Here is a 113,925-nt window from a genome sequence, read left to right on the forward strand (position 1 = left end):
GCCCAGGCCTCGCCGCTGTTCGCTGATCTGGCGGGCGACGCGCAGGTGTCGTTCGAATTCTTTCCGCCAAAGACGCCCAGGATGGAAGAGAGCCTGTGGGAGGCCGTGAAGACGCTGGAGCCGCTAGGCCCGCGTTTCGTCTCGGTCACCTATGGCGCCGGCGGATCGACCCGCGAGCGCACCCACGCCACGGTCGCGCGAATCCAGCGCGAGACATCGCTGGCCGCCGCCGCGCACCTCACCTGTGTCGAGGCGAGCAAGGCCGAGATCGACCAGGTCGCGGAGGAATATTGGGCGGCGGGCGTGCGGCACATCGTCGCGCTGCGCGGCGATCCCCCCGTCGCCGGCGCGAAGTTCGTGGCGCATCCCGACGGGTATGAGAATGCGGCGGCGCTCGTCGCCGGCCTGAAGAAGCTCCATCCGTTCGAGATCTCGGTCGCTGCCTATCCCGAATGTCACCCGGATTCGCCTGACGCCAAGGCTGACATCGACAATCTCAAGCGCAAGCTGGATGCCGGCGCGAACCGGGCGATCACCCAGTTCTTCTTTTCGCCCGAGGCTTTTTTCCGCTTTCGCGACCGCGTCGCGGCGGCGGGCATCACGGCGGAGATCGTGCCCGGCATCCTGCCCGTCTCCAACGTCGCGCAAACCCGCAAGTTCGCGGCGATGTGCGGCGCGGAGATTCCCGACTGGATGGGCCGGCTGTTCGAGGGGCTCGACGATCATCCCGCGGCACGCCAGCTCGTCGCGGCGACGATCGCGGCGGAAATGTGCCGTCGCCTTTATGCCGGCGACGTGCGCAGCTTCCATTTCTACACGCTCAACCGCGCCGAGCTGAGCTTCGCGATCTGCCACATGCTCGGCCTGCGCGCGACGGATGGGGTCAAGGTAGAGGCGGCATAAACTACCCGTCATGCCGGACTTGTTCCGGCATCCGCCGTTCCGCAGCATCTGCGATCGGTGAGTGTGCGGGACGGTGGACCCCGGAACAAGTCCGGGGTGACGAAGGAAGAGACGATGACGACTGCACGCGAAAGATTGCTGGCCGAAGCCGCCAGGCGCATCCTGATCACCGACGGCGCCTTCGGCACCGAGATCCAGAACTGGAAGCTGAACGAGGCGGATTATGCCGGCGCGCTCGGCCTGGCGAAGGACCAGAAGGGCAATAACGACATCCTCGCGCTGACCAAGCCCGAGGTGCCGGAGACGATCACCCGCGAATATCTCGATGCGGGATCGGACATCGTCTCGACCAACACCTTCAGCGCCAACGTGATCAGCCAGGCAGACTATGCCGCGGAGAGCCTGGTCAGGGAGATCAATATCGCGTCGGCGCAGATCGCCCGCCGGCTGGCGGACGAATATGAAGCGAAGGATGGCCGTCCGCGCTTCGTCGCCGGCGCGATCGGGCCGACGAACAAGACCTTGTCGCTGTCGCCGGACGTCAACGATCCGGGTTTCCGCGAGATCGACTTCGATTACCTGAAGTCGGTGTACCGCGAACAGATCGATGCGCTGCTCGACGGCGGGGTGGACTTCATCCTGATCGAGACGGTGTTCGATACGCTCAATGCCAAGGCCGGCGTCATGGCGGCGCTGGAGGCGGCGGACGATCTGGGTCGCGACGTGCCGATCATGCTCTCGATGACCTTGACCGATCTGTCGGGCCGCAACCTTTCCGGCCACACGGTCGAGGCATTCTGGCACGCGGTGCGCCATGCCAAACCGATCACCATCGGGCTCAACTGTTCATTCGGGGCGGAACAGCTTCGCCCGCATGTGCGCACCCTGAGCGACATCGCCGACACGCTGATCATGGTCTATCCGAACGCCGGCCTGCCCAACGAGCTCGGCGAATATGACGAGCAGCCGGTCACCACCGCAGGGCTGGTGCGCGAATGGGCCGCGGCCGGCCAGGTCAACATCCTGGGCGGCTGTTGCGGGTCGACCCCGGCGCATATTGCCGCGATCGCCAAGGCAGTGGCCGAACTCGATCCGCGCACGCCGGTCGTGCCGCCGGTAAAGACGCGGCTCGCCGGGCTGGAGCCGATGACGATGGCAGCTTAACTCCCCTCCCGCTTGCGGGAGGGGCTGGGGGAGGGCCTGTCCTCTTCCGCGCCGACCGTAACTTACAAGCCCTCCCCCGACCCCTCCCGCAAGCGGGAGGGGGGAAAGTCGAGAATGACCACTCCCTCCACTGCCCAGTTCGTCAATATCGGCGAGCGCACCAACGTCACCGGATCGGCGCGCTTCAAGAAACTGATCATGGCGGGCGACTATCCCGCCGCGGTCGAGGTCGCGCTGCAGCAGGTCGAATCGGGCGCGCAGGTGCTCGACGTCAACATGGACGAGGGCCTGCTCGACGCCGAAGTGGCGATGACCACTTTCCTCAAGCTGATCGCCGCCGAGCCCGATATCGCGCGCATCCCCTTCATGATCGACAGCTCGAAATGGTCGGTGATCGAGGCCGGGCTGAAATGCGTCTCGGGCAAGCCGATCGTCAACTCGATCAGCATGAAGGAGGGCGAGGCCCAGTTCCTCGCCCAGGCCAAGAAGGTGATGCAGTACGGCGCCGCCGTCGTCGTCATGGCCTTTGACGAGGTTGGTCAGGCGGATACGAAGGCGCGTAAGGTCGAGATCTGCGAGCGCGCCTATAACCTGCTGATGGGCATCGGCTTTCCCCCGGAAGACATCATCTTCGATCCCAACATCTTCGCGGTCGCGACCGGGATCGAAGAACATAATAATTACGGCAACGATTTCATCGAGGCGTGCCGGGAAATCAAGGCGAAGCTGCCGCATTGCCACATCTCGGGCGGCCTTTCGAACCTCAGCTTCTCGTTCCGCGGCAATGAGCCGGTGCGCCGCGCGATGCACTCGGTGTTTCTCTATTATGCAATCCCCGCCGGGCTCGACATGGCGATCGTCAATGCCGGCCAGCTCGACGTGTACGACACGATCGATCCCGAGCTGCGCCAGGCCTGTGAGGATGTCGTCCTCAACAAGGACGATGGCGCGACCGAGCGGCTGATCGCCCTGGCCGAACGCTACAAGGGCACGGACGAAGTCGCCGAGAAGCAGATGGCGGAATGGCGCGGCTGGCCCGTCGCCAAGCGGCTCGAGCATGCGCTGGTCAAGGGCATCGACGCGGACGTCGTCGCCGATACCGAGGAAGCGCGGCTGCTCTACGCCCGCCCGATCGAAGTGATCGAAGGCCCGCTGATGGACGGCATGAACGTCGTCGGCGACCTGTTCGGCTCGGGCAAGATGTTCCTGCCCCAGGTGGTGAAATCGGCGCGCGTGATGAAGAAGGCGGTCGCCCATCTGCTGCCCTTCATCGAGGCGGCGAAGGAGCCCGGCGCGCGCGGCAAGGGCAAGATCATCATGGCGACCGTCAAGGGCGACGTGCATGATATCGGCAAGAACATCGTCGGCGTCGTGCTTCAGTGCAATGGCTTCGACGTGGTCGACATGGGCGTCATGGTGCCCTGGTCCGCCATTCTCGCCGCCGCCAATGAGAATGACGCCGACATGATCGGCCTCTCCGGCCTGATCACCCCGTCGCTCGACGAGATGGTCACCGTGGCCGAGGAGATGAAGCGCGCCGGCATGAAGATGCCGCTGCTGATCGGTGGCGCCACCACCTCGAAGGTTCATACCGCTTTGCGCATCGCGCCGGCCTATGACGGCCCGGTCGTGCACGTGCTCGATGCCAGCCGCGCGGTCGGCGTCGCCTCGACCCTGGTCAGCGACACGCAGAAGGACGCCTTCGTCCTCAAGACCGCCGACGAATATGAGGCAGTGCGCGTCGCCCGCGCCGGCCGCAGCCAGAGCGAGCTGGTCCCGCTGCAGGTCGCCCGCGACAATGCGTTCGAGGCGGACATGAACCTCAAGCCGCCGACGCCGAAACAGCCGGGCGTGCATATCTTCCGCGACTGGGACCTGGCCGAGCTGCGCGAGATCATCGACTGGACGCCCTTCTTCCGCGCCTGGGAACTGGCCGGCAATTACCCGGCGATCCTGGACGACAAGGTCGTCGGCGAGAGCGCGCGCAGCCTGTTCGCCGACGCAAATGCGATGCTCGACAGGATCATCGCCGAGAAATGGCTGGTCGCGCGCGGCGTCGCGGGGCTTTGGCCGTGCCGCCGCGAGGGCGACGACGTCATCATCCATCTCGATGACGAGAGCCATGTGACATTGCCCTTCCTGCGCCAGCAGATCGCCAAGCGCGAGGGCAGGGCGAATATGTGCCTGGCCGATTTCATCAGCCATGACGGCGACTGGATCGGCGGCTTCGCGGTCAGCATCCACGGCATCGAGCCGCACCTTGCCCGCTTCAAGGCAGCGATCGACGATTATTCGGACATTCTGCTGAAGGCGCTGGCCGACCGCTTCGCCGAGGCATTGGCCGAGGCGCTGCACCGCCATGTCCGCACCACGCTGTGGGGCTATGCGCCGGACGAGCAGCTCACCAACGAAGCGCTGATCAGGGAGCAGTATCGCGGCATTCGCCCGGCACCGGGCTATCCCGCCTGCCCCGACCACAGCCTGAAGCCGACTCTGTTCAAGCTGCTCGACGCGCACCACGCGACCGGCATTTCGCTGACCGAAAGCTTCGCGATGCTGCCGACCGCGGCGGTCTCGGGCTTCTATTTTGGTCATCCCGAGGCCGAATATTTCGGCGTGGCCCGCGTCGGTCGCGACCAGCTGGAGGAATATGCCGAACGGCGCGGGATAGATCTGCCGACGGCGGAGCGCTGGCTGCGGCCCAACCTGGACTAATTAGGTCCATACTGGCCCTGACTCCACCTTTTCGCGATCGCCCATCGGTACGATAATGGGATCGAGGGGACAGGCACATGCTGGATCGCGAAACAATCCTTGGCACCGTCGATCGCGCTTATGCGGCGCGCCAATCCGGCGACAAGGAAGCGCTGCGCGCCTTTTTCGCACCCGGCGCGGCGTTTCGGATAGTCGGGCAAGGCCGGCTGATTGCGGGTTTCCCCGTCGGCCCGGCGGATGCCCTGGAAACCGTCGACGAACTGATCGACCTGTTCCGGTTCCACCGCATGGACCGGCTCCAGGTGATGATCGATGGTGACGCCGTGATGATCCGATGGGCTGTGGAGACATCGTGCGCGGGTGGCCCGTGCGTCGAGACCGAGCTTTGCGACATCTGGACTTTGGGCGATGACGGCAAGGTCACCTCGATCGTCGAGTTCGCCGACACCGCGCTGATCGCCGACATGCTGGCAGCACGATCCGAGACCTTGGCCTGACCCCTTCCGCCGAAGATCGGAACGGGGCCCCCACGCGCTATGTCGGCAGGGGCAGCGCTTCGCCTACCCGATCCTCGTTGTCCGCCACGCCCGCCAGTGCCTGCAACGCCGCGACATGCCCGCGAAATGCCGTACGTCCGGGCCGGGTCAGCGATGCCCAGGTCCGCTGCCGCCCGTCCATCGCCGCCTTGCGCAGCCGGACATAGCCGGCCTCGGACAAGGCGGAGAGGTGCTTGGATAGCACCGAATCGCTGACATCGGCGGTCTCGCGCAGCATCGCGAACTCGGCATCCTGCACCGCCGCCAGCACCGCCATGATCTGCAGCCGCGCCGGCGGGTGGATGACCGGATCGAAGGCCAGCCGAGGCACGCTCACGCGGCCAGGCCCAGCTCGCGGCGGAAGGCACGTTGCCACAGGGTGCTGGCATAATAGGCCAGGCCGGCGGTCAGCACCCCGATCGGGATCGGCGCCCAGTATATGCCGCGATCACGGGCCAGCCAGAAGCTCGCGAGATAGAGAACCAGGAACACGCCCAGCATCGTGAAGGTAATCGGCCGCGTCTTTCCCGCCCGGTAGCCATTGATGAACATGCCTGTCCGCCGGCGATCCCAGCGCACGATCAGCGCAATGCAGACCAGCAGCGCCGCTTCCGCCATCAGCGCGTAGACTGTCGGCAGGGCAGGGGTGGCAGCCAGGCACCCCATGACGGCGCCAAAGGCGAGATGACGCGCGGGCGGGCAATCGGCCGCAACGGCCAGGCGAGCCTGTGAGGCGCGCATCGCGGCCAGCGCCTCGGCTGCATCGGTTGACGAAGTGGACATACGAATCTCCCTTTCCAATATGGAAAGTGATGCCCGTCACTTTCCAAATCGTCAAGTGATAATTTTCCATATTGGAAAGTGACGGGCGGTCGTCGTCGCGACGGCCCGACACCGGAGGGCGGATGGCAAGCCTGTCATGGCCTCCCGACGCTCGACCCTGTACACCCCACTCATGCCCTATCTCTTCCTCGCCATCGCGATCGCCTCGGAGGTCTGCGCCACTTCCTTCATGAAGCTGTCCGAGGGGTTCACCCGGCCGGTGCCGTCGCTCGTCACCGTGATCGGCTATGCGATCGCCTTTTATTTCCTGTCGCTGACCTTGAAGACCATACCGACCGGCATCGCCTACGCGATCTGGTCGGGCGTCGGCATCGTCCTGATCGCGGCGATCGCCTGGATCTTCCAGGGGCAGAAGCTCGATATGGCCGCTATCGCGGGCATGGCGCTGATCATCGCCGGCGTCGTCGTGATGAATGTCTTCTCCCGAACGGCGGCGACACACTAGCCCCGCGAACAGGCAGTTCGTTCCATGACAAAACCTGCCGTCATGCTGAACTTGTTTCAGCATCCAATATGGAACAACCAATGCCGCCGCTTATGGAGCGTTGGATGCTGAAACGAGTTCAGCATGTCGGAAGTCAAAAATGTATCAAACGAACTTCTGATTCAGAACAATAGTGCCGATCGCGTTCGAGTTTTACCTTCCAGTTCGATCAATGAGTCCACGCGAAGGCGCGAAGACGCAAAGAGGATTTGGAGAATCGGACCCCGAAGGTTGCATGTTGCTCGGGAGCCGGCGGCAAACCGCTGGAATACCTCCTTCGCGTCTTCGCGTGAATCCAATGGAAGGCCGCACGAATCAGAAGTCGAGCGCCGGTCGATTCAAAATCGCCTCCATTTGCCGCAGCATGATCCGGCATGCGCATCACCCTCCGATCCTGATCAAACACCGCGATTTTCCAGTTCGGGCAGGGATTTTCCCTGTTATCGGACAGTGAAATCCAGCAAGGCATTGAATATATTAAACAATGATGCTTCTCACTGACGCGAAATAAAAAATTCCCTGTTATTTTCCCTGTTAATCCGAGGAACAGGGAATTTTCCGCTACCCGGCCGGGCCCGACGCGCCGGTGGCGTCGTCAGCGCCACACCGGGTTGGCCGTCAGGTCCGCCGGATACATGGTCAGATATTGCGCCATGCGCGGCCGGTCGGTGCGGTTCGGGCTCGCGCCGTGCGGCAGATCCTGTCGCCAGATGATCAGGTCGCCCGCGCCCGCCGCGATCGGCACGGCGCCCGCGCTCAGATCGACGGCGCGCGGATCGCCGTCGCCGACACTGTCGAGCCAGGCCTCGATGCCGTGATGAAAGCCCGGCACCACCTGAAGCGCGCCCTGGTCGGCGGTCGTATCGGTCAGGTACAGGATGCCCTGCGTCGCGAACGGGATGGGCAGCGCGAGGCTCACATCGAAATGCAGATGCGGTCCCGGAAAGCTGTAGCCGGGCCGTTCGGGCGGGTTGAAGCTCAGCCGGTCGGTGAGCGCCCAGAGATCGGCCGTTCCCCAGAGCTGGGCGAACGCCTTGTGCACGCGCGGCGATTGCCGCGCCGCGTCCATCGCCGGATCCTGGAAATGCTGGACCATGATCCCGTTGGGCCGGCGCTCGTACCAGCTGTCGCGATCGTCCGGCGTGGCGTTGACCTGCCGCCAGAGCAGCGCCTCGGCCGCCCTGGCCTGCTCCCTGGTGATCGCCTGGCGCAGGATGACGAAACCGTCCCGGTCCCACTGCGCCAGATCCCGGGCATCGAGAACCGGCGGCGCGGCGTCGATCGCCCGCAGGTGTTGCGCGATTTCCTCGGGCGGCGGAGCACCGTCCAGCCACGCATGATAGCGCGCGACCTTAAGTGGATCGGGTATGCCGGCGGTTGCTTCGACCCAGGCCTGGAATCCAGCAAAGTCCGGTCTTTCCGACCCGAGATATTGCAGCGTCTGCTCCAGCCCGAGGCCCAGCACGTCGAGCAGGGGCCGCAAGCGGGCCTCCCGGGACGGCTCGGCGTGCGATCGCAGGCTGTGCCGCGCCCAGAATTCCTCGACCCCCCGGATAGGGGACAGCAAATCCGGAACGGGGGCGAGCGCGGCGGAGGAGGCGGTCATGTCGGCGCCAACATCGAACAGCCTCATCCCCCCGTCAATGACCTGCGACCGTCAGGGACAGGTCGAACCAGGCCCCGCATCGAGATCGAGGCAGCGCCCGTCCGGCTGCGGCGCGGAGACCGGCAGGCCGATCAGGCCGGCAAGCGTCGGCATGATGTCGACCGTCTCGACCGACAGCGGCTGCTCGAACCCGGTCATGCCCTTGCGCCAGAACAGGATCGGCACGCGCCGGTCATAATCCCAGAAGCTGCCATGAGTGGCGACGCTGCTCTTGGTCGGGTCGGCGATCGGCGTGACGCGCGGCTTCATCGCCACCACGATGTCGCCCGATCGCGGCGCATAATAGGAGGCACGGGCGCGCTGGAGCAACGTCCAGGTCTCGGGCGGGCCGCTCGGCGTGGGCGTCGCGACGATCTGGTCCCGGCTGAAAGCGGCATAGACCTGCGGATGGGCGCGGATGCGGAGCAAAGCTTCCTTCAGCACCGCGGCACGCTGCGCCCTGGTCAGCTTCGGGTCGATCCAGATATCGCCCGATCCGGCATCGCCGTAGAGCAGCGGGCCGGTCACCTTGAGCTTCAGCCTGGCGATGATGTCCTTGCCGATCGCGGCCGGGGTGAAGGCGGGGTCGATCCGCGCGGCTTCGGGCGCGGCATGTTCGCGGTTGCGCTCAGGCAGGTCGTGGCCGCCATGGTCAGCGGTCAGGACCACGGCATAATCGACGCCGGTCCTGTCGAGTATGTCGAAGAAGGAGCCGAGCGAACGATCGAGATTGGCGAGCTGAATGCACATCTCGCTACCTTCGGTACCATAGCCATGGCCGACATAGTCGGTCGCCGAGGCACCCACGATCAGCAGGTCGGTCGCGGCGCCCTGGCCGAGCTTCATGTCCTGCAGCATGCCAGCGGCGAGCGCGAGGATCGAGGCGTCGAAGGCGGGCGAGGCGCGGAATCTGTTCGTATCGCCGGCGGCACGCTCGAAGCGGCCGCTGCCGACCGTCTTGCCACCGCCGACTGGGATGGCGCGGTCGTGCGGCGCGCAGAAATCGGGTTCGTCGAGCGGGCCCTGCGCCTGGGCGAGCAACGCGGCGACGGTGCTGTTGGTGCGCGCCACGACTGGCGGAACGGCGCGGCCGGCATAGGAGACGAACGCCTTGCCGTCCCACCACCACAGCTCGTCGACCTTGTGCCCGCCCATCATCACCGCCGCGCGGTCCTTGCCCGCGACCGAGACGACGCGCGCCGCCGGATTCGCCGCCTTCATCCGTTCGCCGAGCGTCGGCACCAGCAGATGCTTGTCCGACACGGTATATTTGGACGAGGTGCTGCCGGGGACGCTCTCGTCCTCGGCGCAATAGATCTGCTTGTCGGCGCGAGGCGTCTTCAGGTCGGCCCAGTTGTTGGCGATGATGCCGGTATGCTCGGGGCGGAAGCCCGACAGGATCGTCGAGTGGCCCGGGCAGGTCTCGGTCGCGGCATGGCTCTGATATCCCGACGGGAAGACCACGCCGTCGAGCAGCCGTTTGAACCCGCCAGTGAAACGGTTGCGATATTCCGCGAACAGGTCCGCGGAGAACTGGTCGACCGAGATGGTGACGATCAGCCTGGGAGGGGTTGTCCGCGCGGCGGCCGGAGCGGGTGGCGGGGCATCCTGGGCGGAAAGGGGCGTTGCCATCGCGATGGCGGCCAGGGCGGCGAACGATGCCAGTCTTTTCACGTAGTGATTCTCCGCGCTCAGGTGCAATGCACCGCGCTCACCGCTATGGGCGAGCGGGTGACTGCCGACAAGGATGGCCGATGCGCGCGTTGGGTTACCTGATTGTGACGTTTATGGCCGGGCTGGCCGCGCTTGCCGTGCCGGCAGCCGCCCAGACGCCCGGTGCGCTGGGCAAGGGGCCGCACCTCGCGATGCGACTGGTCGCGGAGACGACGACCCCGGCCGCCGGGCAGGACGTGACGCTCGCGCTCGACTCGCGGCCCGAGCCGGGCTGGCACGGCTATTGGCAGAATCCGGGCGATGCGGGTTTCCCGGCGACGCTCAAATGGACCCTGCCCAAGGACGTCACCGTCGGCGAGCCCGCTTATCCCGTGCCGGGCACGCTGCTGATGGCCGGGCTGATGAACTATGTGTTCGAGGCGCCTTATGCGCCTTTGGTCACGCTCAAGGTGCCCGCCGGCCTCGCGGCCGGAACGCGCCTCCCGGTCAAGCTCCACGCGCAATATCTCGTCTGCACCAAGACGCTCTGCGTGCCCGAGGAAGCCGATCTGTCGGTCGACCTGACCGTGGGTGACGGCACCGTCACCGCCGAAAGCCGCGCGCGCTTCGATGCGTGGGGCCGCGCCATCCCCAAACCGCTCGACGCGAAGGGCAGTTTCCAGAAGGAGGGAACGCAGGTCCGCATCGCCGTGCCCTATCCGGCCAGCGCGCCGCTGGCGGATGCCTATTTCTTCCCCATCACCACGGGCCTGGTCGATTACGCGGCTGCGCAGCAGGTGACGCGCGACGGCGACCGCGTCGTGGTCGAGACCAAGGCCGGCACCGGCGGCACCGGCCCGCTGGTCGGCGTGCTGCGCCTCGCGCCGGGGCAGGGGTTGATGGTGACGGCAGCCCCCGGCACCGTCGCGACGTCATCCTCCTCGGCGAGCGTCCCTGAAGGCGTGCTGCTGGCGACCCTGATCGCCTTTGCCGGCGCAATGCTCGGCGGGCTGATCCTCAACATCATGCCCTGTGTCTTCCCGATCCTCAGCCTCAAGGCGCTGAGCCTCGCGCGCGGGCATCTCGACGAGCGCTCGGCGCGGCACGAGGCGCTGGCCTATACCGCCGGTGTCGTCGCGGTCTGCGTGGCGCTGGGCGGGGCGATCCTCGCGCTCCGCGCGGGCGGCAGCGCGGTCGGCTGGGCGTTCCAGTTGCAGGATCCGCGCGCGATCATCGTGCTGCTGTTGCTCACCGTGGCGCTGGCGCTCAATCTCGGCGGCCTGTTCGAGATTCCGACGCCGGGCTTCGTCAATCAGGCTGGCGGCGCGAGCGGCGCCTTCGCTACCGGCGCGCTCGCCGCCTTCATCGCCACGCCGTGCACTGGCCCGTTCATGGGCGCGGCGCTGGGCGCGGCGCTGGTCCTGCCCTGGCCCGCGGCGCTCGCGGTATTCGCCGGCCTCGGCCTCGGCCTCGCGCTGCCCTTCCTCGCGCTCGGCTTCGTGCCGGCGCTTCGCAAGAAGCTGCCAAAGCCCGGCGCCTGGATGGAGAATTTCCGCCGCTTCCTCGCGATCCCGATGTGGCTGACCGCCATTGCGCTGGTCTGGGTGCTCGGCCGCCAGACCGGCGTCGACGGCATGACTCAGGGCCTGCTCGTCGCGCTCGGCGCCGCGATCATATTGTGGGCGGCCGGCCGGCGTCAGGCGCGCGGCCTCGGCTTCGGTATCGTCGCGGTCGTGATGCTGCTGGCGATCGTCGCCGGCGGCATCTGGCTCGCCGCCACGGCGCACCGCCCCCAGGCCGGCCAGGTGCAGGCGACCGGTTCGGCCGAGCCTTTCAGCGAGGCCCGGCTCGCCACGCTCCGTGCCGAGGGCAGGCCGGTCTTCGCCTATTTCACCGCTGACTGGTGCCTGACCTGCAAGGTCAACGAGAAGGTCGCGATCGAGACCGACACGGCGCAGTCCGCCTTCGCCGCGCACAAGGTCGCGGTGATGGTCGGCGACTGGACTGACGGCGATCCCGCGCTGGGCCGCTTCATCCAGGCGCATAATCGGGCGGGCGTGCCGCTCTATCTCTATTACGCCCCCGGCGCTGCCGAACCGCAGGTGCTCCCACAGGTTCTCACGCCCGGCATGCTGGCGGAACTCGCCACCTGAAAACGGCCCCCTGAAAACGCGCCCTGAAAACGGGCCCTGAAAACGGACCTTGTGCGGCGCAGCAAAACATCGCAGCATGGAACTTGGCGGTTCATGGGGGCTTTACCGTTTCGATGGTGACACGACGCGCGTTTGACGAGATCATGGGGCAGAGCGGCTCGACCACGCCGCGACCCGAACTCGCCGCGCTCGGACACTGGCTCGACGAGACGCCCGACGCGGAACTCCGTCGACGCCAGCAATCGGCCGAACAGACCTTCCGCCAGCTCGGCATCACCTTCGCGGTGTATGGCGACAGCGACGCGTCGGAACGCATCATCCCCTTCGACATCGTCCCGCGCATCTTCCTGGCCGACGAATGGTCGCGCCTGTCCGAAGGGTTGGTGCAGCGCGTCGAAGCGATCAACGCGTTCCTCGACGATATCTATGGCGATCGGAAGATCCTCCAGGCGGGCGTGCTTCCCGAGGACCTGATCTTCGGCAATCCGCAGTTCCGGCCGGAGATCGCCGGCATGCGGCCGCCGCACGGCATCTGGGCGCATATCTGCGGCATCGATCTGGTGCGCACTGGCCCCGACGAATTCTTCGTGCTGGAGGACAATGCGCGCACGCCTTCCGGTGTCAGCTACATGCTCGAGAATCGCGAGGCGATGCTGCGCCTCTGCCCCGAGCTGTTCCGCGATTTCCGCGTGGCGGCGGTCGACTCCTATCCCGATCGCCTGCTCGAGACGATGAAGTCGGTCGCGCCGCACGGCTCGGGCCAGAACCCGGTCTGCGTCGTGCTGACGCCGGGCCATTACAACTCGGCTTATTACGAACACAGCTTCCTCGCGGATTCGATGGGCATCGAGCTGGTCGAGGCGGCCGATCTGGTGGTCGACGATGATGTCGTCTGGATGCGCACCATCGCCGGCCGGGTGAAGGTTGACGTGATCTACCGGCGGATCGACGACGATTATCTCGACCCCCTGGTGTTCCGCCCGGATTCGATGCTCGGCGTGCCCGGCCTGATCGCGGCCTATGCCGCGGGCAATGTCGCTTTGCTCAACGCACCCGGCAACGGCATTGCCGACGACAAGGCGATCTACAGCTACATGCCGGAGATCGTGCGCTTCTATTCGGGCGCCGAGCCCAAGCTGCCCAATGTCGAGACCTGGCGCTGCCGCGAGCCCCAGGCGCTGAAATATGTCCTCGATAATCTGAAGGACGTGGTGGTGAAGCTGGTCGACGGCTCGGGCGGCTACGGCATGCTGGTCGGCCCGACCGCGACCAGGGCGGAGATCGAAACCTTCCGAGCCGCGCTGATCGCCGAGCCGCACCGCTATATCGCGCAGCCCACCCTGGCGCTGTCGACCGTGCCGACGCTCAGCGACGCCGGCCTCGCCCCGCGCCATGTCGATTTCCGTCCGTTCGTGCTGACCGGCTCCAAGGGCATCCAGGTGGTGCCCGGCGGCCTGACCCGGGTGGCGCTCAAGGAAGGCTCGCTGGTGGTGAACTCGTCGCAGGGCGGCGGCACCAAGGACAGCTTCGTGCTGATGGACGGCGGGAATACGCAGGGCCAGGGTCAGGGCGGCATGAGCCAGGCCCAGGGGACCGTGGCATGATCCGGACCTCTTCCGTTCGTTTCGAGCGAAGTCGAGAAACCGATCTTGGCGATTCCTCGCTGCTTCTCGACTTCGCTCGAAACGAACGGTGGGGGGGAGTCAGCGCCTGATGCTCTCCCGCACGGCCTCCTCGCTCTACTGGCTCGGCCGCTATATCGAGCGGGCCGATTTCATCGCGCGCCTCGTCGAGGCGACCGTCCGTCTCGACGTGCTCTCCTCGCGCCCTGCCGGCGAAGCCGCCTGGGCCAGCGCGCTCGCCGTCACCGAGACGGATGATACCTTCAAGGCGACCGGCGAGACCATGTCGCAGCAGCATGTCGCGCGCTTCCTGACGCTCGATGGCAGCCATCCCGGCTCGATCGTCCGTTGCCTCGACATGGCGCGCAACAATGCGCGCGCCGTGCGCACCGCGCTGACCCGCGAGGCCTGGACCGCGATCAACCGCGCCTGGCTGATCTTCCACAGCCGCTCCAGTCCCGGCGGTGCCACCGCCACGCTCGGCCTGGTCGATGCGGTGAAGACCGAGGCGCGCGGTTTCGAAGGCGCGATCCATCGCATGCTGCGCAACCAGACCACCTGGTTCATCCGCCTCGGCCAGGCCGTCGAGCGCGCCGACAACACCGCGCGCCTGCTCGACGTGAAATACCATCTGCTGCTGCCGGAGGGCGAGCAGATCGGCGGCGTGGTCGATCGCGACCAATGGACCACCATCTTGCAGACCGTCTCGGCCGTCACGGCCTATCGCTGGCTCTATTCGGAAGGGCTGCGCCCGGCGAACGTGATCGACCTGCTGATCTCCCGCGCCGAGCTGCCGCGCAGCCTCGCCGCCTCGGCCGAAGAGACGCTGGAGATCCTCAACCTGCTCGCCAAGCGCACCGGCCTGCACGGCGAGGCCGACCGCATGGCCCGCATGCGCCAGCAACGCCTCGCCAAGACGCGGTCCGGCGAAGTCATCGCCAGCGGGCTGCACCAGTATCTCCAGGCCTTCAACGCCGAGAATGATCTCCTCCACGAGGCGATCGGCCGGCAGTTCAAGTTCAGCTGATGCGGATAACGGTGGATCACCGCACGATCTATCGTTTCTCGGTGCCGCAGGGGCGCCTCACCCAGATGCTCCGCCTCACCCCGGAGGACACGCATGACCAGACCGTCGCCGGCTGGCAGTTGCACGTCGATTGTGATGCGCGGATGCGCCCGGGCCGCGACGGCTTCGGTAACCGGGTGACGATGCTTTATGTCGAGGGTCCGGTCGAGCATATCGAGATCGCCGTGTCGGGCGAGGTGCTGACCAACAGGTCGAACGGCATCGTCCACGGGGCGCATGAACCGCTGCCCCCGCCGCTGTTTCTCCGCGCGACCCCGCTGACCGAGCCAAGCCCGGCACTGACCGATTTCGCGGCGGAAGCGGCGGGTGACGAGGGCGACCTCATCGAACGCCTCCATGCGCTCAACCTGGCCTTCCACAACCGTTTCGCGCTTGATCGCGGGCGGCCCGTCTCGGGGCGTAGCGCGGCCGAGGCGTTCGCGCTGGAAACGGCGACGCCGCGCGATTTCGCGCAGATGTTCGCTGCCGCGGCGCGCGGGCTGGGCGTGCCGGCGCGCTATGTTTCCGGCTATAGTTCGGTCTGCTTCATCGGCGACACGCCGCCCGCGCCGCATGGCTGGGCGGAGGCGTGGGTCGCCGGGCTCGGCTGGGTCGCGTTCGATCCCTGTACCGGCATGTCGGCGGACGAGGCCCATGCGCGGGTCGCGGTGGCGCTCGATTCGGCCGGCGCCGCGCCAGTCGCGGGATCGCGGCTGGGCGAGGGTCATGAGGAGCTCGATGTGGATCTGCACGTCGGCCGGGGCAGCGCCCAGGATTAGAGCGGCGATCGTTAAATCTGATCCGTTCGTCCTGAGTAGGGATCGAGTAGCCGAAGGCGTATCGAGAGCCCGTATCGAAGGACAGGTTGTCGCGCGGAACCTGTCCTTCGATACGCCCTCTCGATACGCCGCTGCGCGGCTACTCGATGGCTACTCAGGACGAACGGGTGGTGGTGGCTCTGATGTAATGCAAGCTACTCTAAGCCAGCTCGTTGGCCATCAGCACGTTCTTCTGCGCCGGCGGCGCATAGGTCGCGTCCTCGTCGGTCAGGAGCGTCCAGCCGGTCGGGCCGAGCACTTCGATCGGGCGATAGCGCGTCTTGTACGCCATCCGCTCGGACCCTTTCACCCAATAACCGAGATAGACATAGGGCAGGCCGATGCTGCGCGCCCGCAGGATATGGTCCATGATGATCATGTTGCCCAAGCCGGCACGCAGCGGATGATCCGCGTCGAAGAAGCTGTAGATCATCGACAGCCCGTCCGCCTGCTGGTCGGTCAGGCACGCCCCGATCAGTCGCCCGCGCATGCCGTTCCGCGACGGTTCGCGATATTCGATGATGTAGCTGTTGACCGGCGAATGCTCGACCATGTCAGCATAATCGCCTTCGTCCATATCCGCCATGCCGCCACCGGGATGGCGCGAGGCGAGATAGCGGCGCAGCAGCTGATATTGCTCGTCGGTCGCCCAGGGGCGGCAGGCGGTCACTTCCATGTCGCTGTTGCGCCGGATCTGCTTGCGCTGCGTCGCGTTGGGCACGAATTCCGACGCGACCACGCGGACCGAGACGCAGGCGGTGCAGCCCGCGCAGCTCGGCCGGTACGCCACTGACTGGCTGCGGCGAAAACCGATCCGGCCAAGCGCGTCGTTAAGGTCGCCCGCATGCGGGCCGTTGAGTTCAGTGAAGACCTTTCGTTCCTGCCGTCCCGGAAGATAGGGGCAGGGCGACGGGCTCGTCACGAAGAAGCGCGGAAAACGAAATGGCGCGGTCACCGCCTGTAACCCCTTTTCCACCCCGGCCCGATGCCTGGCTGGCCCCTGTTATGAATCGCTTGAGAGGTGATGAAAAGCGGCTTTACCATGAAAGAGAGTTAACGCGGCGCTAAGGCTGAGTCTTGCAGATTCACGCCGTGAGGCGGACTTGACGGGCATCATAACGCATCCCGCGACTCGCGAATAGAGTCGCGGGAATCGTTTCACCGCAGCTGTGATTCATTTCGTCAGGCGAGTTCGACCGGACTGACCTCGTACCCGGCCTCGCGCAGTGCTGCCATCAACCGGTCGAGATGGGCCTTGTCGCGCGTCTCGCATTCGATATCGGTGATGAGGCCCTTGGCCGGCAGCGTCGTGAAGACGCGCTGATGGTAGATCTCGATGATGTTGACGCGCTCGGCATCGAAGATGCGCGCGACGTTGAACAGCGCGCCGGGCTGGTCCTGCAACCGGATACGCAACCGCGCGAGCCGGCCCGACCGGGCAAGGTCGCGCAGCAGCACATTGGCGAGCAGCCGCGTGTCGATATTGCCGCCGCACAGGATGACGCCGACGGTCTTGCCGCGGAAGCGCTCGGGATGCTGCAGCAGCGCGGCGAGGCCGGCGGCGCCGGCGCCCTCGACCACCGTCTTCTCGATCTGCAGCAACAGGCTGACCGACTCCTCCAGGCTGCGCTCGCTCACCAGCACGATATCGTCGACCAGTGCCTCGACGATGCGCGCGGTGATGCCGCCCGGTTCCTTCACCGCGATGCCCTCGGCCAGGGTATCGCCGGCGCAGGGCAGGTCGGTGCCGTTGATCCGGTTGTACATCGACGGGAACAGCTCGGCCTGCACGCCGATCACGTCGACCGGATGGTCCGCCGCCCGCGCCACCGTCGCCGTGCCGGAGATCAGGCCGCCGCCGCCGATCGGGATGATGAAGGTGTCGATCGCCGGCGCGTCCTCGAGCATCTCGAGTGCGACCGTTCCCTGGCCGGCGATCACGCGGACATCGTCGAACGGATGGACGAAGGTCAGGCCGCGCTCCGCTTCCAGTTCGCGCGCATGGGCATAGGCAGCGTCATAGGTGGTGCCGAACAGCACGACGGTCGCGCCATGCCCCTCGGTCTGAGTCACCTTCACCGTCGGCGTCGTCGTCGGCATCACGATCGTGGCCGGGATGCCCAGGCGATTGGCGTGATAGGCCAGGCCCTGCGCATGGTTGCCGGCCGAGGCAGCGATCACGCCTTTCGTCTCCGGGGGAAGCTGGAGCAGCGTGTTGAGCGCCCCGCGCTCCTTATAGGCTGCGGTAAACTGCAGGTTCTCGAACTTCAGATAAACCGTCGCGCCGGTCAGCTTCGACAGGGTCTGGCTGATGAAGGTCGGGGTGCGCACGATCGAGGCGGCGATCCGCGCATGCGCCGCCTTGACATCGGCGAGGGTGACGGGAAGCGTTTCGGCGGCGGGCAAAGGTTCGGTAGCCATAGGCGGGCGAGGTAGGCCCTGAAATCGTCAGCCGCAATGGTCGTTACGGCCCGCGCGGCGCGACTCTCAACTAGCGTGACGCGGAAACACCCCTTATCGCGATCCTCCATGAGCAACATCGCATTCATCGGAACCGGAGTGATGGGCGCGCCGATGGCGGGGCATCTCGTCTCCGCCGGCCACGCCGTCACCGTCTACAACCGCTCGCGCGCCAAGGCGGAGGCCTGGGCCGAGAAATACGGCGGCACCGTCGCCGCCACTCCGGCCGAGGCCGCGGCCGGCAAGGATGCGGTGTTCAGCTGCGTCGGCAATGACGACGATCTGGCCGAGATCACGCTGGGCGCGGACGGCGTGTTCGGTACGATGCCCGCGGGCGCGCTGTTCGTCGACCACACCACCGTCTCGGCGAAGATCGCGCGGCGGCTGGCGGAAGATGGCGGGGCGAAGGGCCTGCTCGTCGTCGACGCCCCCGTCTCGGGCGGCCAGGCGGGGGCCGAGAACGGCAAGCTCTCGATCATGTGCGGCGGCACCGCCGAGGCGATGGCTGCGGCCGAGCCGCTGATGCAGGCCTATGCGCTGCGCATCGTCCATATCGGTGAAGCCGGTGCTGGCCAGACGACCAAGATGGTCAACCAGATCGCGATCGCCGGCGTCGTGCAGGGCGTGGCCGAGGCGTTGCGCTTCGCTCAGGTCAGCGGTCTCGACACCGACAAGGTGTTCGAAGCGGTGTCGGGCGGCGCGGCGTCGAGCTGGCAGATGGTCAATCGCTGGTCGACGATGAGCGAGGACAAGTTCGACTTCGGCTTCGCGGTGGACTGGATGCGCAAGGATCTCGGCCTCACCCTCGACGAGGCGCGCCGCAACGGCGCGACCCTGCCGCTGACCGCGCTGGTCGATCAATTCTATGCCGACGTCCAGAAGATGGGCGGCGGCCGCAACGACACGAGCTCGCTGGTGCGCAGGTTGCCGCGGTGAAACGACTTGCCGCGGCTGCCGTCGCGCTCTCATTTGCCGCCGTCCCCGCCTTCGCCGACTCCCTCGTCGACAATGTAAACGGCATGACGCTCGACAAGGACGGCAAGGTCATCCACTTCAACGGCGTGCTGATGACGCCCGACGGCAAGGTCATCCGGCTGATGCAGCCGGGCGACAAGCGCCCGGAAAAGCTCGACTGGCGCGCCGACATGAAGGGGAGGGTGCTACTCCCCGGCTTCATCGACGCGCATGGCCATGTGATGGACCTGGGCTTTCGGGACGTGGAGCTGGACCTCTCGGGCACGAAATCGCTCGACGAGGCCAAGGCGAAGATCGCTGCCTATGTCGCGGCCAATCCCGACAAGAAATGGGTCCTTGGCGGCGGCTGGAACCAGGAGCTTTGGGCGCTCGGCCGCTTTCCGACGGCGGCCGATCTCGATTCAGTGGTCAGCGACCGCCCCGTCTGGCTCTCGCGCGTCGACGGCCATGCGAGCTGGGCCAACACCGCCGCGATGAAGGCGGCGGGGGTGAGCGCGAAGAGCGTATCGCCTGCCGGCGGCCGCATCGAAAAGACCGGCGCCATGCCCAATGGGGTGTTCGTCGATGCGGCGCAGGATCTCGTCACCAAGGCCGTGCCGCAGCCCCTGCCCAAGGATCGCGACGCCGCCTTCCTCAAGGCGCAGGCGAAACTGCTCAGCCTCGGCGTGACCGCAACCGCCGATATGGGCAGCTCGCTCGACGACTGGCTCAGCTACCGTCGCGCGGGTGACGCGGGCGCGCTGCGCATCCGCATCATGAGCTATGGCAACAGCGTCGAGACGGCCGTGCGGGTCGGCGGCGCCGGCCCGACTCAGTGGCTCTACGCCGATCGGCTGCGCATGGGCGGGGTGAAGCTTTATGCCGATGGCGCGCTCGGCTCGCGCGGGGCGTGGCTGAAGGCGCCGTACAGCGATGCGCCCAAGGAATCCGGCCTCGGCTTCCTCGCCGACGACGTGATCCGCAACCTGATGAGCCGGGCGGCGATGGACAATTACCAGGTCGCGGTCCACGCGATCGGCGACAAGGCCAATGCCCAGGTGCTCGACGCGATCGAGGAACTGTCGGAGACGTACAAGGGCGACCGCCGCTGGCGGATCGAGCATGCCCAGATCGTCGATCCGGCCGATCTGCCGCGCTTCGGCCAGCACGGCACGATCGCCTCGATGCAGCCGGTCCACCAGACGTCGGACCGGGTGATGGCCGAAGCGCGGCTCGGGCCGGACCGGCTTGCCGGCGCCTATGCCTGGGCGTCGATGCTGAAGAACGGCGCGGTCCTGGCGTTCGGCTCGGACTATCCGATCGAGAGCCCGGATCCGTTCGCCGGCTGGGCCGCCGCCTTCACCCGCCAGGATGCCGAGGGCCAGCCCTATGGCGGCTGGCGTCCGGAGGAAAAGCTGACGCGCGAACAGGCGTGGTGGGCCTTTACGGGCGCCGCCGCCTATGCCGGTTTCGCGGAAGACAAATTCGGGAGGCTCGCGCCGGGCCAGCGCGCCGACTTCATCATCGTCGACCGCGACCCGCTACTGGCCGGCCCGAGCGAGCTTCGCGCAACCAGGGTGGAGGAGACCTGGGTCGGCGGCCATAAGGAGTATGTGCGGAAATAGGGGGAGGGGCTGCTCCACCCTTGCCGTCATGCTGAACTTGTTTCAGCATCCATGCGCGGTCAGTCGATGCGGGGGTAACGTGAATGGAACGCGTACCAGCAGTCTACATCGTCGCCAGCCAGAAGCGCGGCACGATCTATACCGGCGTGACCTCGAACCCGATCGGCCGCATGATCCAATACCGTCAGGGGATCACCAAGGGCTTTGTCACCAAATACGGTGCCACGCGCCTCGTGCTTCTCGAATTCTTCGGCGACATGGAGAACGCAATCCGCCGAGAAAAGCAGTTGAAGGCATGGCGCCGCGCCTGGAAGATCAATCTGATCGAAGCTACCAACCCGGGTTGGCGCGATCTGGCGTTGGACTATGGCCTCGATCCGCTCTCCAAGCCGCGATGGCCGCGCGTGGATGCTGAAACAAGTTCAGCATGACGAATTAGGAAAGGTCGCGCTCCCCCAACAAAAAGAAAGGGCCGCGGCACCCCCCGATGCCGCGGCCCGAACTGCCGTAAGCCGATACCAGCAAGCCTGGATCAGGCGACCTCGGCGACCGGCGTCCCGATCTCTTCCGGGTCGCGCAACACATAGCCACGGCCCCAGACGGTCTCGATGTAATTCTCGCCTTCGCAGGCCATGCTCAGCTTCTTGCGGAGCTTGCAGATGAAGACGTCGATGATCTTGAGCTCGGGCTCGTCCATGCCGCCATACAGGTGGTTCAGGAACATTTCCTTGGTCAGCGTCGTGCTCTTGCGCAGCGACAGCAGCTCCAGCATCGCATATTCCTTGCCGGTCAGGTGGACGCGGCTGCCATCGACTTCGACCGTCTTGGCGTCGAGGTTCACGGCAAGCTTGCCGGTGCGGATCACTGACTGGCTATGGCCCTTGGATCGGCGCACCACGGCATGGATGCGCGCGGTCAGTTCCTCGCGATGAAAGGGCTTGGTGACGTAATCGTCGGCGCCGAAGCCGAAGCTGCGCACCTTGGAATCCATCTCGTTGATGCCCGACAGGATCAGCACCGGCGTCTGCACCCGGGCGACGCGGAGCCGCTTGAGCACGTCATAGCCATGCATGTCGGGCAGGTTGAGATCGAGCAGGATGATATCGTAGTCGTACAGCTTGCCCAGATCGAGGCCTTCCTCGCCCAGATCGGTGGTGTAGACGTTGAATCCTTCCGTGGTGAGCATCAGCTCGATCGCCTTCGCGGTCGTCGGCTCATCCTCGATCAGCAATACGCGCATCCTGGCAGTCCCCCCGTCACGTCGCTACGCTCGATACCCCCGACGGCTCGGCGCGCCCCTGCACTAACCATTAACCTGACTGGGGATGAACGCAAAAGGTTAATTCTTCGCTAACCGGCTGAAATGCGCGAGTCGCGGGGTTTTTGGGGCGCCGGAATCGAGCCTGGCGGGGTCGTCTCAGCCGCTCCCCGGGCCTTCCGTGGCGCAGATATGGCGAAACCTCTCGGTCAGGAATGCGATCAGCGCTTCGACGCGCGCGGGCCGCAAATTGCCCGGCGGGGTGAGCAGGTGCAGTGCGATCGGCGGACTGTGCCAGTCGGTCAGGAACGCCTCGAGCGTGCCCGCCGCCAAGTCTCCGCCAACGATGAAATCGGGCAGGATGCCGATGCCGAGCCCAGCCCTCAGCGCGGGCAGGAGCGCATCGCCGCTGTTCGACCGGAGCGGTCCGGCCGGCCGCACCGCGACCTCGGCACCGCCCGGTCCGATGAAGCGCCACGGGCCGGTGACATTGGTATAGCCTAGGCATGCATGCTCCCCCAGCTGCGCGGCATGAGTCGGGCGCCCGTGCTTTTCGAGATAGGAAGGCGCCGCGACGATATGCATCGCGATCGGCCCCAGGCGCCGTGCGCGCAGCGAGCTGTCGGGCAGATCCGCGATGCGCAGCGCGACATCGATGCCCTCCGCGACGATATCGACTTTCGCATCGGACAGGTGGAGATCGATCTCGATCCCCGGATGAGCGCTCAGGAACTCCGCAAGGGCGGGCGTCAGGCTGACCAGCCCGAGCGTCATCGGCGCGGTCACCCGGATCAGCCCGTGCGGTGCCGTCGCCGCATCGTGCGCCGCCTCTTCCGCTGCGACCGCTTCGGCCAGGATGCGCGCGGCATGCTCGGCCAGGCTCTTGCCGCTCTCGGTCAGGGTCAGCCGCCGCGAGGTGCGGTGGAACAGCGACTGGCCAAGATGCGCCTCCAGTCGGGTCACCGCCTTCGACACGGTCGCCTTCGACACCCCGATCGCGTCCGCCGCGCCGCTGAACGAGCGATGTTCGACGACGGAGGCAAAGATCGCCCAGGCTTCGAGATCCGGCAGACGCATCGGTTCAGGCACTCCGTCACCCTGAACTCGTTTCAGGGTCCATGCGCGGTCGTCTGCCTCAGGAGCGCCGCTCATTGGGGCCACTGACCGCGCATGGATGCTGAACCAAGTTCAGCATGACAGCAAGAGGCGAAACGATCAGTTTCCAGCGTTTCCATTTACGCCCTGATCCAAATCCCTATCTTGGTGGCAACCCAATTCCTGCTTTTAGGGACACACCCCATGATCGAGAAAAGATCGTTCGAGAGCCTGGGCCATGCCGATCATGGCTGGCTCAACGCGCGCCACCATTTCAGCTTCGCCAATTATTACGACCCGTCCCGGATGGGCTGGGGAGCGATCCGCGTCTGGAACGATGACGAGATCGGGCCGAACGCCGGTTTCCCGGCGCATCCGCACCGCGACATGGAGATCATCACCTATGTCCGCAAAGGCGCCATCACGCACAAGGATTCGATGGGCAACGAGGGCCGTACCGGGGCGGGCGACGTCCAGGTGATGAGTGCCGGCACCGGGGTCCGCCATGCCGAATATAATCTCGAGCCCGAGACGACCACGCTCTTCCAGATCTGGATCGAGCCGAAGCGGACCGGCGGCTCGCCGAGCTGGGGCGCCAAGCCCTTCCCGAAGAGCGATCGCAGCGGCAAGTTCGCGGTGCTCGCCAGCGGCTTTGCCGAGGACAAGGACGCGCTGCCGATCCGGGCGGATGCTCGGGTGCTCGGCGCGACGATCAAGGCCGGCGAGACGATCACCCACAGCGTGGGCGAGGGGCGTCACGCCTATCTCGTCCCTGCCACCGGCGCGATCGAGATCGATGGCCAGCCCTTCAAGGCGCGTGACGGCGCGGCGATCGGCGGCGGCCGGACGGTGGAGATCAAGGCGATCGAGGATGCCGAACTGGTGCTCGTCGATTCAGAATAACCGAATTCCGTTCCGCCCATTCCCCCCGGGCGGAACGGACGGGGGTGGGCATTCGTCCTCCCCGAAAGCCCCGGCCAGTTGCGTGTCGGGCGCCTACCCCCAGTTCCTCCCGCCCGGATTTCCCACGGGCGGGAGGGACAATCTTCTCAGGAGGTTTTTATGACCAAGGTTCTGGTGCTCTATTATTCGTCCTACGGCCATATCGAGCAGATGGCTGATGCCGTCGCCGAGGGTGCCCGCGCCGCCGGCGCCGAAGTCGATATCCGCCGCGTCCCCGAAACCGCGCCCGCCGAGGTTGCGGCCGCAGCTGGCTTCAAGGCCGACACCGCGCACGCCGTCATCGAAAGCGTCGAGGCGCTGGCCAATTACGACGCGATCATCGTCGGCGCGCCGACCCGCTTCGGCCGCATGCCGAGCCAGATGGCGTCCTTCCTCGACCAGGCCGGCGGCCTGTGGTTCCGTGGCGCGCTCAACGGCAAGATCGGCGGCGCGTTCAGCTCGACCGCGACTCAGCATGGCGGGCAGGAGACGACGCTCTTCTCGATCATCACCAATTTGCTGCATTTCGGCCTGACCATCGTCGGCCTGGACTACGGCTTTGCCGGCCAGATGGGCGTCAAGGAAGTGCACGGCAATTCGCCCTATGGCGCGACGACGATCGCCGATGGCGACGGCAGCCGCCAGCCGAGCAGCCTCGAACTCGATGGCGCGCGCTATCAGGGCCGCCGTATCGCCGAAGTCGCGGCCAAGGTCTTCGGCTGAACCAGCGGTAACAGTACGACGAGGGCGCTCGCGGCTTGCCGCGGGCGCCCTTTCGCATGACGGCCTAATAATAGACACCTGGCCAGACGAACGGGATAGGCAGGATACGCGGCGCCGGTTTCTTAGGGACCGTCTCGATCAACGGTCCCGCGATTCCCGGCCGCGCGGGAAATTGCGCGCGGGCGCGGGCGAAGATCGCGCGGGCACGCGTCGCGCCCGGCGATCGGGCGGTGCGGCCGACCCAGCGCCAGTGCCACGGCTCCCACCCGACATTCTGGCTGTTGTTCGCCGGGAAGGACAATTCGAAGCCGAAGTCCCGCGCATGGGCGATCAGCCACAGGCCCGCCGGCGTGCTCGCCATGCACCATTGCAGGTCCGGGCAGCCGGGCGACGGGTGAATGCCGAAGTCGATCGCATAGCCGGTCGCATGCTCGCTATAGCCGGGCGGCCCCACGTCGCGCGATCGTGCCGCCACGTCTCCGCAGGAATCGCCTGGGCCGGTCCGGCAGAACACCGACCGCTGATAGGCGATGGTGCGGTAGCAGGAGACGCCCCGGAGCCGGTGTGCGACGCTCGGCACCGCATTAGTGGCCTCGATCAGCGCAGTAAGATCGGCCGCGGCGTCCTTTTGCAGGCGGCAGGTTCCACCCAGCGCGAAGCCGGGAACGGCGACGGGCACCATCTCGCTCGCGGCCGCTTCGGCATAGGGCAGATGACCGAACATGCGGCCATCCGCCCCGGTGACACCGATGCCCGGCACCATGATCGGCGCCACGGGCAGCGGTGTTGGGGTGCTCTGGGCCTGGGCGGGCACCGGCATCGCGCCGAGGCACGCGGCCGACAACAGGGCGCGGATCGCGGGCGTCGTGCTCGGTTTCACTGGAGATCCTCTGGCATGTGGCCGCGCGGAGTGGCAAGGGCTGCAAATGCTTCTGGATAGAGTCCTGTTCCTCGATGGCGAGGCGATCGTGATCGACAAGCCTGCCGGCTTGCCGGTCGACCGGCCCCGCGATGGCTCGATCAGCCTCGAAAACCATCTCGAAGCGCTGGCCTTCGGTTTCCGCCGCTGGCCCCAGGCAGTGCACCGGCTGGACCGCGACACCTCGGGCTGCCTGCTGCTGTCGCGCAACCCCAAGGCGCATGCGCGGCTGCATCACGCGTTCGAGGCGGGCATCGTCGAGAAACGCTATATCGCGGTGCTCGAAGGCGTGGTCGAGGGCGAGAGCGGCCTGATCGATCTGGCCTTGTCCAAGGTGAGCACGGCTGAAACCGGCTGGCGCATGCGCGGCGACCCGAAGGGCAAGCCCTCGCGCACCGCCTGGCGCGTCATCGAGGTGAAGGACGGACGCAGCTTCGTCGAGTTCCGCCCCGAAACCGGCCGCACCCACCAGATCCGCGTCCATGCCGCCGAGGCGCTCGGCGCGGCGGTGGTCGGCGATCCCGTCTATGGCGACGGCAAGGGCGAGAGCCTGCTCCATGCCGCCTCGCTCATGGTGCCCCGCACCGGCAAGGACCCGATCAAGGCCGAGGCACCGCTGCCCGAACGCTTCCTGAAGGCCGGGTTTAGCCTCTGATCCCCGGACACCCCCGTTCGTGCTGAGCTTGTCGAAGCACTGTTCTTTCTTCCTCACGTTGAAAGAACAGCCCTTCGACAAGCTCAGGGCGAACGGCGGGATACTGGGTCCCTATTCGATCGGCTTCCCCCGCAGCGACTTCACCGTCGACCGCTTCGCCTTGCCCTCCATGCGCCGCGCCTTTGCTGCCTTGGACGGCTTGGTCGGGCGCCGTTTCTTCGGGACGATCGTCGCCTCGCGGATCATCTCGATCAGCCGCTCGCGCACTTCCTGCCGGTTCAGCAACTGCGACCGCGCGCCTTCGCTCCTCAGCACCAGCACGCCCTCGCGCGTCATCCGCGATCCGGCGAGCATCGCCAGCCGGTTCTTCACTGCCTCGGGCAAATTCGGTGAGGCGCCGACATCGAAGCGCAGCAGCACCGCCGAATCCGTCGTGTTGACATGCTGCCCGCCCGGCCCCCCGGCGCGTGTGAAGGATTCCTCCAGCTCATCGCTGTCGATCGAGATCGATCGGGTGACGGGAATGGCGACCATGGCCCCCGGTTAGGCGATTCGGTGGTTCGGGCCAATCAGATGCTTGCATGCGGCACGAACCAGCCTCATCTCGCGCCCTCAGACGAAGGAAGACGCGTGTACCAGTTCGACATCTCGGGCGGCTCCAAGGCCGATCTCTATCATGATCTCGAAGCCGCGCTCGGCGCGCTCACCGCCGACGAGCCGGACGCGGTCGCCAATATGGCGAATGCCGCGGCGCTGATCTGGCAATATCTGCCCGATCTCAACTGGGCCGGATTCTACCGGCTGGTCGGTGGCGAGCTCGTGCTCGGGCCATTTCAGGGCAAACCCGCCTGCATCCGCATCGCGATCGGTGCGGGCGTCTGCGGTGCCGCCGCCGCCACCCTCGAGACGCAGATTGTCGAGGACGTGCATGCCTTTCCCGGTCATATCGCCTGCGACGCCGCGAGCCGGTCGGAACTGGTCGTACCGATTGTCCATGACGGGCGGCTGATCGGCGTGCTGGACCTCGACAGCCCCGAGGCGGCGCGCTTCGATGCCGAGGATGCCGCCGGGTGCGAGGCGCTGGTCCGGCTGCTCGCGCCCCGTATCGCCTGATCCGCCGGCGGATCGGCTCGATCCTCAGGGCCCCGCGAACGTCACCAGGCTCTCCGCCCCGTTGGCGCCCAGCGCCGATACGCCGACGAAATGGTCGTCGACCGGCACGCCCTTCAGCACCTCGGTGGCCGCGCTCGCGGGAAGATCGACCGATTTCTGCCAGTCCTGCGCATCGGTCCTGCGCCAGTGGATGCGATACCCGGTGGCGCCTTCGACCGGCAGCCAGGTGACCGTCGTGTCATAGCCCAGCGCGCCCGCTATCTTCACCCCCGACGGTGCGGCCGGCGCGGCCGCCAGCCGCCTGACCGTCGCGACGTTGATCGCGGTCACCTTGGCCAGATAGTCGAAGTCCATCTTGTCGACCGTGTCGCCATAGGCGATCCCGTTCTCGACCCGGACGTCCTGATGTTGCGCCTTCCAGTTCTCCGCCGCGACGGTGAAGCGGATCGCCGGATAGCCAAGCGCCAGGAACGGGCTGTGGTCCCCGCCGCGCCCGAACCGGTCGGGGCGCCGGTCGACGAACACGTCGATCCCGCCCTTGATCGTTCCGGCGATCCCGTCGACTGCCTTGGCCAGCGCCCGCGACGGCCCGTCATCCTCGCCGCCATTCTGCCGGCGCTTCTGCACGGCCGGCAGATCCTCCGCCGCGCCGATGCCTTCGGAAAAGACACGCACCCGGTCCGCCACGCGCACGCCGTCCTCGCCGATCGTGTTGCCGACGATGTCGTTGTTGAGCATCGCCGAGACGACCCAGTTCTTCTGCCTGGCGGTCTCCGCCAGCAGGGTACCGCCCCACAATCCCTGTTCCTCGCCCGAGAAGAGCGCATAGACGATCGTCGCGCGGAATTTCTGTCGGGACAGGATGCGCGCCGCCTCGAGCACCAGGGCCACGCCCGATCCATCGTCGTTCGCGCCCGGCGCGTCGCCAGTCGCGTTCATCGCGTCGCTGACCCGGCTGTCGATATGCGCGCCGATGATGATCACCCGGCGCGGCTCGATCCCTTGCTGGAAGCCGAGCACATCGACGATCTCCACCCCGTTCGGCGCGCGCGGCCCGATAAAGGTGCGCGCGATATTGGCGCTGGTGATGCACCCGCCGCATCCGTCCGAGATGCGCGTCAGTTCCCCCGCCGCCCAACGCCGCGCCGCGCCGATGCCCCGGACAGGGTCGTCGGTGGAGGACAGGCTGTGCCGCGTGCCGAAGCTGACCAGCTTCTCGACCGTCGCCTTCAGCCGGGTGGGGTCGGGCGCGTCCTGCGCGGCGGCAGGCGTGGCGAGAAGCAGGGCGGTAAGAGGGATGAAGCGGTGCATCGCCGGATGGTGGCGGGCCACTCGCGGAGCATCAACCCCATTCGTCACCCTGAACTCGTTTCAGGGTCCATGCGCGGGCAGGGGCCACGCGAATGTCGCCCGTGGTTCGCATGGCCGCGCATGGATGCTGAAACAAGTTCAGCATGACGGCATTTCGGCGATCAACTCAGCCGGTCGATCGCCTCGCGACTGAGCGACCCCGGAATGATCATCAACGGAATCGGCAAGGCGCCCGCATCGGCACCCGCGAAATGCGCGACCAACGCCCCCGGCGCGCCGCTCGCCGCGGCGCCGAGCACCAGAGCCGCGATGTCTGGATTCTCCGCGATCATCTCGCGGATGATTTTCGGGCCTTCGCCCTGGCGCACCGTGATCGACGGTCGCAGCCCCGATTCCTCGAGCAAGGTTCCCGCCGCGCCGGCGACCAGCGCCTCGGCATGGATGCGGGCCTCGTCCTCGATGGTGGCCTGCACGCCACCAAAGGCGACGAACTCGGCCGGCGCGATCAGGGTGAGTATCTCCACCCCGCCACCAGTCTTCACCGCGCGCCGCGCCGCGAAGCGCAAGGCGATCTCGCTTTCCGGATTCTCGTCGATCACGACCAGATAGATACGCATGCTTTCCCCCTCTGCCCGCTAGGTGGGCCGGGCCCCGGTTTTACGCAAGAGTAGCCTGGTTCAGCGCGCCCGGTCTTGACCCCGCCCGCATCGGGCGCGAAGGGAACGAGCCGCTACGGATTCGGTTAGAGGAAAGCCTCCCCATGTCGATCGAGATCAAGATGCCTGCATTGTCCCCCACCATGGAGGAGGGCACGCTGGCGAAATGGCTCGTGAAGGAAGGCGATGTCGTCAAGTCGGGCGACCTGATGGCCGAGATCGAGACCGACAAGGCCACGATGGAATTCGAGGCGGTCGACGAAGGCGTGATCGGCAAGATCCTCGTTGCCGAGGGCACTGACAATGTGAAGGTCGGCACCGTCATCGCGACCCTGCTGGAAGAAGGCGAGAGCGCCGATGCGGCCCCCGCCCCCAAGGCCGCCGCGCCGAAGGAGGAGCCCAAGGCGGAAGCCCCGAAACAGGAAGCCGCGCCCGCACCCGTTGCCGAGGCGCCCAAGCCCGCCGCGATTCCCGCACCGGCATCGGACGACCGCGTCAAGGCAAGCCCGCTCGCCCGCCGCATTGCCGCCGAAAAGGGCGTCGAGCTGTCGGCGCTGGCCGGCTCCGGCCCGAACGGCCGCATCGTCAAGGCCGATGTCGAGGGCGCCAGGCCCGGCGCGGCGCCCGCCGCTGCCGCGACGCCCGCGACCGAAGCCGCCGCACCGGCCGCTGCCGCGGCGCCGGCCCCCGCCAAGCCCGCGGTCATCCCCGACATCCCGCACACCGCGGAAAAGCTGTCCAACATCCGCAAGACGATCGCGCGCCGCCTCACCGAATCCAAGCAGACGGTGCCGCACATCTATCTCACCGTCGACATCCGCCTCGACAAGCTCATGAAGCTGCGCACCGAATTCAACGCAGCGCTCGAATCGCGCGGCGTGAAGCTGTCGGTCAACGACCTGCTGATCAAGGCGCTCGCGGTCAGCCTGATCCAGGTGCCCAAGTGCAACGTCATGTTCACGCCGGACCAGCTGATCACCTTCCAGCGCGCCGACATTTCGGTCGCGGTCTCGACGCCCTCGGGCCTGATCACCCCGATCATCGCCGAGGCCGACACCAAGGGTCTCGCCGCCATCTCGGAGCAGATGAAGGATCTCGCGGGCCGCGCCCGCGACAACAAGCTGAAGCCCGAGGAATATCAGGGCGGCACCGCCAGCCTCAGCAACATGGGCATGTTCGGCATCAAGCAGTTCGAGGCAGTGATCAATCCGCCCCAGGCCATGATCATGGCGATCGGCGCGGGTGAGAAGCGTCCCTGGATCATCGATGACGCGCTCGGCATCGCGACGATCATGTCGGCGACCGGCAGCTTCGATCACCGCGCGATCGACGGCGCCGACGGTGCGCAGCTGATGCAGGCGTTCAAGGCGCTGGTGGAGAACCCGCTGGGCATGGTGGCGTGAGGGCGCGGTGAAGCGGACGCTCTACGAATTGCTGCACATCGCCGCCGGCGTGGTCGGCACGGCGTTGCTTGCTTCGGCCGCTGCCTGGGGTGTGCCCAAATCGGCGGGCGCGATCTGGGACGTCGCCTATGTCGTGGTCGCGGTGGTCGTGTTCATGGGCGTCCGGCCGCTCAGGCTCGCCTGGCGCGCCGATCAGGAGGCGAAGCACGGCCAGCCCCGCGCCAATGGCTGACGGCCCTCCCGGCACCGAGCCGGTCATCCGCGCGACCGCGATGGCAGCCGATGCGAATCCTTACGGCTTCATCTTCGTCGGCTGGCTGATGGGCCAGATGGCGCTCGCCGCCGGCTCGGTCGCCTCGCGCCGATGCGGCGGGCACGCACCCGTCGTCGCGGCGAACGGTTTCAGCTTCACCATGCCGGTCAACATCGGAGACGAAGTCTCCTTTCATGCCGAAATCGTCGCGACCGGCACGACCTCGATGACCGTCGACGTCGACGTCTGGCGACGCGACCGCCACGGCGAGGGCACTGCACGCGCGGCGCGCGGCACCTATATTCTGGTATCGATGGGCAAGGACGGCAGACCAAAGGCGCTGGCGGCGTGATCGGCACGACCTCTTCTTCCCCCTCCCCCCTTGCGGGGGAGGGAGGGGCCCAGCGCGAAGCGTTGGGAAGGAGAGGGGGGCGCTCGACGAAGACGAGCGCGCTTGGCAAGGCGAAGCACATGCGCACCAACCCGACCGAGGCGGAACGTGCGCTTTGGCAGCTCCTGCGCAACAAGCGGCTCGCCGGCTGGAAGTTCAAACGCCAGCAGCCGATCGACTCGTACATCGTCGACTTCGTCTGTTTTGCTGAACGATTGATCGTCGAAGCGGACGGATCGCAGCATATCGAGAATGCCTATGACGCGCGTCGCGACGCCTGGTTGAGATCGCAGGACTTCCGCCTCCTGCGCTTCTGGAACAACGACATACTGAACAATCCGGAGGGCGTGCTTACGTCCATCCTCGTTGCGCTCGAAGGAGACGAAACCGGCATCGAGCCGGTTTCGTCTCCGCCCCCTCTCCCCAGCCCTCCCCCGCAAGGGGGGAGGGAGAAGAAGGACCTACCACGTGGCTGACAGTTTCGACCTCATCATCCTCGGTTCGGGCCCCGGCGGCTATGTCGCGGCGATCCGCGCGGCGCAGCTCGGGCTGAAGACCGCGATCGTCGAGCGCGAGCGGCTCGGCGGCATCTGCCTCAACTGGGGCTGCATCCCGACCAAGGCGCTGCTGCGCACGTCGGAAATCTATCATTATATCAGCCACGCCGCCGATTACGGCCTCAAGGTCGAGAATCCGGGCTACGATCTCACCAGGATCGTCGAGCGCTCGCGCAAGGTCGCGGGCCAGCTCAATGCCGGCGTCAAGGGCCTGATGAAGAAGAACAAGGTGACCGTGTACGAAGGCACCGGCACCATCACCGCGAAAGGCAAGCTCAGCGTCAAGCAGGGCGACAAGACGACCGAGCTCGAAGCGAAGAACATCATCATCGCGACCGGCGCCCGCGCCCGCGACCTGCCCTTCGCCAAGGCCGACGGCAAGCGCGTCTGGACCTACCGCCACGCCATGGTGCCGGAGGAAATGCCGACCAGGCTGCTGGTCATCGGCTCGGGCGCGATCGGCGTCGAGTTCGCCAGCTTCTACAACGACATGGGCGCCGACGTGACCATCGTCGAGATGCTCCCGCGCATCTTGCCCGTAGAGGACGAGGAAGTCTCCGCCTTCATGGAGAAGGCGCTGACCAAGCAGAAGATCAAGATCGTCACCGGGGCCGGTATCGAGGGCCTGACCCCGGGCGCGAACGGCGTGACCGCCAAGATCAAGGGCAAGGACGGCACCGTCACCACCGAGGAGTTCAGCCACGCCATCGTCGCGATCGGCATCGTGCCCAACACCGAGGATATCGGGCTGGAAGCACTCGGCGTGAAGACCGATCGCGGCCATATCGTCACTGACGGTTACGCCCGCACCAATGTCGAGGGCATCTACGCGATCGGCGACGTCACCGGCCCGCCCTGGCTGGCGCACAAGGCCAGCCATGAGGGCGTAGTCTGCGTCGAGGCGATCGCCGGCGAGAAGCCGCATCCGTTCGAGACCTGGAACATCCCGGGCTGCACCTATTCGCGGCCCCAGGTCGCCTCGGTCGGCCTGACCGAAGCCAGGGCGAAGGAAGCCGGCCATGAGGTAAAGGTCGGCAAATTCCCCTTCATCGGCAACGGCAAGGCCATCGCGCTGGGCGAGGCCGAGGGTTTCGTGAAAACGGTGTTCGACGCGAAGACCGGCGAGCTGCTCGGCGCACACATGGTCGGCGCCGAAGTGACCGAGCTCATCCAGGGCTATGTCATCGCCCGCCAGCTCGAGACGACCGAGGCCGAGCTGATGGAAACCGTCTTCGCCCACCCGACGCTGAGCGAGATGATGCACGAGAGCGTGCTCGGCGCCTATGGCAAGGTCATCCATATCTGACCGGAACGCGGACTCACGCTGACGGGCGTCGCTGCCGCGGCGCCCGGATCGTGTAGCGTTCCACCAGATGGAAGAAGAGCAGCGCAAAGCCGATGGCGATCCCGGCGCATGCAAAGGCGTAGAGGATCGATGCCGACCGGTACGCGCCGGTCGCCGCGTTGATCATGTGGAATACGGGTAAATGCGTCGCGTACAGCGAATAGCTGGCGACGCCGATAAGGTAGAAAGCCCGCACGCCGATGGTGTCGCGGCGGCACAGATAGCCGATCGCGGGTATCGCGACGCCGACGAGCCCGGCGGCGCCGACCGCGAGGAACAGGGGACTCCACCCGAAGGAGCCGCGTAGCTGCAGGACGATGCCGATGAGGAGCGCGGCGATCCACCCGGCATGCCACGGCCGCCCGCGCAACGCCGGCGCCCGGCCGGCCTTAATTTCCGCGAGATAGGCGCCGGCGGTCCAGAGGAACAAATGGCTGGTGAAAAGGGGACTCCCGCCGCGCGCGTGGACGAAGACCCGGGACAGATCGAATGCCCAGTACGCGCAGGCGGTCACCACGCTTATCCCGGCGGCCGCGGCGAGCGCCTTGCGGGGGCCATATCGGCGGAACAACAGGAACATGACGGGATAGAAGAGATACAGATGGAACTCGATCGACAATGTCCAGAAGACACCGTTCGAGCCGAAGTTGCCGACGAACAATTCCTGCGCCATCAGCAGGTTGAAGACGAAACTCGCCAGGTTCGCGTTGATCCACGCCGATGGCGATTGCCCCTGCTGAGACGCATAATCGACGATCGCCGTGAGCAGCATGGCCCCGACATAGACGGGGTAGATGCGCAGGAACCGGCGCTTGTAGAACTGGCCGACATTCAGCGTCGTCACGGGCGACGCCTGCAATTTCGCGGCGAATCCAAGATGGATGCAATAGCCGCTGAGCACGAAGAAGATCGGCACGCCCAGCCAGCCCAGCGAAAATATGCCCGAGCCATAGGACAGCCAGACATCCGGTCGGACCGTATGCAAGCCATAGGTCGCATAAACGTCGCGCAGGCCGACCCAGAATTCGGCCCGCGCATGATAGAGGACGACCGCAAGCGCGGCGAGCGCACGCAGGACGTCAATCGAATGCGAGCGGTCTATACCCGCTTCCACCAGCGTGGGTGGCGCTGACATCGCATCGCTGCCATCAACGTCGGTCAACAGAATCCCCATTTCCTCAGCCCATCGATGGAGCCGGCTGGTGCGTCAAGTAAGGATGATGGCATGCGCGACCGCGATGGCGAAACGATCAGTGAACGCCACGCCGCGACGATCATCGCGGCGGGGGCGGCCCTTCTCTGTGCCGCGACGCTGGCCCTTTGGTGGCCGGGCGTCGTCGAATATGATTCGGTCGAACAATATCGCCAGGTCCTGAGCGGTATCTATCTGGACTGGCACCCGCCGGTCATGGCGCGGCTCTGGGCGGTGCTGCATCCGTTGGGGCAGGGCGCGGCCCCGATGTTCGAGCTCCAGCTCATGCTCTACTGGCTCGGCCTCGGCCTGCTGGCGGCGGCGCTGGCGCGGACCGGCAGGGCATGGGCAGGCGCAGCGGTGCTCGCCATGGGCGCTCTCCCGCTCTTCGCCGGATGGCAGGCAGCCGTGCTGAAGGATACCCAGATGCTCGGCGCGATGCTCGCCGCGGTCGGGCTGGTCGGCTGGTGGCGGCTGGCGGGGCTTCGGATGCCGGTCCCGGCCATCATCGCCATGGTCCTGTTGCTGGCTTATGCGACGCTGGTGCGCGCCAATGCCGTCTTCGCGGTAGTGCCGCTGGTGGTGATGCTCGCGCCCTGGCCCACGCGCCTCTGGCAGCGCGGCCTCGCAATCGTCGCGGGAGTCCTCATGGTGCTGGCCGTCACGCCGCCGATCAACCACGGCCTGCTCGGTGCCGGGCAGACCGAGGTCACCCGGACCCTGCCGATCTTCGATCTGGCCGGCATCGCGCATTTCTCCGCGGCCGACGATCTCCCGCCGGCGGAACGCGCCCTGATCGGGCGCCGCCATTGCTACCAGCCCTATTTCTGGGATCCGCTCGGCGACGACAGCCGCTGCGGCAGCATCGCCCAGCGTCTCGATCTCGTGCCCGCACGCACGCTCGTCACCCTGTGGCTGGGGTCGGCGCTCCACCATCCCATCGCCTATCTCGAACACCGCCTCGCGCACCTGAATTCGACCGAGCGCCTGTTCGTGCCGCCGGGCAGGCCCGATGCCGCGCCGCCGCTCCGGTCGGAGCCGAACGATCTCGGCCTCGACTCTCCCGGCCCGGCCGCCGCGGCGATCGCGCGGGCAGGGGGCTGGCTGGCCGAGACTCCGCTTGGCTGGCCCATCGCCTGGGTCGTCGTGGCTGCGACGGCGCTGGGCGTCGCGATCGGCCGGCCGGTGAGCCCATCCCGCGACATCGCGCTGGCGCTCGCCGTCTCCGCGCTGGCGCTCGAGGCGAGCTTCGCCATGGTCAGCATTGCGTCCGACCTGCGCTATCACCTGTGGCCGATGATGGCGGCGGCACTCGCGGCGATCCTGCTGGCCGGCGAACGACCGCTGCCGCGCCGGACGTTGGTGCTGGGCGGTGCGATCCTCATCGCGGTGGTCGGCGCAGGGACCGCCGCGCGGGTGTCGCTCCCGCGCAGTCCCGGCACCTATCAGGGCATGCTGGGCTGAACGGCGCCGGGCCTCACTCCGCGAACCGCCACCAGCGGGGAGGATCGGCATCCTCCGGCATGCCGCGCAGCTCGACCAGGCGTCTGTTCGGCGGTCGCCAATGCGAGCTGATCAGCAGGCCGATGTCGTTCAGGATGGACCGGCTCGACGCATAGGCGCCGTGGCCGAGGCCGAAGATCTCGGCACCCACGGCGGTGATGTCGATCGCATCCACGCCATCGACCAGCAACGGCTGGCCTTCGCGCACATCGCCCGCGCGCTGGACGTTGCGCCGGAGCCGCTTGGACAGGGTGAGCGCCTTGTCGGCGGAAGAGGCGTAGAGCGTAAGCCCCGGCACCACCTTGCACAGCTTGGGCATCTTCTTGAGGTAGGCGTCGCGGTCGACATCCGGCGCCGCCATCATCAGTTCCGCGATCGAGAGCGGCGTCGCCGCATGATCGTGCCGTTCGAGCGCGTTGACGACGAGCTGATTGCCCATGCTGTGCGCGATGACATGGATCCGCGAGATGCCGGCATCGAGCAGATGGGCGAGCGTCTCGCAAAACGCATCCTCGCCGTGATCGGCGCTGTCATAGTCATAGCCATAATCGGCGGTCCGCCCGCCCGAGGCCCAGGAGAAGAGCAGCGGAACGCCCTTATATTGGAGGTCCCAGAAAATCTGGGCGGCGCGGTACACCGCATCGGGGAAACTGGTATTGAAGCCATGGACGAAGACCAGCGCGTCTTCCCCGCCATGGCCCCGCGCCATGCCCTTCCAGGCATCGAGCGACAGTTCCTCGACGCTGTTGATGATGAAATGCTTGCGCGCCTTTTCACGCTCGATCGTGATCTGGACGATCGGCAGCTTGAACGGCCGGCCGAGTGTCCCGAAATGGCGATCCTCGGGCACGCGCACCTGGGCAACGCCATAGCTCGTCGTCTCGGCGCGCTCGTGCGAGAAATACTCAGCGCCCTCCAGGTCGTGCTTCCGGCAGGTGGCGAAGAGAAAGTTGATGAAGCGGCCTTCGCGGCCGAGCATCGGCTGATCGTCATCGGCCGCGGCGAGCACTTCGTCGTCAAGCCCGTCCTCGACGATCGGCGCTTCCGCGGGATCGCCCTCCGGCCGGAGTCCGAAACGCCCGGGATTGCGAACGCCCGGCGCGGGCGCGGGCGCGAAGGCGCTGATGCCGGTGATGACGCCCGCGCCGACGGTGCGGCCGCCTTCGCGCATGGTGAAGCGCTGGCCCAGGTCCATGGCGATCGGCGCGATGAGCTTGACGCCCAGCGCGACGGTCTCGCCCGGCACGACCATCTCGGTGCCCTCGGGCAGCTCGACGGTGCCGGTCACGTCCGTGGTACGGAAGTAGAATTGCGGACGATAGTTGGCGAAGAACGGCGTGTGACGGCCACCCTCGTCCTTCGACAGCACATACACTTCCGACTGGAAGTCGGTGTGCGGCTTGATCGAGCCCGGCTTGCAGAGAACCTGGCCACGCTCGACCTCGTCGCGGCTGACACCGCGCAGCAACAGGCCGACATTGTCGCCGGCCTGGCCCCGGTCGAGCAGCTTGCGGAACATCTCGACGCCGGTGACGATGGTCTTGCGGGTGTCGTGGATGCCGACGATCTCGACGTCCTCGCCGACCTCGATCATGCCGGTCTCGATCCGGCCGGTGACGACGGTGCCGCGACCCGAGATCGAGAACACGTCCTCGATCGGCATCATGAACGGCTTGTCGAGCGGACGCTCGGGCTGCGGGAGGTACGCGTCGACCGCCGCCATCAGCTTGAGCACGGCATCGCCACCGATCCTGTCGTCCGATCCGTCGAGCGCCTTGGTTGCCGAACCCCGGATCACCGGGATCTCGTCGCCCGGATAGTCGTAGGAGCTTAGCAGCGCGCGAATTTCCAGCTCGACCAGCTCGAGGATTTCCTCGTCGTCGACCAGGTCGACCTTGTTCAGGAACACGACCATCGCCGGCACGCCGACCTGGCGGGCGAGCAGGATGTGCTCGCGGGTCTGCGGCATCGGGCCGTCGATGGCGGATACGACCAGGATCGCGCCGTCCATCTGCGCGGCACCGGTGATCATGTTCTTCACATAATCGGCGTGGCCCGGGCAATCGACATGCGCATAGTGGCGCGCGGTCGTCTCATACTCGACGTGTGCGGTCGAGATGGTGATGCCGCGCTCGCGCTCCTCCGGCGCTTTGTCGATCGCGTCGTAGCTGGTGAAGGTGGCGCCGCCAGTCTCGGCGAGCACCTTGGTGATCGCCGCCGTCAGCGACGTCTTGCCATGGTCGACATGGCCGATCGTGCCGATGTTGAAATGCGGCTTCGCGCGTTCGACCTTCGCCTTCGCCATTTCCTACCCCATACAAGCACGTCGCATGCTGATGCGGCGCTGGCCGCCGGATTCGACCCACGGGACCGATTACCAAGCGATACCGGTGATTCGTAACGATGCCCAAGGATTCCGCTTGGCGATTTGCGCCATTTCCCGCGCGATCGCCTTGGTGACAAACCTGCCGTCATGCTGAACTCGTTTCAGCATCCAACGCTCCACAAGCGATGGCATTGGTTGTTGCACATTGGATGCTGAAACGAGTTCGGCATGACAGAATTCATTACATATGGAACGACCTTCAATTCCGGACCACTAGTGGCCGGGCTGTTGGTCAACGACCGCCCGAAGTCGGGACTGCCTCTGCGTGCTCCGCGCCTCTGCGCGAATATCATCTTGGCGCCCCGAGCGCCGCCGAAGGTCGATCGGCGCGGGCCCCATCAATCAGGCGTCGGCGCCAGCAGCCCCAGCGCCAGACGCCGATACGCCGCCCTGACCGCGGCACTCGTCACGGCAGGATCGTCCGACGCGGCGATCTGGAGCACGCCCTGCCGGAACGCACCCGAGAGAAGGTGCGCCAGCGCCGGGACCATCTCCCGCTCGATCAGCCCGGCATCGGCAACATGGTGCAGCGCATGCTCGCCCAGTTCGATCCGCAGCCGGCTCTGCATCGCAATCCATTCGCTCATGCCAAGCACCGCCGGTCCGTCGATCAACAGCAATTGCCGCGTCTCGCGCCCCTCATAGGCATCGAACAGGATGCCGCTGCCGGTCACGATCTCGTCGACGCTGTGAGTGGCATGGTCCATCGTGCCCCGCGTCACATGGCCGACGATCTCGTCGATCACGGCCTGGCAGGCGGCACGGAACAGGTCGCGCTTGTCCTTGAACTGATAATAGACCGCGCCCTTGGTCAGCCCCGCGCACGCCGCGATCTCGTCGACCGACACCGCCGCATAGCCCCGCTCCGCAAACAGCGCGCGTGCCGCGCCGACCAGTTTCGCGCGATTGTCGATTGACTCCATACTCTCGGTATGATGACATACCGCCGGTATGACAAGGCCCGCTTTCTCCCCGCCGGTCGCCATCGGCATCGCCACCCTGCTGGGGCTGGCCATCGTGGCGGGCGCGTTTCAGGCGCATGGCGGCTGGACCTATGATGGCGCCGCCGCGGCTGCCCGGCTGACGGCCCGCGCGTCCTTTCTGTGGTTCGTCACGGCCTGGTCGGCGTCGGCGCTGGCGCGGTTATGGCCGGGCGGCTGGCGGGCGGCGCTGCTTCGCCGCCGCCGTTCGGTCGGGCTGGCCTTCGCGGCGACTCATACCGTGCATCTCGCCGCCCTGCTCACCGCGATCTTCCTGTTCGGCCATGGCACGAAGATGGTGACCGTGATCGGCGGGGGGATCGGCTATCTGTTCGTCTTCGCCATGGCGATCACCTCGAACGACGTTGCGGTCCGCCGCCTCGGCCCGCGCCGCTGGCGCCTGCTCCACGCGACCGGCGGCTATGTCATCGCCGCGATCTTCGCCTTCTCCTATCTCGGCCGCGTGCCGGCTCAGCCATGGCTCGGCGTGCCGACGCTCTCGCTGCTCGGCTTTGCCGCGCTGCTGAGGGTCCTGGCCTGGGCACGCCGGCGAGATCGCGGCAGCGCCCTTCCGGCTTAGGGGCCGTCGAGCGTCTCCGGCCGGGGGAGCCGATATCATCCCCGCACGTTGACGTTCTTTCCGGAAGAGACGCACGCGATGCCCCATGACAGCATGATCGTTACCTGCGCCGGCCCCGATAGCCCCCATGCGTTCGACATCGTCCCGCTGCAGCCGCGCAACGGCACGCTCGATGCGCTGTGCCCGGTCTGCAAGGGGCATGGGCAGTGGAATGTCGAGATCGATCTGGTGAGTTTCCGCTGCAAGCGCGCGATCTGCGATCATTGCCATGGTGCCGGCTGGGTCGAAACGGGCGCGGACCCGGTCGTCCTTCCCGATATCGAGATGACGGTCGGCGGCTATCCGCAATGGACCACACGCTTTGCGCCAAAGGAGGATGGGGCGCGGGATCCCGGTCTGCCGAGCCTGATCCAGCCCTGATCGCTGCCCGCTTGATTCAACCATCGCCGAAAATCGTGAACATGGCGCGGCGGAACCCTCGCCGGTGCCGCTGGCTCTTTGATATGACTGGTCAGCTGTTGGAGGGAGGCCGGTTCCCTGTTCGGGACGATATTTTCCCTGTTCCGAGCATCGCGTTCCCTGTTCTCGATAACAGGGAAACCTCAATCAAGCATTTGATAAAAAATGAGACTTTTACGAATACCGCGGCGATCCGGCGCAAATGAAAATGCTTTCCCTGTTATTCGCTGTTATCGGCGCGGAACAGCGATGAACCCGGTCCGTCCTGTTGGAGCGTTCAGCCGACGCCAGCGGCATAGTCGGCGAGCAGTGCCGGATAATCCGCCATGTCCGGGAACATGTCGTAGCTGTGTTTCGCCGAGGTCGCCGCCCAGGGAAACGCTTCGCTGCGATAGGTCTCGATGAACGGCGCGAACCAGTGCGTATCGTCGAGCATCGTCGCCCGGACATTGACGAAACCCAGTTCCGGCGGAAGGCGGGTGAACACCCAGCTCTTGCACCAGTCGCAATGATGGTGGCGCGACTGGTCGCCGTGCAGCCCGCCGATCACGGGTTCGCCCTGGATCACCTCGAACCCGTCGCTCGGCACCGCGGCGCTCAGCGAATAGGCGCTGGCGCTCATCTTCTGGCAGCCGGTGCAGTGACACGCCATGGTCAGCATGGGCGGCGCGGAGACGCGGAAGCGCAGCTTCCCGCAGCGGCATCCGCCTTCCATCGGCAGGGTCATCCCGGTCATTATCGCTCTCCCGTTCATGCTGGACTCCGCTGTCCTGCCACGGGCACAACCGTCGCAAAAGGGGGAGAAGGTGCATGCCGTTCGCGATATTGTGGCCGACCTTCGCGCTGGTGGCGCTGATCGTCCTCATCTGGTTCTGGCTCATGCTGGAGCGGATGCGCCATGTGCGGCGCAATCCTCCGACGGCGGAGGATTTCGCCAGCGGAGAGGCCGCGCTCCGCTATTTCCAGCCGGTCGAGATGCCCGCGAACAATTTCCGCAACCTGTTCGAGATGCCGACACTCTATTTCGCGATCGTGCCGCTGCTGCTGATCACGCACCAGGCCAGCCACGTCCAGGTGCTGCTCGCCTGGGCCTATGTTGTCCTCAGGGCTCTCCACAGCTTTATCCACATCGTGGTGCGCAAGGTGCAGTTGCGCGCGCCGGTCTATTGGCTGTCCAGCGCCGCGTTGATGGCGATGTGGATCGGCTTCGCCATCGACATCGCGCACGCGTCGGCCCGCTATCGGGACGCGATGGGCAATATCGGCATGTGAGGAAAAGGGGCGGCTTGGGAGCCGCCCCGGGAAGGGTCAGGCCGCCGCGCCGTTCGAGGCGACCAGGCTGATCTCCGGCGCGCCCCGCTCGAAATTGCGGGCGCCGGGGGAGAGATGCTTCAGGTGGCCGTCGATCGACGCGCCATTCTCGATCGAGATCGTCTCATATTCCACGTCGCCGTTGATCCGCGCGCTCCGCTCGACAGTAAGCTGGCGTACCGAGACGGAGCCCTCGATCGATCCGGCGATGCGCGCGGTCTCGGCCTTGAGCGATCCGGTGATGTGGCTTTCGGTCCCCTGCACGACGTTGCCGCAGGTCACGTCCCCGTCGATGCGCCCGTCGATATGCAGGTCGGCGGTCGCCACGACATTGCCGGTGACGGTGACGTCCGGCCCGAGCACCGAAAACATGCCGCGCTTGCCCGCTGACGCCTGCGTTGCCGGCGTCGACGGCACCGTCATTCCCTGATCGCGACCATTCTTGTTGAACATCGACATTCGAGTGAACCCCCCACTTCCGAACCCTGCGAATCGACTGGATAGCTAACATACGTTACCGTTTTGCCGCAGCGTCGATCGTCAGACCGCCCGCGCCATAAGGCGATTTTCGTTAACGGACGGTGTGAGCAGCGGACGGGCGAGCCGGATGGTCGCGACGATCATCGCCACGCTCCCCAGCATGACCAGTCCGGCGATGCCGCTCAGATAACCGAACAGCGCCAGGGTCGAGCCCGCCTGCACCAGAATCGCGATGGTCTGGCTCGGCTTGTCGCGGCACACCAGCGCCAGGCACAGCGCCAGCACGTCCGCCAGGAAGAAATATCGCTCATGCATGCGCGGCAACAGCCCGGCGGTGACGAGCGTCGCCAGCAGGGCGGCCGACAGCAGCGCCCTGTCGTCGAGCGCCCGGGTCGAGAAGCGCGCGATATAGGCCGCGGTCCCGCCGATCGCCACGGCGGTGGCGATGCCGGCCAGCGGCAGGCCGATCGGAAAGGCCTGCAGGATCGCCCAGATATTGGGCGCATTGAACGACAGCATCTGAAACGTGTCGGCCTGGCGGAGATAGATGGTGACGAGGTCGGCCGCCGGCCATCCCGCCGCCCAGGCCGGCACCATGGTCGCCAGGGTGACCGCGGGGGCGATCGGCCAGAGCCATGGCGGCACGCGGCGGCCGATCAGCACGGCGAGAAAGAAGGGCGCGATCAGGATCGCCTGTGCCTTGAAGGCCACCGCCAGGCCGAACCAGGCGAGCATGGCGGCGTGGCGACGGTCCAGCGCGGCGGCAACCGCCATCACGCAAGGGGCCGCCCACATCGCGTCGCACTGGCCCAGCAGGGTCGCGTTGAGCAGGATGCTCGGCATCGCGAAGAGCAGTATGGTGGCCCGGACCGGCTGCAACGCGTCGAACCGGGTCAGCAGATGCCGCACGGCCAGGGCGAGCGCCACGGTGCCGGCGACTGACAGGAGCTTGATCAGGGTCATCGCCGGCAACACGCCCGAAAACAGGCTGAGCGCGGCGAGCAGGTAGAGATAGGCGGGGGCGTAGTTGGAAAAGGGCTGCGCGAACGACGCGACCGGCCCGGTGGCGACGATATGGTCGAACCAGGGGAGCAGATAGGCCGGCATGTCACTGGTGACGAGCGGCATCGTCACCCACAGCATCGTCAGCGCCACACCGATCGTCAGCGGGATCGGCGGCAAGCGGGAAATGGGGTCGCGCAGCATCGTCATATGGCCTCCTTGCGCGAGCGCTGGTTGAGGCCGGGTTAAGGACGGTCGCATCGGCTGCTTCCCCGGTTGCGCCCGGGCTCCGGCTGTGTTCCACTGTCGATCAACGACAAGCGCCCTGGAGCACAGGGGGAAGGTGGGAGGATGGCGACAGCTGCGGTCGAGCGGCCGGTGATTCCGTCGCCACCGGGCCTGCCCGTGGTCGGGCACCTCCACCAGATCGCGCGCGCCGGGCTGATCGGCCATCTGCTCGCCGTCAGCCGCGATTTTCCGCAAGGCATCTTCAAGCTGAAATTCGGCAGCCGTATCGGGCTGTTCGTGACCTCGCCCGATCTCGTCGCCGAGCTGTGCGACGAGACGCGCTTCCGCAAGATGCCCGGGCCGGGCCTGCGCGTGGTGCGCAAATTCGCCGGGGACGGCCTGTTCACCGCGTTCAGCGAGGAACCCAACTGGGGCAAGGCGCACCGCATTCTGCTGCCTGCCTTCAGCCAGCGCGCGATGCGCGGCTATTTCGACATGATGCTCGAAGTGGCGGACCAGCTTGTCGGCAAATGGTCGCGGCTCTCCGGCACGGACGTGCTCGTCGCCGACGACATGACGCGCTTCACGCTCGACTCCATCGCGGTCGCGGGCTTCGGTCACCGCTTCAACAGCTTCGAGAAGGAGGAACTCGACAGCTTCCTCGAAGCGCTGGGCCGGGCGCTCGGCGAATCGCTCAACATGATCACCCGGCTGCCGATCCAGCAGCGCTTCGCGAAGAAGGCGATGCGCCAGTACGAGGCCGACATCGCCGAGATGAACGCGCTGGTCGACGGCATCATCGCCGAACGCCGGCTCCATCCCAATGACGGCAAGGACCTGCTCAACCTGATGCTGAGCGCGGTCGACCCTGAGACGGGCGAGGGGCTCGACGATATCAACATCCGCTATCAGGTGCTGACCTTCCTGATCGCCGGGCATGAGACGACCTCGGGCCTTCTTACCTTCTCGCAGCACCTGCTGCTGCGCCATCCGCATGTGCTGGCCCAGGCCTATGCCGAGGTCGACCGCGTCCTGCCCGGCGACAAGCGCCCCGATTATACCGATGTGGTGAAGCTCGAAGTGATCGAGCGCATCCTGAAGGAAGCGATGCGCCTCTGGCCGACCGCGCCGGCCTTCAGCGTCGCGCCGTTCGAGGATGTCGTGATCGGCGGCAAATGGCACCTGCGCAAGGATCGCCCGGTCAACGTCTTCTCGCCCGGCCTGCACCGCGATCCGGGCGTCTGGACCGACCCTGAGGAGTTCGACATCGACCGCTGGCTGCCCGAGGCCGAGGCCGCACGGCATCCGCATGCCTACAAGCCGTTCGGCAATGGCGAGCGCGCCTGTATCGGCCGGCAGTTCGCCATGGTCGAGGCAAAGCTCGCACTGGCGATGCTGCTGCAAAAGTTCGCGATCAGCGATCCTCATGCCTACAAGCTGCGCATCAAGGAGACGCTCTCGATCAAGCCGGACGACTTCTACATGCGTGTCCGGCTGCGCATGCCGCATGAGCGCCTGAGCGTTGCCCCGGTCGAGCAGCACGTCGAGGAAACGCCCGTCGCCTCGGTCTCCGGCACCGGCCAGCGTTTCGCGGTGCTCTACGGCTCGAGCCTCGGCACCGCGCGCGACATCGCCGAGGAGATCGCCGAGCGCGCCAATCTCGACGGGTTCGAGACGATCGTTCGCTCGATGGACGAAAGCTTCAAGGGCGGCGCCGCGCCCGAGGACAAGGTGATCGTCATCGTCACCGCCACCTATAATGGCCGTGCCCCCGATACCGCGCTGGCGGTCGAGAAGGCGCTCGATGGCGGCGCGTTCGAAGGCGCCGACTGGACCGGCGCGCGCTTCGCCGTGCTCGGCATCGGCAACAGCCAATGGCCCAACTACCAGATCTTCCCCAAGCGCATCGACGCCGCGATCGAGGCGACCGGCGCGAGCCGCCTGTTGCCCCGCGCAGAGGCCGACGGGCAGGGCGATTTCGACGGCGCGGTCGCCGGCTTCGTGCGCGACCTGTGGAAGGCGCTGGGCAGCGACGCCGCGCCGAGCGAGTCCGTCTCGACGCTTTCGCTCCAGCCGATCGACACCTCGGCCGCCCGCGCCGCCGCGCTGCCCGAACATGCCCAGCAGCTCGAGATCGTCGCCAATGACGAGATGATCCGGCCCGCCGATGGCCTGTGGGATTTCACGAAGGAACCGCCACGTCCCTCGACCCGCTTCATCCGCATCCGCCTGCCGCAGGGCCAGCACTACCACACCGGCGATCACATCGCGGTCTACGCCCATAACCGCCCCGAGCTGGTCGAGCGCGCGATCGACCGGCTCGGCCTCAAGGGTTCGACCCAGCTGCGCGTGGACGGGCAGGGCGGCCGCTTCCGCCATTTGCCGCTCGGCCAGACGGTGACGGTGCGGCAATTGCTCACCGATTTCGTCGAGCTGTCGGACCCGTTGCCCAAGCGCGCGCTCGCGGTGATCGCGGGACAGACGCGGTGCCCCAACACCAGGCGCGAACTGGCCCGCCTGGAAGACACCTTCGATACCGAGGTCGCCGGCAAGCGCCTCAGCCTGCTCGACCTGCTGGAGCAGCATCCTGCCGCCGAGCTGTCGCTCGATTCCCTGGTCGAACTGTCGGCGGCGATCTCGCCGCGCTTCTATTCGATCGCCTCGAGCCCTTTGGTCTCGCCCGAGGTCGCCGAGTTGATCGTCGGCACCATGGCCGCACCAGCCTGGTCTGGTCTCGGCGAGCATCGCGGTTTCGCCTCGGGCTATATGCAGGGCGTGGCGCCGGGCGATCAGGTGTTCGGCTATGTCCGCCGCCCCAATCCACCCTTCGCGCCGCCCGCTGACCCGAGCGTGCCGATGATCCTGATCGGTTCCGGCACCGGCTTCGCGCCCTTGCGCGGTTTCATCCAGGAACGCGCCGCGCAGAAAGCGGCGGGCGAAGATGTCGCGACCAGCCTGCTCTTCTTCGGCTGCCGCCATCCCGATCACGACTGGTTCTGCCGCGAGGAGATCGAGGCCTGGGCGAGGGACGGGGTGATCGCCCCCTATCTCGCCTTCTCCGCCGTCGACACCCACCCCTGGAAATTCGTCCAGGACGCGCTGTGGGCCGAGCAGGAGCGGGTCTGGGCCGCGCTCAGCGCCGGCGCGCAGATCTTCCTGTGCGGCGACGGTCGTTTCATGGCCCCGGCCGTGCGCGACACGCTGATTCGCATCCAGATGCAACAGGCCGGCGACGAGCACGCGCAAGGCTCGGCATGGCTCGAAGAACTGATCGAGGACGGACGCTTCCACCAGGACGTGTTCGGCTTCGGGAAATAGAATTCCTCCCCGAGCTTGCTCGGGGAGGGGGACCATTCGCTTCTTCAGCGAATGGTGGAGGGGCTTGGAGCGCGAGACAGGCGTTCCGCGCTCCAAGCCCCTCCACCGGCTCCGCCGGTCCCCCTCCCCGTTCCGGGGAGGAACAAGAAGGGGAGTAGGCAATGCTTCAACTGTCAGGCCAGGACGCATCGTTCGTCTATCTGGAGACGCCCCATACCCCGATGCATATCGGCTCGGTCGCGATCTACGATCCCTCCACGGCGCCGGGCGGGTTCGTCCGCTTCAAGGACATCCTGAGCTTCATCGGCTCGCGCCTGTCCGGCGCGCGCAGCTTCCGCCAGCGCCTGGTGCGCGTGCCGTTCGATCTCGATCATCCCTATTGGATCGAGGATCCGGAATTCGACCTCGAATTCCATGTCCGCCACATCGCGCTGCCCAGGCCCGGCGACTGGCGCCAGCTCTGCATTCAGGTCGCGCGGCTCCATGCTCGCCCGATGGACCTCAACAAGCCGCTGTGGGAATTCACCGTGATCGAGGGGCTCGACAATGTCGAAGGCCTGCCGCCCGGCTGCTTCGCGCTGGTGTCGAAGGTCCATCACGCCGCGGTCGACGGCATGTCCGGCGTCGAGATGTCCACCGCCGTCCATGATCTCGATGCGGAGATGAGCCCGCCTGGGAAGACGGACGACTGGAAGCCCGAGCATATGCCCAATGTGGCCGACCTGCTCACCCGCAGCTATTTCAACTCGCTGCTTCAGCCGATGCGCGTGGTGGAGACGATCGGCCGGTCGCTGCCCGGCATGGCCAAGCTCGCCGCCACGGTCGGCAAGGGCGAGGTCAGCCTGTCCAACACGAAGATGGCGCCCAAGACCCGCTTCAACGGCAAGGTCTCGCCGCACCGCGTGTTCGACGCGGTGCCGTTCAAGCTCGCCGAGATCCGCGCGATCAAGGATGCCGTGCCAGGCGCGACCGTCAACGACGTGATCCTCGCCATCGTCGGCGGCGGCTTGCGCACCTATCTCGAGGACAAGAACGAGCTGCCCAGGGAATCGCTCACCGCGATGGCGCCGATCTCGGTGCGCGGCGAAGGGGAGAAGGCGGCGCTCGGCAATCTCGTCTCGGCGATGGTCATCCCGCTCGGCACGCATCTCGCCGATCCGCTCGAACGGCTGAACTATGTCCATGGCGAAGCGGTCAATTCCAAGGCGATGACGAATGCGGTCGGCGCGCGCAGCCTCGCCGATTACAGCCAGCTCATCCCGTCCGGCCTCGCCGGCCTTGCCGCGCGACTCTACACCCGGGTGGGCGCCGCCAACACGCATGCGCCGGTGTTCAACACCGTCGTCACCAACGTGCCGGGCCCACGCGTCCCGCTCTATTTCTGCGGCGCGCAGATGCTGGCGAGCTACGGCACCGCGCCGGTGTTCGATTCCATGGGCCTGATCAACCCGGTCTATTCCTATGGCGACACCATCGCGATCTCCTTCACCGCCGACCGGGACATGATGCCCGACCCCGAAAAATACGCCGCTGCGCTCAAATCCTCCTTTGAAGCGTTGAAGGTGGCGACGCTCGGCGGAACCGAGCCCGCAAAACCCAAGGCACCACCCAGACCCAAACCGGCGGCGAAGCCGGCAACCCGCAAGAAAGGAGCAGCATGATGGCCGAGAAGAAAAGCACCCCGGACAAGAACATGGGGGAAAAGGTCAAGGACACGATCAACGAGAAGATCGTCGATCCGGCGAAAAAGGCCGGCGAGGCAGTCCGGGCTTCAGGCGCCAAGGTCGCCGAGGGCGGGTCGACCGTCAGCATGAAGCTGATCGACCAGGCGGAAAGCAACGCCCGCGACGCCTTTGCCGCGCTGCGCGCCGCCGCCGCGGCCAAGGACCTGTCGGAAGTGATGAAGGTCCAGGGCGATTATCTGCGCGAGCAGGGCAGCCGCAGCATGAGCCAGGCGCGCGAGATCGGCGAGCTGATCATGCAGATCGGCCGCGAAGCCGTCCAGCCGCTGAAGGGCAAGGACTCTTAAATCCTCCCCGAGCTTGCTCGGGGAGGGGGACCATTTGCTTCTTCAGCAAATGGTGGAGGGGTTTGGAGCGCGGGACAGAGGTTCCGCCCCCAGCCCCTCCACCACCCGCCTGAAGAAGGCGGGTGCGTGAGCGAGATCGTGTCCCCCGGACACGATCTTGGATTGCCGGGGGCAATCCAAAGCTCACACACCCCCTCCCCGTGCCGGGGAGGAGCTAAAAGCTACGCATGCCCCGCGAACGGATAGACCAGCGCCTTCAGCCCGCTGCGCTCGAACGGGCGCCATTCGCCCTCGGCCTGGGCCAGCCGGTCGGCGATCGCATAGAGCACCGCCGGATTCACCCCGAGCCCGCAATGGCTGCCATGCACTTCGATATTGTCGGTCTCGGGCCCGCGCGGCTCGACGCAGTTCTGCCACGCGACCACGCCGTCCTCGCGCGAATAGATCGCGGTTGACGGCACCGGCGGCACTTCGGCGCTCTCGCGCATCTGGCTGCGCACGGAGGGATCGTCGATCTTCTGCCCGGTCAGCACCTCATAGGCGCGCCACACATTGGTCGCGCGGGGTGTACCGGTGAAGGGCGATCCGAGCGAGATCACCTGTCGCACTGCCTCGGGCGCGCGCCGGGAGAGCTGACGCGCCATCACCCCGCCCAGGCTCCAGCCGACCAGGCTCACCTTCTGCCCTGTCGCCTCGTGGATCTCGCGCAGCCGCTCGACCAGCTTTTCGCCCTCATAGCCGATCGCCTTGGGCCCGAGATTGCGGCCGAGCCCCCATTCATGCGCATCATAACCGAGGTTGCTCAGGAACCGCCGCAGCACCGTCGTCGACCGGTCGCTGGTCACGAACCCCGGCAACACCATCACCGGATGCCCGTCGCCGCGCGGCGCGGTGGCGAGGATCGGCGCCGCGATGCCCAGCGAGCTGAACTCGGCCAGCGCGCGCGGCAGTTCGGTGAACGCCAGAAGCGCGGACGGCGGCCGTATCGCGTCGGCCTGGGGTTCAGTCATTCGGTCATCCTTCCAATAGCTGCAGTCTTAACTCGCTGCACTGCAATATAGTTCATTCATCCATCCCGAACGCCCGGTGCTGCGCTGAAACGCGCGCGACGTCGTGCGCCAGGATGGCAAGGTCGTGCGGCTTGCCATCGCGGTCGCGGACATGGTCTTTCAGCAGCGCCTCCGCGCGGAAGCCGAGGCTCTCGAACAGCATCACCGATCCGATCTGGTCGGGGGTCATCTGCGCGGTCAGCTTCTCCAGCCCGCGCTCGATCGCGACGGCATAGATCGCTTCGAGCAGGTCGCGCCCGATGCCCGATCCGCGCTTGCCCGGCGCGACGAGCAGCCGGATCTCGCCGACATGCGCGCTCCAGCCGAGCGGATCGCGCACCAGCGCGGCCGTGCCGACGAACTGCCCGCCATCCTCGGCGATCAGGCTGTCGATCCAGCCGTCTTCGATCGCCGACTGCCAGGCGTCCACCACGCGCGGATGCTTCAGGTCGCGGCCGAGGAACAGCAGGTCGTGTTCGGGCAGGGTATTGGCGAAAGCGAGCATCGCGTCCCGGTCGCTCGGTGCGAACCGCCTGATGTGATGACTCATGTCGACCTTTCCCCCAGCCAGTCGACCAGTTTCGGCCATAGCCGCTTGATCGCGTTGCCCCCGGCGACGAGGCTGACATGGCCGCCCTTCATTGTCACCTGTTCCTTGTCGGCCGATCCGATCTTGTCGATCAGCGGGGCCGAGGCCGCGGATGGTACGATATGGTCGTGCTCGGCGGTGACGTGGAGGAAAGGCGCGGTGATCCGGGCCAGATCGACCGGCCGGCCGCCGACGTCCATCGTGCCCTCGTTGAGCGCATTGCCCCACATCAGCTTCTTGGTCGTCTCGCGGAAATATTCGCCGGCGAGCGGCAGCGTGTCGCTCGCCCAGCGGTCGAACATGCGGAAGGATTTGACATATTCGTCGTTCCACAGGTTGTCGAGCAGCCGGATATTCCCCGCGATCCGTGCGCCCGGCCGCAGCATGTCGAACGCGGTATAGAGATAATCCGCCGGGCAATTGCCGAAGGTATCGACCAGCCGGTCGACATCGAAGAAGCGCTTGTCCGCCCAGGCCTGGAACATCTCCATCCTGGAGAAATCGACCGGCGTGGTAAAGGTGACGAGATTCTTCATCGGCGCGTCGGGATGCAGCGCCGCCCAGAGCAGGGAGAGCACCCCGCCGAAGCAGTAACCGACCAGGGTGAAATCGTCCTCGCCGGTCTCCCGCTGCACCCGCGCGATCGCGTCGGGGATGAAGTCGAGGACATAATCGTCGAGCGTCAGGCCCTTTTCGTCGGCGCGCGGCGGGCTCCAGTCGAGCATGAACACGTCGAACCCGGCCTTGAGCAGATATTCGACCAGGCTCTGCCCGGGCACCATGTCGAAGATATAGCCGCGATTTGTCGTCGCCATCACCAGCAGCAACGGCACCCGGTACACTTCGTCGGTCATCGGGCGATAATGATGGAGGTTCATCGTGCCGCGCTGGATCAGCAGATCCTTCGGGCTGGCCCCCAGCACCGGCGCGGGCGAGGCGAAATAATCGAGCCCCTTGAAGTTGCGCTGGAGCGCGCGGTCGAACGCGGTACTGGCCTGGGTGAACAGGTCGGGGGCGCTCTGCTCGGCCATGGTCAGCGCTGCGACACGCTTAAGCCGGCTTGCCCGGCGGCGTGCGGGTGCGCTTCGGCTTGGGTCGTTCCGGTGGGGCGATCCCGGGCGGAAGGTTGGAGGCCTGGGCCATCAGCAACGCCTCGATCCGCCCGACCGACTCCTCGATCCGGCGGACTCGCGCGGAGAGATCCTCCACCTCGCTGCGGCTCGGCATGTTGGCGGCGGCCAGCGCCTTGTCCATCATCTGGTGCGCGGCGGCCTGGGCGGTCATCGTCGCGCTGCTGGCGCCCTGCATCACGCGCGAGAATTCGCCCGACTTCATCACCTGGCCGCCGAACTGGTTGGCCATCTGCTCCCACTGGCCGAGCATCTCGCGGAAGAACGCAGCCGGATCGGGTGGGGTCGTCATGCGGGCACATCCTTTACCCGCTTGAAGCATCCGTCAAGCAAGGGTGCGGCGCAGCATTACCGCAGCAATCAGTTGCCGGTCGCCCCACTCACCGGCTTCGGCCCCGCCGCCGTAGCGTCCAGCGTCGAATCCCCGCCCAGCACGCGGTAGAGCGTTACCAGGTTGGTCGCCGCGGTCAGTCGCGTCGCAATAAGCTGCTGCTGCGCGGAATAGTAAGTGCGCTGGGCGACCAAGCTCTGCAGGAAGGTATCGATCCCGCCGCGATACCGCGCGTCGGACAGGCGATAGCTGTCAGCCGCAGCGGCGGTGAGCGCCTGGCTGGCCCGGGTCTGCTCGGCAATCGTGCCGCGGCGGGCAAGCGCATCGGACACTTCGCGGAAGGCGGTCTGAATGGCCTTTTCGTACGCCGCCAGCGCCGCGTCGCGCTGCGCCTCGGACAGGCGGACATTCGCGCGCCCGGCGCCGGCGTTGAAGATCGTGTAGTTGGCATTGGCGCCGGCCGAATAATTGAACGATCCGCCCTTGAAGAGGTCGCCCAGCGACCCGCTCGCCAGCCCGAGCAGGGCCGTCAGCGAGATGCGCGGGAACAAAGCGGCTCGCGCCGCGCCGATCTCCGCATTGGCGCTGCGCAGCTGATATTCCGTCTGCACGACATCCGGACGGCGCAGCAGCACGCCGGAATCGAGCCCGGCGGGAAGTTCGGCAACGGTGCCGGCCGCTTCGTCGATCGAGGCCGGGAGCGCCGCGGAATCGATTGGCGCCCCGACCAGCAACTGCAGCGCGTTGATGTCCTGGGCGAGGTTGGTGGTCTGCTGCGCCAGATCCGATTGCGCGGTGGCCAGCACCGTCTCCGCCTGGCTGAGGTCGGTGCGCGGCGCGATGCCGCCCTTGAGCCGCGCCTGAGTCAGGGTCACGCTGCGCTGGGCGTTCGCGGCGGTGTCCCGTGCGATCGCGAGCAGGCTCTTGTCGGCGGCATAGTTCAGCCAGACCGTGGCGATGTCGCCGACCAGGGTCAGGCGCGTCGCCCGCGCAGCCGCTTCAGTGGCGAAATAACTGTTCTGCGCGGCCGTGCTCAGCGACTGGATCCGCCCGAACAGGTCGAGCTCGAACGCGCTGATGCCGCCATCGACCGAGAAGTTGGTGCGCGCGCCGCTGCCATTGCCGTTATCGGACCGCGTGACGCCGGCCGAAGCGCCGACCTGCGGCAGCAACTGCGCTCGCTGGATGCGATATTGCGCCCGCGCCGCCGCGATGTTCGCCGCGGCGATGCGCAGGTCGCGATTGTTCGCCAGCGCCTGCTCGATCAGCCCCTGCAACCGCGGGTCGCGGAAGATCTCCCGATAGGTGACCGCCGGCAGCGCCGCTTCGCTCTGCTTCAGATAGGAATCGCCGACCGGCCAGGAGGGCGGCACCGGCAAGTCGGGCCGTACATATTTCGGCGCCATCGAGCAGGCGCCGAGCGACGTTGCCGCAAGCAGCAGGACAAACCGGCGCATCATGCTTTCTCCCCGCTAGGCTGTTCGGGGGGCTGGGCAGGGGGTGCCGGATGCTCGTGGTGCAGGCGTGCCAGCACGTCGCGCGTGCCGCGCCGCACCAGCACGAAGAACAGCGGGATGTAGAAGATCGCGAGGATCGTCGCGGTCAGCATGCCGCCGATCACCGCCGTGCCGATCGCGACCCGGCTGTTCGCGCCGGCGCCGGTCGAGACGGCGAGCGGCAGCACGCCGAAGATGAAGGCAAGGCTGGTCATCAGGATCGGGCGGAGACGGATGCGGGCCGCCTCCAGCGCTGCCTCGATCACGCGCTTGCCCTGCTTCTCGGCCTGTTCGGCGAACTCGATCATCAGGATTGCGTTCTTCGCCGCCAGGCCCATGGTGGTCAGCAGACCGATCTGCAGGAACACGTCATTCTCGAGGCCCCGCAAGGTCACCGCGAACACTGCGCCGACCAGGCCGAGCGGAATGATCAGCAACACCGCGATCGGGATCGTCCAGCTTTCGTACAGCGCCGCCAGGCACAGGAACACGACCAGCAGCGACAGCGCATAGAGATAGGGCGCCTGGCCGGAGGACAACCGCTCCTGATAGGACAGCCCGGCCCAGGCCACGCCGGTCCCCGGCAATTGCGCGGCGAGTTCCTCCATCCGCGCCATCGCCTGGCCCGAGCTGATGCCCGGCGCTGCCTGGCCCTGGATCTCATAGGAGGAGAATCCGCCGAACCGGCTGAGCGACGAGGGCGCCGTGCCCCAGGTGACATTGGCGAAGGACGAGAAGGGCGCCATCTCGCCGGTCGATCCGCGGACATACCAGGCAGCGATGTCGTCGGGCGAGGCGCGATACGGCGCGTCGCCCTGGACATAGACTCGCTTCACCCGGCCGCGGTCGTTGAAGTCGTTGACGTATCGGCCCCCCCAGGCGGTCGACAGCGTCGCATTGACGTCGGCCTGGCTCAGCCCGAGCGTGCTGAGTTTCTGCGGATCGACATCGACCTTCAGGGTCGGCTGATCCTGCAAGTCGGTCGGGCGGACTGCCTGGAGCGAGGAATCCGCGCGCGCCGTCGCGAGCAGCTTGTCGCGCGCCGCCTTGAATTCCTGGCGGCTCAGGCCGCCGGTGTTCTGCAACTCCATCTGGAAGCCGGCCGACTGGCCGAGGCCACGCACCGCCGACGGCACCGTCGCATAGAATTCGACGTCGCGCAGGCCGCCCAGCGCCTGGGTCGCGTTCCGCGCGATCGCCTGCGCGCCATTCTTCTCGCCCTTGCGTTCCGACCAGTCCTTCAGCGCGACGAAACCGCGGCCGGTATTCTGGCCGCCGCCACCGCCGCCCGCGACGGTCATGATCGCGTCGGTGTTCTTGCCTGCGGTCTTCAGGAAGTATTTCTCGATCTCACGCTGCGCCTGCTGAGTCTTGCCGATCGTCGCGCCCGGCCCGAGGTTGAACTGGATGCTCGTCGTGCCCTGATCCTCGGTCGGCAGGAAGCCCGTCGGCAGCTGAATGAACATGATCGCCAGGATCGCCACGGTGACGCCGTAGATCGCGAGGAACAGGATCTTGCGGTCGACGACCTTGGCCACCGCCCTGGTATAGCGTTCCTGATTGCGCTCGAAATTGGTGTTGAACCAGGTCTTGGCCTTCTCCATCCGGTGCTGGACCCACCGGATCGATTCATATTTGCTCTCGCGCTCCTCTTCCTTGCGTTTGAGCAGGGTGGAGGTGAGCGCCGGGGTCAGCACCAGTGCGACCACGACCGACAGCACCATCGCCGACACGATCGTGACGGAGAACTGGCGATAGATCACGCCGGTCGATCCGCCGAAGAACGCCATGGGCAGGAACACGGCGGACAGCACCAGCGCGATGGCGATCAGCGCGACGGTGATCTCGTTCATCGACTCGATCGTTGCGTCGCGCGGGCTCATGCCCGGATTCTCGTCCATCAGGCGCTCGACATTCTCCACGACGACGATCGCGTCGTCGACCAGCAGGCCGATCGCGAGCACCAGCCCGAACATGGTCAGCGTATTGATGGTAAAGCCGGCAATGGCGAAGATCGCGAAGGTGCCGAGCAGCACGACCGGCACTGCGATTGTCGGGATCAGGGTCGCGCGCCAGCTCTGCAGGAAGATGAACATGACGATGACGACCAGGATGATCGCCTCGATCAAGGTCCAGACCACTTCCTCGACCGACAGCTTGATGAACTCGGTGACGTCCTGCGGGAAATCATAGGCGAAGCCGGCCGGGAATTTCTTCGCCTGGGAAGCGATCTCGGCCTTGACCAGCTCGGCGGTCTTCAGCGCGTCGGCGCCGGGCGCGAGGCTGACGGCGATGCCGGCGCCGGGATGGCCGTTGATCCGGCTGACGATGCCGTAATTCTCGGAGCCGAGCTCGACCCGGGCGACGTCCTTCAGGTGAAGCGTCGATCCGTCGGGCTGAGTCTTCACCACGATATTGGCGAATTGCGCGGGGGTCGACAGGCGGCTCTGCGCCGTCACCGTGGCGTTCAATGCCTGGTCGGGGCTGTTGGGCACGCCGCCCACTTCGCCGGCCGCGACTTCGGCATTCTGCGCCGTGATGGCGGAGATGATGTCGCTCGGCATCAGCGAATAGCTGGCGAGCCGGTCCGGGTTGAGCCACACGCGCATCGCATATTGCGATCCGAACACGTTGATGTCGCCCACGCCCTCAAGCCGGCCGATCGGCTCCTGCAGGGTGGAGACCATGTAATCCGACACGTCCTGGTTGGTGCGCGTGTCGGTCGTGTCGAAGATCGCCGCGACCATCAGGAAGTCGGGGTTGGACTTGGTGACGGTCAGGCCCTGCTGCTGCACCTGGGAGGGCAGGCGGGGCAGCGCCTGCTGCACCTTGTTCTGCACCTGCACCTGCGCGATGTCGGGGTCGATGCCCTTGGCAAAGGTCGCGCTGATGTTCACGCCGCCGCGCGAGTTGGAGTTCGAGCTGAAATAGAGCAGGCCGTCGATGCCGGTCAGCTGCTGCTCGATCACCTGGGTGACGCTGTTCTCCAGCGTTTCCGAGGAGGCACCGGGATAATTGGCGCGGATGTTGACGTTGGGCGGCGCCACGTCGGGAAACTGCTCGATCGGCAGGGTGAAGATCGCCCCGACGCCCGCCAGCATGATGATGATCGCGACGACCCAGGCGAAGATTGGCCGGTCGATGAAGATGCGTGAAATCACTGTCCGATCAACCGCGCGTCTGGCCGGCCTGGTTGCCGGTACCCCCGCCCGCACCCCCACCAGCACCCCCACCAGCACCCTTGCCCTGCGGCGGTCCGATCCGTTCCGGCTGGCTCGCCGGCACCGGCCGCACGACCTGGTTGGGCAGGGTCTTGCCGACGCCCTGGACGATCACCTTGTCGCCCTTGTTCAGGCCCGCGGTGACGACCCAGTTGGTGCCGATCGCGCGCGTCGCGGTAACGCTGCGCTGGAGCGCCTTGTCGCCCGGCCCGACGATGAACACCGTCGCATTGCCCTTGGGGTCGCGCGACACCGCCGGCTGCGGGATCAGGAAGGCATTATTGTCGATCGACTGGGCGAAGGTCGCCCGCACGAACATGCCCGGCAGCAACTCGCCCTGCGGATTGGGGAAGCGCGCACGCAAGGTGACGGTGCCCGTGGTCGGGCTGACCACCACTTCGGAGAATTCGACCGAGCCGGCATAGCCATAGTCGCTGCCGTCCTCGAGCTTCAGCCGCACTTCGGCATTGGCCGGGCTATGGCCGCCGCTTGCCAGTTCGCGCCGCAGCCTGAGCAGGTCCGCGCTCGATTGCTGGATGTCGACATACATCGGGTCGAGCCGCTGGATCGTCGCGAGCGGATCGGCCTGGTTGGTCGTGACCAGCGCGCCTACGGTGTAGAGCGACCGCCCGATCCGCCCGGTGATCGGCGCTGGAACGGTGGTGAAGCGGAGGTTGACCTTCGCGGTGTCGAGCGCGGCGCGGTTCTGCGCGACGGCGGCCTGGGCCTGGCGCGACTGGGCGAGCGCGTCGGTGTAATCCTGCTTGGCCACGGCTTCGATATCGGCGAGCGGCTTGTAGCGCTCGGCCTTGATCCGCGCGGCTTCGGCGCTGGCGGTGGCGCTGGCGAGATTGGCCTGGGCCTGGTTCGCCGACGCGCGGTAGAGGCTCGGATCGATCTGGTAGAGCGGCTGGCCCTGGCGGACGAGCGCCCCCTCGGTGAAGAACCGGCGATAGATCACGCCTGAAACCTGCGGGCGGACCTCGGAACTCTCATAGGCGGTGGTGCGGCCGGCCAGTTCGGTCGTGATCGGCACGCTGGTCGGCTGAATGACGACGAAGCCCACCTGGGGCGGACCCTGCGGCCCGCGCCGCCCGCCGCCCTGCTTGCTATTATCCGCCTTGCCGCAGCCGGACAGCAGCAGCACCGCCGCCATCGCGGCGAGCGAGGACATACGCCCAAGGGATATACGCACGGGGGACATACGCACGGGGGTAAGCGATCGCACGGTCATTCAATCTCCATCGCGTCGCTATCCGCACACTGCGATGGAAGATTCCCGCGCAAGAATATGCCGAACACCACGCCTCAGCCTTGGTTCCTGTCCTGTACGCGTCGGTACAGGCAAATGCTTTGTTTATCCTATATCCTATATCTTACCGGAGTTTCGCGATAGACAGGCCGTCGGCCTTGGCGCGATCCTTGGTAGATTCCTCGCTGCGCTTCAGCGCCTTGGCTATCGCCTTCAGCGCCATGCCTTTTTTGGCGAGGACATGGAGTTTCTGGATTTCGTCGCTGGTCCAGGGCTGGCGGTGACGTTCGAACTTGTCCTGGCTCATGATGGGCGAACCTTGCGCTTCAGCGACACCAAAGCCTGATCGAGCGCCGAGAGGAAACGCGACCGGTCAGTCTTCGAAAAGGGCGCGGGCCCGTCGATCGCGTCGCCGCCGGCGCGCAGGTCGGCCATGATCGCCCGGGTCGCGATAGCCGCGCCGATCGAGCTGGTGGTAAAGGGTTTGCCGGTCGGCGCGATCACCGTCGCGCCGGCTTTAAGACACCGGTCGGCAAGGAGAATGTCCGTAGTAATCACCACCGCGGCAGCGTCCGCGCGCTCGGCGATCCAGTCATCGGCGGCATCGAACGCGTCGCTCACGATCGCCCGCTCGACCAGCGGATGAACCGGAATGCGCATGATGCTGTTACTCACGATGGCCACCGGCACCTCATGGCGAAAGGCCACTTTATAGACCTCATCCTTTACGGGGCATGCATCCGCATCCACAAGGATTCGGATTGTCGCAAAGTGTGTCAGACCTGTTACTCCCGTTCAGATACTTCGCGGGGCATACTGCCGACCTCGACGATCTCGATCGCGTCGCGCATCCCGCCAAAGTCGATCAGGTCGCCTGGCTCAGCACCCATCATCGCTTTCACCAGCGGCCCGGTGAAGGCAATGCGCCCTTCCGCCGGGTCGGCCTCGTCGCTGCCGACGATATGGATCGTGCGCAGCGCGCCGTTGAGGCGGAACGTGACGCTGGCGCCGAACGCGACCTCCTCGCCGCTCGGCTCGGGCGCCACGATCGCGGTCGTCTGGCGTGTGTTCCAGTAGCGTAGCGCGCGCTTCAGCACTTCGCGTGCATCGTCGTCGGCTTCAACCTCGATCTCCGCCTCCAGCGCCTTCACCCGCGCATCCATCAGCGCAAGGCCCCGCGCCGTCACCAGGTTTGGCCCCGGCGGCAACGGCAGCTCGAACTTGGGCTCCTTATGCTCTTCGTCGCTCTCGCGGCGGAATGCGACGCTCATGTCTTCCTCCCGGGGGCAAATATCGGCGGGCGCAGCGGCCCCGTCGCTGATTCCTTCAACCATTCCAGCACCGCATCGATCCGCGCGAGGCGTCGCATGTCGCTATGCGTCACCAGCCAGAAGCTGCGGACGATATCGACCTGGTCGGGAAACAACATGGTGAGGCCGGGATCCTGATCGGCGATGAAGCTGGGCAGCACGCCGATTCCGGTGCCGTTGGCGATGGCGCTATACTGCACGTTGATGCTGGTCGAGCGGAGATTGGCGTCGAGCCCCGGCGCGACCTCGCCGAGATAGTCAAGTTCCGGCGAGTAGAGGAATTCGGGGACATAGCCGATCAGCGTGTGCCGGCTCAGTTCCTCGATCGATCCGATCGGGCCATGCGCCTCGAGATAGCGCGTCGCGGCATAGAGCCGCAGCCGGTAGTCGGCGAGTTTCGCCGCGATCAGCCGGCCATGCCGCGGCCGCGCCATCATCACCGCGATATCCGCTTCGCGCTTCGACGGGTTGAGGAAACCCGATGCGGTGACCAGGTCGAGCCGGATATCGGGATGACGGCTGCGGAACTCAGGCAGGCGCGGGGCCAGCACCCAGGTCGCGACCCCCTCGGCGACGCTCAGCCGGACATGCCCGCTCGCCTGAGTCGATCCGCCCGCCACTTCGCCCAGCGCATGGAGCGCCGTGCTCTCGATCGTCTCGGCATGCGCCAGCAGCGCCTGCCCCTGCTCGGTCAGCCGCCGCTCGCCCGCCTCCACCTCGAACAATTCGGACTGAAGCGCCGCCCCGAGCCGCCGCAACCGCCGGCCGACGGTGGTCGCATCCATGCCCAGCGACCGCGCCGCCGACGCCAGGTGCCGCGACCGCGCCACCGCCAGGAAAATCCGCAGGTCGTCCCAATCGAACATCTCGTCTTACCCTGCATAATTGCAGGGCTCACATGCACCCCCGGCACCTTGCCTGCAAATTCTCCAAGCGTAAGGAAGAGCCACAAAAGTTTTGGGAAGGTTGGATATGCGCCTCATCGATCATCACGTCGCGGGCCTTTCGGGCGGCGGTTCGGGCCGGACGGCCGATGTGTTCAACCCCAATACCGGCCAGGTTCAGGCGACGGTGCAGCTCGGCGATCAGGCCGTGCTCGATGCCGCCATCGCCGCCGCGCAAAAGGCGCAGCCGGCCTGGGCCGCCACCAACCCGCAACGCCGCGCCCGCGTGATGTTCAACTTCAAGGCGCTGGTCGAGAAGAACATGGACGAGCTGGCCGAGCTGCTCTCGTCCGAACATGGCAAGGTCGTCGCGGATTCGCGCGGCGACATCCAGCGCGGGCTCGAGGTCGTCGAATTCTCCTGCGGCATCCCGCATGCGCTGAAGGGCGAATATACCCAGGGCGCGGGCCCCGGCATCGACGTCTATTCGATGCGCCAGCCGCTCGGCATCGGTGCCGGCATCACCCCGTTCAACTTCCCCGCGATGATCCCGCTCTGGATGTCGAGCGTCGCGATGGCCGTCGGCAATGCCTTCATCCTGAAGCCGAGCGAGCGCGACCCGTCGGTGCCGGTGCGCCTCGGCCAGCTGTTCCTCGAGGCTGGCCTGCCCGAGGGCATCTTCCAGGTCGTGCACGGCGACAAGGAAATGGTCGACGCGATCCTCGATCATCCCGCCATCTCGGCGGTCAGCTTCGTCGGCTCCTCCGACATCGCACATTATGTCTATCAGCGCGGCGGCGCGGCGGGGAAGCGCATTCAGGCGATGGGCGGGGCGAAGAACCACGGCATCGTCATGCCCGATGCCGATCTCGACCAGGTCGTCGCCGATCTGTCGGGGGCCGCCTTCGGCTCCGCCGGCGAGCGCTGCATGGCGCTGCCCGTCGTGGTGCCGGTCGGTGAGAAGACCGCGGTCGCCCTGCGTGAAAAGCTCATCCCGGCGATCGCCGCACTCCGCGTCGGCGTCTCGACCGACAAGGATGCGCATTACGGCCCGGTGGTGAACGCCGCGCACAGGCAGCGTATCGAGAACTGGATCCAGACCGGCGTCGACGAAGGCGCCGAGCTGGTGGTCGATGGCCGCGGCTTCGAGCTGCAGGGCCATGAGCAGGGCTTCTTCATCGGCCCGTCGCTGTTCGACCATGTCACCCCCGACATGCAGGCCTACAAGGAAGAGATTTTCGGCCCCGTGCTGCAGATCGTCCGCGCCGACGATTTCGAGCATGCGCTCCGCCTGCCCAGCGAGCACCAGTACGGCAACGGCGTCGCCATCTTCACCCGCAATGGCCACGCCGCGCGCGAATTCGCCGCGCGCGTCAATGTCGGCATGGTCGGCATCAACGTGCCGATCCCGGTGCCGGTCGCCTATCACACCTTCGGCGGCTGGAAGCGCTCCGGGTTCGGCGACACCAACCAGCACGGTATGGAAGGCGTGAAGTTCTGGACCAAGGTCAAGACGGTCACCCAGCGCTGGCCTGATGGCGGTGTGGGCGATGCCGCCAACGCCTTCGTCATTCCGACCATGGGGTGAGGCAATTGCTCGGCTGCCTCGATCTTTGTCGCCACGGACCCATCGAGGTCCGTGGCGATAAGGTTCAGGCAGTGGCCGGGCTGCCTTCCACCTCATTACGCCCCGCCACACTCTCGAACCGCGCATGATATTTCGGATGCTCGGTGCCCATCCACCGGTCCCACCAGGTGAAGTAGAGGCCAAAATTATACCGGCCCTCACTGTGGTGCAGGTCGTGGTGGGTGGTCGTGGTCAGCCAGCCGGTCCAGGGCGACCGGGTGAAGCCCGACCAGGCCAGCTCATGTCCCGAATGGCCGATCGCGTTGCGGGCGATCTGGTGGCCGAGGAAGATGAAGATGGCGAGCGGATAGATCGGCCCGAACAGCGACAGGAGCAGCAGGGCGATCGGCACGTAGAGCGACTCGAACACCGCCTCGATCGGCGCAAAGGCATAGGACGCCCAGGAGGTCGGGGTGCGCGACTGGTGATGGGCGGCATGCGCGCGGCGGAACATCGCGCGCAGATGCAGCCCGCGGTGCATCCAATAGAACCAGGCGTCGTGGGCGATCGCCAGCGCGATCACCTGCAGCGCGATCAGCCACGGATTGAAATCATGCGCGATGGCGATCACGCCGCCCGCGATCAGCGCGAAGGCGATCAGGTCGACCACGCCGAAGACCGCGATGGTCTGCACCGACAGCATCACCTCGCGCCGGCGGTCCGCCATGGTCGCGGCGCGTTGCTGGATGCGGCGGGGCGCAGTCCAGCGGCGCAGCAGCCAGTAAAGCAGCGCGATGCCCGCGGCGCCGATCAGGTAGCGGGTCATCTCGATGGTGAAGCTGTGCAGCCAATGCGCGCCGATGCTTTGCAGGATTCCGATCACGCTGATGCTCCGTTCGATTGCGGTCGGCCGGCTTCCTATGCCACCGCGCGCGTCCAGGCTGCGCGGGGCCGAAAAATGCCGATCGATTCCGGAATCGATCGCATCTTTTCAGTTCCGCACGATGTTCGCCCGGCGGTATTCGCTCGGCGACTGGCCGACGGTTTCGCGAAAGGCGCGGTTGAACGGCGCGAGCGAGCCATAGCCCAGGTCCATCGCGATAGTCAGGATCGGCAGGTCGACATGGGTGGGATCGACCAGCAATGCCCTGGCCTCGCCGATGCGGTGATGGTTGAGGAAGGCCGAGAAGTTGCGATAGCCCAGCCGCTGGTTGATCAGGCTGCGCAGCCGGTGCTCGGGCGTCTCGAGCAACTCGGCCAGCGCGCCGATGCTGAGGCCGGGCTCGCGATAGACCGCTCCGGCGATCGCGGCCTCGAGCTTGCGGTTGAGCACATGTTCGGACGGGCTGAAGCTCGGGGCAGGGGCGGGCTCCGGCTGGGCGGGATCGAACAGCAATTCGGGATCGCTCTGCAGCAGCGCGACGCCCATCGCCATGGTGGCGATCAGGATGGCGACGGCCTGGGCGAGCGCGATGCCCGGGTCCGCGCGGCGAAACCCGAACAGCATTTCCAGCACGATCACGACAAAGGCCAGCGTGCCCACCACGATCACGAATCCGACACGCAGCTGGCGCCGCTTCTCGATCAGGTCGTCGCCCCGTTCGCTGATCGCGATCAGGATCGCATGGCCGATAAAGACCAGCGATACGCTGCGCTGGATCGTCGAGACCGCGTTTCGCAGGTCGAGCTGCGCGTAGCGGGCGAAGAAGAAGCAGGCCCAGCAGCCAATCGTCACGGTGATGCCGACGATCAGCGCCCGCCGGTCGATCGCGCGTTCGAACAGGAGGTGCGCGAAGATCCACAGCAGCAGTGGCACCGACTGCGCGGCAAGCTGGATCAGCGCCCAGACCGGTCCCTCGGTCGGCCGGAACAGATACGTCGCCAGCGTCTGATAGCAGCACACGCCGATCAGCAGCATCGCCGTGGCGGCGCGGATCGGCATCGGCGCCCGGCCGCGTCCGATCACGATGGCGATCAGCAGCAACTGGCCGATCGCCAGCACCCGCATCACCGTGTCGAGGAGCATCAGCTGCGCCATATCCGCACCGTTATGGCTTGGCCGCGGAACCCCGTCCATCGCGCCGGTGGGAAATGTCGACCAGGCGCGATAGACATGGCCGCGTGTCCGGAAATGCCGTCGTCACGTGGGCGATCCAGGTTTTTTCTCTCGGGAATATCTCAATGACTCAGCAATTCGACATCACCGACGATCAGCGCGAGATCCAGGATCTGGCGCGCAAGTTCACCGCGGATCGCATCACGCCCTTTGCCGCGGAGTGGGACGAGAAGCACATTTTCCCGCGCGAGACGATCAAGGCCGCGGCCGAGCTCGGCTTCGCCTCGATCTATGTTTCGGAGGAAAGCGGCGGCATCAATCTCGGCCGGCTGGAATCGGCGCTGATCATGGAGGCGATGGCCTATGGCTGTGCCTCCACCTCGGCCTTCATCTCGATCCACAACATGGCGTCGTGGATGATCGATCGCTTTGGCAACCAGGCGGTAAAGGACAAATATCTCCCGCGCCTCGTGACGATGGACGAGATCGCCAGCTATTGCCTGACGGAGCCCGGTTCCGGCTCCGATGCCGCGGCGCTGAAGACCAAGGCAGTCAGGGACGGCGACGACTATATCGTCACCGGCTCCAAGCAGTTCATCTCGGGCGGGGGCGAGAACGAGATCTACGTCACCATGGTCCGCACCGGTGAGGAAGGCCCCAAGGGCATCTCCTGCCTGGTGATCGAGAAGGACATGCCCGGCGTCAGTTTCGGCGCGAACGAGCGAAAGCTCGGCTGGCATTCGCAGCCGACCGCGCAGGTGATGTTCGATGGCGTGCGTGTGCCGAAGGAGAACCTGGTGGGCGGTGAAGGAGAGGGGTTCCGCATTGCGATGATGGGGCTCGACGGCGGCCGTCTCAACATCGGCGCCTGCTCGCTCGGCGGGGCGCAGCGCTGCCTCGACGAGGCGATCAGATACACCAAGGACCGCAAGCAGTTCGGCACTGCGATCGCCGATTTCCAGAACACCCAGTTCATGCTCGCCGACATGGCGACCGAGCTCGAGGCGGCGCGCGCGCTGCTCTACATGGCTGCCGCCAAGGTAACGGCCAATGCGCCCGACAAGACCAAATTCGCCGCCATGGCCAAGCGTCTCGCCACCGATACCGGATCGTCCGTCGCCGACCGCGCGTTGCAGCTCCATGGCGGCTATGGCTATCTGATGGACTATCCGATCGAACGCTTCTGGCGCGACCTGCGCGTCCATTCGATCCTGGAGGGCACCAACCAGGTCATGCGCATGATTGTCGGCCGGGACCTGACACGGCAATGAGGAAATGGCCTGTTTGTGTTCCCGCGAAGGCGGGGACCCAGTCTGGACCGCCTTCGCGTGGGTACAAATTGTGAGCGACGTCCTCACCCAGCAAGACGGCAAGGTCGCTCGCATCCGGCTCAACCGGCCCAAGGCGATCCATGCGCTAAACACCGCGATGTGCGCCGCGATCCTCGACGCGCTGGAGGCATGGCGGATCGACCTCGACATCGAGGCGATCCTGATCGACCATGCCGAGGGCCGCGGCTTCTGCGCGGGGGGCGACATCCGCATGCTCGCCGAAAGCGGCGCGAAGGACGGCGCGGAAGCGCGCGAGTTCTTCCACACCGAATACCGCATGAACCACCGGCTGTTCACTTATGCCAAGCCAATCGTCGCCTTCATGGACGGCATCACCATGGGTGGCGGCGTCGGCCTGTCGCAGCCAGCGACATATCGTGTGGCGACCGAGAATACCCGGCTCGCCATGCCGGAAACCGGGATCGGCCTGTTCCCCGATGTCGGCGGCGGCTGGTATCTCTCGCGCCTACCGGGTCGCACCGGCCAGTATCTCGCGCTGACCGGGCACCGGCTCGACGGCGCGGAATGCCTCGCGCTCGGCCTCGCCAGCCATTATCTGCCGAGCGATCGGCTGGAAGAGGCCAAGGCCCGCATCGCCGCCGATCCCCAGCAGATCGCTACGATCCTGGAAGACCTGTCGGCACCCACGCCCGACGCCCGTATCCTCGCGCACCGCGATGCGATCGATCGCCTGTTCGCCTCGGACCTGCTCGAAGACATTTTCGCCGCGCTAGAGGCCGATCCTGGCGAATGGGCGCAGCAACAGCTCGCCACCTTGCGCACCAAGTCGCCGCAGACGATGAAGGTCTCGCTCCGCCTGCTCCAGGAAGGCACGATGATGCCGACCTTCGAGGACGAGATGCGCCAGGAATATGCCGTCGGCGCGCATGTCGTGCAGCGGCACGATTTCCTCGAGGGCGTCCGCGCGGTGATCGTCGACAAGGACAATGCTCCCCGATGGGATCCGCCAACGCCCGAAGGCGTGACCGATCACGTCATCGACCAGATCTTCGCCCCCTTGCCTGACGGCGAGGCGTGGACTCCCGCATAAGGACTCAACCCATGGCAGATTACGAAACCCTCCTCGTCGAGCAACGCGGCGCCGTTACGCTGATCACACTCAACCGGCCCCAGGCGCTCAACGCGCTCAACAGCCAGGTGCTCGCCGACCTGATCGCCGCGACCGCCGCGTTCGACGCCGACGACAGCCAGGGCTGCGCGGTCGTCACCGGCAGCGAAAAGGCCTTCGCCGCCGGCGCCGACATCAAGGAGATGCAGGCCCAGGGCTTCGCCGACATGTACGGCCACAACTTCTTCGCCGGCTGGGAGAAGTTCACCGCGACGCGCAAGCCGATCATCGCCGCGGTCGCCGGCTTCGCGCTGGGCGGCGGCTGCGAGCTGGCGATGATGTGCGACTTCATCCTCGCCGCCGACACCGCGAAATTCGGCCAGCCCGAGATCAAGCTCGCCGTCGCGCCGGGCATGGGCGGCTCGCAGCGGCTTACGCGCGCGGTGGGCAAGGCCAAGGCGATGGAGATGTGCCTCACCGGCCGGATGATGGGCGCCGAGGAAGCGGAGCGCGCCGGGCTGGTCAGCCGGATCGTCCCGGCGGCCGATCTGGTCGAGGAAGCAGTGAAGACCGCGGCGGCGATCGCGTCGATGGCGCCGCTCGCGGTCAAGGCGAACAAGGAAATGGTCAACGCCGCGTTTGAGACGGGGCTCGCGATGGGCATCCAGTTCGAACGGCGCCTGTTCCACGGCCTGTTCGGCTCGGCGGATCAGAAGGAAGGCATGACGGCGTTCGTCGAGAAGCGCCCCGGTAACTGGACGGGAAAATAACAATGGCACGCGTCGGATTCATCGGTCTTGGAAACATGGGCGGCGGCATGGCCGCGAACCTCGCGAAGAAGGGGCATGACGTCCGCGCCTTCGATCTCTCCGCCGAAGCGCTCGAACGCGCCAAGGCCGCGGGCTGCTTGCCCGTCACCAGCGCGGAAGAGGCGGCTGACGGCGCCGAGGCGATCATCACCATGCTGCCCGCCGGCAAGCATGTCGAACAGGTCTATACCGAAAGCCTGTTCGGCAACGCGCCGGCCTCGGCGATTCTGATCGACTGCTCTACCATCGACGTCGCCACCGCCAAGCGCATCGGCGAAGCAGCGCTCGCCAAGGGCCTGACCTCGGTCGACGCGCCCGTCTCCGGCGGCATCGGCGCGGCCAATGCCGGCACCTTGACCTTCATGGTCGGCGGCAGCGCGGAAGCGTTCGACCGCGCTCAGCCCTTCCTGTCCGACATGGGCAAGGCCGTGATCCATGCCGGCGACAGCGGCACCGGCCAGACCGCGAAGATCGCCAACAACATGTTGCTCGGCGCGACCATGGTCGCGACCTGCGAGGCGTTCCTGCTCGCGCGGAAGCTCGGGCTCGATCCGCAGAAATTCTTCGACATCTCCTCGGTCTCGTCAGGCCAGAGCTGGTCGATGACGACCTATGCGCCGCTGCCGGGCGTCGGCCCCGATACGCCGGCCGACCATGACTATCAGGGCGGTTTCGCGACTGCGCTGATGCTCAAGGATCTGCGCCTGGCGATGGAAGCCGCGGCCGAGGCGCATGCCGACACCCCGATGGGCGCGAAGGCGGCCGAACTCTATGAGAGGTTCGCCGCTGAGGGGCAGGGCGGTCTGGATTTCTCCGCCATCATCAGAATGCTCGACCACGCGGAATAAACCGTCGCAAAACACCGCCTCGGCATCTTGCATGCAACATTGATGTCATGCATCCCTATCACAAGGGCGGGCAACGCCGCTGGAGGGAGAAGGTGATGAAGGCTTTGTTGTATCTCGGCGCGACGGTTCTGGCAGTATCCACTGCCTGCATGGCGGTCGCGCAATCCGCGGCGCCGACCGAGCCAATGCCCGCCGGGCCGAAGGTGGCGGAGAATTTCTGGTCCGCCAAGCCGACCCGGCCGACGCCCTATGTCGCGCCCAACAAGGTCCATTGGAAGCTGTCGGAGATCCTCGCCGCGCATCGCGGCCAGAGCGACTGGGTCCAGCCGATCATCCGCAACCAGGAACAGGATGCGGACTATATCTCGCTCGGCGCCGGCAAGAAGACCAAGACGCGCATGTATGCCGACGACCGGGTCGTCTGGATCGTGCAGGACGGGTCGATGAAGGTGACGATCGACGGGGTCGCGCCGTTCGTCGCGACCAAGGGCTTCATGGTCAGCGTGCCGTTCCGCCATCTCTACTCGATCGAGACGGTCGGCGATCAGCCGTCGCTCCGTTTCGAGGTGCGCCAGGCCGGCTCCCCGCCGCTCTTCCCGCTTTCCGAAACGCCCGATGCCTATCCTGGCCGCACCTATATGAAGGTCCGCGGCAGCCCGGGCCCCGCGACCATCCCGACTGGTGGGACGAGCAACCCGATCTGGGTCGATTTCCTCAAGGACATCGCGATCGGCGACAAGCCCTATAACGGCAAGTTCGTATGGGACGATCACTTCACCTCGAACATCCTGCGCAGCAAGGCCGCGCCGGTGCCGCCCGCGACCAACAAGGGCCATTTCCATGTCGACTGGACCGAGTTCTGGTTCATCATGGAAGGCAAGATCGGCTACCAGATCGAAGGCTTCCCCTATTTCGAGGCCAATCAGGGCGATGTGGTCACGGCGGCCAAGGGTCGCTGGCACCGTGCCGGCAACAGCCCGCTGACGCCGATGTCAACGCGCATTCCGTTCAACCCGCGCCCGGTGATCCTGCACAATTTCGAACCGGAGTGATGAGGATCTGATCGAACCGGGTCATACCAAGGTGTAGTCCTGGCACCGGTGCGGACGATAGGCAGTGTCGTCCGCACCGGTAGTGATGGCGCAGGCGGATATCACCCGATATCGTGCCGCAACCTTGAAGGAGACCGCTGATGACCGTCCTGATCCTGGCCTTGCTCATCGGCGTCGTCGCCGGCCTTCGCGCAATGACCGCGCCCGCCGCCGTCAGCTGGGCCGCCCAGCTCGGCTGGCTGCATCTCGACGGCACCTGGCTCGCCTTTCTTGGATATCGGTTCACCCCCTGGATCTTCTCGCTCTTCGCCCTGGCCGAGCTGGTGACGGATCAGTTGCCGTCCACCCCGAGCCGCAAGGTGCCGCCGCAGTTCATCACGCGAATCCTGATGGGCGGGCTCAGCGGCGGGGCGATTGGTGCTTCGGCCGGATCCCTGATCGCCGGCATCGCCGCCGGCGCGGTCGGCGCGGTGGTCGGTACCCTGGGCGGTGCCGCGGTACGGGCGAAGCTGGCGGCGTTGTTCGGCAGCGATCGGCCGGCGGCGCTCCTCGAAGATGCGGTCGCGATCATTGGTGCCTTCCTGATCGTCTCGGCCGCGGTATGAGCCGCCGGTTCGACGCGATCATCATCGGCGGGGGGCAGGCGGGTCCGTCGCTCGCCGGCCGGTTGACCGAGAAGGGCATGACCGTCGCGCTGGTCGAGCGCGACCGTCTCGGCGGCACCTGCGTCAACACTGGTTGCACACCGACCAAAGCCATGGTGGCGAGTGCTTATGTCGCCCACGCCGCGGCCAGGGCGGCGGAATATGGGGTCGACCTGCCGGGCTCGCCGACGACGGACATGAAGCGCGTGCGCGACCGCGCGGCGGCGATCGCGTCAGACTCGCGCGGCCGGCTGACGGACTGGCTGGTCGGGATGGAGGGGCTGACCCTGATCCATGGCCATGCCCGCTTCACTGCGCCTGACACCATCGAGGTCGATGGCGAAGCGCTGACCGCGCCGAGGATCTTCCTCAATGTGGGCGGCCGCGCCAATGTGCCGCCGATGCCGGGGATCGACCTGATCACCCCGCTCACCAACGTCTCGATCCTCGATCTTGCCGAGCTCCCGCGGCATCTCGTCGTGGTCGGCGGCAGCTATATCGGCCTGGAGTTCGCACAGGCGTTCCGCCGGTTCGGCGCTCAGGTGACGGTCGTCGAGATGTCGCCGCGCCTCATCGCGCGCGAGGATGAGGATATCTCGGAGCTTATCCGCGACATGCTGGTCGCCGAGGGGATCGAGGTGCGCATCAACGCGACCTGCATCGCCTTTTCAGCCCATCCGGATGGCACCGCGGTCAAGGTCGATTGCACCGAGGGCGCGCCCGAAGTGATCGGGTCGCATGTGCTGCTCGCGATCGGGCGGCGGCCGAACACTGACGATCTCGGGTTGGACAAGGCTGGGGTGGCCACCGACGCACGCGGTTATGTGGCGGTCGACGACCGGCTGGCGACCAATGTGCCGGGCATCTGGGCGCTGGGCGACTGCAACGGTCGCGGTGCTTTCACGCATACCGCCTATAATGATTACGAGATCGTCGCGGCGAACCTGCTCGACGGCGCGGACCGGAAGGTGAGCGAGCGCGTATCGGCATACGCCCTCTATACCGATCCGCCGCTGGGGCGCGTGGGCATGACCGAGGCGCAGGCGCGCGAAACGGGACGGCCGCTCCTGGTCTCGACCCGACCGATGAGCCAGGTCGCCCGCGCGATCGAAAAGGGCGAGACCAACGGCCTGATGAAGGTCGTCGCCGATGCAGAAACGCACAAGATCCTCGGCGCGGCGATTCTCGGCGTCGGCGGTGACGAGGCGATCCACGGCATTATCGACGCGATGCATGCCGATCTCGCTTATCCGGTGCTGCAATGGGCGGTGCCGATCCACCCGACCGTTTCGGAGCTCATCCCGACCCTGTTGGGCGGGCTTCAGCCGCCAAAGGGCTAAGTCGCGCCGGTGCCTGGACCCGGATTGCCCAAAATGTCAGGCAGTTCACTGACATTTTTGATGGCAAGACCTTTTCGGAACTATAGTTGTAAATCAATGATTTAAGATGAATTGTCGAGAGAATTGGCACGCTCGGTCAGGCCGCGACCTTCATTCTGCTCATCATGTCCCGTTCGTCGGCGCGCAGCGTGAGCACCGACACGCCCGACGCGGTGACGGCGACGGTGTGTTCGAATTGCGCGGACAGCGACCCGTCGTTCGTCACGACAGTCCAGCCGTCCTCCTCGGTCCTCACGCTCCGCCGGCCGCGATTGAGCATCGGCTCGATCGTGAACACCATGCCCTCCCGTAAGGTGAGGCCAGTTCCCGGTTTGCCGAAGTGCAGGATCTGCGGTTCCTCATGCATCTCCCGGCCGATGCCGTGACCGCAATATTCCCGCACCACCGAATAGCCGTTGCGCTTGGCATGGCGTTCGATCGCCCAGCCGATGTCCCCGAGCCGCGCGCCCGGCCGAACCGCGCGGATGCCCATCCACAGCGCTTCGTAGGTGGTCTGGACCAGCCTCCTGGCGGCCGGATTCACCGCGCCGACGAGATAGGTCTTGCTGGAATCGGCGATATAGCCGTTCTTCTCGAGCGTGATGTCGAAATTGACGATGTCGCCGTCGCGAAGCATTTCGGTCGGCGACGGGACGCCGTGGCAGACCACGTGGTTCACCGACGCATTCAACACGAAGCCGTAGCCATATTGGCCCTTGCTCGCCGGCCGGGCCTGGAGGTCATGGACGATGAAATGCTCGACCATGTCATCGACCTGAAGCGTCGACATGCCGGCGAGCGGGGTGCGATCCAGCAACCCGAACACGGAGGCCAGCAGCCGACCGGATTCGGCCAGCAGCGCCAGTTCCTCAGGCTGCTTGGTCATGCTCGACCACGGCCAATGGCTGAGGCGAGAAGCCGGCGGAGCCAAGCTCGCGTGCGATGATCTCGGCGAAGCTGAGCGTCGGATTGGTCTCGCACAGCATGCCGACCTTGATCCAGAAGGCGGCCTGCGCATTGATCGATCGAAAGGTTACCTTGCTCGCCCTTCGCACCTGATCGTGCAGATCGTCGTCTATGTTCACAATGCCCATCAGGGTCTCCGCATATGATTCGTTTATATGGCGTATACAGATCGTATATGCGCAGGCCAAGGGGTGTGTCTGACGCTCGAAATAGCGGGCGAACGCCGTTGCAATCCTGCCCTTTCCCGGCATGAAGCAGGCTGGAAAAGGGGAAGCGCGTGAAGCTCTATCACTGCAAGGATGCGCGATCGCTGCGTCCGTTATGGACCTTGGAGGAGCTTGGCCTGGACTTCGAACTGGTGACGATGCCGGCACCGGCGCGGTTCGCCTATCCCGGCTATCTGGACATCAATCCGCTCGGCACGGTGCCGACACTGATCGATGGCGCGTTGACGATGACCGAATCCACCGGGATTTGCCACTATCTCGTCGACAAGGTCGAAACGACGCCTCTGCGCGTCGCGCGCGACGAGCCGGCCTATGGCGAATATCTCAACTGGCTGTACCGCAGCGATGCCACGCTGACCTTCCCGCAAACGATCGTGCTGCGCTATTCCGAGCTGGAGCCGGAGGAACGCCGGCTTCCCCAGGCGGTCGAGGATTATACGATCTGGTATCTGTCACGGCTGCGCAGCGTGGAGGCCGCGCTTCGGGATTGCGAATTCCTTTGCGCCGACCGGTTCACGATCGCGGACATCGCGGTGCATTTTGCGCTGTACATGGGGCGGTCGCTGGGGCTCGACGCGCGCTACAAGCCCAATTGCATCGCCTATCTGGATCGCCTGAGCGAGCGCCCGGCCTTCAAGCGGGCATTGGCCAGGCAGGAACTCGCCGGATGACCCGCTCGAGCATTTGCTGAAAGACCGCGGCGGTTGCGGCCACGTTGGTCGCGGATACGCATCGGGCATCGTCGCCCGCGCCGTGATGGAAGCGGTGGATGCCGAAGACCGCGGCGACATTTCGATATCCGGCGGCAAGAATCTCGATCTGCTCTCCGGCCGAAAGCAGCGCGCTCGAATAGGGCGCTTCCAGTCCGACATGGCCGGCAAAGAGGGTGCGCGCCAGCGGCAGCAGCGCCGGGCTGACCGACAGGAAGCGCTGGGGGTCGATGCTGGGAAGCCGCGCACCGGTGATCTCATGCCAGTCCTGCGCGGCGACATTGGCGCCGAGGTGCAGCCAGAAATGCGTGTCTTCGGGGCGCGGCGCGGTGGCCTTCAGCGCCTCCGCGGCGCCGAGATTTTCATATTCATGGCCGGTATTGCAGATGAAGGCGAGGTTGTAGTCCAGCACGGCGCGGCTGGCCCAGCGCGCCAGCCACAGCCAGGCCGCGATCCCCGGGCCGCGCTCGCCCGCGCAGCCATACCAGCCCGATCGCGGCGTCGAGACCGCCAGCCAGCTTTTCCTGCCGCGATCGATCCGGCCGATGAAGTTGAAGGCCGGGCGGCGGCCGCCCTTGCCGGTGACGTACAGCGTCGCTGCTTCCTTGCGAATCGCCGCGGTCAGAAACGGCCGGGCGTCGTCGGGCGCGAGGAGTGCGACCGGTCCGGGAAACATCGGTTCGCGCCCGTCCGCGTTGAGCGCGATCACCTTGCCGGTCGGGCCGTTGGTGATGGCGATGACTGCCTTGGCGCCGGCGGCGAAGGCAGCGGCGATCGGCGCCCGGATCGGCTTGGCCAGCGCGGTGGACCACCGGCCGAACGGCAGGTCGACCAGCGCGATCGCCCCTGCCAGCGGCGCATCCGCCTGACCGCCGGCATCGATGCGGACGAGCGGGCCCGTCGCGCCTTCGGGCCCGGTGGGTGTCACGATTGGCTGTGGCCATACCGCGGCCCTGGCCGCGCCGCAGAACAGTTCGCTGCGCTCCGGCTCGAACCAGGGCGTCGAGACATCCTGCCGCTCGACCTTGAAGCCGAGCTTCTCGATTTCCGAGGCGAGCCAGGTGCCGCAGGCGTTGTCGCCCATGCCGCCGGCCTGCTTGCTGCCGAAGCCGATATATTTCTCGAGATCGGCCGCGACCATGGCGGAAAGCCGGGCAGGGACCTTCGCCATCGCCGCTGTCACCGGTAACGCGGCGCTGCCGGCGAGAAAGCTGCGCCTGTCAGGCGTGAGCATGGTGCGTTTCCTTCTTCATCCGGCGCGAGCAGGCGCGGGTTTGCCCAGCAGCATGATACTGACCAGCGATACCACGCACATCGCCCCCAGATAGATCGAGATCGGCGCGCTGCTTTGATAATGCGCGAACAGGGCAGTGGCGATGATCGGCGCGAAGCCGCCGCCGAACACCGTGCCGATCTGATAGCCCAGCGACGCGCCCGAATAGCGCACCTCCTTCGGAAAAAGTTCGGCGAACAAGGCGGCTTGCGGGCCGTACATCATGCTGATGAAGATCAGCTCGAGCGTGATCGCCAGCACCACCGCCAGCGGCTCTCCCGTATCGATCAGCGGGAACATCGCGAAGGCCCAGGCGCCTGAGAGCACCGCGCCGAGGATGAAGATGCCGCGCCGCCCGAACCGGTCCGACAGCGCGCCGCAGAGGATCAGCGCGGGGATCATCGCGATGCTCCCGACCATCACCGCCAGCAGCATCACGTCGCGCGCGATCCCCACCGTGGCGGTGCCATAGGCCACCGCATAGGTGATCGCGGCATAGAAGCAGGTGTTGTTGGCGACGAACGCGCCGCCGGCGAGCAGGACGACGCGGGTGTGGCCCGTGAGCAGGGTTCGCAGCGGCGATGGCGGTTTTGGGCCGGTCGCGGCTGGGGACGCGCCGGGCTCTGCGTCCGGCTCGGGGATGGTCCAGTGGATGATCAGGCCGATGAAGATCAGCGCGATGCTGACGAGAAATCCGATCCGCCAGCCCCAGACGAGAAAGGCGTTCGAATCGATCAGCGCGCTGGTGATGAGGAACACCGAGTTCGCCAGCACCACGCCGAACGGCACGCCGACCTGGACGAAGCTGCTGTAGAAGCCCTGACGATGTGCCGGCGCGCTTTCGATCGCGAGCAATGCCGCGCCGCCCCATTGTCCGCCGACGGCGAGCCCCTGGATGAAGCGCAATATCACGAGCATGAGTGGCGCCATGCTCCCCGCGATCGCATAGCCTGGCAGCAGGCCGATCAGCGTCGTTGCCAGACCCATGAGGAACATGGCGAGCACCAGGGCGCGCTTGCGGCCATACCTGTCGCCGAAATGGCCGAAGACCATGCCGCCGAGCGGCCGCGCGATGAATCCCACCGCGAAGGTGCTGAACGCCGCGATCTGCGCGACGAACAGCGGCAGCTCGGGCGGGAAGAACAGCTTGGGGAAAACCAGCGCGGCGGCGGTGCCGTAGATGAAGAAGTCATACCATTCGACCGCTGCCCCGGCGGAGGCGATCAACGCCACCTTGATGCTCGGCCTGGCCGCCGGCGGCTGTTGCGTTGACAAGCTCTTCTCTCCCAATGGCAAGCGGCACGGATCTTTTGGTGCCGGATTACCAGCGGTACGACAGGTTGATTCCGATGGTCCGCGGCTTGTTGTAGCGGACCGAGAGCGGGTAGCCCGCCTGGGTGAATTTGAGCACCTCGATCTGGCGATCGGTGAGGTTGCGCACGAAGACCGCGATCTGGGCCTTGCCGATGTTGAGGCCCGCGCGCGTGCCGAAAATATCGAAATCGGACATCGGAATGAGCGGCGTGGCCGCGGTGATGGTGTCCTGGCTGCCGCCGCGCTGGCCGGCATAGCTCAGGTTCACGAAGCCGACGACATTCCTGAAGATCGGCCGCCGGTAATCGAGCGACGCCGACATCGTCCAGTCGGGGATCTGCGCGACCGCCGAACCCTGCACCGGAAGACCAGTGACGCCCGCCGGCACCTTGGCGAAAGAGGCGCTCTGGGTGGCGGCGTTAAGGCCGACCGAGAACAGGCCGCCGGCCAGCGGGAAGCGCCCGTCCATCGCGGCTTCGAGGCCGCGGGCATGGATGGTGCCGCCGTTGATATTGAAAATCTGTCCCGCGGTGAGGCACGCATTGGTCAGCGTGCAGCCGTCGTTGATGCTGGTGATCGCATCGCTGGTACGCGACAGATAGGCCGACAGGCGGAAGAAGATTTTCGGGATGATGCTGGTCTTGATGCCCGCTTCGTATCCGATCGTGTTCTCGTTGCCATAAGTGAAGACGAATGGGTTCGGCGCATTGGCGTTGAAGGTGCCGTTGTTGACGCCGCCGGCGCGATAGCCGGTTCCGACCTTGGCATAGAGCAACGTCGAGGCCACGCCGGGCACCTTGTAGCTCGCGGTCAGGGTGAAGACCGGCTGGTTGGAGCTGAACGCATAAGTGGTCGGCAGCTTGGTATAGGTGGTCGTGTACAGCGCGGTGATGCCCTGGGTCGCCGTCTTGTAGTCATGCGAGAACCGGCCCTCGCCGACGAGCATCACGTCGCCGATCTCATATTGCAGCGAGGCATAGCCGGCGAGCGAGTAGATGCGCTGCTTGGTGCGGCTGTCCGTCCCGAAGATCAGCGGGAAGGTCGCCGGGCAGTTCAGCGATGTCGGCAGCGGCTTGACGCAGACTGGCGCAGTGGGCGTGCCGGTACAGAAGCTGCCGGCCAGCGTGAACGCGCAGGGCGAGGAGCCGATCACCAGCGCATAATCGTCATTCTGATAGAGCCCCTCGGCACCCGCGATCCAGGTCAGGCGCCCGCCGGCGGCGGTGCCCTGCAGATGAAGGTCCTGGTAGAGCGTGCGATCCTTCACATCGGTCCGAACCTGGCCGAAGGGATAGATACCGATCTCGCCCTTGGTCCGCAGGCTGATCGCCGTCGCAAGGTCGATCGCGGCCGCATATTGCTGACTGGAATACCATTTGGTGGCCATGCTGGTCGATTCGAGCGTGATGCCGCCGCCAAGGTCGTAGCTGACCATGAGCATCGCCCGCTGGACCTTTTGCTGCAGCCCGTCTTCGCCCGTGTGGGGCAAGGTGAAGCGCGACTGGGTGAAGCCCAGCGGGATCGCGGGGTTCACGCCGCCGCCCGGTACCACCAGGCTGTTCACGAAGCTGGGCAGCTTCAGGTCCTGCGCATCGACCAGCAGGGTCGCGTCGATCGGGCCGCTGCGGAAGCGGATCTGCCCGCGCGCCGTCCACCCTCTGGTGCTGTCATAATATTTGTCGTGATTGGGGTCGTAGTAGAAGCCCTTGTCCTGCGTATAGCCTTCGGCGCCGATGCGAATGGCGACCTGGTCGCTCACGGCTTCGTTGACGACCACGGCAAGCCGGTTCTGGTTTTGCCCGAAGGTGAAACCGTCCCGGATATAGCCGCTGTCCTGGAATTTGGGCTTGGCGAGCACGATGTTGACCACGCCGAATTCGGAGTTGCGCCCGTACAGCGCGCCCTGCGGCCCTTCGAGCACCTCCACCCGCTCCAGATCGAAATAATCGAGCGTCTTGAAGTTGCGGCCGCCCAGCGTGCTGCTGCCGGCATAGGCGCCGTTGACGAACAGGCCGACGCCCGAATCCGCACCCGTGGCGCGTGCCGTCCCCGATCCACGCACTGAAATCTCGGCGAGATTCTCGCTCGCGACATCGTTGAAGCGGACCCCCGGGACCGTGCTCAGCAGATCGCCCGAACCGGCGACCGGCCCCTTGGAGTCGAGCTGGTCGGCGGTCACCGCCGAAATCGTGCCCGGCACGTTACGGATGCTCTCCTCGCGCCGGCGCGCGGTGACGACGACATCGCCATCCGATCTGGGAGCGACACTTTCGCTGGCCTGGTCAGCGGGGGCGGCGGTGACACCCGGCGCGCCTACAGGGGAATCCTGTGACGTGCCGGCCGACGTCTGGGCAAGCGCCGGCGTGGCGACGACGAGCGCAAGGGTTGCGGTCGTGGCAAGAAAAGCTCGCATGCATCCTCCCATTGGCGCTCGTTCATTGCGGCGCTGTGGTTCAATCATCCGTACATCGCACATCCATGTCAACAGATTGTACGACAATCTTAGATCAATGGTTCGACAAAACATCTTGCGGCTGAGCGGTGGCCGCAATAGGAATGATGGTGCAAGATCGGCGAGCATCCCGACCGATGCGGCGATCTTGGGAGAGGTACGGCGTTGACCAGCAAGGAAAAACCATCAGCCTTAAGCCCGGGCGGCGACGCGGCGATCGAGAGTCGGCCAGATGCCTCACCGCAGCCGGCGCCGACTGCGGACGATGTGGCAACCGCGCTGCGCCTGAAAATCCAGAGGAGCGAGCTTGCCCCTGGCGAGTGGCTTCGCGAGGCCCGGCTGTGCAGCGAATTCGGCGTTGGGCGGTCGATCGTGCGCCGCGCGCTGAGAGCGCTTGGCGACGACGGCCTGGTCGAATTGGAGGAAAATCGCGGTGCCCGTATTTCCGCGACCACGGTCGAGGAAGTGTTCGATCTCTACGAGCTGCGTGCCGCGCTTTACGGTCTGGCGGCTCGCTTCGCCTGCCGGCGGGCCTCGGACGCGACGATTCGGCGGATGCTGGTCAAGATCGATCAGATGCTGAGCGACGCGGCGAGCGGCGCGCCGGCTGATCAGATCATCGAACTGAGCGAGTCGATCTTCAGCGAGATGGCGGAATCGGCGAGCCTGGACGCCCAGAAGATGATCGAAGCGGTCCGCCGCAAGACGCGGTTCCATTTCTCCTATGTCGCGCTCGCCATCACGGCGAACACGCCCGGCCCCTATGGCCATTGGCGCCGCGTTCGCGCGGCGCTCGTCACGCGCGACGCGGACGGGGCTAGCCAGGCCGCGCGCGACATTCTGTATTTCATGCAAGGCGAAGTCGCGCGGATCATGCTGGCGCGCGGTTCCAGCGTTCGGGAGGACGCGCCGTCTGCGCCTGCCAAGCCAGTCAAACGCCGCGCCGCCGCCAACCGGAGATAGACATGATCCTGCGTTCGTCCATCAAGGCAATGCTTGTCGCGGCGGCGCTGGCCACCACGGCCGCAGCGCCCGCCGCGCCGCCGGTTCCGGCCGGGCAGGCCGAAAAGACGTCCTCGCCGGCAATGACGAACCTGCTGGACTATCTGCGCAACCAGAACAGCACGGGGTTCCTGATCGTCCAGGACGGGAAGGTCCTGGTCGAAAAGACCTGGCCGGCCCCGACCGGTGACCCCTTGTTCGCCAGCTTCGTCTATGAGCGGAACAAGCAGGGCGAACTGCTCGAGGATGTCGCCTCGCAACAGAAGAGCTTCGTTTCCGTCCTCGTCGCGGTGGCGATCGACAAGGGGCTGATCGACGTGGAAAAGCCGGTCTCGGCCTATATCGGCACGGGCTGGTCCAAGGCTTCGGCGGAGCAGGAGGCCCAAATCCGCGTCATCGACGTGCTGACGATGAGCTCGGGCCTCAACGACAAGTTCGGCTATCAGGCGCCGCCGGGAACGACCTTCTATTACAACACCCCGGTCTATGCGATCACCAAGCGCATCGTGACCGCGGCGGCGAAACAGTCGCTGGAGGTCATCACCCATGATTGGCTGACCGCGCCCTTGGGCATGAACGATACGGCGTGGCGCAAGCGGCCGCTCGCATTGGCCTCGGTCGGCAACGATACCGGCCTGGTGACGTCGCCGCGCGATACGGCGCGGTTCGGGCTGATGATCCTGAACGGCGGCGTCGCGAAGGACGGCAAGCGCCTCGTTTCGGAAGAGAGTTTCAAGGCGATGTTCACGCCATCTTCGACCAACCCCGCTTATGGCCGGCTGTGGTGGCTGAACAGCGGCGCCTACAGCATGCGTGCGCTGGGCGGTCGCAAGGAGGGCCCACTGGTCCCCGCCGCGCCGACTGACATGGTGGCCGCGCTCGGGGCGTTCGAGCGTCGCCTCTATGTCGTCCCGAGCATGAAGCTCGTCGTGGTGCGCATGGGCGCGGCCGCGGGCGACAAGGATTTCGACCAGCAACTCTGGCTGCGGCTGACGAAAGTGATCGGCTGACCAGCCGGTTGCCGCAAGCGGATCGCTGCGCGTCCGCCATCGATAACGAAAAAGGGAGGGTATAAATGGCGATTGCGCATCGCATCGCGGCGCTGAGCGCGGCAATGCTCTGCGGGGTTCTGTCCCCGGACTCCGGCGCGGCACCGATCGTGCGCGCACCCGCGGGCGCGGTTCGCGGAACCGAGGCTGACGGGCAGCGGGTGTTCAGGGGCGTGCCCTATGCGATGCCGCCCGTCGGGGAACGGCGCTGGAAGCCGCCCGAGCCCTTTCCCGCCTGGCCCGGCGTGCGCGACGCGACCAGCTTCGGCGCCGCCTGCCAGCAACCACCGGCGCCCGCGGGCAGCATCTATGCCGAAACCTATCCGGCGATGAGCGAGGATTGCCTGACGCTCAACATCTGGGCGCCGAGCGGGGCGAAGAACGCGCCGGTGTTCCTGTGGATTCACGGCGGCAACCTGATCCGCGGATCGTCCCGGCAGGCGATGTTCGATGGCGCCGGTTTCGCGAAACGCGGCATCATCATGGTGTCGATCAACTATCGCCTCGGTGTGTTCGGCTATCTCGCGCATCCCGAATTGAGCGCCGAATCGCCGGACGGAGCGTCGGGCAATTATGGCCTGCTCGACCAGATCGCCGCGCTGCGCTGGGTGAACCGCAACATCGCCGCGTTCGGCGGTAATGCCGGCAACGTGACGATCGCCGGGGAGTCCGCGGGCGGGCTAGCCATTCTGCATCTGCTTGCATCGCCGCTGGCGCGGGGGCTGTTTGCCAAGGCCGTGGTCCAGAGCGCGTCGCTCATGAACATCCCCGAGCTGAAACAAGGGCGCTTCGGGGTGCCATCGGCCGAGGCCCTGGGCGAGCATTTCGCCGCAGCCGCTGGGGCGAAGAGCATCGCCAACCTGCGTGCGATCGATTCCGCCGAGCTTGCCGAGCTGGCGCGGAAAGCTGGCTTCGCCTCGACGGCGGTGGTCGATGGGCATTCGCTGACCCGCCAGTTGATCGAGACGTTCGAGCGCGGCGAGCAGGCGCATGTGCCGTTGATGACCGGTTTCACCGCCGGCGAGATCGGGACGATGCGCGCGATATTGCCGGGCCTGCCCGACCCTGCACACTATGATGCCGCGCAGTATGAGGCCGCCATCCGCCGCAATTATGGCGACCTGGCAGAGACCTTCCTGCTTCATTATCCGGCGAAGAACGTCGCGGCGACGATGGTGGCCGCGGCGCGCGACGGGTTTTTCGGATGGACGTCGCAGCGCCTGGTGCGCGATCAGGCGGCGATCGGCATGCCCGCCTATCTCTATTATTTCGACCATGGCTATCCCGCGGCCGACGATGCCGGCATTCGCGCCTTCCACGCATCCGAAGTGCCCTATATGTTCGGCACGATCGATCGTGTCACGCCGCTATGGCCGGCGATTCCCGACACGGCCGCCGAGCGCGCCCTGTCCGATGCGATGGTCGATTACTGGGCGTCCTTCGCGCGATCCGGCGCCCCGGCCGCGCGCAACCAGCCCGCCTGGCCATCCCATGGTGAACGATCCGCCTATATGATTTTTGCCGGCACGCCGCAGGTCGCGACGGATCTCATGGCCGGCCAGTTCCGGCTGCACGACCAGGTCGTGTGCCGCCGACGGGCGGCGGGAAACATCCCCTGGAACTGGAATGTCGGCGTGGCGGCACCGGTTCTGCCGGCCGCATCGGAGAGGTGCAGATGATCGATGGTGCGATGCAGGATTTCCCGCTGACGCTGGACCGGATCCTCGACCATGCGGCGAAGTGGCACCCCGATGCCGAGGTGGCGACCGCTCGCGAGGACGGCACGATCGAGCGGATCGGCTATGCCGGGCTGAAGGCGCGCGCGCTGAAGGTCTCGCGCGTCCTTGGCGATCTCGGCGTTGAAGTCGGCCAGCGGGTGGCGACGCTCGCGTGGAACAGCCAGGCGCATGTCGAGGTGTGGTACGCGATCATGGGCATGGGTGCGGTCTGCCACACGCTCAACCCACGGCTGACAGCCGCCCAGCTGTCCGCGATGCTCGTACAGTCCGAGGCGCGGATAGTGATCGCGAGCGCCGACCTGCTGGGGCTCGCGCTCCAGGTGGCGGAAGGCGCGCCGGGAATCGAGCGCGTGCTGATCATCGATGGCGATGCGGCGCCGACCGACAACGATATCGTGGCTGCGCTCGCTCCCCTGATCGAGCTGGCGGACGAGACGGTGCGCTGGGGTGATTTCGACGAAACCGCGCCGAGCGGCCTGTGCTTCACGTCGGGATCGACCGGCGCGCCCAAGGGCGTCACCTACACGCATCGCTCCAGCTTTCTGCACACGCTGCGCCTGTTGCAGGCGGACGTGCTCGGCATCAGCAGGGCGGAGACGGTGCTGCCGGTGGTGCCGATGTTCCATGCCAATGCATGGGGCCTGCCGTTCGCCGTGCCGGCAGCGGGCGCGAAACTCGTGCTGCCCGGCCGCCGGACCGATGGCGCCAGCCTGGCCCGACTGATCGAGGCCGAGGGCGTTACCGTCGCCGTGGGCGTGCCGACCGTATGGCTGGGGCTTTGCGAGCATCTCGGCGCGACCGGTGCCCGGTTGCCGTCCCTCCGGCGCATCATCGTCGGCGGCGCGCCGATGCCGCCCGCGCTGATGACCCGGATCGAGGAGCAGCTTGGCGTGGTGGTCCAGACGAGCTGGGGCATGACCGAGCTGTCCCCGGTCGGCACCTTCGCGGTGCTCAGCGACCCGGAACGCAGCGCGGCGATTTCGGGCCGGCCGGCGCTCGGCGTCGATCTCATGCTCGCCGACCAGAATGGCGATCCGCTGCGGCAGCAACGCGATCAGGAAGGCCGGCTCCATGTTCGCGGCGCCGCCGTGATCCAGCGCTATTTCGGGCAGAGCCAGCCGGCGACCGATGCCGGGGGGTGGTTCGATACCGGCGATCTGGCGAAGATCGACCGGAAGGGCAATCTGATGATCACCGGCCGCGCCAAGGATCTCATCAAGTCCGGCGGGGAATGGATCAACCCGGCGGAAATCGAAGCGGTCATCGGTGCGCTGCCGCAAGTCTCGCTGGCTGCCGTGATCGGTCGCAACGATCTCAAATGGGGCGAGCGCCCGATCCTGCTGGTCGAGCTGCGCGGGGATCAGGAAATTTCCGACCAGGAACTGCTGGCGACGCTGCGCGGCCGGGTGGCGTCCTGGTGGATACCCGATGCCGTGGTGCGAATCCCCGCCATGCCGCTGGCCGCCACCGGCAAGGTCGACAAGATCCAGCTCCGCCTGGCCCATGGCGCCGGCTGACCGGGGGGAGATAGCGCCCGCTTACGGGTTCACTCGGGCGGAGCGTGAACTGGAAAGTGCGGGGCGCACGCTGCCGCCAACGCAGCGATAGCGCCTTAGCCCAGAAGCGGAACGAGGCATTGGAGCGCCGCAGCGTAATAGTCGGTCGCAAGCGGTCTCGGTGCGACTTTGCCCAGAGCCCGGTCGACTACCGCCATGCCGCCGGGCGAGAGCGGATAGGGTGCCGTACTACCCGTCGTCACGTCGATCCAGGCGGGGATCGGTGTGCCCTTTGCCAGGAGCCCGCGCCACCAATCAATGGTGGGCTTGACCAGGGCGCCGCGGCCGCTGGTTGCGGCGAAAAGCGGGACGCGGATGGCGTCGAACCCGAAACGCGGCGGTTTGTCGGCCGCCGGCGAGATCGTGCCGTCATTGCCCACGTCGATCCAGTCGGCGGGAAGCCGGTTCGGGCCGAATTGCGCCGCGCGCAGCAACGCTTCCCCATCGGCAATCACCGGCCGCCAGACGCGTCCATCGCGCCGCGCGCAATCGTCCAAGGCCGACCAGATATAATAGCAAGGATTGAGCGTCGTACGGGTGCCGCTGGCGAACCCTTCCAGCCCCGGCAGCAGCAGATGCCGGTTTCCCCGGACGACCACCAGCTTCTGCAGGATCGCCGCGCGGATCGCGGCTGCCCGATCCTTGTAGCGCGCATCGTGCCAAAGGTCGCCCGCCCGTGCCAGCGCCCAGGCGATCATCAAGTCGCCGTCGGTGGCGTTGTTGCGATCGGCCACCGGTGTCGCTGCGCCAGGATCGTAGCGCCAGGCGTACAGCGCCAGATCGGGCCGCGCGAGATGGGCCTCGGTCCATTGCCAGACCTGGTCGAAGCCCGCCCGGTCGCCGGCCGTCACCGCCAGCATCATCGCGTAGCTCTGGCCCTCGCTATGGCTGATGCCGCCATTGCCGGTGTCGATGACGCGACCGTCCACTGCGACGAAGGCTGCCTTGAAGCCCTCCCAGCCCGGCATCACAGACGCGGGCTGGGTTTGGGCGGGCGAGCAGCCGCTGATTCCGAAGCTTGCAATCGTACCGACCATGGAAAGACAAAAATAGCGGCGATCAACGCCCATGCTTCAACCTTATTTCGGCGTCGTTCCAGCGGATGGTCCGCGTGCGCAGCGTGGGACCGCCGCCCATTTGCCGCATCCAGCCGCTATAGATGCCTTCCAGCACGGGACGAAGCACGTCTTCCAGCCGACCGCCGACCAGCATCCCGAGCGCCGTGGGCAAGCCGGAATGCGTGATCAGGATTCCGTCCTCATCAAGCGCGAAACGCGTCGAGCCGCAGCCATGCCGGCTCCAGAAATCGTTCACGCGGACAGTGAGCGCGGTCAGGTCGTCCACCCCTGTCAGCGGCGCGAGCGTGGCGATACGGACACCGGCGGCGCGAAGAAGGGCGTTACGCTGCGCGTCGCTCGCAGTTGCGCGTATTTCGGCCACCATGCCGGCGAGCAACAGCGCGCCGGCAGCCATTGCATCACCATCGGGTCCCGATCCGGGCGTGACCATCAACGCTCGCTTCCCAGCGTCTGTCGAATGCCGATCGATGACCGGTATTCATCATAAGTTCCGAAAGTATTCACGCCAAAAGAACCACCTATCTGAGTCGAAGGCGTTACCCGGTAATAGAGAGAGCCGTCCGCGGCAAAGGCAAATCCGGTTTTGCTCAGGCTGTCATAATATGAGCGAACATCGGTATTCTGTGCCTTGAGCGCGTCGAGCGTCGTCTGAGCCGCCGGATCGGTCGGATAGATCGACACGCGGTCCTGTTCGAAGCTCTGATAACCCGGCGTCACGCCGAGACGGCCCTCGATCCGAGGCGAATCATAGCTGTAGCGGATCGGCAGGCCCACGCTCAGGAAGCTTTGCGGGCTGAAATAGCCGCCATGCCCATAAGTGAAATAATTCTGGTTGTTGCGGAAGCTTTGCCAGTTGACGTTGAGGCCGCCGGTCAATTGCGACTGACCGCCCCGGATGATGGGAAGATAGCCGCCGACATTGGCCTGCAAACCGCGATTGTCGGCGACATTGAGTCCCTCGTAGCGATAAGCCGACAGATCACCATACAGTCCCGTGCCGGCCCGGTCCCAGGAAAGCGCAAGTCCGCCGCCGGTCCGCATCACTTCGCCCCAGCGCTGTCCGGTGACGGGATCGCGAGCGCCCGCATACGCGACGACGCTCTCGGTGACCGGCTCACGGCGGACCCAGCCGCGAGCGCTCGTATTTTGCGAGAGGCGCGGCTTGGCGGTAAGGCCGAAGGTAGCGCGCGTCGTCTCGAATCCGATCGGCGTCGTACCGATTTCGGCCTGGATCCAGGGGCTGTCATAGGAAGCGGCGACCGCGACGCCTGAGGCGTGCTGAGTGTCCGCCTGAATCAGCTTGGACGGCAGTTTCGCAACGATTCCCTCCGCCTCCGGAGTCGCATTGCGGCCAAAACGGGCCAGCGCCGATCCGCTCGGACGGCCCGCATCGATGACCTTGGCGGTCGCGCTGACCCCGATGCGGCCGCCGAGCAGATCCGTCGAGGCTTCCGCGGTGCCGGACAGTTCGCGCAACTCGCTGAGGCCGGTTTCTCCGGAGCGCTGACGATAGCCCGTGGTCACGTCGGCACGGGGGCCCGTATTGGTGGACAGCGCGGCGATGTCGGCCTGGAGCTTGGCCATGACCGGGTCTGCGGGCACGGTGCCCGAGATGGGGCGATAGACCGGAGGATAGGCCGGGCCCGCCCCGGGTATCGGCGTCACCTCCGCAGCCGTCCCGCGATCGGGCGCACCATAGCCTGGTGCGACCCTGAACGGCACGGGATCAGATCCCGACGGCACATAGGGGGCCGGCTCGGCGGCGGCGACGCGGCCGCCGCTCAGCGCGAAAGGATTTGCCACGACAGGGGCGGGCGGCGCGGATGCTTGTCGGAAGGGGTTGGAGTCGGCCATTCCCGCCGCGAAGGGATTGGTGCGATCGAGCATGCCGGCACTCTGGTTACGGGCGGCATAGCTGGCCTCGGCGTGGCGCATATATTTGATGGCGGCGCTGCGGTCGCCCCGCGCCTGCTCCATCTGCCCGGCCGCCAGATAGACCTCGTAGTCGCCCGGATAATATTGCAGCGCTCGGCCGATCGTTGCGACCGCAAGGCCGTGATCGCCATTCGCCCCCGCGGTCCCGATCAGTCCGATCAGCGCGCCCTTGTCACGTGGCCGGCCGGCGAGCACCATCCGGAAGGTCTGCGCTGCCTGCGACGGCATGTTGCCGGATTGATAGAGCCGCGCCAGCGCTGCGAGCACATCGATATTGCCCGGGGCGGCGCCCCAAGTCTGCTGCAGCAGATCGAAGGCTGAGGCATATTGCCCGGCCAGGCGCAACCGGTCCGCTTGAGCAGCGGCGCGGATGCCTTCCAGCCGCGCGACCGCGACAGCGCCGTCGGGCGTGCCCTGAGCGGAGAGGCGCGCGCGTTCGATTGCCGTCGCGGTTGCGTCGTCCTGGCCGGTCCGGGCCAGGATCCGGACAACCGGCTCGAAGCTGTCGGGCGACGATGGGCCAGCGGCCAGCGCCTGTTGCGCGACCTGTATCGCGGTAGCCGAATCGCCCAGATCGTCGAGCGCGCCACCGATCATCGCCAGCGACCCGGCGCTGAGCCCCGGCGTCGCGGCAAGTTGACGCAGGCCGGACGTGGCCGACAGGGCCTGGCCCTGGGCAGCGAGCGCCCGTGCGCGCTTGATCGCCGCTTCGACCTTGAGCTGCGCCGCGAAGCGTTGCATCGCTGGAGTCAGGCGGCTGGGGGGAATCTGATCCAGTAATTGCTGCGCCGCCGCATTGCGGTCGAGCTGCCCGTCCAGTAGCGCCGCGGCGTAGAGCGCGTCAGGCGTTCCGATCGACTGGAGCGACCGGATCAGCGATTCGGCCTCCGGCGCGCGACCCCGGCCGATCAGGTGGCGCGCATATTCCAGCCGGATCCAGGGGTCGGACTGGTCGGCCAGCAGGCCGCGCTGGAATTGCTGTTCCGCCTCCTGAAAATTGCCCTGCGCCGCGGCTTGCAACGCTGCATTGCGGATGACGCGGCTGGCGAGCTGAGCTTCGCCGCCGCCATCGGCCCCGACCTGGCGTGCAAGGTCGGCGGCGTCGGCATAGCGTCCCTGCCGCTCATAGATGTCGGCGAGCAGGGCCAGTGCCGGGCGGCGGTCCTTCACCGCCTCCCGGGACAGCGCCTCGGCATCCGCCTGCGCGCCAGACAGGTCGCCGGCATCAAATTTGGCGCGCGCTGTCGCCAGCCGGCTGAAGAAGCGCGCCGACGCCAGGGCCTCGGCCCATTTGCCTGCGTTGCCACGCACGGATGCTCGTTCCAGTAACTCGACCGCATCGCTGAATCGCGATTGGCGCAGCCGGACGATGCCGAGCCCGCCCGATGAATCGGCGTCGGAACGGTTGCGGCCAAGGGCGGCCTCGAAATTGCGACCTGCGGCCGCCAGGTCGCCACTGTCGAGCGCGCGAAATCCCGCGGCGCGCGCGTCGCCGCCACGATCGATGGGCGTGGTGACCGCCTTCGGTGCGGACGGGCCCGGTCGGATGGCAGGCGCGGGACGGGGCGCCTGTGGCGCTGCCTTGACCTGTACCTCAGCCTTGATCGGTGCCGCCGCGTTTGGTGCTGGAGAAGACGCGGAGACTCCGCGCCGCGCTTCCGCATTGGACGGGTCGAGCGCCAGCGCGCGCCGATAGGCCTGCCTGGCCAGGTCTGCGCGCCCGTGCGCTTGCCAGTAGCGGCCCTGCTCGAGCAACGCCGGGACTCCTGGCGCCTGGGCCAGCGCCGGGGTGGCGACGGTGGTCAGGAGCAGCGTCGCAATAGTGCTGATTCGCATCATGCCGCTTCTCCCTTCAATCGCCGGCGTTGTTGCCGCGCGAAAAACAGATAGAGCGGTCCGCCCAACAGCAGCGCGGCAACGATGCCCCCAAGCGCCATCAGCAGAGGCCGCTGGCTGAACCACCAGGCGACCCGCATCCAGCCGGGCAGTGAGCCGGCCCAATAGCTGGGCCCGACGGCAAAGCTCCGCATCCCGTCGCCGCTCGTGACCGCCAGGTCGCCCTGCACCTGGGCATTGATCCGTCGGTCGGTGAGACCCTGGACAAGCAACGGCAGCTCCCGCGGGTCATTTCCGATCACGGCGACCACCGTGCGGGCGGAGTCGTAGGGCGATCGGAAGCTGACCAGCCCGCTAAAGGCGTCGGTCGCCTGTAGAAACGTGTCGGCGCCATCCGGATCGGCGATGCTCGAAGAGAGCAGCCCAAAGATCCGGTTCAGCGGCCCTCGCTCCATCACGCGGAGGCGTGTGCCGTCGGCGCGGACTGGAGCGTTCGCAAAAAGCGCCGGGGCCGACCGCGTGACTTCGAAGCCGCCGATCACCAGCACATCCCGCCCGGCCATCGTGGCATCGCTCACGGATTGCGTTACCATCACGGCGGTGGGGGGGGTGCCGGTCGAATCGCCGAACCGCCCCATCAGCAGCAGATAGGTCTCGACCACGCTCGGCGAGGGCGCTCCGCCCATCAGCACCGTCGTTTCCGCCAGATTGGGGCTTACGGTGAACGGATACCCTGCATTGGCGAATGTCGCGAGATTGGGCATGACCTGGGCGTGATAGGCGTGCGTCAGATCGATGCTGCTGTCCGGATCGATTGCGACGCGGACATTGTCAGGGATCGTCCCCTCGCACCGCTTCTTGTTCGCGATGATCAAATTATAGTCGAACGTCAGGTCATTCTGGCCGAACAGATTGTAGCTGGGAAGTTCGACCGTGGCTTTGGCAATACGCGTTCCCGCCCCTTCGGTCTGGCCAAACAGCGGTAGCCACCAGTTGTCGCTGGTCAGCGGCAGGGTCCGCAGGAAAAGATCATTGAGCGAGACGTCAAGCCGCGACGCACGCTGATCGAGCCAGACAGCGGTCGGATAGCGGTAGTGCAGCTCGAGCTGAGCGCCGCCCCGCGGCCAGAAGAAGAGATCGGGTGGTGCGCGGAAGCCGGTGATCAATGGCCCGGGCGGCAAGCCCTGTCCCTGCAACCGGGCGGGAGCGATCAGTTCGCCAAGCTGCACCGGACGATCGGTCCTCAGCCAGCGCCGAGCCGCGTAGCGGGCATAGGTCGGAATGCGCACGCCATCGAATGTCGCGAGAGTGCCACCCGTCGCACCGCGCCCGATGGCCAATGCCGCCGCCGCCAGCTTCAGTTCGCGATCGTCGCGGCCCATGATCAGCAGCAGATTGCCATAGGAATCCGACGGATTGCGCATGATGAATGCCGATGGGCCGCCAATCGTCGGCACGAAATTGCCGATCCGCATGCCGGGCCGCACGAAGACGATCGCGTTGCCCCGCGGCAGAGCCCCGTAGACGGGCTTGAAGGCAAAGCCGCGATAGCTGGCAAGGCTGCCGAACCAACCTGCGATGCTGGCCGCCGCTTCCAATTCTCCGTTGCGCGGCGCAGAGGCGAACACGAATGGCAGGGTGAGCGGAAGATTGTCGCCCCGGTCGAAAAACGGCGACGGCAGCCGCGCCAGATCGGGCGCCAGCGGCAATGTCTGGATCGTCAGGTCGAGTCCGGACCGCACATTGCTGATATTCGCCCATAAGGAGCTATGGAACGAATCCTCGCAATCGCGGGCATAATGGCCGACGAGCCGCAGGTTGAGTTGATTGTCGCCCGGAAGGAACAGCGCCGGGTTGATCGGGATCGCGATACGCTGACCAGCCGCGCCATCGGGAGTCAGGGCGACGGTACGCACGGCTTCGCCGTTGACGATCACCACTAATTGGCTGAGATCGGCGAGCAATGCGGGCGACCACGCCATCGTCAGAGTCAGGGTGGCACCCGTCACGACCTCGTTGGCGCGCATGCCGAAGGGAATGCTGATCTCGCCGCGCGTGCCGGCAAGCCGGATGGCGGATCGCACCTGCAGGTCCCGAAAAGTCAATTGCTGTCTGCGTATGCCGGCCGCAGGCGCGGCAGTTGCTGTGGTGCTCCTTGCCGGGTTTTGCGCGGGCTGTGCCCGGATTCCCGCCGGGTACGCCATGACCAGCATGGCCGCGCTAACGGTAGCGGTTGCGATGGCACCGGGCACCCGCAGCCGCCTTTCCTTACGCCGTTCCGCCCGATTCAGCCTCAGCAGCCGCTTGAGCGTGACCAGATCGACCTTCACGACGTCGCGCAGCGACCGCAGGACGGAAACCGACGGACGTGGCTCGGCGCTCTCCCACGCGTCTGCCCGACCCATGATCGAGCGGACAAGCTGGCGTCGTTGGAGCATGTCGAGTTCCTTGAATCGCATCTTGGCGGTGCTGCCGGTTGTTCGCAGCAAATCGACCGGCAACGTCAGCATCTCGTCGCCCAGCGGCAGGGCGATGTGCGTGATGGACCGATCCAGCAACGAAACGTCGGACGGCGCTGTCACAGAGAGGCCGCCCATCGAGACATCGTTGGTTGTGGCGTCCAACACATGCCCATCGGCGAAATAAAGCGTGGCAACAAGCCGCACGGGAATGCGGATATGCTCGCGCGTCTGGCGCGTTTCCCGCCCGACCGAGACCGCGGCGAGCAGGATGACCAGGCTGAAGCTCGCCCATAGTGTGTTCAGCACCAGCGTATCGGCCTGAATGTTGAAATATTGCGGGAAAAACAGTAATTTACAGAATCCGAACGCAATGCCGAAGACGATCAGCGCGATACAGAAGAGATGTGGCCGCACGGTCGATCGGTCGAAATAGGTCTTGTCGAGCAACGCACCCTTGTCGGTCACGTTGAACTTGCCGCCATGCGGGCGAAAGAAGGTCTGGAAGGTCGGCCGCACCAGATGAAAGGCAAGGATGGTTTCATAGATCTCGCCCCAGAAGGGGCGCCGGTCGCCGCCCTGGAGAATGCCGCTCGACACCTGCGAACAATAAAGATGGGCGGCGGCATAAGCGAAGATCAACGACGCCGAGGCGTGCATGATATTCTGCCCCAGGATGAGATAGGCCAGGGGGCTGGTCAGGAAGACGATCCGTGGCAGCGGAAACTGGAAGTGCAGCAACGCGTTCAGATAGCAAAGCCGCTGCTGCCAGCTGAGACCCGGGCCGGTCAACGGGTTGTCGATGCGCATGATTTGAGTCATGCCGCGCGCCCAACGGACCCGTTGGCGGATATGGAGGACGAGCCGCTCGGTCGCGAGGCCCGCCGACAGGCGTAGCCCGAGATAGGCGGTGCCCCAGCCCCGACGCTGGAGCTTGAGCGCAGTATGGGCGTCCTCCGTGACCGTTTCGAACGCAAAGCCACCGATATCTTCGAGCGCCGCGCGTCGAAGGACCGCGTTGGAACCACAGAAAAAGGCGGCGTTCCAAAGGTCGTTGCCCTTCTGCACCGCACCGTAGAACAGATCGCCTTCACCCGGCAGCTCGCGCACCGTGCCGAGGTTCCGCTGGACCGGATCGGGCGAGTAGAAATGGTGCGGTGTCTGCACCAGCGAAAGTTCCGGGTCGCGCTGGAACCAGCCAATCGTCATCTGGAGGAAGGCGCGCGTGGGCACATGGTCACAATCGAAGATGGCGACCAGCGCGCCATCGGTCCGCGCCAGCGCGGCGTTCAGGTTTCCTGCCTTGGCGTGACGGTTGTCGGACCGGGTTATGTAGCCGCAGCCAACGGAATGCGCGAACGCGCGAAACGCGGGGCGTCGTCCGTCGTCGAGCAGATAGACTCGCATCTTGTCGGCCGGATAATCGAGATCGAGCGCCGCGAGCACGGTCGTGCGGACGATGTCGAGACTTTCATTCAAGGTGGGAATGAAGACATCGACGGTTGGCCACGCGTCCGGTTCTCCCCGCAGTTCGACCGCGTCGCGCTCCAGTGGCCAGGCCGTCTGCAGGAACCCCAGCGCCAGGATCACCCAGGCATAGAGTTCCGCGAGATACAGGCCGATGCCGAACACAGCGCTTACCGGACTGTCGAAATCAAGCGTCGCGGTGGTGCGCCAGAACATGTAACGGCTCGATGCGACGACGGTGAGGATGGCGAGCGAGAGCATTGCCCGCTTCGAGCGCGCCCGCCGCAGCAAAAATGTCGCCGCGATGGTGACCAGCGCGAAGATCCATTGGGAATTCAAATCGAGCGGGACGGTCACGACGATCAACGTCATGGCCAGCGCGGCGGCTAGCATCGACCATTGCAACACCCGTGCGGCAAAGGTCACTCCACCGACTCCGCGGGGATCAGCTCGCAGCGCCGTTCGACCGCTGCCGCCATGGCGCGCAGATCGGGCAGAACCACGCTGTGCGGCGCGTACCGGACGATCGACTGGAATGATGCGAGCGCCTCGTTGACCGCCTCGTCACGACGCACCGTCGCGATCAGCCTGGCGCCAAACAACTCGCTCAGGAAAACCTTGCTGTGTCGCGACAGCCGGCGGGTATCGTCGATCTGGTTGAGCACGAAGGCCGTCCCGCTCAGCTCGATGGTCGGCGTGCCGGGCTCGACCTTCGCCAGCGCGGCCAACGAGGCCGGCCGCGGCATCAACGTGCACAGATGGAGCGCCGCAAAAGGCAGCAGGCGATGCTTCAGCTCGATGTCCGCCGACGCTACATCGGCGATCACCACCCGGCCAGGGCCAAACAGCGCGCCGTGCCCGTCGCGAATCACATCGGCAAAGGCTGGCGCGCGCGACGCAGTGTAACCGGACAGCAGCGTCACGCCCTCGACAACCACCTTGTCCTCGTGCGGGTCGTCGATGCGTGGCAACTGGTCGACCGGCTTCAGCCCGAAACACAGCTTGAGCGCATCCGCGTAAGTGAAGTCGATCGCCGTGACGTCATGGCCCCGCTCCGCCAGCCCGAGCGCGAGATGGGCGGTGAGAAAGGTCGTGCCGACGCCGCCAGTGGGCGAGTGGCACAGGATCAGCGTCACGGTCGCGGGTTCGACAGCGTCTGGAGGAAAGCGCGCAGACCCTCCTCCGCCTGTCGGACATCGCCACTGCGCGCGGCAACCGGATTATCATAGCCAGCGAAGAAGCCGACCGGGTCGTCGCGGACCGGGGTGTCGATCGCCCGGCGCCGCTTGCCCGTCACGCGCTCGTCGACGAGCAGCGCCTCGAACAGCGGCCAGGGTTCCAGGTCGGCAATGGCATCGGCAAACTGGCGATAGCGGAAGTCAGGCCGCTCTAGCTTGTCGAGAAGCGAAGTCACGTCTGCGCGCATAATCATCCCACCCTTTAACGCCGCGCATCAGGTATCCTCTCCCATCGCTTTGTTACACGCTCTTTACAGGAACGTTCTTCTCGCCGTTCACTGATTGTACCCGATCTGGGCCGCTCAAGCGATTTAATGGCATTGGCCGTGCAATATTTTGCGACGACCCGCCCTCTAGAGATATAACCATTTCGGCACAATCTTTATTATCGAGGTTGGAGTCAATCTTATGATTCCGTTAGGAAGTTCGGTTCCGGGGTTATGGGTCGAGGCGCTTCTTTTCGGGGGACGTGCGGAGGTATGATTCTCGTAAACCATGCGTCGCTGCCCCAGGCTGCGCTGACAGTTTGTTGCTTTGAGATCGACGCGATCCGAGTCCGCATGAGCCGTGTCCGGAGCGATGTCGTACCGGCGTCGACCCGACTACCGCGCAAAAATTCTACGCGACTCGGCGGCGATCAGCCGAGTCGCCGATGATTCGGCTCGCCCTGCTTTCTACGGCCGCACGACCAGCCCAATCCATGTCGCCCGCCTCCAGTCGATCGCGGCCCTCAGCGGTAGCGCAGTCGCCGTACCATGGCGGCGAGCTTTTTGGCCGGCGGACGAAGGAAGCGGTTGGGAAAGGGCGCTCCTTTCGGCCCGTTCGGATCACGCAGCTCGTTGCGTTCACCGGCATCCGGGCTCAGCGGAATCTGCATTCCCGCCGTCTCCTCGAGCTTTGCGAAGAGCCTCGTGCTCATGCGCTCGGCGAGTTCTTCATGGCCTGGCCGTGCGAGGAGGTTGTCCGTTTCCCTCGGGTCGGCCTGAAGGTCGTAAAGCTCGTCGATATCCCAGATGCCGTGGAAATGCATATATTTGTACCGGTCTTCCCGTAGCGCATGAACGGTCGGCGTCTGCGGAAAATTGCGCTCCCAATAATATTCGTAGAGGAGTTCGGTGCGCCAGGGGATCGTCTTGCCCTGCGCGAGCGGCAGGGCGTTGGCGCCGGCCATCGAACCGGGCGCAGCCAGGCCTGCCGCCGCGAGCATCGTCGGCGCCACGTCGATATTGGCGACGACATGGTCGACCGTGCCGGGGCCGAACAGGGCAGGGCACCGCGCCAGCATCGGGACTCGCATCGAATCCTCATAGGCGGTGCGCTTGTCGATCAGGCCGTGCTCCCCGAACTGGAAGCCGTTGTCGCCCATATAGAGGATCAATGTGTCGTCGAGCTCGCCGCGCCGTTCGAGCAGATCCATGATGCGGGCCAGGCCCTCGTCAACCGCCAGCAGCGTCTCCATGTACCGCTTGTAATAGTCGCCGACGTCCAGCGTGCCGTGATAGGGATAGTCGACGCCGTGCCAGCTGTTGCGCTGGTTCTCCACCCACATCGGGCGGCCCGGCGCGCCGGCCTTCATCGTCTCGGGGTAGCGGAAGGTTTCTTTCGCATAACGGCCCGCATGTCGCGGCGCGGGAATGAACTCCGAATGCACCGCCTTGTGCGCGAGATGCATCATCCAGGGCCGCTTGCGATCGCGCTTGCCGATCCAGTCCAGGGCATAGTCGGTGAGTTCGTCGGTGATATAGCCCTTTTGCGGCACGTGCCTGCCGTCGACGTTCAGGCCGTCCTCGCTCGGCCAGTAAGTGCCCTGTCCCTTGAAACTGACCCAATGGTCGAAGCCGGGCTGCGGCGTGTCGGTCTCGGCGCCCATGTGCCATTTGCCGATAAAGGCGGTCTCATATCCGGCGGCCTGCAGATATTGAGGATAATAGGTCAGGCCCGGCGGGATCGGGTGGTTGTTGTCGACCACCTTGTGCTGGTGCGCATAGAGGCCGGTGAAAATCGAGGCCCGCGACGGCGAGCACAAGGCGGTCGTCACGAACGCGTTGCGAAAATGCACGCCTTCGCGCGCTAGCCGGTCGAGCGTCGGCGTGTCGCCGAAGTCCTGGGCCTTCATGAACCCCATGGCGTCGAAGCGGTGGTCGTCGGTCAGGACGACCAGAATGTTGCGCGGGCGAACACGGGCGTTTCGCTTCAATATGAGCGACTGGCGCTGCGGAACGGCCGCTGTCGCGCCGGCCGCCCAGCTGAACAGGCCGAACGCGCCGCCGCTCCCGGCAAGCAGGACGCCGCGGCGGGTTGGATCGTCGTTCATGCTCATCCTCATTTTTCGCCGGTGGCGCGCCCGCTATACGCCATCGCGGACAAGTTCCTCAAACGCCACCGGTTCGGTCCGAGCCTGCCGGTCGTTACGCCGCCGCTTTCCCCGCCCGTGAGGCCGAAGCCTCGGTGCCGGGCTCGGCAAATAACAGGCGTTCGCTTCTCGCCTGGCTGATGGTGCTTCCCGCCGGAATGCTTTCGGTAAGCCACACATTGCCTCCGATGGTCGATCCGCGCCCGATCGTGATGCGACCAAGCAATGTCGCGCCGGCATAAATCACGACATCGTCCTCGATGATCGGGTGCCGATGAAGGCCCTTTTCCAACGCGCCGTCGGCTGTCGTCGGGAAGCTGCGCGCGCCGAGCGTGACCGCCTGATAAAGCCGAACACGCTTGCCGATGATCGCTGTCTCGCCGATCACGACGCCGGTTCCATGATCGATGAAGAAGCTCGATCCGATCTGCGCGCCCGGGTGGATGTCGATGCTTGTCTTCGAGTTGGCGACTTCCGCAATGATGCGCGCCACCAGCGGCGCGCCGAGGACATGCAGCCGATGTGCAAGACGGTGATGGATGATGGCAAGCATGCCGGGATAGCACAGCAGGATCTCGTCGACGCTTCGCGCTGCCGGGTCGCCGGCATAGGCCGCTTCGAGATCGGTATCGAGCAATTCGCGAAGACCGGGCAGTGACGCGGCGAAAGCGCCGATGATGCGAGCCGCGTCGTCGGGCACCGGCGGCAGTCCCTCCGCGCTGAGAGCATAGGCACATTCCAGCCGAATTTGTCCGTACAGCCGGCGCAGCGCGATATCGAGCGTCTCGGCGACATAGGCGTCCTCGTTTTCGAGGCGCACGAAATTGGGACCGAGGCGTAACGGGAACAGGGCCCCGCACAGGATGCCCATGATCTTGTCGATTTCGATCCGCGACGGAAAACCGACCGCGCCATATTCCGCATGGCGCTTCTGCGCGGTACGCCACCGCGTGCGTGCCGCCTTCAGGCCATTGGCGATGTCGTCGAGGTTCCAATAATCGCCATTCGTCGGTGCGTCGTCGTCGACGGACATCATGTATCTCCGACATATGTCCGCCGTAGCGGGGACAGGCTGATCATGAAGGAACGAACAGAAACTCCCCTAATTTGATAGAGATTGAAATCAAGTTTACCTATGCCTTGCAAAAGGCAAATCCATCCCGGGTGACAGTCGTGCGCCGTCCGCGCTCAGCGAAAACGCCAACGCGATGGCGCTTCAGGGTTCCAGGCCCAGTTCCGTCATTTCCACGACGCGGTGCTCACGGGCGCTGATCTCGGCCGCGACGCCGATCGCAACGGCGCGCAGGCCGTCATCGGCAGTCACCTCGACCGGTCCCTTGCCGCGGACAGCCCGGGCGAATGCCTCGTGTTGATAGAAGGTGGCGCCGTGATGCGATCCGGCGGCCATCGCCGTCTCGTCGACGGCGACGGTCTCGCGCTCGACTGCCTTTTGTGCGCGAAAGCCGACGCGTGGGGAAAAGACGAGGTCGCCGGGCGGGACGATGACGTCGAGCCGCGCGGTGTCGCCGGTCGCGACGATTTCTTCCTGATGCTCGGCGCCATCCGCGAACATGCACAGGTCGAGCAGCGCGCGCACGCCGTTGGAGAAATCGACCACGGTATAGCTGTTGTCGATGATGTCGGGGCGCTCGCCGCCATATAGTTCGTCGCGGTGGTTGACGTCCATCGCACCCGAACAGAACACACGGACTGGTTCGGCCTGGATGATCAGCCGCATCAGATCGAAGAAATGACAGCATTTCTCGACCATCGTGCCCCCGGTGTTGCGCGAGAAACGGTTCCAGTCGCCGACCTTCACCAGGAACGGGAAACGGTGCTCGCGCATCGCCAACATCTGCAGACGGCCGATGCGCCGGGCATGAACATCCGTAATGAAGCGCGCAACCGGCGGCATGTAGCGATATTCCATGCCGGTCCAGACCGGCGCGGTATGCGACGCCGCGCGATCGGCGATCCAGCGTGCATCCGCGAGCGTCGTCGCCAGCGGCTTTTCGCACAGGATGGCGAGACCGCGCTCGAACAGGGGAAGGATGGTTTCGCGGTGCGTATTGTTGGGGGATGCGATCACGACCGCGTCGACCTCGCCCTTTTCCGCCAGCTCTTCGGCCGTGCGAAAACGTTGGGGTCGCGCGTCGCCCAGCGACGCGTCGGCCCAGCCGAGCGAGGTCTCGACCGGATCGGCGATCGCGGTGATGACGGCATTCGGCAGCAACCGGATGTTCCGGATATGCTCGCATCCCATCATGCCGGTGCCGACGATGCCGTAACGGATAAGCTCTCCCACCCTGTCGTCCCTTGTGCCATGAGCGCGCATGCTCGCGCGTGGTGATGAATCGCGCCCGCTCGGCAGGAGTGGGGCTTCCATCTCCCCGCTGGCATGGGGCATGGCGCGATTCAAGGGCGAACGGCGCGTCCGGCCTGAAGCATCGATCGGAGAATATCTGCCATGAGTCCGTGCGAAGTCAGCTGGTTCTCGGCGCTGTGCGACGACGATTACGAGTTTCTCGGCGTGCCCGATCCGAAACTGCAATCGAGCTGGGAGCATTGCCGCGATATCGTGCTCCAGGCCGAGAGCGGCGGGTTCGACAATGTCCTGCTGCCATCCGGCTATGCGCTGGGCATCGACACCACTGCCTTTGCCGCGGCGATCGCGGCACTGGTCCGGCGCATCCGGCTGCTGATGGCGGTTCGGATCGGCGAGAGCTGGCCGCCCCAGCTCGCACGCCAGATCGCGACGATCGATCGCATCCTCGGCGCGGGTGCGGGCGGGCAGGGGCGTCTCACGGTCAACATCATCTCGAGCGAGCTGCCCGGCGAGTCGCTGGCGAGCGGACCGCGCTACGCGCGCACCGTCGAGGCGATGCACATCCTGCGCACGCTGCTCGACGGCAAGCCGCTCGACCATGATGGCGACTTCTGGAAACTGAAGCTCGACCCGCCGCGCATCGGCACGGTTTCGGGCCGCGCGCCCGCATTCTATTTCGGGGGGCTGTCCGAGGATGCGCGCGAGGCCGCCGCGAAAGGCGCCGATGTCTATCTGATGTGGCCCGACCGGATGGACGCGGTGCGCGAAACGATCGCCGACCTGCGCGCGCGTGCCGACAAGGCCGGTCGCAGCCTGCGCTTCGGCTACCGTGTGCATGTCGTGGTGCGCGAGACCGAGGCGGCCGCGCGGGAGGCGGCGGATCGCCTGTTGTCGCGGCTCGACGATGCGGCGGGTGCCGCGATCCGCGCCAAGTCGCTCGATTCCCAGTCGGCCGGCGTGCGCCGCCAGGCCGAGCTGCGCGAAGCGGCTGGCGGCGAAGGTTATGTCGAGGACAATCTGTGGACCGGCATCGGGCGCGCCAGATCGGGCTGCGGCGCCGCGATCGTCGGCGATCCCGATCAGGTACTGGCCAAGCTCGAGGCGTACAGGGCGGCCGGGATCGAGGCCTTCATCCTCTCGGGCTACCCGCATATCGCCGAGGCCGACCTTTTCGCGAGGCACGTCCTGCCCCGTCTCGACCATGGGCCACTGGTCATAGCATAGCCGCGTCGCCGCATAGAAAATCTCCGCTAGCCAATGCCCGAGGCGCCGCATAGCGTCGTCGCATGGAGACGGATCAGGCGATAACGGCGCACGCCGGGACTTTTGCGCGCGACGGTTATGCGGTGTTTCCGGCCATCCTCGCGGGGGATCTGCTGGATCTGTTGCGGGAGGAATGCGACCATTTCGTCGCGCGCGAAAATGCCCGGATGGATGCGGCCGGCGTCGATGCGCTTGGGCTCAGCCATCGTGGGACCCGCTATTTCGCCAACGAATGCCAGCGCGAGCAGCCGTCGTTGCGCCGGATGCTGTTCAGCCGGACGATGGCGGACATCTGCCGGGCGACGCTCGGCCCCGACGCCTATTTCTTCTTCGATCAATATGTCGTGAAGGGGCCGGATCGCGGCCTCGCCTTCAGCTGGCACCAGGATTCCGGCTATGTCGTCGGCAATGGCGGGCCACCCGACCATCTGCCTTATCTCACTTGCTGGTGTCCGCTTGACGACACGACGGTGGAGAATGGCACGGTCCGGGTCATTCCCGGCAGCCATCTGGATGGTATCCGCGCCCATGGCCGGCAGGCGGCAACCAATGATCTGGCGGTCGCGACCGGAGATGAGGGCGTCGCGATCGAGGTTCCCGCCGGCAGCGTGGTCGCTTTCTCCAGCCTGTTGCTCCACGCGACCGGCGCGAACCTCAGCGCTGCGCCCAGGAGGGTCTATCTCGCGCAATATACCGCCGAGGCGATGCTCAATCCGGGAACGCGCCAGCTTCGGCGCAATGCCGTGCGAATTCTCCAGAATGGCGAGCAGGTCACCTTCGCGTGATCATGTCGCCGCAGCGCCGCGCGCTTCTGTTCGCGCTGATCCTCACCGCGGGCATTCTGAACCTCGTCGACCGGCAGATCATCTCGATCCTCAAACCCGTCATCAGTGCCGATCTTCACTGGTCCGACAACGACTATGGAACGCTCGCCGCCTGGTTCCAGGGCGCTGCTGCCGTCGCTTTCCTGTTCACCGGCACGATCGCCGACAAGCTCGGCGTGAAATGGGCCAATCCGGTCGGGGTCGCTGCGTGGAGCGTCGCGGCCATGCTGCATGGCTGGGCCAGCAGCTTCACCCAGTTCGTGCTGTGCCGCGTGGCGCTTGGCGCGACGGAGGCAATGGGCACGCCGAGTGGCGTCAAGACGATCGCGACGATCTTCCCGCCAAGGCTTCGATCGACCGGTTTCGGGCTGCTGAACGGCATCAACAGCATCGGCGCGATCGTGACCCCCCTGTTCATTCCCGCGGTTGCCGCCCTGTGGGGCTGGCGCTCGGCTTTCGTCGTCGCGGGCATAGCCGGATTGCTATGGGCCGGAATCTGGTTGCTGGTGACTCGTGGCCTCGACTTCGGCGCCACGCCGGAAGTCGCACCCGATACCGAAGCAACCACCGAAACCTATGGCCCGATCCTCACCGAGCGGCGGACCTGGGCGATCGCCGTCGGCAAGATCCTGTCGGATTCGACCTGGTGGCTCATGCTGTTCTGGATGCCCGATTTCTTCAACCGGCAGTTCGGCTTGACCGGCACCGCGCTTGGGCCGCCGCTTGCCATCGCCTATACCGGCGCCGCGATCGGCTCGCTCTGCGCCGGCGCGATTTCCAGCGCGCTTCTCGGGCGCGGCTGGAGTGAGAACCGGGTCCGCAAGGGCGTCATGTTCGTCTCGGCGCTGTGCGTGGTGCCGGTGTCGCTGGCGCTGCATGTCGAAAATTACGGACTGGCGGTCGCGTTACTCGCCCTGGCACTGGCCGGACATCAGGGCTTCTCGACGACGCTGTTTGCGCTGATCGCCGACGTGACGCCGCACGACAAGGTCGGGCGGGTCACCAGCTTCGGGGCCTTTTGCGGGAATCTCGGCGGCATGGCGATCGCCAAGATCGCCGGGCTCGTTCTTGCGGCGGGCCTTGGCTACGGCCCGTTGTTCGCCTTTGCCAGCATTTCCTATCTCCTCGCGCTCGGCTGGGTTCACCTGTTGTTGCCGCGCATCCGCCGGGTGGGGTGCTTAATTCCCCGGTCCGGCGGCTGACGGCCGGTCCGCCGCTACAGGCGAGGGAAGGAAAACTTTCTTCTCCCACTAAATAGGTAGGGTAATGGCCGCCGACAGAGTCCAAAAAAAGGGGTAGATCGATGACCAGCCAGCGTTCGAAATTCATCGCCTTCACATTGCTCGCGACGAGCGGCGCTCTGGTGCCGGCAATGGCGTGGGCCCAGTCCGAAGCGCCTGCCGCCGTCGAAGAGGCGAAGAGCGACGATATCGTCGTGACCGCGCGGTATCGTTCGGAAGCGGTCAAGGACGTGCCGATCGCCATCACCGCGATCAGCGGAGAATCGCTTGCCGAGCGCCAGCTGAACAATCTCCAGTCGATCGCGACCTCGGTCCCCTCGGTCGAGTTTCGCGCGGGCTCCTCGAACAAGGATCGTACCGTCTTTATCCGCGGCGTCGGCACCATCACCACCTCGCCCGGTGTCGAGCCATCGGTATCGACCGTGCTCGACGGTGTCGTGCTGACGCGTCCGGGCCAGTCGACGCTGGATCTGGGTGAAGTCGAGCGGGTCGAGGTGCTGCGCGGGCCGCAGGGCACGCTGTTCGGCAAGAACGCGTCGGCCGGCGTCGTCAACATCGTCACGCGCAATCCGACCGAGCAGTTCAGCGCGTTCGGCGAGGCGGGTCTCACGACCGACGAGGAATATCGGCTGAAAGCTGGTGTCTCGGGCGCGCTCATCCCGGGCAAGCTGCTCGCCCTGATCGGTGGCCTCTACACCAAATGGGACGGGAATGTCCGCAACCTGGCCACTGGCCATGACGTGAACGGGTTCGAACGCTATGGCGGCCGCGGCAAGCTGATTTTCACCCCGAACGACGATCTGAAATTCACGGTCGTCGGGGATTATCTCCAGTCGCGCGATACTGTGCCGACCGCGATCTACGCATCGACCTCGCAGACGGCCTATCCGACCAACGTCGTCACCAACTCCGCGGCTCTTGTTGGGCTGCTGGCGGGCGCCGGGGTCGTGCCGTCGCGCGACAACCGCACCATCTCCTCGTCTTTCGATTCGGACGTCCGCGACAAGAATTTCGGCGCATCGCTTACCGGCGAACTCGCGCTCGGCGACTATCATGTCACCTCGATCACGGCCTATCGCAAATGGCTGAACCATCAGCATCAGGATTTCGACGGCATCTCGACGCTCGCGGTCGGCTTCCCGCAGGGCGAGGATTTCGGCGATGTGGATTCCCGCCAGTTCTCGCAGGAACTGCGGCTCACCTCGCCCAAGCAGGGCCTCATCGACTATGTGCTCGGCGCCTATTATCTCCATGCCGATACCGATGAGCGCTATCAGCGGACGATCACGACCCTGCCCGGGCCGCTCACCACGGTGGGCATCGCCAATTACGGCGTGACCAACGACAATTACGCGCTGTTTGGTGAGGCCAACGTCAACTTCACCAGCTTCTTCCGCGGCATCGCCGGCTATCGTTCGACCTGGGACGATGTCGATTTCTACCATGTCCGGACGTCGACCAACGATCCGACCAATCTCGGGGCCGCGGCGCCGGCGGTCGATCGACCCGGCATTCGCGGCTATCACAATGCCACCGGCTCGACGAGCCGGCGCGGCGACAGCTACCGGCTTGGTCTCCAGCTCGACCTGGGCGAAAACGCGCAGACCTATTTCACCTATTCGCGCGGCTATAAGGGGCCGGGCTACAACGTCTATTTCAACATGCGCTCGCAGCTTGTCGGCACGGCGGTGCTGCCACTCGATGAAGTACCGCTCCAGCCCGAAACCTCGAACTCCTACGAAGCTGGCATCAAGGGCAACACGTCTGACCGCAGCTTGAGCTACGCCCTGGCGGTCTATTCGACCAGCTTCGAGGGTTATCAGGCGAACTTCGCCGATACGGTCGGCGGGCTGCAGGTCACGCGGCTGATCAATGCCGGTTCGGTCCGTTCGCGCGGCGCCGAGGCCGACGTGACGCTCCGGCCGACCAAGGGCTTCACGGTCGATCTGTCGGCTGCCTATACGGACGCCAAGGTAGTGAATTTTAACTGCCCGGTCGGCGCCGCGGTGAGCTGCAACATCAACGGCCAGCCCCTGCCGTTCGCTCCCAAGGTGAAGCTCTACGGCAACGCCGCCTATCGCTTCCCCGTGACGGATACGCTCAACCTCGAACTCCAGAGCGACCTCTCGTTCCGCAGCAAGACGCAATATTCATTGTCGGAAACGAAGAACACGATCGAGCCATCGGTTGCGATCTGGAACGCCAGCGTCGCCGTCCTGTCCGGCAGCTCGGGCTGGCAGGTGCGGGCCTATGTGAAGAATATCACGAACACGCATTATTCGAGCTTCCTCGGCAATGGCAGCGCCGCCGGCACCGCGCGCTTCGTTCCCCGGGATGATCAGCGCTATGCGGGTCTATTGCTGCGCAAGGACTTCTGAGCTCAGCGGGCAGAGTGCGGTGGGGCGGTCTGGATCGGGAACACCGCCTCCACAGCGTGACGGCTTCAGAGGATTGATTACTCCTCTGCCAGCGCGCGGATCACATGCGGCCATCTGGCCACGCCATGGCCAAATCCCGCGCGGCGTCCCGCGCCGCGAGCCAACGCTGATGCTCTTCCTTGGCGTCGGGGAGCGCGCGGTGGGCGCGCGCCGTATGAGGCGGGAGAACAGCCATGGATTGGACTAGGGTGTCCAAGGTTGAGGCCCGTTGCTCCGGCGGCCCGAGGCCTTCGAGGATCGCGGCAGCCGTTTCGCGGATCGCGTCGTCGGTGTCGCGAAGCCGCAAGCTGTGCCGTGGATAGCCGGCCGCGCGGAGCAGAACGCTCAGCCATTTGCCATCCCAGGAGGGCGCGCTGGCAAAAAGATCGTGACCGGTCAGCTGGTCGATCATCGTCGCGGCAACGATGTCGTGAGCCCAGCCGCAACGGATCAGGGCCGCGCGATCGATCCGGTGGATCGCCTCGGCGCTCTGATCCCAGTCGTCCCATCCGGGGGCGGGTCGGATCAGGTAATCGGCAGATCGGCTATCCTCGAATACCCACGCCACTTCGATCGGCACGCTCTTCCTGCCGAGCGACGACGCCTCGAAGTCGAGAAAGACCTTCATCGGCGCACGCGCCCGGCTCGGACCCGGTGCTCAGGCCGCCTGGGCAAGCGCATAACGGCGGCAATGCTCGAGATAACCTGCCTCATGGCTCGCCGTGAGATCGACGACGCTGTCCCACAACCAGGTCGGCGCGTCGATGCTGCCACTCTGGCGCCGGCCGATGGCATCGGCCCAGTGCGCCCGCGCTGACCTGTCCATTTGGCGCGCATGCGCGACCCCGACGACATAGGCGAGATAGCGCGCGGCCCGCGTCGCTTCGCTGCTGGAGAATTGTTCGATCTCCAGCTTCAGGTCCTGCGGAAGGAGTTCGCGCAACACCATCGGCGTGCCGAGCAATCTCGTCGCCAGCATGCGCTCGCCCAGATTGGGTGCCAGGGCTGCGGCCCCCGTCACCACGCGCACCGCATGATCGCGCGGCATGTCGGCATCTCTGGCGGCAGGCGCCGCTGCGGCGACTGCCTCCTTGAGGTCGATCAGGGCATATTCCGTGGGGGCTTTTTTCGAGCCGCCGATCGCGACCAGCGCGGCGAAGCGTAGATTGCCAAGCGAACTGCAGCCCTTCTTCCAATAGGCGGCGTCGACCAGGCGCACATGGTGCCCGTCCTCGCGCCGGTTGAGCGACAGGATCATGGCGATGACCGACGGCTCCCGGAACAGGGTGTCAAGCGCCGCGCGCTCCTCGTCTTCCAGCGCCCAGAATTTTCGACCGAGCGGCAGGCGAGGCTCGACGTCGCTTAGCCGTTCGTCGGCGAGATGGCGCCAGCGGCGCCCAAGCGCTCGGCGCCGCACGGCCCGGATGATATTCGGCTCTGGCGCCAAGTCTGCATCGCCTTCTGCCATGGCATGCGTATAGCCTTCCACCATTTCCTCGATCATCCGCGCCGTGGTGACGCCTGGCAGGTCCGACCCCCGCGCCGCAGTCGCCAGGCTCAGGCCGAGTCGGATGAGGTCGTGCGCCGGATTGCCGATGACGCTTTGGTCGAGATCGCGGACCTGGACCGCGACGCCCCCGTCCGCATCGGCGACCGGACCCAGATTGCCGAGATGGCAGTCGCCGCAGATCCAGATCGCGGGCCCCTTGGGAAGCCGGCGTGCCGCGCGCGACTGGGCTAGCCATTCGTAGAATTTGACAGTGTTCCCGCGCACAAAGGCGTGAGTGGATCGTGCCATCTTGAGCGCGCGGCTGCGTTCGAGTGTGTCCAGCCTTCCATCGGTAATCGAGTTCATCGACGCTCCTTCGACACAGTGACACCTGCACAGAGTGCAGCAACGCGCCAGCAACAATAATGTCGCCTGCGACCTGCATCGTGCTGCGTGATGAGATGCGGCGGTCTCCCAAGCCTGACGTTCAAGCAAGTGGCGGCGCGATTCTACGGTCGCTTCAGCGGCATTGGGAGGCCGGCTGCGATGAACACGACTTCCTGAGCGGCGGCCGCGACCGCCTGGTTCACGCGCCCGGCCGCGTCGCGGAACCGGCGGGCCAGCGCATTATCGGGCACGATGCCGAGCCCGACCTCGTTCGAGACAAGGATGAGATGCCCGTCGAACCTGATGATCGAGGCGCAAAGCGTGCCCGTCGCAGCGTCGATTCCCTCATCCGCCAGCATGATGTTCGTCAGCCAGAGGGTGAGGCAGTCGACCAGGACAACGCTTCCCGGGCCCGACTGCGCATCGATCGCCGCAGCCAGTTCGCGCGGTGCGTCCACCGTCTCCCAGCGCGCGTCCCGGTCGGCACGATGGCGGGCGATGCGGTCGCGCATCTCGTCGTCCCAGGCTTCGGCCGTGGCAATATAGACGTGCCGCCCGTCGATCGCCTCCGCGCGCTGCTGCGCATAGCGGCTCTTGCCGGAGCGAGCGCCGCCAAGGACGAAGAGGCTGGTCGAGGTCATTGCGGTAAAGGCTCCGGCGTGACGGCGAGACGCAGCAGCGCGTCGATATCGATATGGCGTTCGAGTTCGGCGGCGATCTCGTCCAGCGCCGCATCGACATCGCCGGCATAGTCGATGCCCGCGCCAGCCACGTTCAGCTGCGCGAGCAGGGCATGGCGCAGCTCCGCCGTGGCCAGCAGCCCGTGCAGATAGGTGCCGATCACGCTGCCGTCCCGGCTGATCGCACCGTCGGGCGCGCCGTCGTCGAGACGGGCGAAGGATCGAGCGGCATCGGGGCCCTCGGTCAGCCCCATATGCATCTCATATCCTTCGACGGGTGCGCCGAGCGCCTCGCCGCGGACATGGCGCAGCACCTTGGCGGGGGAGAGGCTGGTGGCGACGTCGAGCATGCCGAGCCCCTCCACGCTGGAGGCGGGTCCTTCGATGCCGAGCGGATCGGCGACGCTGCGTCCAAGCATCTGGTAGCCACCGCAGAGCCCCAGGATCATGCCGCCGCGGCGATGATGCCCGAATATGTCGATGTCCCAGCCCTGGGCGCGCAGAAAGGCAAGGTCGGCGATCGTCGCCTTGGAGCCGGGCAGGATCACCAGCGCAGCCTCGGCCGGGATCGGCTTGCCCGGCGGGACCATGACCAGTTCGATGCCGGGCTCGAGCTTGAGCGGATCCAGATCGTCGAAATTGGAGATGCGCGGCAAGATCGGGCAGGCCACGATCCTGCGTCCCGCGATGCGAGCGGCGGCGCGTTCCAGGACCACCGCATCCTCGCTCGGCAGCCGTGCGGTGGCGGCAATCCAGGGCACGATCCCGAACCCGCGCCAGCCCGAGCGTTTCTCGATCTCGCGATAGCCGTCTTCGAACAGGGCAGGGTCGCCGCGGAACTTGTTGATCAGGAAACCGCGGATCATCGCGGCATCCTCCGGATCGATGACCGCGCGAGTGCCGACGATCGAGGCGATCACGCCGCCGCGGTCGATATCGCCGACCAGCACCACCGGCACCTTGGCGGCGCGGGCGAAGCCCATATTGGCGATATCGCCGGCGCGCAGGTTGATCTCGGCAGGAGAGCCGGCGCCTTCCACGACAATGACGTCGCATGCTTCGCTGAGGCGCCGGTAGCTCGCCAGCACTTCGCCGAGCAATCGCCCGCGCGCTTCCCGGAAGTTGCCGGCGCGCAGGACCCCACGAACCTGGCCGTGGACGATGAGCTGCGAGGTGCGGTCGGCCTGGGGCTTGAGCAGCACCGGATTCATGTCGGTGTGCGGCTCGACCCGGCAGGCGATCGCCTGCAGTGCCTGCGCGCGGCCAATCTCGCCGCCGTCGGCCGTCACCGCCGCATTGTTCGACATGTTCTGGGGCTTGAACGGACGGACGCTGAGCCCGCGATTGGCGAAGGCGCGGCAGAGGCCCGCGACCAGCACTGACTTGCCGACGTCCGAGCCGGTGCCCTGGAGCATCAGAGCGCCCATGCGACGCCTCCCGCGATCAGCCAGAGAAGGAGGCACGCCCGCCCATAGATTGCGAGCGCCCGGGTGATGTCGCGCGTGTTCGCGTCAACGCGTCCGTCGCCGATCCAGGGCTTGTCGTGCATCACGCCGTCATAGGCGATCGGGCCTGCGAGGCGCAGCCCCAGCGCGCCGGCCATCGCCGCTTCGGGCCAACCGGCATTGGGCGAGGCGTGCTGAGCGGAATCGCGCCACAGCGTCCGCCAGCCGCCGGCACCGGCGATGCAGAGCAGCACGCCCGAGAGACGGGCGGGGATCAGGTTGAGCAGATCGTCGGTGCGTGCCGCCGCCCAGCCGAACGCGCGCCAGCGTTCCTCGCGGTGCCCGATCATCGAGTCGGCGGTGTTGATCGCCTTGTAGACCCAGACGCCGGGCAGGCCGAACAGCAGCAGCCAGAAAAAGGGCGCGGTAACCCCGTCGCAGAAGCTCTCGGCGAGGCTTTCGATCGCGGCGCGGGACACGCCGGTCTCGTCCAGCGCAGCAGTGTCGCGGCCGACGATCCTGCCGACGGCCTGGCGGGCGCGGGGCATGTCGCCTGCGGAAAGCGCTGCGGCGACCGGACGGACATGGTCGAACAGGCTGCGTTGGGCCAAAGCGGGCCAGGCGAGCAGGGCCACCGCAAGCCAGCCCCAGGCGCCGAGATGGCTCAGCAGCAGGTGCTGAGCGATCCAGGACGCTCCGCCAATCGGGACGATCAGGAGCAGGACGGTCGCAATGCCAAGCAGGCGTCGGATCTCGAAGCTGCGTTCATCCCGGTTCCAGCGTCTCTCGCAGGCCTGGATCAGCCAGGCGAAGAAGCCGACCGGGTGGCCGATACGGGCATAGAGTGCGCCCGGCCACCCAATCGCCGCATCCAGTGCCAGCGCAGCGAGCGTCACCGGTTCAGCCACGGCCGAGCGCCACTTCCAGCCGCGCCAGTGCGTCGTCGGTCGTCGGGAGGCCGATGCGCAGCCATTGCGGCTGGTCGGCGAAAGGGCGGGTAAGGATAGCGTGGCAGGCGAGCTGCTCGAACAGCTGCATGCCGTCCGCAGCGTTGATGAGGCGGAACAGCGGACAGGCGCCGATAGTCTCGTACCCGGCCCTGGCGAGCACCGCGTCGAGCGCGGCGGCATCCTGTTTCAGCTGGGTACGGGTCTCGGCAATCCACGCCGCGTCGCGATAGGCGGCGGTGCCGATCGTGATTGCCGCGGCGGATACCGGCCAGGCGCCCAGCGAGCTGCGGACTTTCGCGATGAGCCCGGCAGGCCCGAGCACGAAACCGAGCCGCACCCCGGCAAGGCCGAAGAACTTGCCGAAGGAACGGAAGATGACGAGCCGGCGTGCGTCGGTGATCGCACCGGCGATGCTGAGCGCCGGATCGACATCGGCAAAGGCTTCATCGAGCAGCAACCATGCGGCGTCCGCGCGGTGGTCGGACAGTTCGACCAGGCGGTCGGGCGCGAGCACGCGGCCATCAGGGTTGTTGGGATTGGCCAGGATGAGCGTCCCGTCATGGGCATCTAGATCATCGAGCGCGATCGGCGTGCCGGCGATCATCTCACCATGCGTGCGGTAGGTCGGTCCGAGAGAGCGGGCCGGGCCGCCGATCAGGCTACCGGCGAGGCGAAGGCCAACCTCGGTGCCCGGCACCGCGCAGACATGGCGCGGATCGAGGCCGAAGCTGGCCGCCGCGGCGGCTTCGAGCTCGGCGAGCGCATGGGCCTCGGGGAGGCGCTGCCAGTCGATCGCAGGCGCATTCACGACAGGCCAGGGACGCGGGTTGATGCCCGTAGAAAGGTCGAGCCAGTCGCTCCCGCCGAAATGCCGCCGCGCCGCTTCGAGTCCGCCGCCATGCCAGGTCCAGCTCATACTCATAGGAGCTTCGCCAGGATGAGGGCGGCGAGCAGCAAGCTGCTTTCGGTGATCTCGATCCCCGCGCCATGGCCGTCGCCCGAAATTCCGCCGAGTCTGGCGCGGATCCAGGCGCCCCAGCCGAACAGGAGCAGCGGCGTCGCTACCAGACTCGGGGAGGCCCAGGCTGCGACCAGCAGGAGCAGGCCCCAGATCGCGAAGTCGATCGGCCGAACCACATTGCGGAAGCGCGAGGCGAGGCCGGAATGAAGATCGGGCAGCCAGCGCGACCAGAGCAGCGGGCCGATCCGCGCTGCGAACGGCACCAGCGCAATTGCCGGCCCGGCGCCGAGATCGACCAGCCCGTGCAACAGCACCAGCTTGGCGAGGAGCTGGACGCCGATCGCCACGGCACCAAAGCTGCCGAGACGCGGATCGGCGAGCACGGCGAGGACGCGCTCGCGGTCCTTGTGCGCCGCTCCGCAGGCATCGGTGACGTCGCCGAGGCCGTCGAGATGCAGCGCGCCGGTAACGAAGACCCACAGCGCGAGCCCGAGCAGCGCACCCGTCCAGGGATCGACGCGTGCGCCGGCCCGGGCACCGCCGGCGACGATGACGCCGACGAGGAGGCCGACCGCCGGGAACCAGCGCATCGACGCAGCGAACTCTTCGCTGCTGACCGAGAGGCGCGGCGTTGGCAGACGCGTCAGGAACTGGATCGCGATGATCAGCCCCTTCACGGGTAGACCCCCACTATTTGAGCGCTCGGCTGTTCGCCCGGCCACACCCGGAGCGAGACGAGCACGTTATACGGAAGGTCGAACGCCCAGAGCTGGCGCTGTTCGAAGCCGCACAACAGGTGCAGCGCCGCGCGGATCGCGCCGCCATGCGTCACCACGAGAGTGGTGGCCGGCTCCAGCGCGCCAAGGGCTCCCCCGACCCGCGCGACCAGGGCCGACCAGCGCTCGCCGCCGGGCGGGGGATTGGCGTCGGGGTCTTCCCAGAAGCGGCCGAGTGCGGCGGCATCGACGTCGATCGCCGCCTTGCCGTCCCAGTCGCCGAAATCAAGCTCGCGCCAGCGCGGATCGATCGCGGCTGCAACCCCGCTTATGCGCGCGATCGCATTGGCGGCACAGTGCGCGCGCTGAAGGTCGGAGGTTACCAGACGTTCCAGGCCCAGGTCACTCGCCTGATCGACGCACGCGGCGATGCCCTCGGGTGTCGATGCTTCGTCCGTGCGTCCCATCAGCCTGCCCGGCTGGGCCGGGGCGCCATGGCGCAGCAGATGGAGCGCGAAGGGATTCACAGCGAGGCGGAGACCTGGGCTTCGGCGAAGGTCGCCATCTGGTCGTGCGCGGCGAGCGCGGCACGGATCACGCTGACGGCGACTGCTGCGCCGCTTCCTTCGCCGAGCCGCATGCCGAGCGACAAGATCGGGTCGAGCCCGAGCGTCGCCAGCAACCGGGCATGGCCGGGCTCGGCCGAGCAATGGCCGGCGATGCAATGCGCGGTGATCGCCCGGTTGTCAGCTGCAAGCGGCGCGATCGCGGAACTGCTGATGAAGCCGTCGAGCACCACCGGGATGCTGAGTTGGCGGGCGCGCAGCACGGCACCCGCGATCGCGACGATCTCGCGCCCACCGACCCGGCGCAGCGTCTCGAACGCATCGCCTGGCGCGTCGGCGTGAAAGGCGAGGGCAGCTTCGACAATGCGGATCTTGCGGGCGATGCCTTCGGCATCGACCCCCGTACCCGGGCCGACCCAGTCGGCGACGGCACCGCCGAAGCTGCGCGCGCTGAGCGCCGCGGCGGCGGTCGAGTTGCCGATACCCATCTCACCGACCGTGAGCAGATCGAGATCTTCGGCGACATTCACGGCGCCGACATTCAGCGCCGCGAGGCATTCTGCCTCGGTCATTGCCGGCGCGACCGTGAAATCCGCAGTCGGCGTGTCGAGGTCGAGCCCGGTTACCTGGAGTTCGAGCCCCGAGGCCTGGGAGAGCGCGTTGATCGCAGCGCCACCGGTCTGGAAATTCGCGACCATCTGTGCGGTGACGCTTGGGGGAAAAGCGCTGACCCCGTGCACCGTCACCCCGTGATTGCCGGCGAAGATTGCGGCGCGCGCTCGATCGATCCGCGGGCGGGAATTGCCGTGCCAGCCCGCGACAAAGACCGCGAGCTCTTCGAGCCGGCCGAGCGAACCCGCGGGCTTGGTCAGCTCGGCCTGTCGGGCACGAGCCGCTGCGATAGCATTCTCGTCGGGCGAGGAGAGGGCGGCGAGCGCGGCGCGGAAGGCGGCAGGAGAGGGAAATGGGGTCATTCGGCAACGAATCCCGGAGGCGGGGTGCGGGTGATGAAATGGCCCTTCACGCCCTGTGGCCAATTCTTGAACGGCACACGGCCATGCTCGCTCGCGGCATATTCGACGGCATAGTCGAGGATCGCGCGCGCCGCGACCTCGTCAGGCGTGAAGCGGCCGAGCACATAGCCGACCTTGCTGGGTGCGCGCAGATGGACGGTACAGAAGTCCTGGCATGCGAACAGGCACGGCATCTCCTGCACCGCGACACCGGCATAACGAGGATCGCCTTCCTTCACCGCGCGGAGCGCCGCGACCAGCTTCTGGCCGCCGCGCACGCCCTCGGCATCCTCGCGCGCTTCGGTCGAATGCCTGCAGGTGTTGCAGGCGACGACCGCCGGCCCGTCCTCGACACGGGTCAGCATCGCTCGCGCTCCTGCTTCACGGTCACGCGACAGCCGCCCCGCGCTGCGGTGCGGGCACGCCGAGCGCAACCAGCACCCGATAGAGCAGGTAGAGCCCGGCCAGGATCGCGCCGTTGCGAAGCAGCTGGTTGAGCAGGATGCCCGGATTGAGGGTGGTGGCGACGCCGCCGAGGATGAAGGACCAGACCAGCACGGCCGCCTTGAAGGAGAGGAATGCCGCGGCATAGGCGACCGCCAGGCGAGCGAGCACGGGCGCGCGTTCGACCGCCCGCAGTGCCACATAAGCGCCCAGCGCCGACGCCACGGCGGCGGTGGCGAGCGCGGCAGCCCAGGCAAGCGTCCTGGGATCATGCGGATAGTGGAGCAGCGTGAAGCCGACGACCTGGCTGGCGAGCCAGGCGAGCAGCATCAGGGCGACGCCGTCGCGCTGGCGCATGTGCACCGCGGCGAGCGCCGCGAGCGCGGGAAAGGGCGTTGCGCAGGCGAGCACCAGCGTGGTCGCGGTGCTCGCTACGGTCAGCAGCACGATCCAGAGCGTCGAGGCGTTGCGGGCCGAAATCGCATTGGTCATCAGAACCTCCCCCGAATGCCGGCATAGATGCTGCGGCCGAGCGTGCCGTAGCGATAGGTAGTCATATATTGCTCGTCGAACACATTCTCGGCGCGCGCGAACAGCTTGAACCGCGGCGTGACCTCGAATTCGGCGCGCAGATCGACCAGCGTGTAGGGATCGAGCACCTGCGCGTTCGAGGCATTGTCGTAGCTCTTGCCCGACCAGCGGACCGCGGCGCCGGTCGTGAGGCCGAACGGGAAGCGATAGCTGACTGAGCCGTTGGCGGTGTCGCGCGGCCGGCGCGGCAGCCATTTGCCGAAAGTGGCGGTGCCCGGCGAGCGGTCCTCGGCCACGGTCCAGCTGTAATTGCCGTCGATTGTGAAGGCGCCGAAGCTGGCTGCCGCCTGCGCCTCGATTCCGTGTGCCTCGGCGCGCGAGACGTTCTCGTAATAGCCCGAGCGGCGGGTCGTCGAGCCGGGCTGGAAGCACAAAGGCAGGGTCGAGGTGGCGGTGCAGCTGTTGAAGATGATCTGGTCGCTGGTCTTGCGCTCGAAATAGGTCCCGCCGAAGCTGACATGGCGGCCGAACAGATGCTGCTCGACACTCGCCTCCCAGCCATGGGCCTGTTCCGGGTTGAGCGTCCTGTTCCCGAACTCGGAGAAGAGTTGATAGAGCGTCGGCGCCTTGAAGCCTTCGCCATAGCTCGCGCGCAGTGTCGTGCCGGTCTCCAGGTTGAGCACGCCGCCGGCCTGGAACAGCGTCTTGCCGCCGAAGCGGCTGTGATCATCGTTGCGCACACCGCCGGTCAGCGTCAGCCCCTTGAACGGCTGCGCGCTCAATTGTGCATAGAAGCTGGTGATCTCGGCCTTGCCGATTACCGGCGCCGGCACGGGCGTGGCCAGCGATGCGGGCGGCGACACGCTGCGGAAACGCGAGCGCTCATTCTCGGCACCGGCGAGCAAGGTCCAGCCCTTGGCGATCGCGAAGGTGCCCTGATATTCGAGGCGCTCGTTGCGGCCGGCAGCATCGAAGGTCTGCGGTCGCGCCCGACTCGGATTGTAGTTTTCGCGATCGGTGTTGGTGTAGCCATAGCCGAAGCGGTTGCGGAACCGGCCACCGAGCAGGTCGATATTGGCGCCGGCATAGCCGACGAATTCCTTGTTGCGCGAATATTCGGGCGTATCGCCGGTCGTTGCGTCGATGTCGGTGCGGCCGCTCGAATAATAGGAACGCAGGTCGAGGCTGATGTTGCTTGCCACGGCGACCTCTACGCGTGCCGACACGTTTTGGTTGGCATAACCGTCCGCTTCCTTGCCACCGAACGCCG

At 66.2% G+C, this 113,925-nt stretch carries 102 protein-coding genes and 1 pseudogene (2 of these 103 running past the window's edge); 45 read left to right on the top strand and 58 right to left on the bottom strand.

Translation table 11 applies throughout. The annotated features are described in order from the left end of the window. The 4 genes from metF to ACZ1I2_RS09575 all read left to right on the top strand — a co-directional run. On the top strand, positions 1 to 903 hold the 3' portion of the coding sequence (gene metF / locus ACZ1I2_RS09560; RefSeq protein ID WP_465169923.1) for a methylenetetrahydrofolate reductase. 36 nt of this gene lie to the left of the window's left edge; the window shows 903 of its 939 coding nt (coding positions 37–939); its start codon lies beyond the left edge, outside the window; its stop codon occupies positions 901 to 903. Positions 904 to 1,017: 114 nt separating this feature from the next. Beyond that, complete coding sequence (locus tag ACZ1I2_RS09565; RefSeq protein ID WP_465174281.1) at positions 1,018 to 2,067, top strand: homocysteine S-methyltransferase family protein; 1,050 nt, start codon at positions 1,018 to 1,020, stop codon at positions 2,065 to 2,067. Positions 2,068 to 2,181: 114 nt separating this feature from the next. Continuing rightward, the gene (gene metH, locus ACZ1I2_RS09570; RefSeq protein WP_465174280.1) at positions 2,182 to 4,782 is read left to right on the top strand and encodes a methionine synthase; all 2,601 of its coding nucleotides are present in this window, start codon (positions 2,182 to 2,184) and stop codon (positions 4,780 to 4,782) included. A gap of 77 nt (positions 4,783 to 4,859) precedes the next feature. After that, the gene (locus ACZ1I2_RS09575; protein ID WP_465169920.1) at positions 4,860 to 5,279 is read left to right on the top strand and encodes a nuclear transport factor 2 family protein; all 420 of its coding nucleotides are present in this window, start codon (positions 4,860 to 4,862) and stop codon (positions 5,277 to 5,279) included. A 37-nt stretch (positions 5,280 to 5,316) separates the two neighbouring features. Here ACZ1I2_RS09575 and ACZ1I2_RS09580 read toward each other — a convergent pair whose 3' ends face one another. Beyond that, on the bottom strand, positions 5,317 to 5,655 hold the full coding sequence (locus ACZ1I2_RS09580; RefSeq protein ID WP_465174279.1) for a transcriptional regulator: 339 nt from the start codon (positions 5,653 to 5,655) through the stop codon (positions 5,317 to 5,319). Beyond that, entirely contained in the window at positions 5,652 to 6,101 is a 450-nt protein-coding gene (locus ACZ1I2_RS09585) for a hypothetical protein (RefSeq protein WP_465169918.1), read from the bottom strand. The genes ACZ1I2_RS09580 and ACZ1I2_RS09585 overlap by 4 nt, the downstream gene beginning before the upstream one ends. 172 nt (positions 6,102 to 6,273) lie before the next feature. Here ACZ1I2_RS09585 and ACZ1I2_RS09590 point away from each other — a divergent pair, with 172 nt between their 5' ends. Further along, a complete protein-coding gene (locus ACZ1I2_RS09590; RefSeq protein ID WP_465173976.1) occupies positions 6,274 to 6,606 on the top strand; it encodes a DMT family transporter in 333 nt (110 codons plus the stop codon). Positions 6,607 to 7,240: 634 nt separating this feature from the next. Here the strand turns inward: ACZ1I2_RS09590 and ACZ1I2_RS09595 are convergent. Together ACZ1I2_RS09595 and ACZ1I2_RS09600 are read right to left on the bottom strand one after the other, a co-directional pair. Continuing rightward, the gene (locus tag ACZ1I2_RS09595; RefSeq protein ID WP_465181626.1) at positions 7,241 to 8,278 is read right to left on the bottom strand and encodes a phytanoyl-CoA dioxygenase family protein; all 1,038 of its coding nucleotides are present in this window, start codon (positions 8,276 to 8,278) and stop codon (positions 7,241 to 7,243) included. Positions 8,279 to 8,302: 24 nt separating this feature from the next. Then, the gene (locus ACZ1I2_RS09600; RefSeq protein WP_465177162.1) at positions 8,303 to 9,922 is read right to left on the bottom strand and encodes an alkaline phosphatase family protein; all 1,620 of its coding nucleotides are present in this window, start codon (positions 9,920 to 9,922) and stop codon (positions 8,303 to 8,305) included. A 122-nt stretch (positions 9,923 to 10,044) separates the two neighbouring features. Here ACZ1I2_RS09600 and ACZ1I2_RS09605 point away from each other — a divergent pair, with 122 nt between their 5' ends. The 4 genes from ACZ1I2_RS09605 (at position 10,045) to ACZ1I2_RS09620 (ending at position 15,563) form a co-directional block, all read left to right on the top strand. Further along, positions 10,045 to 12,096, top strand: coding sequence for a protein-disulfide reductase DsbD family protein (locus tag ACZ1I2_RS09605; RefSeq protein WP_465174277.1), 2,052 nt, complete (start codon positions 10,045 to 10,047; stop codon positions 12,094 to 12,096). A 113-nt stretch (positions 12,097 to 12,209) separates the two neighbouring features. Continuing rightward, positions 12,210 to 13,700: a circularly permuted type 2 ATP-grasp protein gene (locus ACZ1I2_RS09610; protein ID WP_465174276.1), complete on the top strand. Its 1,491-nt coding sequence runs from the start codon at positions 12,210 to 12,212 to the stop codon at positions 13,698 to 13,700. A gap of 109 nt (positions 13,701 to 13,809) precedes the next feature. Further along, complete coding sequence (locus tag ACZ1I2_RS09615) at positions 13,810 to 14,745, top strand: alpha-E domain-containing protein (protein ID WP_465169914.1); 936 nt, start codon at positions 13,810 to 13,812, stop codon at positions 14,743 to 14,745. Then, positions 14,745 to 15,563, top strand: a complete 819-nt coding sequence (locus ACZ1I2_RS09620) for a transglutaminase family protein (RefSeq protein WP_465174275.1) — start codon at positions 14,745 to 14,747, stop codon at positions 15,561 to 15,563. The genes ACZ1I2_RS09615 and ACZ1I2_RS09620 overlap by 1 nt, the downstream gene beginning before the upstream one ends. A gap of 199 nt (positions 15,564 to 15,762) precedes the next feature. Here ACZ1I2_RS09620 and ACZ1I2_RS09625 read toward each other — a convergent pair whose 3' ends face one another. Beyond that, positions 15,763 to 16,557 carry an arginyltransferase gene (locus tag ACZ1I2_RS09625; protein ID WP_465169912.1) on the bottom strand — a complete coding sequence of 265 codons (795 nt, stop codon included), beginning with the start codon at positions 16,555 to 16,557 and terminating at the stop codon, positions 15,763 to 15,765. 227 nt (positions 16,558 to 16,784) lie between these two features. After that, positions 16,785 to 18,023, bottom strand: a complete 1,239-nt coding sequence (locus ACZ1I2_RS09630; RefSeq protein WP_465169911.1) for a threonine ammonia-lyase — start codon at positions 18,021 to 18,023, stop codon at positions 16,785 to 16,787. Positions 18,024 to 18,131: 108 nt separating this feature from the next. Between ACZ1I2_RS09630 and ACZ1I2_RS09635 the strand changes: the two genes are divergently transcribed. From ACZ1I2_RS09635 to ACZ1I2_RS09645, 3 genes are all read left to right on the top strand, one after another. Next, the gene (locus tag ACZ1I2_RS09635; protein ID WP_465169910.1) at positions 18,132 to 18,998 is read left to right on the top strand and encodes an NAD(P)-dependent oxidoreductase; all 867 of its coding nucleotides are present in this window, start codon (positions 18,132 to 18,134) and stop codon (positions 18,996 to 18,998) included. Beyond that, on the top strand, positions 18,995 to 20,641 hold the full coding sequence (locus ACZ1I2_RS09640) for an amidohydrolase (RefSeq protein ID WP_465174274.1): 1,647 nt from the start codon (positions 18,995 to 18,997) through the stop codon (positions 20,639 to 20,641). The genes ACZ1I2_RS09635 and ACZ1I2_RS09640 overlap by 4 nt, the downstream gene beginning before the upstream one ends. A gap of 83 nt (positions 20,642 to 20,724) precedes the next feature. Continuing rightward, the gene (locus tag ACZ1I2_RS09645; protein WP_465174273.1) at positions 20,725 to 21,072 is read left to right on the top strand and encodes a GIY-YIG nuclease family protein; all 348 of its coding nucleotides are present in this window, start codon (positions 20,725 to 20,727) and stop codon (positions 21,070 to 21,072) included. Between the two features lie 101 nt (positions 21,073 to 21,173). Here the strand turns inward: ACZ1I2_RS09645 and ctrA are convergent, their stop codons facing one another. Together ctrA and ACZ1I2_RS09655 are read right to left on the bottom strand one after the other, a co-directional pair. Next, on the bottom strand, positions 21,174 to 21,881 hold the full coding sequence (gene ctrA, locus ACZ1I2_RS09650) for a response regulator transcription factor CtrA (protein WP_465169907.1): 708 nt from the start codon (positions 21,879 to 21,881) through the stop codon (positions 21,174 to 21,176). Positions 21,882 to 22,058: 177 nt separating this feature from the next. Continuing rightward, positions 22,059 to 22,976, bottom strand: coding sequence for a LysR family transcriptional regulator (locus ACZ1I2_RS09655; RefSeq protein ID WP_465174272.1), 918 nt, complete (start codon positions 22,974 to 22,976; stop codon positions 22,059 to 22,061). Positions 22,977 to 23,198: 222 nt separating this feature from the next. On the opposite strand from ACZ1I2_RS09655, the gene ACZ1I2_RS09660 reads away from it, so the two are divergent. Together ACZ1I2_RS09660 and wrbA are read left to right on the top strand one after the other, a co-directional pair. Continuing rightward, positions 23,199 to 23,897: a pirin family protein gene (locus ACZ1I2_RS09660; RefSeq protein ID WP_465174271.1), complete on the top strand. Its 699-nt coding sequence runs from the start codon at positions 23,199 to 23,201 to the stop codon at positions 23,895 to 23,897. Between the two features lie 159 nt (positions 23,898 to 24,056). Beyond that, positions 24,057 to 24,659, top strand: coding sequence for an NAD(P)H:quinone oxidoreductase (wrbA, locus tag ACZ1I2_RS09665; protein WP_465174270.1), 603 nt, complete (start codon positions 24,057 to 24,059; stop codon positions 24,657 to 24,659). A 64-nt stretch (positions 24,660 to 24,723) separates the two neighbouring features. Here the strand turns inward: wrbA and ACZ1I2_RS09670 are convergent, their stop codons facing one another. Then, positions 24,724 to 25,539, bottom strand: coding sequence for a M15 family metallopeptidase (locus tag ACZ1I2_RS09670; RefSeq protein ID WP_465174269.1), 816 nt, complete (start codon positions 25,537 to 25,539; stop codon positions 24,724 to 24,726). A 46-nt stretch (positions 25,540 to 25,585) separates the two neighbouring features. Here ACZ1I2_RS09670 and ACZ1I2_RS09675 point away from each other — a divergent pair, with 46 nt between their 5' ends. Beyond that, positions 25,586 to 26,233 (top strand): RluA family pseudouridine synthase, encoded by a 648-nt coding sequence (locus ACZ1I2_RS09675; protein WP_465169902.1) that lies wholly within the window; start codon positions 25,586 to 25,588, stop codon positions 26,231 to 26,233. Between the two features lie 111 nt (positions 26,234 to 26,344). On the opposite strand, the gene arfB is transcribed toward ACZ1I2_RS09675, so the two are convergent. Next, positions 26,345 to 26,767 (bottom strand): alternative ribosome rescue aminoacyl-tRNA hydrolase ArfB, encoded by a 423-nt coding sequence (gene arfB, locus ACZ1I2_RS09680; protein WP_465174268.1) that lies wholly within the window; start codon positions 26,765 to 26,767, stop codon positions 26,345 to 26,347. A gap of 96 nt (positions 26,768 to 26,863) precedes the next feature. Here arfB and ACZ1I2_RS09685 point away from each other — a divergent pair, with 96 nt between their 5' ends. Beyond that, positions 26,864 to 27,346, top strand: a complete 483-nt coding sequence (locus ACZ1I2_RS09685; RefSeq protein WP_465174267.1) for a GAF domain-containing protein — start codon at positions 26,864 to 26,866, stop codon at positions 27,344 to 27,346. A gap of 24 nt (positions 27,347 to 27,370) precedes the next feature. On the opposite strand, the gene ACZ1I2_RS09690 is transcribed toward ACZ1I2_RS09685, so the two are convergent. Together ACZ1I2_RS09690 and ACZ1I2_RS09695 are read right to left on the bottom strand one after the other, a co-directional pair. Beyond that, the gene (locus ACZ1I2_RS09690; RefSeq protein WP_465177161.1) at positions 27,371 to 28,657 is read right to left on the bottom strand and encodes a M20/M25/M40 family metallo-hydrolase; all 1,287 of its coding nucleotides are present in this window, start codon (positions 28,655 to 28,657) and stop codon (positions 27,371 to 27,373) included. A 161-nt stretch (positions 28,658 to 28,818) separates the two neighbouring features. Further along, the gene (locus ACZ1I2_RS09695) at positions 28,819 to 29,274 is read right to left on the bottom strand and encodes a universal stress protein (protein WP_465169899.1); all 456 of its coding nucleotides are present in this window, start codon (positions 29,272 to 29,274) and stop codon (positions 28,819 to 28,821) included. A gap of 143 nt (positions 29,275 to 29,417) precedes the next feature. Here ACZ1I2_RS09695 and ACZ1I2_RS09700 point away from each other — a divergent pair, with 143 nt between their 5' ends. The 5 genes from ACZ1I2_RS09700 to lpdA are packed head-to-tail and all read left to right on the top strand — an operon-like array spanning position 29,418 to position 33,223. Then, the gene (locus tag ACZ1I2_RS09700) at positions 29,418 to 30,716 is read left to right on the top strand and encodes a pyruvate dehydrogenase complex dihydrolipoamide acetyltransferase (RefSeq protein ID WP_465174266.1); all 1,299 of its coding nucleotides are present in this window, start codon (positions 29,418 to 29,420) and stop codon (positions 30,714 to 30,716) included. 7 nt (positions 30,717 to 30,723) lie between these two features. Further along, the gene (locus ACZ1I2_RS09705; protein WP_465169897.1) at positions 30,724 to 30,948 is read left to right on the top strand and encodes a hypothetical protein; all 225 of its coding nucleotides are present in this window, start codon (positions 30,724 to 30,726) and stop codon (positions 30,946 to 30,948) included. Beyond that, positions 30,941 to 31,321 carry an acyl-CoA thioesterase gene (locus ACZ1I2_RS09710; protein ID WP_465174265.1) on the top strand — a complete coding sequence of 127 codons (381 nt, stop codon included), beginning with the start codon at positions 30,941 to 30,943 and terminating at the stop codon, positions 31,319 to 31,321. The genes ACZ1I2_RS09705 and ACZ1I2_RS09710 overlap by 8 nt, the downstream gene beginning before the upstream one ends. Further along, positions 31,318 to 31,836 (top strand): endonuclease domain-containing protein, encoded by a 519-nt coding sequence (locus ACZ1I2_RS09715; RefSeq protein WP_465174264.1) that lies wholly within the window; start codon positions 31,318 to 31,320, stop codon positions 31,834 to 31,836. The genes ACZ1I2_RS09710 and ACZ1I2_RS09715 overlap by 4 nt, the downstream gene beginning before the upstream one ends. Continuing rightward, a complete protein-coding gene (gene lpdA / locus ACZ1I2_RS09720; protein WP_465174263.1) occupies positions 31,829 to 33,223 on the top strand; it encodes a dihydrolipoyl dehydrogenase in 1,395 nt (464 codons plus the stop codon). The genes ACZ1I2_RS09715 and lpdA overlap by 8 nt, the downstream gene beginning before the upstream one ends. Before the next feature lie 13 nt (positions 33,224 to 33,236). Here lpdA and ACZ1I2_RS09725 read toward each other — a convergent pair whose 3' ends face one another. After that, entirely contained in the window at positions 33,237 to 34,424 is a 1,188-nt protein-coding gene (locus ACZ1I2_RS09725; RefSeq protein WP_465174262.1) for an acyltransferase family protein, read from the bottom strand. 63 nt (positions 34,425 to 34,487) lie between these two features. On the opposite strand from ACZ1I2_RS09725, the gene ACZ1I2_RS09730 reads away from it, so the two are divergent. Next, positions 34,488 to 35,918 (top strand): hypothetical protein, encoded by a 1,431-nt coding sequence (locus tag ACZ1I2_RS09730; RefSeq protein WP_465174261.1) that lies wholly within the window; start codon positions 34,488 to 34,490, stop codon positions 35,916 to 35,918. Positions 35,919 to 35,931: 13 nt separating this feature from the next. On the opposite strand, the gene ACZ1I2_RS09735 is transcribed toward ACZ1I2_RS09730, so the two are convergent. The 3 genes and pseudogenes from ACZ1I2_RS09735 to ACZ1I2_RS09745 form a co-directional block, all read right to left on the bottom strand. Next, the gene (locus tag ACZ1I2_RS09735) at positions 35,932 to 36,936 is read right to left on the bottom strand and encodes an alpha/beta hydrolase (RefSeq protein ID WP_465181657.1); all 1,005 of its coding nucleotides are present in this window, start codon (positions 36,934 to 36,936) and stop codon (positions 35,932 to 35,934) included. Between the two features lie 141 nt (positions 36,937 to 37,077). Then, positions 37,078 to 38,262: pseudogene (gene tuf, locus ACZ1I2_RS09740) on the bottom strand (elongation factor Tu); the annotation flags it as partial. A gap of 419 nt (positions 38,263 to 38,681) precedes the next feature. Continuing rightward, on the bottom strand, positions 38,682 to 39,266 hold the full coding sequence (locus ACZ1I2_RS09745; RefSeq protein ID WP_465174260.1) for a TetR/AcrR family transcriptional regulator: 585 nt from the start codon (positions 39,264 to 39,266) through the stop codon (positions 38,682 to 38,684). A gap of 28 nt (positions 39,267 to 39,294) precedes the next feature. Here ACZ1I2_RS09745 and ACZ1I2_RS09750 point away from each other — a divergent pair, with 28 nt between their 5' ends. Beyond that, positions 39,295 to 39,903 (top strand): hypothetical protein, encoded by a 609-nt coding sequence (locus tag ACZ1I2_RS09750; RefSeq protein ID WP_465174259.1) that lies wholly within the window; start codon positions 39,295 to 39,297, stop codon positions 39,901 to 39,903. A 48-nt stretch (positions 39,904 to 39,951) separates the two neighbouring features. Beyond that, complete coding sequence (locus ACZ1I2_RS09755) at positions 39,952 to 40,323, top strand: hypothetical protein (RefSeq protein ID WP_465174258.1); 372 nt, start codon at positions 39,952 to 39,954, stop codon at positions 40,321 to 40,323. A gap of 316 nt (positions 40,324 to 40,639) precedes the next feature. Here the strand turns inward: ACZ1I2_RS09755 and ACZ1I2_RS09760 are convergent, their stop codons facing one another. Beyond that, the gene (locus ACZ1I2_RS09760) at positions 40,640 to 41,098 is read right to left on the bottom strand and encodes a GFA family protein (RefSeq protein WP_465174257.1); all 459 of its coding nucleotides are present in this window, start codon (positions 41,096 to 41,098) and stop codon (positions 40,640 to 40,642) included. Between the two features lie 74 nt (positions 41,099 to 41,172). On the opposite strand from ACZ1I2_RS09760, the gene ACZ1I2_RS09765 reads away from it, so the two are divergent. Next, the gene (locus ACZ1I2_RS09765; RefSeq protein WP_465174256.1) at positions 41,173 to 41,634 is read left to right on the top strand and encodes an MAPEG family protein; all 462 of its coding nucleotides are present in this window, start codon (positions 41,173 to 41,175) and stop codon (positions 41,632 to 41,634) included. A gap of 36 nt (positions 41,635 to 41,670) precedes the next feature. On the opposite strand, the gene ACZ1I2_RS09770 is transcribed toward ACZ1I2_RS09765, so the two are convergent. Next, positions 41,671 to 42,132 (bottom strand): bactofilin family protein, encoded by a 462-nt coding sequence (locus ACZ1I2_RS09770; protein ID WP_465174255.1) that lies wholly within the window; start codon positions 42,130 to 42,132, stop codon positions 41,671 to 41,673. Between the two features lie 81 nt (positions 42,133 to 42,213). Continuing rightward, positions 42,214 to 43,365 (bottom strand): hypothetical protein, encoded by a 1,152-nt coding sequence (locus tag ACZ1I2_RS09775; RefSeq protein ID WP_465174254.1) that lies wholly within the window; start codon positions 43,363 to 43,365, stop codon positions 42,214 to 42,216. Between the two features lie 141 nt (positions 43,366 to 43,506). Between ACZ1I2_RS09775 and ACZ1I2_RS09780 the strand changes: the two genes are divergently transcribed. The 3 genes from ACZ1I2_RS09780 (at position 43,507) to ACZ1I2_RS09790 (ending at position 48,730) form a co-directional block, all read left to right on the top strand. After that, entirely contained in the window at positions 43,507 to 46,701 is a 3,195-nt protein-coding gene (locus ACZ1I2_RS09780) for a bifunctional cytochrome P450/NADPH--P450 reductase (protein ID WP_465174253.1), read from the top strand. 161 nt (positions 46,702 to 46,862) lie between these two features. After that, positions 46,863 to 48,362, top strand: a complete 1,500-nt coding sequence (locus tag ACZ1I2_RS09785) for a WS/DGAT/MGAT family O-acyltransferase (protein WP_465174252.1) — start codon at positions 46,863 to 46,865, stop codon at positions 48,360 to 48,362. Further along, on the top strand, positions 48,362 to 48,730 hold the full coding sequence (locus ACZ1I2_RS09790; protein ID WP_465169882.1) for a phasin family protein: 369 nt from the start codon (positions 48,362 to 48,364) through the stop codon (positions 48,728 to 48,730). The genes ACZ1I2_RS09785 and ACZ1I2_RS09790 overlap by 1 nt, the downstream gene beginning before the upstream one ends. Before the next feature lie 221 nt (positions 48,731 to 48,951). On the opposite strand, the gene ACZ1I2_RS09795 is transcribed toward ACZ1I2_RS09790, so the two are convergent. From ACZ1I2_RS09795 to ACZ1I2_RS09845, 11 genes are all read right to left on the bottom strand, one after another. Further along, positions 48,952 to 49,740 carry an esterase/lipase family protein gene (locus ACZ1I2_RS09795; RefSeq protein ID WP_465169881.1) on the bottom strand — a complete coding sequence of 263 codons (789 nt, stop codon included), beginning with the start codon at positions 49,738 to 49,740 and terminating at the stop codon, positions 48,952 to 48,954. 52 nt (positions 49,741 to 49,792) lie between these two features. Next, on the bottom strand, positions 49,793 to 50,329 hold the full coding sequence (locus ACZ1I2_RS09800) for an N-acetyltransferase family protein (protein WP_465169880.1): 537 nt from the start codon (positions 50,327 to 50,329) through the stop codon (positions 49,793 to 49,795). Continuing rightward, positions 50,326 to 51,399, bottom strand: coding sequence for an alpha/beta fold hydrolase (locus tag ACZ1I2_RS09805; protein ID WP_465169879.1), 1,074 nt, complete (start codon positions 51,397 to 51,399; stop codon positions 50,326 to 50,328). The genes ACZ1I2_RS09800 and ACZ1I2_RS09805 overlap by 4 nt, the downstream gene beginning before the upstream one ends. Positions 51,400 to 51,418: 19 nt before the next feature. Continuing rightward, positions 51,419 to 51,790 carry a poly(R)-hydroxyalkanoic acid synthase subunit PhaE gene (locus ACZ1I2_RS09810; RefSeq protein WP_465169878.1) on the bottom strand — a complete coding sequence of 124 codons (372 nt, stop codon included), beginning with the start codon at positions 51,788 to 51,790 and terminating at the stop codon, positions 51,419 to 51,421. Positions 51,791 to 51,858: 68 nt separating this feature from the next. Beyond that, positions 51,859 to 53,289, bottom strand: a complete 1,431-nt coding sequence (locus ACZ1I2_RS09815) for an efflux transporter outer membrane subunit (protein WP_465174251.1) — start codon at positions 53,287 to 53,289, stop codon at positions 51,859 to 51,861. After that, positions 53,286 to 56,486, bottom strand: coding sequence for an efflux RND transporter permease subunit (locus tag ACZ1I2_RS09820; RefSeq protein ID WP_465174250.1), 3,201 nt, complete (start codon positions 56,484 to 56,486; stop codon positions 53,286 to 53,288). Before ACZ1I2_RS09820 ends, ACZ1I2_RS09815 begins: the two co-directional genes overlap by 4 nt. 7 nt (positions 56,487 to 56,493) lie before the next feature. Next, a complete protein-coding gene (locus tag ACZ1I2_RS09825; RefSeq protein ID WP_465181627.1) occupies positions 56,494 to 57,720 on the bottom strand; it encodes an efflux RND transporter periplasmic adaptor subunit in 1,227 nt (408 codons plus the stop codon). A 202-nt stretch (positions 57,721 to 57,922) separates the two neighbouring features. After that, positions 57,923 to 58,105, bottom strand: coding sequence for a hypothetical protein (locus ACZ1I2_RS09830; protein WP_465169875.1), 183 nt, complete (start codon positions 58,103 to 58,105; stop codon positions 57,923 to 57,925). Then, the gene (locus tag ACZ1I2_RS09835) at positions 58,102 to 58,560 is read right to left on the bottom strand and encodes a YaiI/YqxD family protein (RefSeq protein ID WP_465177158.1); all 459 of its coding nucleotides are present in this window, start codon (positions 58,558 to 58,560) and stop codon (positions 58,102 to 58,104) included. The genes ACZ1I2_RS09830 and ACZ1I2_RS09835 overlap by 4 nt, the downstream gene beginning before the upstream one ends. A 23-nt stretch (positions 58,561 to 58,583) precedes the next feature. After that, positions 58,584 to 59,069 (bottom strand): GreA/GreB family elongation factor, encoded by a 486-nt coding sequence (locus ACZ1I2_RS09840; protein WP_465174249.1) that lies wholly within the window; start codon positions 59,067 to 59,069, stop codon positions 58,584 to 58,586. Further along, positions 59,066 to 59,974, bottom strand: a complete 909-nt coding sequence (locus tag ACZ1I2_RS09845) for a LysR family transcriptional regulator (protein ID WP_465174248.1) — start codon at positions 59,972 to 59,974, stop codon at positions 59,066 to 59,068. The genes ACZ1I2_RS09840 and ACZ1I2_RS09845 overlap by 4 nt, the downstream gene beginning before the upstream one ends. 106 nt (positions 59,975 to 60,080) lie before the next feature. Between ACZ1I2_RS09845 and ACZ1I2_RS09850 the strand changes: the two genes are divergently transcribed. Then, positions 60,081 to 61,580 (top strand): CoA-acylating methylmalonate-semialdehyde dehydrogenase, encoded by a 1,500-nt coding sequence (locus ACZ1I2_RS09850; RefSeq protein ID WP_465174247.1) that lies wholly within the window; start codon positions 60,081 to 60,083, stop codon positions 61,578 to 61,580. Positions 61,581 to 61,644: 64 nt separating this feature from the next. Here ACZ1I2_RS09850 and ACZ1I2_RS09855 read toward each other — a convergent pair whose 3' ends face one another. Continuing rightward, positions 61,645 to 62,442 (bottom strand): sterol desaturase family protein, encoded by a 798-nt coding sequence (locus ACZ1I2_RS09855; protein WP_465174246.1) that lies wholly within the window; start codon positions 62,440 to 62,442, stop codon positions 61,645 to 61,647. Positions 62,443 to 62,550: 108 nt separating this feature from the next. Further along, positions 62,551 to 63,597, bottom strand: a complete 1,047-nt coding sequence (locus ACZ1I2_RS09860; protein ID WP_465174245.1) for an AraC family transcriptional regulator — start codon at positions 63,595 to 63,597, stop codon at positions 62,551 to 62,553. 143 nt (positions 63,598 to 63,740) lie between these two features. Here ACZ1I2_RS09860 and ACZ1I2_RS09865 point away from each other — a divergent pair, with 143 nt between their 5' ends. The 7 genes from ACZ1I2_RS09865 to ACZ1I2_RS09895 all read left to right on the top strand — a co-directional run bounded on the left by ACZ1I2_RS09865 (position 63,741) and on the right by ACZ1I2_RS09895 (position 70,708). Beyond that, a complete protein-coding gene (locus ACZ1I2_RS09865; protein WP_465174244.1) occupies positions 63,741 to 64,886 on the top strand; it encodes an acyl-CoA dehydrogenase family protein in 1,146 nt (381 codons plus the stop codon). Positions 64,887 to 64,953: 67 nt separating this feature from the next. Further along, positions 64,954 to 65,997, top strand: coding sequence for an enoyl-CoA hydratase/isomerase family protein (locus tag ACZ1I2_RS09870; protein WP_465173970.1), 1,044 nt, complete (start codon positions 64,954 to 64,956; stop codon positions 65,995 to 65,997). 11 nt (positions 65,998 to 66,008) lie between these two features. Beyond that, a complete protein-coding gene (locus tag ACZ1I2_RS09875; protein WP_465169868.1) occupies positions 66,009 to 66,785 on the top strand; it encodes an enoyl-CoA hydratase in 777 nt (258 codons plus the stop codon). Positions 66,786 to 66,787: 2 nt separating this feature from the next. Beyond that, entirely contained in the window at positions 66,788 to 67,672 is an 885-nt protein-coding gene (gene mmsB, locus ACZ1I2_RS09880) for a 3-hydroxyisobutyrate dehydrogenase (RefSeq protein ID WP_465169867.1), read from the top strand. A gap of 95 nt (positions 67,673 to 67,767) precedes the next feature. After that, complete coding sequence (locus tag ACZ1I2_RS09885; RefSeq protein WP_465169866.1) at positions 67,768 to 68,724, top strand: cupin domain-containing protein; 957 nt, start codon at positions 67,768 to 67,770, stop codon at positions 68,722 to 68,724. A gap of 140 nt (positions 68,725 to 68,864) precedes the next feature. After that, on the top strand, positions 68,865 to 69,329 hold the full coding sequence (locus tag ACZ1I2_RS09890; RefSeq protein ID WP_465169865.1) for a DUF4126 domain-containing protein: 465 nt from the start codon (positions 68,865 to 68,867) through the stop codon (positions 69,327 to 69,329). Continuing rightward, positions 69,326 to 70,708: an FAD-containing oxidoreductase gene (locus ACZ1I2_RS09895; RefSeq protein ID WP_465169864.1), complete on the top strand. Its 1,383-nt coding sequence runs from the start codon at positions 69,326 to 69,328 to the stop codon at positions 70,706 to 70,708. The genes ACZ1I2_RS09890 and ACZ1I2_RS09895 overlap by 4 nt, the downstream gene beginning before the upstream one ends. A gap of 136 nt (positions 70,709 to 70,844) precedes the next feature. On the opposite strand, the gene map is transcribed toward ACZ1I2_RS09895, so the two are convergent. Both map and ACZ1I2_RS09905 read right to left on the bottom strand, forming a co-directional pair. Beyond that, on the bottom strand, positions 70,845 to 71,633 hold the full coding sequence (gene map / locus ACZ1I2_RS09900) for a type I methionyl aminopeptidase (RefSeq protein WP_465169863.1): 789 nt from the start codon (positions 71,631 to 71,633) through the stop codon (positions 70,845 to 70,847). Beyond that, positions 71,617 to 71,841 (bottom strand): ParD-like family protein, encoded by a 225-nt coding sequence (locus tag ACZ1I2_RS09905; RefSeq protein ID WP_465169862.1) that lies wholly within the window; start codon positions 71,839 to 71,841, stop codon positions 71,617 to 71,619. The genes map and ACZ1I2_RS09905 overlap by 17 nt, the downstream gene beginning before the upstream one ends. A 149-nt stretch (positions 71,842 to 71,990) precedes the next feature. Here ACZ1I2_RS09905 and ACZ1I2_RS09910 point away from each other — a divergent pair, with 149 nt between their 5' ends. Beyond that, positions 71,991 to 72,611, top strand: a complete 621-nt coding sequence (locus ACZ1I2_RS09910; RefSeq protein WP_465174243.1) for a glutathione S-transferase family protein — start codon at positions 71,991 to 71,993, stop codon at positions 72,609 to 72,611. Here ACZ1I2_RS09910 and ACZ1I2_RS09915 read toward each other — a convergent pair. From ACZ1I2_RS09915 to ACZ1I2_RS09925, 3 genes are read right to left on the bottom strand one after another with little or no spacing between them, the layout of a single operon-like run. After that, a complete protein-coding gene (locus ACZ1I2_RS09915) occupies positions 72,574 to 73,884 on the bottom strand; it encodes a hypothetical protein (protein ID WP_465174242.1) in 1,311 nt (436 codons plus the stop codon). The genes ACZ1I2_RS09910 and ACZ1I2_RS09915 overlap by 38 nt on opposite strands. Positions 73,885 to 73,899: 15 nt before the next feature. Continuing rightward, on the bottom strand, positions 73,900 to 75,198 hold the full coding sequence (locus tag ACZ1I2_RS09920; protein WP_465174241.1) for an MFS transporter: 1,299 nt from the start codon (positions 75,196 to 75,198) through the stop codon (positions 73,900 to 73,902). 46 nt (positions 75,199 to 75,244) lie between these two features. Then, the gene (locus ACZ1I2_RS09925) at positions 75,245 to 77,650 is read right to left on the bottom strand and encodes a TonB-dependent receptor (protein WP_465174240.1); all 2,406 of its coding nucleotides are present in this window, start codon (positions 77,648 to 77,650) and stop codon (positions 75,245 to 75,247) included. A gap of 306 nt (positions 77,651 to 77,956) precedes the next feature. On the opposite strand from ACZ1I2_RS09925, the gene ACZ1I2_RS09930 reads away from it, so the two are divergent. From ACZ1I2_RS09930 to ACZ1I2_RS09945, 4 genes are all read left to right on the top strand, one after another. Continuing rightward, complete coding sequence (locus ACZ1I2_RS09930; protein WP_465174239.1) at positions 77,957 to 78,652, top strand: GntR family transcriptional regulator; 696 nt, start codon at positions 77,957 to 77,959, stop codon at positions 78,650 to 78,652. Between the two features lie 2 nt (positions 78,653 to 78,654). Beyond that, entirely contained in the window at positions 78,655 to 79,701 is a 1,047-nt protein-coding gene (locus ACZ1I2_RS09935) for a serine hydrolase domain-containing protein (protein WP_465174238.1), read from the top strand. Positions 79,702 to 79,766: 65 nt separating this feature from the next. Continuing rightward, the gene (locus ACZ1I2_RS09940) at positions 79,767 to 81,419 is read left to right on the top strand and encodes a carboxylesterase/lipase family protein (RefSeq protein WP_465174237.1); all 1,653 of its coding nucleotides are present in this window, start codon (positions 79,767 to 79,769) and stop codon (positions 81,417 to 81,419) included. Then, positions 81,416 to 82,996, top strand: coding sequence for an AMP-binding protein (locus ACZ1I2_RS09945; protein WP_465174236.1), 1,581 nt, complete (start codon positions 81,416 to 81,418; stop codon positions 82,994 to 82,996). The genes ACZ1I2_RS09940 and ACZ1I2_RS09945 overlap by 4 nt, the downstream gene beginning before the upstream one ends. Positions 82,997 to 83,091: 95 nt before the next feature. Here ACZ1I2_RS09945 and ACZ1I2_RS09950 read toward each other — a convergent pair whose 3' ends face one another. The 9 genes from ACZ1I2_RS09950 to ACZ1I2_RS09990 all read right to left on the bottom strand — a co-directional run bounded on the left by ACZ1I2_RS09950 (position 83,092) and on the right by ACZ1I2_RS09990 (position 97,668). Next, complete coding sequence (locus ACZ1I2_RS09950) at positions 83,092 to 84,072, bottom strand: glycosyl hydrolase family 8 (protein ID WP_465174235.1); 981 nt, start codon at positions 84,070 to 84,072, stop codon at positions 83,092 to 83,094. A 22-nt stretch (positions 84,073 to 84,094) separates the two neighbouring features. After that, complete coding sequence (bcsD, locus tag ACZ1I2_RS09955) at positions 84,095 to 84,508, bottom strand: cellulose biosynthesis protein BcsD (protein WP_465169852.1); 414 nt, start codon at positions 84,506 to 84,508, stop codon at positions 84,095 to 84,097. Positions 84,509 to 84,543: 35 nt separating this feature from the next. Beyond that, the gene (locus ACZ1I2_RS09960; RefSeq protein WP_465174234.1) at positions 84,544 to 87,888 is read right to left on the bottom strand and encodes a cellulose biosynthesis protein BcsC; all 3,345 of its coding nucleotides are present in this window, start codon (positions 87,886 to 87,888) and stop codon (positions 84,544 to 84,546) included. After that, a complete protein-coding gene (gene bcsA, locus ACZ1I2_RS09965; RefSeq protein ID WP_465181658.1) occupies positions 87,885 to 92,204 on the bottom strand; it encodes a UDP-forming cellulose synthase catalytic subunit in 4,320 nt (1,439 codons plus the stop codon). The genes ACZ1I2_RS09960 and bcsA overlap by 4 nt, the downstream gene beginning before the upstream one ends. 29 nt (positions 92,205 to 92,233) lie before the next feature. Then, on the bottom strand, positions 92,234 to 92,947 hold the full coding sequence (locus tag ACZ1I2_RS09970) for a cellulose synthase operon protein YhjQ/BcsQ (protein WP_465169849.1): 714 nt from the start codon (positions 92,945 to 92,947) through the stop codon (positions 92,234 to 92,236). Then, complete coding sequence (locus ACZ1I2_RS09975; protein WP_465169848.1) at positions 92,944 to 93,225, bottom strand: hypothetical protein; 282 nt, start codon at positions 93,223 to 93,225, stop codon at positions 92,944 to 92,946. The genes ACZ1I2_RS09970 and ACZ1I2_RS09975 overlap by 4 nt, the downstream gene beginning before the upstream one ends. Positions 93,226 to 93,779: 554 nt before the next feature. Then, positions 93,780 to 95,363: a sulfatase family protein gene (locus ACZ1I2_RS09980; protein WP_465174233.1), complete on the bottom strand. Its 1,584-nt coding sequence runs from the start codon at positions 95,361 to 95,363 to the stop codon at positions 93,780 to 93,782. Positions 95,364 to 95,457: 94 nt separating this feature from the next. Further along, positions 95,458 to 96,435, bottom strand: coding sequence for a serine O-acetyltransferase EpsC (gene epsC, locus ACZ1I2_RS09985; protein WP_465174232.1), 978 nt, complete (start codon positions 96,433 to 96,435; stop codon positions 95,458 to 95,460). 183 nt (positions 96,436 to 96,618) lie between these two features. Beyond that, positions 96,619 to 97,668 (bottom strand): Gfo/Idh/MocA family protein, encoded by a 1,050-nt coding sequence (locus ACZ1I2_RS09990; RefSeq protein WP_465181659.1) that lies wholly within the window; start codon positions 97,666 to 97,668, stop codon positions 96,619 to 96,621. A 201-nt stretch (positions 97,669 to 97,869) separates the two neighbouring features. On the opposite strand from ACZ1I2_RS09990, the gene ACZ1I2_RS09995 reads away from it, so the two are divergent. From ACZ1I2_RS09995 to ACZ1I2_RS10010, 4 genes are all read left to right on the top strand, one after another. Beyond that, positions 97,870 to 98,952 carry an LLM class flavin-dependent oxidoreductase gene (locus ACZ1I2_RS09995; protein WP_465174230.1) on the top strand — a complete coding sequence of 361 codons (1,083 nt, stop codon included), beginning with the start codon at positions 97,870 to 97,872 and terminating at the stop codon, positions 98,950 to 98,952. Between the two features lie 62 nt (positions 98,953 to 99,014). Continuing rightward, a complete protein-coding gene (locus ACZ1I2_RS10000) occupies positions 99,015 to 99,776 on the top strand; it encodes a phytanoyl-CoA dioxygenase family protein (RefSeq protein WP_465174229.1) in 762 nt (253 codons plus the stop codon). A 2-nt stretch (positions 99,777 to 99,778) separates the two neighbouring features. Continuing rightward, the gene (locus ACZ1I2_RS10005; RefSeq protein WP_465177157.1) at positions 99,779 to 101,017 is read left to right on the top strand and encodes an MFS transporter; all 1,239 of its coding nucleotides are present in this window, start codon (positions 99,779 to 99,781) and stop codon (positions 101,015 to 101,017) included. Between the two features lie 101 nt (positions 101,018 to 101,118). After that, positions 101,119 to 103,434 carry a TonB-dependent receptor gene (locus tag ACZ1I2_RS10010; RefSeq protein ID WP_465169842.1) on the top strand — a complete coding sequence of 772 codons (2,316 nt, stop codon included), beginning with the start codon at positions 101,119 to 101,121 and terminating at the stop codon, positions 103,432 to 103,434. Positions 103,435 to 103,534: 100 nt separating this feature from the next. On the opposite strand, the gene ACZ1I2_RS10015 is transcribed toward ACZ1I2_RS10010, so the two are convergent. The 12 genes from ACZ1I2_RS10015 to ACZ1I2_RS10070 form a co-directional block, all read right to left on the bottom strand. Continuing rightward, positions 103,535 to 104,101 (bottom strand): transcriptional regulator, encoded by a 567-nt coding sequence (locus ACZ1I2_RS10015; protein ID WP_465174228.1) that lies wholly within the window; start codon positions 104,099 to 104,101, stop codon positions 103,535 to 103,537. Between the two features lie 30 nt (positions 104,102 to 104,131). After that, positions 104,132 to 105,328, bottom strand: a complete 1,197-nt coding sequence (locus tag ACZ1I2_RS10020) for a DUF2252 family protein (RefSeq protein ID WP_465169840.1) — start codon at positions 105,326 to 105,328, stop codon at positions 104,132 to 104,134. Between the two features lie 143 nt (positions 105,329 to 105,471). Next, entirely contained in the window at positions 105,472 to 105,990 is a 519-nt protein-coding gene (gene cobU / locus ACZ1I2_RS10025; protein ID WP_465174227.1) for a bifunctional adenosylcobinamide kinase/adenosylcobinamide-phosphate guanylyltransferase, read from the bottom strand. Further along, entirely contained in the window at positions 105,987 to 107,456 is a 1,470-nt protein-coding gene (locus tag ACZ1I2_RS10030) for a cobyric acid synthase (protein WP_465174226.1), read from the bottom strand. Before ACZ1I2_RS10030 ends, cobU begins: the two co-directional genes overlap by 4 nt. Then, positions 107,444 to 108,382, bottom strand: a complete 939-nt coding sequence (gene cbiB / locus ACZ1I2_RS10035) for an adenosylcobinamide-phosphate synthase CbiB (protein WP_465174224.1) — start codon at positions 108,380 to 108,382, stop codon at positions 107,444 to 107,446. Before cbiB ends, ACZ1I2_RS10030 begins: the two co-directional genes overlap by 13 nt. Continuing rightward, entirely contained in the window at positions 108,375 to 109,346 is a 972-nt protein-coding gene (locus tag ACZ1I2_RS10040) for an aminotransferase class I/II-fold pyridoxal phosphate-dependent enzyme (RefSeq protein ID WP_465174223.1), read from the bottom strand. Before ACZ1I2_RS10040 ends, cbiB begins: the two co-directional genes overlap by 8 nt. Further along, on the bottom strand, positions 109,343 to 110,062 hold the full coding sequence (locus ACZ1I2_RS10045) for an adenosylcobinamide-GDP ribazoletransferase (RefSeq protein WP_465174222.1): 720 nt from the start codon (positions 110,060 to 110,062) through the stop codon (positions 109,343 to 109,345). Before ACZ1I2_RS10045 ends, ACZ1I2_RS10040 begins: the two co-directional genes overlap by 4 nt. Further along, on the bottom strand, positions 110,059 to 110,628 hold the full coding sequence (locus ACZ1I2_RS10050) for a histidine phosphatase family protein (protein ID WP_465174221.1): 570 nt from the start codon (positions 110,626 to 110,628) through the stop codon (positions 110,059 to 110,061). The genes ACZ1I2_RS10045 and ACZ1I2_RS10050 overlap by 4 nt, the downstream gene beginning before the upstream one ends. Beyond that, positions 110,625 to 111,641, bottom strand: coding sequence for a nicotinate-nucleotide--dimethylbenzimidazole phosphoribosyltransferase (gene cobT, locus ACZ1I2_RS10055; protein WP_465174220.1), 1,017 nt, complete (start codon positions 111,639 to 111,641; stop codon positions 110,625 to 110,627). The genes ACZ1I2_RS10050 and cobT overlap by 4 nt, the downstream gene beginning before the upstream one ends. Continuing rightward, a complete protein-coding gene (locus tag ACZ1I2_RS10060) occupies positions 111,638 to 112,045 on the bottom strand; it encodes a DUF1636 domain-containing protein (RefSeq protein WP_465174219.1) in 408 nt (135 codons plus the stop codon). The genes cobT and ACZ1I2_RS10060 overlap by 4 nt, the downstream gene beginning before the upstream one ends. Positions 112,046 to 112,067: 22 nt before the next feature. Continuing rightward, positions 112,068 to 112,616, bottom strand: coding sequence for a hypothetical protein (locus ACZ1I2_RS10065; RefSeq protein ID WP_465174218.1), 549 nt, complete (start codon positions 112,614 to 112,616; stop codon positions 112,068 to 112,070). Beyond that, positions 112,616 to 113,925: the 3' portion of a TonB-dependent receptor plug domain-containing protein gene (locus ACZ1I2_RS10070; protein ID WP_465174217.1), read on the bottom strand. It continues 649 nt past the right edge of the window; 1,310 of the gene's 1,959 nt are visible here — the last part of the coding sequence; its start codon lies off the right edge, out of view; its stop codon occupies positions 112,616 to 112,618. Before ACZ1I2_RS10070 ends, ACZ1I2_RS10065 begins: the two co-directional genes overlap by 1 nt.

This window comes from Sphingomonas sp. BL-S-29 (genome assembly GCF_055521495.1).

Bases quoted from the DNA above. Each gene is read 5' to 3' on its own strand.
- ACZ1I2_RS09890 (WP_465169865.1), top strand. From the start codon at position 68,865: ATGACCGTCCTGATCCTGGCCTTGCTCATCGGCGTCGTCGCCGGCCTT.
- ctrA (WP_465169907.1), bottom strand. From the start codon at position 21,881: ATGCGCGTATTGCTGATCGAGGATGAGCCGACGACCGCGAAGGCGATC.
- ACZ1I2_RS09605 (WP_465174277.1), top strand. From the start codon at position 10,045: ATGCGCGCGTTGGGTTACCTGATTGTGACGTTTATGGCCGGGCTGGCC.
- ACZ1I2_RS09925 (WP_465174240.1), bottom strand. From the start codon at position 77,650: ATGCGAGCTTTTCTTGCCACGACCGCAACCCTTGCGCTCGTCGTCGCC.
- ACZ1I2_RS10000 (WP_465174229.1), top strand. From the start codon at position 99,015: ATGGAGACGGATCAGGCGATAACGGCGCACGCCGGGACTTTTGCGCGC.
- ACZ1I2_RS09825 (WP_465181627.1), bottom strand. From the start codon at position 57,720: ATGTCCTCGCTCGCCGCGATGGCGGCGGTGCTGCTGCTGTCCGGCTGC.
- ACZ1I2_RS09575 (WP_465169920.1), top strand. From the start codon at position 4,860: ATGCTGGATCGCGAAACAATCCTTGGCACCGTCGATCGCGCTTATGCG.
- ACZ1I2_RS09960 (WP_465174234.1), bottom strand. From the start codon at position 87,888: ATGATGCGAATCAGCACTATTGCGACGCTGCTCCTGACCACCGTCGCC.
- ACZ1I2_RS10010 (WP_465169842.1), top strand. From the start codon at position 101,119: ATGACCAGCCAGCGTTCGAAATTCATCGCCTTCACATTGCTCGCGACG.
- ACZ1I2_RS09860 (WP_465174245.1), bottom strand. From the start codon at position 63,597: ATGGCGCAGCTGATGCTCCTCGACACGGTGATGCGGGTGCTGGCGATC.
- ACZ1I2_RS09745 (WP_465174260.1), bottom strand. From the start codon at position 39,266: ATGGAGTCAATCGACAATCGCGCGAAACTGGTCGGCGCGGCACGCGCG.
- ACZ1I2_RS09765 (WP_465174256.1), top strand. From the start codon at position 41,173: ATGCCGTTCGCGATATTGTGGCCGACCTTCGCGCTGGTGGCGCTGATC.
- ACZ1I2_RS09810 (WP_465169878.1), bottom strand. From the start codon at position 51,790: ATGACGACCCCACCCGATCCGGCTGCGTTCTTCCGCGAGATGCTCGGC.
- wrbA (WP_465174270.1), top strand. From the start codon at position 24,057: ATGACCAAGGTTCTGGTGCTCTATTATTCGTCCTACGGCCATATCGAG.
- ACZ1I2_RS09830 (WP_465169875.1), bottom strand. From the start codon at position 58,105: ATGAGCCAGGACAAGTTCGAACGTCACCGCCAGCCCTGGACCAGCGAC.
- ACZ1I2_RS09990 (WP_465181659.1), bottom strand. From the start codon at position 97,668: ATGATGGGATGCGAGCATATCCGGAACATCCGGTTGCTGCCGAATGCC.
- ACZ1I2_RS09840 (WP_465174249.1), bottom strand. From the start codon at position 59,069: ATGAGCGTCGCATTCCGCCGCGAGAGCGACGAAGAGCATAAGGAGCCC.
- cobU (WP_465174227.1), bottom strand. From the start codon at position 105,990: ATGACCTCGACCAGCCTCTTCGTCCTTGGCGGCGCTCGCTCCGGCAAG.
- epsC (WP_465174232.1), bottom strand. From the start codon at position 96,435: ATGTCCGTCGACGACGACGCACCGACGAATGGCGATTATTGGAACCTC.
- ACZ1I2_RS09905 (WP_465169862.1), bottom strand. From the start codon at position 71,841: ATGGGCATTGTGAACATAGACGACGATCTGCACGATCAGGTGCGAAGG.
- ACZ1I2_RS09595 (WP_465181626.1), bottom strand. From the start codon at position 8,278: ATGAGGCTGTTCGATGTTGGCGCCGACATGACCGCCTCCTCCGCCGCG.
- ACZ1I2_RS09565 (WP_465174281.1), top strand. From the start codon at position 1,018: ATGACGACTGCACGCGAAAGATTGCTGGCCGAAGCCGCCAGGCGCATC.
- ACZ1I2_RS09940 (WP_465174237.1), top strand. From the start codon at position 79,767: ATGGCGATTGCGCATCGCATCGCGGCGCTGAGCGCGGCAATGCTCTGC.
- ACZ1I2_RS09915 (WP_465174242.1), bottom strand. From the start codon at position 73,884: ATGCTCACGCCTGACAGGCGCAGCTTTCTCGCCGGCAGCGCCGCGTTA.
- ACZ1I2_RS10030 (WP_465174226.1), bottom strand. From the start codon at position 107,456: ATGGGCGCTCTGATGCTCCAGGGCACCGGCTCGGACGTCGGCAAGTCA.
- ACZ1I2_RS09735 (WP_465181657.1), bottom strand. From the start codon at position 36,936: ATGCTCGGCCGCGAAGGCCGCTTCATCAACTTTCTCTTCGCCACCTGC.
- ACZ1I2_RS09865 (WP_465174244.1), top strand. From the start codon at position 63,741: ATGACTCAGCAATTCGACATCACCGACGATCAGCGCGAGATCCAGGAT.
- ACZ1I2_RS09590 (WP_465173976.1), top strand. From the start codon at position 6,274: ATGCCCTATCTCTTCCTCGCCATCGCGATCGCCTCGGAGGTCTGCGCC.
- ACZ1I2_RS09805 (WP_465169879.1), bottom strand. From the start codon at position 51,399: ATGGCCGAGCAGAGCGCCCCCGACCTGTTCACCCAGGCCAGTACCGCG.
- ACZ1I2_RS09635 (WP_465169910.1), top strand. From the start codon at position 18,132: ATGAGCAACATCGCATTCATCGGAACCGGAGTGATGGGCGCGCCGATG.
- ACZ1I2_RS09945 (WP_465174236.1), top strand. From the start codon at position 81,416: ATGATCGATGGTGCGATGCAGGATTTCCCGCTGACGCTGGACCGGATC.
- ACZ1I2_RS09885 (WP_465169866.1), top strand. From the start codon at position 67,768: ATGAAGGCTTTGTTGTATCTCGGCGCGACGGTTCTGGCAGTATCCACT.
- bcsD (WP_465169852.1), bottom strand. From the start codon at position 84,508: ATGGCTGCCGGCGCGCTGTTGCTCGCCGGCATGGTGGCCGAAATACGC.
- ACZ1I2_RS09980 (WP_465174233.1), bottom strand. From the start codon at position 95,363: ATGAACGACGATCCAACCCGCCGCGGCGTCCTGCTTGCCGGGAGCGGC.
- ACZ1I2_RS09610 (WP_465174276.1), top strand. From the start codon at position 12,210: ATGGTGACACGACGCGCGTTTGACGAGATCATGGGGCAGAGCGGCTCG.
- ACZ1I2_RS09710 (WP_465174265.1), top strand. From the start codon at position 30,941: ATGGCTGACGGCCCTCCCGGCACCGAGCCGGTCATCCGCGCGACCGCG.
- ACZ1I2_RS09620 (WP_465174275.1), top strand. From the start codon at position 14,745: ATGCGGATAACGGTGGATCACCGCACGATCTATCGTTTCTCGGTGCCG.
- ACZ1I2_RS09770 (WP_465174255.1), bottom strand. From the start codon at position 42,132: ATGTCGATGTTCAACAAGAATGGTCGCGATCAGGGAATGACGGTGCCG.
- mmsB (WP_465169867.1), top strand. From the start codon at position 66,788: ATGGCACGCGTCGGATTCATCGGTCTTGGAAACATGGGCGGCGGCATG.
- cobT (WP_465174220.1), bottom strand. From the start codon at position 111,641: ATGACCCCATTTCCCTCTCCTGCCGCCTTCCGCGCCGCGCTCGCCGCC.
- ACZ1I2_RS09815 (WP_465174251.1), bottom strand. From the start codon at position 53,289: ATGATGCGCCGGTTTGTCCTGCTGCTTGCGGCAACGTCGCTCGGCGCC.
- ACZ1I2_RS09600 (WP_465177162.1), bottom strand. From the start codon at position 9,922: ATGGCAACGCCCCTTTCCGCCCAGGATGCCCCGCCACCCGCTCCGGCC.
- ACZ1I2_RS09780 (WP_465174253.1), top strand. From the start codon at position 43,507: ATGGCGACAGCTGCGGTCGAGCGGCCGGTGATTCCGTCGCCACCGGGC.
- map (WP_465169863.1), bottom strand. From the start codon at position 71,633: ATGACCAAGCAGCCTGAGGAACTGGCGCTGCTGGCCGAATCCGGTCGG.
- ACZ1I2_RS09800 (WP_465169880.1), bottom strand. From the start codon at position 50,329: ATGAGTCATCACATCAGGCGGTTCGCACCGAGCGACCGGGACGCGATG.
- ACZ1I2_RS10005 (WP_465177157.1), top strand. From the start codon at position 99,779: ATGTCGCCGCAGCGCCGCGCGCTTCTGTTCGCGCTGATCCTCACCGCG.
- ACZ1I2_RS09645 (WP_465174273.1), top strand. From the start codon at position 20,725: ATGGAACGCGTACCAGCAGTCTACATCGTCGCCAGCCAGAAGCGCGGC.
- ACZ1I2_RS09790 (WP_465169882.1), top strand. From the start codon at position 48,362: ATGGCCGAGAAGAAAAGCACCCCGGACAAGAACATGGGGGAAAAGGTC.
- ACZ1I2_RS09700 (WP_465174266.1), top strand. From the start codon at position 29,418: ATGTCGATCGAGATCAAGATGCCTGCATTGTCCCCCACCATGGAGGAG.
- ACZ1I2_RS09750 (WP_465174259.1), top strand. From the start codon at position 39,295: ATGACAAGGCCCGCTTTCTCCCCGCCGGTCGCCATCGGCATCGCCACC.
- ACZ1I2_RS09995 (WP_465174230.1), top strand. From the start codon at position 97,870: ATGAGTCCGTGCGAAGTCAGCTGGTTCTCGGCGCTGTGCGACGACGAT.
- ACZ1I2_RS09850 (WP_465174247.1), top strand. From the start codon at position 60,081: ATGCGCCTCATCGATCATCACGTCGCGGGCCTTTCGGGCGGCGGTTCG.
- arfB (WP_465174268.1), bottom strand. From the start codon at position 26,767: ATGGTCGCCATTCCCGTCACCCGATCGATCTCGATCGACAGCGATGAG.
- ACZ1I2_RS09630 (WP_465169911.1), bottom strand. From the start codon at position 18,023: ATGGCTACCGAACCTTTGCCCGCCGCCGAAACGCTTCCCGTCACCCTC.
- ACZ1I2_RS10040 (WP_465174223.1), bottom strand. From the start codon at position 109,346: ATGAGTATGAGCTGGACCTGGCATGGCGGCGGACTCGAAGCGGCGCGG.
- ACZ1I2_RS10020 (WP_465169840.1), bottom strand. From the start codon at position 105,328: ATGAACTCGATTACCGATGGAAGGCTGGACACACTCGAACGCAGCCGC.
- ACZ1I2_RS09845 (WP_465174248.1), bottom strand. From the start codon at position 59,974: ATGTTCGATTGGGACGACCTGCGGATTTTCCTGGCGGTGGCGCGGTCG.
- ACZ1I2_RS09935 (WP_465174238.1), top strand. From the start codon at position 78,655: ATGATCCTGCGTTCGTCCATCAAGGCAATGCTTGTCGCGGCGGCGCTG.
- ACZ1I2_RS09655 (WP_465174272.1), bottom strand. From the start codon at position 22,976: ATGCGTCTGCCGGATCTCGAAGCCTGGGCGATCTTTGCCTCCGTCGTC.
- ACZ1I2_RS10060 (WP_465174219.1), bottom strand. From the start codon at position 112,045: ATGCTGACCCGTGTCGAGGACGGGCCGGCGGTCGTCGCCTGCAACACC.
- ACZ1I2_RS09775 (WP_465174254.1), bottom strand. From the start codon at position 43,365: ATGACGATGCTGCGCGACCCCATTTCCCGCTTGCCGCCGATCCCGCTG.
- ACZ1I2_RS09675 (WP_465169902.1), top strand. From the start codon at position 25,586: ATGCTTCTGGATAGAGTCCTGTTCCTCGATGGCGAGGCGATCGTGATC.
- bcsA (WP_465181658.1), bottom strand. From the start codon at position 92,204: ATGCTAGCCGCCGCGCTGGCCATGACGTTGATCGTCGTGACCGTCCCG.
- ACZ1I2_RS09760 (WP_465174257.1), bottom strand. From the start codon at position 41,098: ATGACCGGGATGACCCTGCCGATGGAAGGCGGATGCCGCTGCGGGAAG.
- ACZ1I2_RS09950 (WP_465174235.1), bottom strand. From the start codon at position 84,072: ATGGTCGGTACGATTGCAAGCTTCGGAATCAGCGGCTGCTCGCCCGCC.
- ACZ1I2_RS09660 (WP_465174271.1), top strand. From the start codon at position 23,199: ATGATCGAGAAAAGATCGTTCGAGAGCCTGGGCCATGCCGATCATGGC.
- ACZ1I2_RS09895 (WP_465169864.1), top strand. From the start codon at position 69,326: ATGAGCCGCCGGTTCGACGCGATCATCATCGGCGGGGGGCAGGCGGGT.
- ACZ1I2_RS09695 (WP_465169899.1), bottom strand. From the start codon at position 29,274: ATGCGTATCTATCTGGTCGTGATCGACGAGAATCCGGAAAGCGAGATC.
- metH (WP_465174280.1), top strand. From the start codon at position 2,182: ATGACCACTCCCTCCACTGCCCAGTTCGTCAATATCGGCGAGCGCACC.
- ACZ1I2_RS09795 (WP_465169881.1), bottom strand. From the start codon at position 49,740: ATGACTGAACCCCAGGCCGACGCGATACGGCCGCCGTCCGCGCTTCTG.
- ACZ1I2_RS09730 (WP_465174261.1), top strand. From the start codon at position 34,488: ATGCGCGACCGCGATGGCGAAACGATCAGTGAACGCCACGCCGCGACG.
- ACZ1I2_RS09875 (WP_465169868.1), top strand. From the start codon at position 66,009: ATGGCAGATTACGAAACCCTCCTCGTCGAGCAACGCGGCGCCGTTACG.
- ACZ1I2_RS10015 (WP_465174228.1), bottom strand. From the start codon at position 104,101: ATGAAGGTCTTTCTCGACTTCGAGGCGTCGTCGCTCGGCAGGAAGAGC.
- ACZ1I2_RS09690 (WP_465177161.1), bottom strand. From the start codon at position 28,657: ATGCACCGCTTCATCCCTCTTACCGCCCTGCTTCTCGCCACGCCTGCC.
- ACZ1I2_RS10065 (WP_465174218.1), bottom strand. From the start codon at position 112,616: ATGACCAATGCGATTTCGGCCCGCAACGCCTCGACGCTCTGGATCGTG.
- ACZ1I2_RS09785 (WP_465174252.1), top strand. From the start codon at position 46,863: ATGCTTCAACTGTCAGGCCAGGACGCATCGTTCGTCTATCTGGAGACG.
- ACZ1I2_RS09585 (WP_465169918.1), bottom strand. From the start codon at position 6,101: ATGTCCACTTCGTCAACCGATGCAGCCGAGGCGCTGGCCGCGATGCGC.
- ACZ1I2_RS09615 (WP_465169914.1), top strand. From the start codon at position 13,810: ATGCTCTCCCGCACGGCCTCCTCGCTCTACTGGCTCGGCCGCTATATC.